This is a genomic window from Pseudomonas sp. TWI628 (genome assembly GCF_039673865.1).
Taxonomy (GTDB): domain Bacteria; phylum Pseudomonadota; class Gammaproteobacteria; order Pseudomonadales; family Pseudomonadaceae; genus Aquipseudomonas.
The window spans coordinates 1-111,977 of the sequence record NZ_JBDJMM010000018.1 but is presented as its reverse complement, the minus strand read 5'-3'; the positions used below and the strand labels follow the sequence as shown (position 1 = coordinate 111,977).

The window sequence follows — 111,977 nt, the reverse complement described above, 5'->3', positions numbered from 1 at the left end:
CGGAAGAACGCCGACAACCGTTCGCGGGCGTTGGGCGCAGCCTGGGCCATGGCCTCGCGCAGCAGTTGCATGACCCGGCCGGTGACCGCCATGTAGGCTTCGGCGACCAGCTCGTCCTTGCCCGAATAATGGTGGCTGATCAGGCCTACCGAAACCCCGGCTTCGGCGCAGATCTTGCGGATCGAGGCGCCCTGGAAGCCATGGCGCTTCAGGCAGGCCAGGGTGGCCTCGACCAGATTGGCCTTGCGCAGTTCGGGCAGCATGCGGCTGAAGCGGGCTTCCTGGGTCATCGGTGGCTCTCGTGGATCGCACAGTTGAACGACTGTATAGCAACTCGCCTCGGTCGCGATAGCCTGTTTATACTCGGGCACGATAACAACAACAGAGGCACCGCCCATGACCGACCTGATCCATCAGCAGCTCGACGAAGGCCTGCTGACCCTGCGCCTGAACCGCGCAGACAAACTCAACGCCCTGACCAACGCCATGTACACGCGCCTGGCAGAGCTGTTCGAGGCCGCCAACAGCGACCTGCAAGTCGAGGTGATCCTGATCACCGGCAGCACCGAGTGCTTCACCGCCGGCAACGACTTGCCAGATTTTCTCGACCAGCCCCCGACCGACCTGCAAAGCCCGGTGTTCCGCATGATGTGGGCGGTGCTGGCGCTGGACAAACCGCTGATCGCGGCGGTTGCGGGGCCGGCGATCGGCATCGGCACCACGCTGCTGCTGCATTGCGACCAGGTGCTGGTCAGCCGTGACGCCAAGCTGCGCACGCCGTTCGTGGCACTGGGCGTGTGCCCGGAGTTTGGCGCGAGCCTGTTGCTGCCACAGCTGCTCGGGCATGCACGGGCGGCGCAGCTGTTGCTGTGCAACCAGGCGCTGAATGGCGAACAGGCGCTGCAGTGGGGCCTGGCGACCGAACTGTTCGACGATGGCGCGCAATGCCTGGCCGCCGCGGTCAAGCTGGCGCGGCGCCTGCAGCAGTTGCCCGCCGATGCACTGCGCATCAGCAGGCGTTTGCTCAAGGATGGGCAGCGCGACGCGCTGGCCGCCACGGTGGCCAAGGAAGGCCTGCTGTTCATCGAGCGGCTCAACAGCGATGAAGCCAGGGCTGCCTTGACCGCGATGGTATCGCGCAAGACGGGTTGATACGCTTGGTAGCACAGTATTACGGCATACCACATGCCACTCGGTAACACTGCCAAGCTCGACCGTTCAAAGTCGCTGCTCCTGGCGCATCTGCGGTGATGGCCCGAATCTTGCTGCCATGGCTGAACGATTAACGCGAGTGTTCTGCTCATGGCCCGCCTCCCCTCCATCATTGCCAAGTTTCGCACCCGCCGCCCTGGCCGGGTGCGCGCTTTGCCATGCGGGGCCATGAACGGCTACCTGCGCCGAGCGGCGGCACCGTTGCAGATCACGCTGCAACGCCTTCCCGCTGCTGTCGCCGCCAAGCAGAACGGTTTCTGGCAGATAGTCGGCTGATTTCTTCCACGAGCGTTGCGCTCGACCCTCGCAGGCACCGTTGTCGCGGCGCCCGCGCACCTGCATCCGCAGCACCGCCTGGCGAGCCCTTTGTGGCGCGCCCGGGGTGCTGCACCTGGAAGAAACCCTATGACTCAAGACACCGCTATTCTCGTGATCGACCTGCAGCAGGAGGACAGCTTCCCCCTGCCGCGCCTCGACAGTGTGATCGACAACGCGGCCGCGCTGATTGACGGCGCCCGCTGCCGCAACCTGCCGCTGTTCTACACCCGCCACGTCAACGATGCGCTCGGCCGCGACCTGGCATTCGGCGAGCCGGTCGACGCACAAGGCCGGCCAACCACCTACCGTGCCGGCACCCCGGCCATCGAGATCATCGACGCCCTGGCACCGCAGGCCGGTGACACGGTGATCGACAAACAGCGCTACAGCGCCTTTCACGGCACGCGCCTGGCCCAGAGTTTGAAAAGCCGCGGCATCAAACGACTGGTGGTGATCGGTGTACTGACCGACGTGTGCGTGATGAGCAGCCTGTTCGATGCCTACCAGCACGACTTCCAGCTGGTGCTGGTCGCCGACGCCTGCACGGCGACCACGCTTGCCGCCCACTACTCGGCGCTGTTCATTCTCTCCAACTGGCTCTACGGGCTGGAAATCTTTTCCACCGAGCAGTTGCTGCGCCGCTGGAACAACCAGCCGGCCGCCTCTGTGCTCAGCGCAGAACCCGACCATCTCGCCTTTGCGCCAGAAGCGTTCGTGCAGACGATTGCGCGCTTCGAACGCCAACTGACTGCCCAGCACTGAGCGGAGAACGACATGAAAGTAGAGAAAAGAAGCATCGACTTCATCCCGGAAGCCGAACGCCATGGCGAGCCGCGCTCGCTGTTCTTCGTCTGGTTCGGCGCCAACGCCAACATCACCACGGTGGCCGCCGGGGTGCTGCCGATCAGCCTGGGGCTCAACCTGTTCTGGAGTGCGCTGTCGATAGTGCTCGGCGCGTTGATCGGCGCAATCTTCATGGCGTCGCATTCGGCCCAGGGCCCGCGCCTGGGCATCCCGCAGATGATCCAGAGCCGCGCGCAGTTCGGCGTGTTCGGCGCCATCGTGCCGTTGCTGTTCGTGATGCTCATCTACCTGGGCTTCTTCGTCAGCAACACGCTGCTGGCCGCCCAGGCCATCGCCAGCGCCAGCCCGCTCGGCAACGGCGGCAACATTGCCCTGCTCGGCGCCTTGTGCTTCCTGGTGGCGCTGTTCGGCTACCAGCTCATCCACCGCCTGCAGAAGCTGCTGTCGCTGCTGTCGATCGCGGTCTTCGGCATTGCCACCCTGCTCGCCCTGGCGCTGCCGATGGAAGCCGGCCAATGGTCTGCGCAAGGCTTCAACCTGGCCAGCTTCCTGGCCTCGGTGAGCATCGCGGTCACCTGGCAGCTGTCCTACGCCCCTTACGTAGCCGACTACTCGCGCTATTTGCCGACCCGCACGTCCACCCGCCAGGTGTTCTGGTACAGCTACGCGGGCACCGTCATCGGCGGTAGCTGGATGATGCTGCTGGGGGCCGTGCTGGCCAAGGCCGTTGCCGGCTTTTCCGACAACGTCGGCCTGCAGCTGCTCGGCGTGCTCGGTGGCGGGACGTTGCTGGCGGTGGCGTTCGTGCTCTACGGGCAGATCGCGATCAACGTGTTCAACCTGTATGGCGCGTTCATGTCGACGGTGACGGTGATCGAACCGTTCGCGGCGCTGAAAGTCACCCCCGGGGTGCGCGCGGGCTTCATGCTGGTGATCTGTGCCCTGGCGACAGCGTTGTGCACCCTGGCCCAGGATGACTTCATCCAGTTCTTCCTGAACTTCATCTTCTTCATGAGCTACTTTTTGATCCCCTGGACCGCGATCAACCTGGTGGACTACTACGCACTGCGCAAAGGGCAATACCTGATAGCCGACATCTTCGACCCCTCGGGCATCTATGGCCGGGTGAACTGGATTGCGGTGGGCGTGTTCCTCGCCACCATCGCCCTGGAGATCCCGTTCATGAACACCTCCCTCTACGTTGGGCCGGTCGCCGCCTCGTTGCAGGGCATCGACCTGGCCTGGGTGGTGGGGCTGCTGTTCCCGGCAGCCTGCTATTACGGACTGATGAGCAAGCGCAGGAGCCTGGCAGGCGGCACTGTGAAGTCCTGACAAGCGCTGTTGTTGCGGCCACCTGGGTGGCCGCAATGCCCGTCAGGTGCGCAAGACCTGCTCACCGGCATTGCCCGGCAGGCGCATGGCATCGACCAGCGCGAGGCAGGCAATCAGCGCCACCCCGAGCAACGCCCAATGGAAGTCGCTGACCGTCATCCCACCCTCACCGCCGCGCAACATCATCGATAGCCGCAGCAGCAGCGCCGCCACGGCAACCCCCAGCGCCATCGCCAGCTGGAAGAACATGCTGAACAACGTCGACGCCTCGCCCATCTGCGGCTTGGGCACCTCAGCGAAACCGACGGCGTTGTAGGTGGTGAACTGCATCGAACGTGACAGCCCGCCAATGAACAGCACCAGCGCCATCCAGTACCACGGCATGCCCTGCTGCAAGCCCAGGCAGGCCAGGATGCAGCCGACACCGATCATGCCATTGACCAGCAATACACGACGGAAACCATAACGGCGCAGCAAGCCGGTGGTGAACGGCTTCATCGCCAGGTTGCCAGCGAAGATCGCCAGCACCAGCAAGCCGGCGTCCACCGGTGACAGGCCAAAGCCAACCTGCAGCAACAGTGGAATCAGGAACGGCAAGGCGCTGATCGACAGGCGGAACAGCGTACCGCCGACGATGCTGGCCCTGAACGTGGCGATGCCCATGGCCGCCAATGGCAACAGCGGTGCCGGGTGGCGCTGGCAATGACGAATCGCCAGCCAGCTCAGCAGCCCGCCCAATGCCACCAGTGCCGCCCCGCCGGGCAGGCTGCCAGCGCCGAGCGAACCGAGCATTTCCAGGCCGATCAGCCACGCGGCGCAGGCCGACGCGAGGAACCCGAAGCCGAGCAGGTCGAAGCGGCGCGCTTCGCTGGGGCGGCCAGCGGGAATCAGCCACCACGCTGCCGCAATGGCCAGCACGCCAAGCGGTATGTTCAGGTAGAAGATCCACGGCCACGACAGGTGGGTGACGATCAGCCCGCCGATGGGCGGCCCCAGTACCGGCGCTACCAGCCCGGGCCAGGTGATCACCGCAAGCATCTTTACCAGGTCCTGCTTCTCGGTAGTGCGCAACACCACCAGCCGCCCGACCGGCACCATCAGTGCACCGCCGATGCCTTGCAGCACCCGCGCGGCGACGAAGGTCTCCAGGTTGGCGGCCAGGCCGCAGAGCCACGACGCCAGGGTGAACAGGCCGATGGCCCCGGCGAACACCTGCCGGGCGCCAAAGCGGTCGGCCACCCAGCCGCTGAGCGGGATGAACACTGCCACCGCCAGCAGGTAGGCGCTGATGCCGATGTTCAGGTTGACCGGGTTCTCGGCGAAGTCACTGGCCATCTGCGGCAGCGCCGTGGCGATGACGGTGGCGTCGAGGTTTTCCATGAAGAAGGTAATGGCCACCAGCAAGGCGACCAAGGTGGTTTGCCGAGAGGGGTTCGCGACTGCGGGGGTGGCCAAGGTGACAAATCCTTCTGAATGTGGAGAGCCTTCATTGCCGGGGCGGGCTTGCCCGCCCCCGCAGCGAAACGGTCAGATCATCTTCAACGCCGCACGCAGCGCCAGCAGGTAGGTCTCGACGCCAAACCCGCAGATCTGCCCGCGCACCACCTCGGCAAACACCGAGTGATGGCGGAACGGCTCTCTGGCATGGATGTTCGACATATGCACTTCAACCACCGGCGCCTCGACAATGGCCAGTGCGTCACGAATGCCGTAGCTGTAATGGGTCCAGGCCCCGGCATTGATCAGCACTGCATCCACCCCGTCCTCATAGGCGCGATGGATGCGCTCGCACATTGCACCTTCATAGTTGGTCTGGAAGCACTCGACCCGCGCACCGAGTTCCTCGCCCAGCGCCTGCAGGGCCTGATCGATGTCGGCCAGGGTGGCTGTGCCGTACTGGCGCGGGTCGCGCTTGCCGAACATGTTGTGGTTGATGCCGTGCAGCATCAGGACATTGGCGGCCATGGCTCACTCCAGGGGGATGGTCAGGCGATCGATCACGGCACGGGTTTCAGGCCGCACCCCGCGCCACCAGGCAAACGCCTCTGCCGCCTGCTCTACCAGCATGCCGACGCCATCGGCCAAGCGCGCCACACCTTGCGCCTGCGCCATGCGCAGGAACGGTGTCAGGCCTTTGCCGTATGCCAGCTCATAGGCCAGGCGCGCCTCGCCCAGCACGCCCGCGGGCAGCGGTGGCAACTCACCGGTCAGGCTCGCGGAGGTGGCGTTGACGACGATATCGAAGGCTTGCCCCGGCAGTTCCTCATAACGGCTGATGCGCAGCCGCGGATGATCCAGTTCGTTGCGCAAGGTCAGCGCCTTGGCCATGTCGCGGTTGGCGATCACCAGCTCACGCGGCCCGGCCTGCAGGAACGGCAGCAAGGCGCCGCGCACCGCGCCGCCAGCACCGAGCAACAGCACCCGGCGATTGCGTAGCGGTTCGCCGAGGTTCTGCTCGATATCGCGCAGCAGGCCGATGCCATCGAAATTCTCGGCGTAGATACTGCCATCCTCGAACTTCAGCGCATTGGCCGCCCGTGCCAGCTGCGCCCGCTCGCTGCGCCGGTCGGCCAGCTCGAAGGCGCGCAGCTTGAACGGCGCGGTGATGTTCATGCCCAGCCCGCCCTCGCTGCGCAACTGCAATACCTGGGCCTCGAAGCCTTCAAGCTCGCCTTCGATGGCGCCGTACTCCAGGGCCTGGCCAGTGGCCTCGGCGAACAGGCCATGGATCAGCGGGGACTTGGTGTGGTTGATCGGCCGGCCGATCACTGCATAGCGGTCGCTCATCGTGCATCTCCGTGGGTGAACAGCACACCGTCTGCCTGCATGGCGGTGATTTCTTCAGGGCTGAAACCAAGCGCCGCAGCCACCTCGGCGTTGTGCTGGCCAAGGTCCGGGGCCACCTGGTGGATCGTGGTGTCACAGTCGGAAAAACGGAACGGCAGGTTGGGCAGGCGCAAGGTGCCGTAGCGCGGGTGCTGCTGTTCGATGACCATGTTGCGCGCCTGGATCTGCGGGTCGGCGAGCACCTCGTCGATGCGCTGCACTTTGGCACTGGGGATGTCGATGCCGTCCAGCAAGTGCAGGATATCGGCCACCTGGCGGGCGCCGACCCAGTCGCGGACCACAGCCAGGATCGCCTGGCGATGGGCATTGCGACCGTTGAGGTTGTGGTAGCGCTGGTCGCTGCCAAACCCGCTCGGGCCGCCATTGGCTTCGAGCATGGCGGCAAAGCGTTGCCAGGCATCATCGACCTGGGCGGCGATCACCAGGTCGCCATCGGCGGCGCGGAACACGCCGTACAAGGTCGAGGTGGGCATGTCATGGCCGGTCTGCTCGGGCAGCACGCTGCCATCGGACAACGTGTAGCACTGCACTGCGTACTCATGCATCGACACCAGCGTGTCGTACAGGGCCATGTCGATGTGCTGTCCACGGCCGCTGCTGACCCGGCCCAGCAGCGCCGCATTGATTGCCGCCACGGCATGGATGCCGGTGTACATGTCGCCCAGCGAAATGCGCAGCAGCGGCGGCGCTTCGCCGGGCACGCCGACCATCTGCATGATCCCGCTCTTGGCCTCGGCGATCAGCCCGAAGCCGGCGCGGTGGGCGTCCGGCCCGGTGTGGCCGTAGGCGGAAATCGAGCAGTACACCAGGCGCGGGTTGCGCGCTGCGAGCTCGGCATAGCCCAGGCCCAGCTTGTCCAGGGCACCGGGGCGGTAGTTTTCGATGAACACGTCGGCCGAATCGGTCAGGCGCTGCATGAAGGCTTTGCCACGCGGGTCCTTCATGTTCACGCTGACGCCCTGCTTGCCCATGTTCAACTGCAGGAAGTAACCGCTCTGCTGGTCATCCAGGGTGAACGCGTGCTGGCGGCCGGCATCGCCGCTGCCCGGCCGCTCGACCTTGATCACCTCGGCGCCCAATGCTGCCAGGCAGCGCCCGACATAGGGGCCGGCGAGGAAGTGGCTGTAGTCGATGACGCGAATACCCGCCAATGGCAATGCCTGGCTCATGCTGCTGCCCTCCGCGGCACCATCAGCCGGTGCTCGCCGCGCTGCACGACTTCGCCGTGCTGGTTGATCAGTTCCGATGGCAGCACCACGATGCCCCAGCCCGGGCGACTGTTGCTCGGGCGCATCGCCCCCACCCGCATGCGCACATGCAGCACATCGTTGACCTTGATCGGCAGCACGAAGTCCCAGGTCCAGCCCAGCGACATGCCCGGCAGAAAACGGTATTCGCACTGGGTCTTCAGGCCGTCGGCAATCGACAACCCGAACAGGCCGTGGGCGACCAGGCAGCCGAAGTGGCTGGCGTTGGCGTACGCCTCGTCGACGTGCACCGGGGTGTGGTCCCCGGTCAGGTCGGCGTAGCCCAGGATGCGTTCGCGGGTCACGGTGTAGGTGGGGCTGATGCATTCATCGCCTTCGCGGGCATCGTCCCAGTATTTTTCCACCACGCTCATGCCTGCACCTGCGCTCGGGGGTCGATGGCCAAGGCCTGGGCCACGCATTGCGCGGGCATCGCCTGGATGAATTCCACGGCCAGGCCGTCGGGCAGGCGCAGCCAGTTACGCCCTTGGGGCATCTCGCTGACGCCGAAAGGCTGGGCCGCCGCCAATGCGGCTTCGAGGTCCTCGCACATGATGCCCAGGTGCGCCATGCGCCCTTCCGGGCCAGCGAAGTCCGGCTGGTGGATGAACTGCAGGCCACCGAGGGTCCAGTACTGCGCGGGGCGCTCGACGTCGCCCTGCACTTCGCGCATGGTCATGCCGCACACTTCGCTGAAGAAGCGAATATGCCACTGGATGTCCCGCACCCAGAACGCGACATGTTCGAGGTAGGCTTTTGGCTGGCTCATGGGTTTTCCCTCTTCTGGTGATCGGCCATGGCGCGTTCGATGCCCTTGATGCAGGCCACCAGGGTTGCGTTGACCGGTGTGGCCACGCCATGGCGCTGGCCCCAGCGCACGACGGAGCCGTTGATGAAGTCGATTTCGGTGATCGAGCCTTTTTCCAGGCTTTGCAGCATCGAGGTGCGGAAGCTCGCCGGCAGGCCTTCGGCGGCCAGCGTCCAGGCGGCCTCGGGGCTGGTCAGGCTCAGGCGGATACCGGCGCGCTCGGCCACGGCGATGGCCTCGGCCACGGCGGCCTTGGCGGTGCTTTCGAGCAGCGGCTCGCTGTACAGCTGGCCGTAGCTGAGCATGGTGATGCCGCTCAGCGCGCCAGTGGCGACGTTGACCAGCAGCTTGTCCCACATGGTGCCGAGGATGTTGTCGCTGACCGTGGTGGCCAGCCCCGCGCCGTTGAAGGCTGCGGCAATCGCTTGCACACGCGCTGTGAGCTGGCCGTCCAGCTCGCCGATGAAGGTTTGCTTGCCCGCCACACCGGCACGGATCGCACCCGGCGCCAGGAGCACGCCGCCGACGTAGGTCTTGCCGGCCAACACCCGCTCGCGCCCTACCGCCTCGGCCAGGATGTCTTCGTGGCCGAGGCCGTTCTGCAACGACAGCACCAGCGTCTGCGGCCCGATCAGCGCGCTGGCGCCGGCAATGGCCTCGGCGGTGTGGAACGACTTGACCAGCACCACCACCAGGTCAGCCACGCCGACGTCTTCGGCGTTGATCGCGGCATTCACCCGCACGTGGCGCTCGCCGCGTTCGTCCTGCACCTGCAGCCCATGCAGGTTGATGGCCTCGACATGCGCACGGCCACGGTTCAACAACCAGGTTTCATGCCCCGCCTCGCTCAAGGCCGCGCCAATGGCGCAACCCAGGGCACCGGCACCCAGAATGCAGATTTTCACGTCGCAGACCTCCTGTGGTTTGCGACTACCTTATGCAGCGAGGGTTATTTGGGCTATACAATGGCCTCAATAGCACTATTGAGATTCACAATAATGACCCCGCTGGAGCCCTTGCCGGAACCCAAGCTGTTGCAATTGTTCGAGGTGCTCTACCAGTGCCGTAGCGTGACCCGCGCCGCCGAGCAGCTTGGCCAGAGCCAACCGACCATCAGCATTTGGCTGGCGCGCCTGCGCGAGCAATTGCACGACCCGTTGTTCGTGCGCACGCCGGGTGGCATGGCCCCTACCCCACGGGCCGACCAGCTGATAGGGCCGTGCCGGGAAGTGCTGGAATCGCTGCGCCGCCTGAGCGACTGGGAACCGCAGTTCATGCCGGCAACGGCACAGCGGCGCTTTCGCCTGTGTGTCAGCGATGCCAGCCATATCACCTTGCTGCCCAGCATCCTCAACCATTTGCGCAGCCATGCCCCGGGCATTCGCCTGGAAGCGGCGCGGATCGATGGCAATACCGAGCGCGCGCTGGAATCGGGTGAGGCAGACCTGGCCATCGGCTTCGTACCCGGGCTGGGCGCGGGGATGTATCAACAGGTGCTGTTCGAACAGGACTGGGTTTGCCTGAGCAGCGCACAGCATCCGCGGTTGGGCAATGGCATGAGCGTGGCTCGCTACCGTGCCGAGGGGCACGTGCAGATCAGTGCCGGGACCGGGCAGAAGCTGCTCGAAACAGGCCTGGCGCGGGCCGGGATCGAGCGCAGGAGCATGCTCGAGCTGCCCGGGTTTCTCGGCTTGGGGATGATTGTCGGCACCACCGACCTGGTCGCCACGCTACCGCGGCACATCGGCCAGACGCTTGCCGACATGCACGGGCTGAGGCTGCATGACTGCCCGTTTGCAGTGGAGCGCTTTACCGTCAAGCAACATTGGCACGCGCGATATCATCAAGATGGTGGCAATCGCTGGATCAGGGGCGTGATCCGCGAGCTGTTTCAACAGCCCGCGGCCTGATGCCACGTCAACGCAGGTAGTCCTGGACCCATTTCACCCAGCACTCAGCGCCTATCTTCACCAGCGCATCGTTGAAATCGTAGTGCGGGTTATGCACCGAGCAGCCATGGAACTCGCCGGTACCGTTACCCAGCATGAAATAGCAACCTGGCCGTGCCTGCAGCATGTAGGCGAAGTCTTCGGTGCCCATGACTTTTTTCGGCATCTTGTCCAGCAGCGCACCGTCATCGAACAACGGCCTCAGGCTTTCACGCAGCAACGCGCTCTCCTGGTCGCTGTTGCACAGCGCCGGCGCCAACTGGGTGAACTGCACTTCGATCTGCACACCGAAGCTTTCAGCGTGCCCTTTGACCAGGGCGTCAATGCGGCTGTTGATTTTCTGCTGGGTTGCGGCCGTGTCGGTGCGCACGCTCAGCAGCATGCAAGCCTCATCGGGGATGATGTTGTAGACCGTGCCGGCCTGGATCATGCCAATGCTGATGACCGCGTATTCCTCGACGCTCAGGTTGCGCGACTTGATGGTCTGGATGGCGCTGATCAGGCTGTTCAGCGCCATCACCGGGTCGACCGAAAGTTCCGGCATCGCACCGTGGCCACCCTTGCCGGTGACCCGAATGCTGACGCGCTGCGAAGACGCCATGGTTGGCCCGGCCTGCACCACGCAGGTGCCCACCGGCAAGCCGGGCATGTTGTGCAGGGCATACACCGAATCACAGGGAAAGCGCTCGAACAGGCCGTCGTCGAGCATCGCCCTGGCCCCGGCCAGGCCTTCTTCATCCGGCTGGAAGATCACATTCAAGGTGCCATTGAAATTGCGCGTGGCCGCCAGTTGCGAAGCGGCTGCCAGCAGGATTGCGGTATGCCCGTCATGGCCACAGGCATGCATGCGACCGGGGATCTTGCTGGCATGGGCAAAGGGGTTTTTCTCGGTCATGGGCAAGGCGTCCATGTCTGCACGCAAACCGATGCTGCGCGGGCTGTTGCCCACCTTCAACACGCCTACAACACCATGCCCGCCAACGTTGCGATGCACTTCGTAGCCCAAGGCCTTAAGTTTGTCGGCCACCAATGCGGCCGTGTCGGGGGTGTCGCCGCCAAGTTCCGGCGCGGCGTGGATCTGTCGGCGCAGCATGACGAACTCATCCAGCGCTGCGGCCTCGCACCGAGGCGGGTTGCTCAGGAACGTACCCATGTCACTCGCATCCTTTGTTTTCAGGGAAATAGTTGAGGCAGACCAGGCTGACAACGCCACCGCCCAGGAGGAAATAGGCCGGCGCCATCGGGGTTTGCAGCGCGGCGATCAGCCAGGTAGCCACCAGCGGCGCGAAGCCGCCGAAGAGCGTCACGCCCAGGCTGTAACTGACCGAGGTGCCAAAGGACCGCCGGGCTTTCGGGAAGCCCTCCATGATCAGTGCGAAGAACGCGCCCGCGCCGATGCACGTCGGCAGGATCAGCACGGCGACGCACATCATGGCCAGGCCCATGTCACGTACCTGCCCGAGCAGGTAGAACACTGGCAGGATCAGCACCACCGGCGTGGCCACCGTCCACGCCAGCAGGCGCTTGCGCAGTTGGTACTTGTCGGCAAATTTGCCCGCCAGCGGGCAGATGACCGCCATGCAGCCGCTGCTGATGCAGGCGATCGCCATGGCGCTGCCAGGCGGATACTGCAAGGTGGTGGTGAGGTAGGTGGGCATGTAGAACACCAACAGGTACATGCCGATGGTCGAACTGGCCATCAGGCCGATGCCCAGGGCGATGCGCTTGAGCAGTTCGGCATCGAGCCCTTGCCCACCGTGGGACACGGGCGCCGCCTCGTGGGTTTCTGGCAGGCGCGTGCGAATGTACCAACCGACCGGGCCGATCAGCAGCCCGACTATGAAGGGTACCCGCCATCCCCAGCTTTCCAGGGCTGCGGGGTCGAGCAACTGGTGCAGCGCAAAGCCGAAGCCTGCGCCCACCAAGGCAGCATAGCCCTGGCTGGCGGCCTGCCAGCTGACGTTCCGGCAACGGTTGCGCACCGCACTCGATTCCATGAGGAACACCGATGCAGTCCCGACCTCCCCGCCTGCCGACATGCCCTGGATCAGCCGGCCGACCACCAGCAGCAGCGTGGCGAAAATGCCAATCTGCGAATAGGTGGGTGCAAAGGCGATCAACGCGGTGCCCAGGGTCATCAGGCCAATGGTAAGGCTCAAGGCGGCCTTGCGCCCATGCCGGTCGGCGTAGCGGCCGATGACCATCGCCCCGATCGGGCGCATCAGGAAACCCACACCAAAGGTGGCCAGCGACATCAACAACGACGCCGTCGCCGACTCGGAGGGGAAGAAATGCTTGCCGATCAGCACGGCGAAGAAGCTGTAGATGGTGAAGTCGTACATTTCCAGCGCATTGCCCAGCGAACAGGCGATCAAGGTCTTGCGCGAGGAACGCACCCCCTGCGTGGCGCAATGCGCATCCGGCTGCACGGCGGTCGATACGGGTAGCGGTGTTGTCATTGTTTTCTCCGATGGCAAATCGCGGCGTGCAACGACTATCAGCCAATCGGGCACTCAACACACTTGCAGTTTGAGCATGTAAGTAACCGCAGGTTAATCGCCCCGTGCAGGCGCCGGCCAATATGCCCTGAGCTGGCGCACTGTTTGCCGTGCCGGTGCCCGCTGCCCCGCTAACGCGCACCGATCCGCACATCCAACGCTGGCGTGTCGGGTGTTCCCGGCCGCTCTGCAGCAGGTGTTGCCGCCCAGACGCGCGCTGCGCCAGGGCCTGATTAACCAGGCGGCATAGGGTTGCCGAATAAGCAATCGCACTGAAACGATCTGTTCACCGACGCTACGGGCCACCCCATCAGTGAGTTGGCCTGGAGTCGTGAATGAACACTCGCACTACCTCGATGCTGTTGATGATTCAATGTGTTTGCCTTGCCGTGCCGGCGCATGCCGAGGGCTTCCCGACCTTGGGACGGATTGCGCCAGGTTTCGGTTATTACGGGGTCGATAACGGTTTCGATGACAAGCTCAAGCTCTACGGCACCGTGGATGCCTTCACCAGCTATCACGACTCGCAGCACCATTCGGGTTTCCGTCTGGCCGGTGGCGGCGCATGGACCAACAAGCTCGGGCTGTATGCCAGGAAGGCGGTTGGCACCGATACCGTTCTGGAACTCGATGTCGAGGAAGGCTTCAACGTCAATGGCAAAGCCTTGGAGGGTACCTGGGCCACGATAGGTAGCCTGCGCCTGGCAACGCTTGCCCTGCGCTCGCGAACCCTGGGCAAGCTTGAGTTCGGCAAGACCTACAGCATGGGCACCCCGACCTACGCCGACCCGTTCCTGGCCACTTATGGCTCGCCTTACACCTTCCTGGCCCTGCCTGCCGCTGGCAAGGGTGCCTACAACCTCGACCTGCGCCCGAAACACACCCTGGCGTACACCAGCCCGACCCTGAACGGTTTCACCCTCGGCACCGCCATGACCTTCGGCTTCGATGATGCCGCCAGCCAGGGGCGTACCGTGCGCGGTGGCGGCGCTCGCCTGCAATACCGCACCAGTGAGCTGATGCTGCTGGCCTCGTACAACCTGTATTACAGCGACCCTTGGGACGACGGTGGCCGCTCACGCCAGACCGCCAACCATTACAAGAGCCTGTCGACGTTCTACGATTTCGGCCCGCTAGCCACCAGCCTGACCTGGCAACACCAGGACGTGGACCAGCCCGGCACACCCAGTACCACGTTGTATACCTTCGGCGTGATGGCACCGGTTGGCCAACTGGACGTGCTGCGCCTGGCCGTGATGCAGCGCCAGGTCACGGCGAGCGACAAGAACGCCCAAGGGGTAATGCTCGGCTACGATCACTTCATCAACCCGCGCTGGGCTGTCTATGGGCGGGTTGGCAAGATCTTCAACCAGCCTGCATCCTCGGTCACCTACGCGGGCACCCCGCTGGACCAGGTTGGCGACGACCCCAGCAACCTCTCCCTAGGCATGTACTATCACTTCTGACGGCGCCGGGCGGGTTTGCCTGAGCACCTGCCCACGCAAGCTGTGAAAGAGTTCCTGAGCCGGCGCGGTAAGGCTGTGGCGGTCGATGCAGACCAGGTTGACCGGGTAATCCGGAATCAGCTCCTGCACCGCCACGGCCAGGAACTCGCCATCAACGCCAAAGGTAAACCCCTGGTCCACCGCCAGCTCACTGATGGTCATCAACGATTCGGTATTCTTCAACAGCTTGAGCGCCATCATCACGGATGTGCACTCAACGGTGTTCTGCGGGACACGCAGGCCGTTGGTCTCGAACAGCTGGTGAAACTGTGATGCCTGGTCCGAGAGCTCATCCAGGCTGATCCACGGGGCGTACTGCAAGGTGCGCAGCGACTTGGCGAACTTCTGCTGATTCGACGCATGGCAGATCACCCGGCCCTTGATGCTGCCAAGCGCCTCCCAGTCGAGGTTCAGCCGGCTCAGCGGTTGCTGCGAGGTCAGGGCAAAATCCAGGCTGCCATCGCGCAGCCGCTGCAGAATCTGGCTCGGGCGCAGGTCGGTGATGGTGATCTTCACCCGCGGGTACTTGCGCCGGAAGGCCAGGATGCTGTCGTCAACCCCGTCCAGCATCGCCGTCAGCGAAGTCACCCCGATGGACACCGCACCCAGCGCGGCATCCTGGATGCTGGCCGCTTCGATCTGCAGGCGACGGATGCTTTCCACCACCAGGTTGGCATGGCGGATGACGCGCTTGCCTTCCTCGGTCAGGACCATGCCTTTGGGTGAGCGCTGCAACAGGGTGAAACCGACCTCGCGTTCCAGTTCCTTGATCGAACGGCTCAGTGCAGGCTGGGTGATGTGCATGAGCTTGGAAGCTTCGAGGATGCTGCCGGCGTTATGGATGGCGACCAGCGCCTTGAGTTGGTGCAGTTTCAAGCGTCTTTACCTTATTGTTAGCGGGCCTGTTCCATGCCGCGCACAGATTACCGCAAGCTCCACCTGCGCGGTGCAACGTCCGTGCCGCTTGCGGTACCATGGCGGCCCCTTCTTTGAGGTCGCGTGCAATGAGCAAACACGGCCAGACCATCCTGGTCGCCCTGCGCAAGATGATCGCCTCCGGCGAACTGGCCGGCGGTGAACGGTTGATGGAAGTCCCGACCGCGGAACGTTTCGGCGTGTCCCGCATGCCGGTGCGCATGGCGTTCCGCACCCTGGAACAGGAAGGCCTGCTGGTGCGCCATGGCGGCAAGGGCTTTCAGGTGCGTACGCTGAGCGTCGACGACCTCACCGGCGCCGTGGAGGTGCGAGGCGTCCTTGAAGGGCTGGCGGCGCGCCTGTGCGCCGAACGTGGCCTGGACGCGCACCCCATGGCCACACTGGCGCAGTGCCTGGATGAGGGCGACGCCCTGTTCGCCAAGGGCTACATCACCGAACAGGACCTGGCGGCCTACCACGACCTCAACGTGCGCTTGCACCAGGTGATCGTGGCCGGCAGTGGCAACCCGGCCATTGCCGAGGCACTGGCACGCAATGACCATCGCCCGTTCGCCTCGGTATCGGCGCTGGCCTTCGACCGCGACGACATGGCTAGCGAATACCGGCGCTTCAATTTCGCCCACATGCAGCACCACTCACTGGTCGATGCACTGCGCAACGGCCAGGGCGCGCGCGCCGAAAGCATCATGCGCGAACACGCCAATGCCACGCTGCGCTATGCCGAAGTGTTCGGCGCGGCCAGCACGGCAAGTGGCGTCCAGGTGATTTCCAAAGGCAACTAGGCGCGCACCTACAGGTCCAGCACCAGCATCGGCGTCCTGGCCCGTGAGCAGCACGGGGTGAACTGGTCGTTGGCGGCCTGCTCATCCTCGGTCAGGTACAGGTCGCGATGCTCCGGCACCCCTTCCAGCACCCGGGTCAGGCAGGTTCCGCATACGCCCTGCTCGCACGACACCGCAATCGGCACGCCATGGCTTTCCAGTACCTGAACCACGGTCTTGTCCGCCGGGATCTCGAAGACCTGGCCGGTGCTGCCGAGCCTGACCGAAAATACCCCGTCAGCCGCAGTGTCGACCGGCGCGGCGGCGAAGTATTCGCGGTGCAACTGGGCGTCCTGCCAGCCATGACTGCGGGCACTGTCCAGCACATGTTGCATGAACCCACCCGGCCCGCAGACGTACAGGTGATCCTCCACGCCAGGCACTGCCAGTACCTGGGCCAGGTCGAGCCGGGTCTGCGGGAGCGCGTCGAAATGCAGATGGACCTGGCCGGCGAACGGTGTCGCCGCCAGGCGTTCAAGGAACGCCGCGCGCTCGCTTGAGCGGGCGCAGTAATGCAACTCGAAGTGATCACCCTGCAGCCACAGTTGCTCCGCCATGCACAGGATCGGGGTGATACCGATGCCGCCGGCAAACAGCAGGCTGCGCCTGGCACCGGGCGCCAGGGCGAACAGATTGCGCGGCTCGCTGATCAGCAGGCGCTGCCCCGCTTCAACCTGCTCGTGCAGGCAGCGGGAGCCGCCGCGCGACGCGGCATCGTTGAGCACGCCGATCAGGTAACGGTGGCGCTCCTGCGGGTGATTGCACAAGGAGTACTGGCGCACCAGGCCGCCGGGCAAGTGCACATCAATGTGCGCGCCGGCGCTGAATGCGGGTAGCAGCTTGCCTTGGGCGCAGCTCAATTCGTAGCTGCAGATACCTTCGGCTTCACGGGTTCGGGCTGTGACGACAACTTCAATCATGGCTCACCTTGCATGGACGGCCACCGGGATGGCCGTGCTGGGCATCGACGGGGACGGTTACTGCGCGGTTGCGATCAGTGGTACAGCGACGCTGGCCTGCTCCTGGGCGATCAGCCGCTCGAGCACGCGCCGCGCCTGCACACCGCCGGCATCGATATTGAGCTTGAGCAAGTGACGCTGCGGGTTCGCCAACAGGTTGGCCTGTTGCTGTTCAAGCATGTCGAGGTCTTCGCTGAAGATCTTCCCCTGCCCTTCGCGGATGCTGGCGGTCAGTGCCTGATCCTGAGGGTTGAAGTTGCGCGCCATGCCCCAGAAGTACCAGATTGAGGTCTCGGTCTCTGGGGTGATGAAGTCGACCACGATGCTCGATGCTTTGTCCTGGGCCGCCGCGTGGTAGCCGCCCTTGCCGGCGAGTGCCACGCCCACTTCGATCAGTACATGGCTAGGCGGGGTGAAACGGCAGATCTGCCAGCGGTCGACCGGCTGGTCGTCGGGCAGCTGGTTGCCACGCAGCGCCATGCGCCAGAACGGCGGCGCCATGATGTTTTGCATGTGGCGGGCAGTGACCACCTCGTCGCCGTTGACCGTGGTCACTGGCGGCGCTTCGTCGATTTCCTTCTGGCCGATGCTGGAGGCATGAACGTAGGTTTCGTGGGTCAGGTCCATGAGGTTGTCGATCATCAGGCGATAGTCGCAATTGATGTGGAACAACCCGCCGCCGTAAGCCCACTCGTCACTCTCTGCCCACGGCAGATGGCAAAGGCTGGCGGGGTCGGCCAGTGCCTGTTCGCCGGGCCACACCCAAACGAAACCATAGCGCTCGACCGTGGCATAGGCCTTGTTGCACGGGAACCCCCGTACCCGCTGGCCAGGCATGTCGACGGTCTTGCCGTCGCCGCCCATGACCAGGCCATGGTAACCACAGACGAGGTTGCCGTTCTCCACATAGCCCAAGGACAACGGTGCCCCGCGGTGCGGGCAGAAATCCTCCACGGCGCAGATCAGGTTTTGCTGACCGCGATAGAACACCATCTTTTCCCCGCAGATCTGCCGGCCCAGCGGCTTTTCGGTGATCTCGTCAGGGGTGCAGGCGACATACCAGGCGTTTTTCGGGAACATCCGATTCTCCGATTGATTGTTTTTGTGGATCCATTAACAACCAAAAATCGGATATCAGTCAATAAAAAAGTGGCTTATGAACACTTATGGATCCATAAGCCACCTGTAGCGGGGTTACTTGCTGGCGATCGACTGGTTCGCCAACGGGCAACTCTGGGCATTGAGAAAACGCGACTTCTTCAGCCAGTCCTGCTGCGGGTAGTAGGCAAACACATAGCTGCCGCGTTGCAGCGTGTCGATCAGCTTGCCAGCGATGGCCGGCCGAACGGCCGGGCAGCCCTGGCTGCGCCCCAGGCGGCCGAGGCCGGGAACGACCTTGGGGTCGGCATAGGCGGCGGCGTGCATGACAATCGCCCGCGACATGCTGTTGTCGTTGAACCCCGGTTCCAGCCCCTGCAGGCGCAGCGAGCGGCCGTGCTTGCCGCTGTAGGTCTGGCCGGTTTCATACAAGCCGAGGGAGGATTGGTAACTGTTGGGGGCGTTGGAGAACGTCGTCGGCACATCGGCGCCGCTGTTCTTGCCGTGGGCGACCCACTCCTCGAACAACAGTTTGCGCGCACGCAAGTCGAACACCCACAGGCGCTTGTCACGCGAGGCCTTGGAGTAATCGATCACCGTCAGCAACTTGTCCCCATCGCTGTGGCTGGCACACGCATAGGCGGTAAGGGCCAAGTTCAGGGTGGAAAGGCTGGCGTTGGGCGCCAGTTGCTGCAGTTCGGCGGCGCTGGGCAGGGGCTGCGCGTGGGCGGCTTGCCAGGCGCAGAGGAAAAACAGGCCAATACTGGCCACTGAGAGCCGAATGGCTCCCCGCAAGGGTTGGAACATCGACATGGTTACCCCGGTAAAGGCCTGTCAGCAAAAAGTCAGCTGGCTTGCGGCCAAAAGCCACCACTTTGCTTGAATTCTTCGGGATTGCCGATCATTTCTTGACCAATGGCTTGCGTTTCTTACCGTCGTCGGTGCTGATCACCGTGAACTTTCCGTCGCTGCGGGTATCCCGGGTCGACGCCCAATCGGTGATCACCAGCATCGTGCCGACGTCCATCGCCGCGCGCAGGTGCTGGCGGAACTCCGGGTTGATGTTCAGTTGCCCCAGCTGTTCATAGGGCGTATCCCCGTACTCCGGGTTGCTCAGGGCCACCACTGACCACCGTAAGGGTAGCGCACCATCGAGCTCCAGGGCGGAGGGTTTTTGCAGCAGCGAATACACCGCCATGCCACTGCGATGCTTGCTGTTTTCAAGCGAGAGTGCAGGCGCCGAGCCGATCAGCTGGCCACCGCGATACACGTAGGCGCGCAGGTCGGCGCGGCTGACCAGGATCGACAGCGGCCCAGCCGTCGGGTCCGGGTCGTTCCAGAACTGATGGTTACTCAGTACCAGCGGCCCCTGGGCCTTGCCAGCATTGACCGTCGGCGCCAGCACGCCAGGGTGGTAGACCTCCACCGGTGCACTGTGGGTATCGGAAACGATGACGGTGGTGGAACTGAAGCCGGTGGCCTCATACAGCTTCTTGGCAAACTCCAACGGCAGGCGTACGCAACCATGGGAAGCCGGGTAACCCGGCAGATGGCCCGCGTGCAGGGCGATACCGTCCCAGGTCAGCCGCTCCATATAAGGCATCGGTGCGTCGTTGTAGAGGCTGGATTTGTACTCGACTTTCTTCTGCAAAATGCTGAACACCCCGGTGGGGGTTTCCCGCCCTGCCTTGCCGCTGCTCACGGTGCTGACGCCGATGGCGATGCCATTGCGATAAACGTAGGCACGTTGCTCGGTGAGGCTGACCACCACAGTCACCGGCCCCGCCGGTGAGACCTGCGGGTACCAGAGAAACTGGCCGGGCTTGAGGTGATCGATCTGGCTCCTCAGTGCAGCCGGGGTGGGCACCTGCAGCGGCGCCGCTTCGACCAGGGTGGCGGCAAGCAACAGACCCAGCGCGAGCAATGCATGCAACATCGAACGGTTCCTCATGGCATCCTGGCCTCAGCTTATGCGCAACATGCCCCGCAAGCCACCCAGAGCATCATCGCGGTGCGCGGCGGTAACAACGGCGCACAAACATGTGCACAAACTTCCCACTTCAAAGCGTAATCCACAACGCAAAAAACCGTTGAGAAAGCGCAGACGCCGTGAATTCCTGCACGCCCATGGGTTGGTACGAATCTTGTTTGTATACAAATACAAATAATAAAAGTACACAACCATCATGGAGTCCCGATGGCGTCGATTTCCCGTTCCGATGTTGGCCAGCTTGCCGATTGCCCCGCCGAAACGGCCGGCTCCAGTGAGTCGCCGTTGAGCCCACGCCTGTACAGTAGCGACCTTGCGCCGACCCGTGCGGCCAATCGCACCTGGGGGCGCTACAGCCTGTTTGCGCTGTGGACCAACGACGTGCACAACATCGCCAACTACTCCTTCGCCATCGGCCTGTTCGCCCTGGGCATGAGCGGCGCGCAGATCCTCACTGCCTTCGCCCTCGGTGCACTGGTGATCTACGGCCTGATGAACCTGTCCGGCTACATGGGGCAGAAGACCGGCCTGCCCTACCCGGTCATGTGCCGGATCAGCTTCGGCATCCATGGCGCGCAGATCCCGGCTCTGATCCGCGCGGTGATAGCCATCGCCTGGTTCGGCATCCAGACCTACCTCGCCTCGGTGGTCCTGCGCGTATTGCTCACCGCCATCGCGCCGGACCTCAAGCCCTACGACCAGAACTCGATCCTCGGCCTGTCGACCCTGGGCTGGGTGACTTTCCTTGGCATCTGGTGCGTGCAGGTGGCGATCTTCGCCTATGGCATGGAAATGGTGCGCCGCTTCGAATCCCTCGCCGGGCCGATCATCCTGGTCGCCTTCAGCGGCCTGGCAGGCTGGATGTACTGGCGCAGCGGGCTGTCGATTGCCTGGTCCAGCGGCAACGCGCCGACCGGCTCCGGCATGTGGTTGAAAGTGCTCGGTGCCGCCGCACTGTGGGTGTCGCTGTACGGCACCATGATTCTCAACTTCTGCGACTTCACGCGTAACTGCCCGGATCGACGGACCATCAGCGTGGGCAACTTCTGGGGCCTGCCGGTGAACATGCTCGGCTTCGCGTTGATCGCCGTGGTGCTCGCCGGTGCGCAATTCAGCATCGACGGCAAGCTGGTGCAAAGCCCCAGCGAAATCGTCGCCGCCATTCCCAACACCGCCGGCCTGGTGCTGGCCTGCCTGGCCTTCCTGCTCGTCACCGTGGCGGTGAACATCATGGCCAACTTCGTCGCCCCGGCCTTCGTGCTCACCAACCTGGCACCGAAGGTGCTGAACTTCCGCCGCGCAGGCTTGCTCAGCGCCACCATCGCGGTGGTGATCCTGCCCTGGCACCTGTACAACAGCCCGTCGGTGATCGTGTACTTCCTCGGAGGCCTGGGTGCCCTGCTCGGCCCGCTGTACGGGATCATGGTCACCGACTACTACCTGGTACGCCGCGGCCGGGTGAACCTGCCCGAGTTGTACAGCGAAAGCCCTGAGGGTGCCTATCACTACCGCGGCGGGGTCAACCTGCGCGCCGTGGCGGCGTTCATCCCGGCTTCGCTGATCGCCATCCTGCTGGCGCTGGTGCCGGCGTTCGAGACGCTGTCGCAGTTCTCCTGGTTCTTCGGCGCGGGCCTTGGCGGGTTGATTCACTACGCCATTGCCAACCGCAGCGCCAAGTACATGGAAGTGTCTGGCGAAGGCATCGCCGTGGACAGTGCGCACCATTGATCAAAGATCGAGCGCCGCGCGGGCGGCGCTCGGTCGCATAGGCGATGCACATTCCAAGGCGACCACAGGGTGCTATCAAATGCCCCAGGGCAGCAGACGCTCAGGAAGCCAGCGCTTGCTCACGCCGACGCACCGGCACCTGAAACCGCTGCGGTTGCTGCCAGGCCAGCTGAGCCTGCACCTGTTCCGCCGCATCCATTACCTTCTGCGCCCAGCTGTCATCTTCCGGGTTGACCACCACCACGCGGAACCCGTGGTCAAAGCCCTCGATCCCGACCCCTTCGGAATCGTCGACATGCAAGTCGATGTCGAATGCCGGCGGGTACTTCGAGGGGGCATTCTCAAGCCCGTGCTGCAACAGCACATGCTGGTGGCGATCACTGTTGACCACACCGTCGACATGAATGCCATAGAGCATCAGCCAACGGCGGATATAGGCCGGTGTGCGGCCCGACGAGGTATAGATCCAGATGCTGCAGCCCTGGCGGCGCAGGTCACGGATCAGCGAGCGCGTGCCACTGCGCAGCGGTTCGCCCAGCCAGCGATGGAGGAACGCCGGCAGCTTGCTCTGTTCTTCATCGGCGTGGTGCGGCAGGCAGGCGAGCGTGTCATCGATATCGAAGGAAATGCGCATCTGCGGGCGCCTGAATTTGCGCCCGATGGCTTGCCACGCACGTCGCCCACCGGCCTTGCCCTGCTCCAGCATCGAATACCTTTGCATCATCGGCTCCCCTGACGGGCTGGCGCGCAGGTGCCGCGCAGGAAGAACTGTTCGGGTTCAGGCGCCTTCGCTTCGAGGAAGGCCGCGTACTTTTTCTTGATCTTGGGCAATTCGTACAAAGCTTTCACACCATGCTTGGCGGAGTTGCGAATGACCGAGGACGGGTTGAAGTAACCCTCGGCGTTGTCCAGCGTCAGCACGAACGGCGGCAGCCCGGCACGCATCAGCAGATAGCTGACAATGAGCGATCCCGTGCGATTGTTCCCTTCGATGAACAACTGCGGCTTGCTGAGGATGCGTACATAGACACCGGCTGCGCGTTTCCAGATGGACTCGCTGCGGTACGCGCAATACCAGTTGTACAGATCCTTGATGCCGCCTTCCACGTTGTTGAAAAAGCGTGCCTCGGTGGCCGCGAGGTGGGGGGCGAACTCGCGGCGGCGCGCCGGGTCGCTGCCGCACAGCACGGTGGCGTTGATCTCCAGCATCAGGTTCAACTGCTGCAGGTCGAACAGGTCCACACCCCGTGCGACATAGTCGTCAATCAAGGCATAGCCTTCAAGCACATTGAGCAACACCTCGTCGGTGAACGGATCACGCGGTTCGGTGAAGTGTTGGCTGAGTTCGCCAAAGCGGCCCTGCACTTCGCGCAGTGCGCGCTCTACCGCTGGCAGGTCAAGACGACATGTCGCATCCATTGGTCATCTCTTCAGCTGAACTTGCCGCTGATGTAGTCACTGGTCAGCTGCTCACGCGGATTCTGGAAGATCTGCGTGGTCGGGCCCATCTCCACCAGGTAACCGGTACGGGTGCCCTGGGAGATGTCGACCGAGAAGAACGCGGTGGTGTCGGCCACACGGATCGCCTGCTGCATGTTGTGGGTGACCAGGGCGATGGTGTAGTCCTTCTTCAGCTCGACCATCAGCTCTTCCACGCGACGGGTGGCGATCGGGTCGAGTGCCGAGCATGGCTCGTCAAGCAGCAGCACTTCCGGCTCGGTGGCGATGGCACGGGCGATGCACAGGCGCTGCTGCTGGCCGCCGGACAGCGACAGGCCGCTGACCTTGAGCTTGTCCTTGACCTCGTCCCACAGCGCGGCGCCTTGCAGGGCGTGCTTGACGCGGTCGCCGATGTCACCCTTGTAGCGGTTCAGGCGCAGGCCGAAGGCGACGTTGTCGAAGATGCTCATGGAGAACGGGTTAGGCTGCTGGAACACCATGCCGATGTAGCGGCGCACCACCACCGGGTCCACGCCCTTGCCGTAGACATCCTGGCCAAGGAAGTGCACATGGCCTTCGAAGCGGAAGCCTTTGACCAGGTCGTTCATGCGGTTGAGGCTGCGCAGCACGGTACTCTTGCCGCAGCCGGACGGGCCGATGAAACCGGTGATCTCGTTCTTGCGGATCGGTACATGGCTGTCACGCACGGCCATGAAGTTGCCGTAGAAAATCTTGTCCAGCTTGCAGTCCATGACGATTGGCGCTTCGCTGACCATGGGAGCGGCTCTCTGTGCAGTTGATACGTTCACGGTCGAATGCTCCCTTTCTCAGTACTTGGGCTTGCCGAAAATGCGGCTAAGAATGTTGACTACCAGCACGATCATCACCAACACCAGCGAGGCCGCCCAGGCGAGCTCCAGCTGGTTGTCGAACGGCATGCCGGAGAAGTTGTAGATCAGTACGGCAAGCGATGCCGTGGGGTTCATGACGGCCAGGCTGCCATCGTGGTAGATCCAGTAGTTGCTGAACAGCGCGGTAAACAGCAGCGGCGCGGTTTCGCCCGCGGCGCGGGCCACGGCCAGCATGACGCCGGTGAGGATGGCCGGCATGCCGGTCGGCAGGACGATCTTGCAGATCACCTGGGCGCGGGTGCAGCCCATGCCGTAGGCGGCGTCCTTCATGATCTTGGGCACCATCTTCATGGCTTCTTCAGCGGTCAGCACGACGATCGGCAGCATCAGTACCGCCAGCGCCACGCCACCGGCCGGGGCCGAGTAGCTACCGGTGGTCATCACCACCAGGGCGTAGGCGAATACACCGGCGAGGATCGACGGCAGGCCGGTGAGCATCTTCGCGGCAAAGCGCGAGGCGTTGGCCAGCTTGCTCTCAGGCCCGAGTTCGGCGAGGAACACCGCCGCGAGGATGCCGACCGGCACCGCGATGGCGGCGGCGATGCCAACCATGACAAAGGTACCGGCCAGGGCGTTACCGAAACCACCGCCCATCTCGAAACCGGTGGGTGGCAGCTCGGTGAACACTTCCAGGCTCAGGCGCGCACCGCCACGGGTGATCAGCATGTACAGCACGGAAATCAGCGGCACGCTGGCCAGCAGGGCCACGCACCAGACCGTGGAGGTCAGCACCAGGCTGCGCAGGGCACGGCCTTCGAAGCGGCGTTGCAGGCTGGGCAATGAGGCGGTGGCTGCAGTGAGGTCAGTCATTATTTGTTACCCCGCTGGGCGTAGAGCATGATCATCGAACCGAACACGTTCACCAGCAAGGTGATGAACATCAGCACCAGTGCTGCGTACATCAGCACCTCGATCTCGTTCGGCCCGGCCTCAGGGAAGTTCAGCGCCAGCAAGGCTGCCAGCGTGTTGGCCGGGGCAAACAGGGAAAGGGTGATGGTGTTGGCGTTACCCACCAGCATCGCCAGGGCCATGGTTTCGCCCAGTGCGCGGCCAAGGCCCAGCACCAGCGAGCCGAAGATGCCGGTGGCGGCCGACGGCACCATGACTTTGAGGATGGCTTCCCAATGGGTGGTACCCATGCCGTAGGCAGCCTGCTTGGTCTTCATCGGGACGCTGGTCAGCGCATCCTGGGAAACCGCGGCAATGGTCGGCAGGATCATGATCGCCAGCACCAACGCCGCCGGCAGCAGGCCGGGGCCACTCAGGGAGGTGCCGAAGAACGGGATCCAGCCCAGCTCGCTGTTCAGCCAGGCGGTCAACGGCCGGATGGCCGGAATCACGACATAGATGCCCCACAGGCCGTAGACGACGCTGGGGATGGCGGCGAGCAGCTCGACGATGGTGCGAAACACCGCGGCGAGCCTCGCCGGCAAGAAATCCTGGGTGAGGAAAATGGCCATGCTGACGCCAAAGAAACCGGCGATCAACAAGGCGATCAGGGCGCTGTAAAGCGTGCCCCAAATGGCTGGCAAAATGCCGTATTTGCCCTGGTTGACGTCCCACACACTGCCGAACAGCACGTCAAACCCGTGCTTTTCCATTCCTGGAAGTGCTTTGCGTCCTACTTCGTATACCAACGCGAAAACCAGCGCGAGAATCAGCACCACACCGATACGTGCAAGGGCACGGAAGGTGCGATCGACCAGGAAGTCCTTGGTTGACGGTGGCTGGCACGCGGAGTCTGGGTTATCCGGTATGGCAAAAGGTGTGTTCATTTAGCTGATTCCGGGACTAAGGGCAAACACCCCCGGCATGGTGGTCACACCACGCCGGGAGCGCCTGAAGGTATTACTGGATGCTCTGCGACGCTTTGCGCACTTCATCGACAACCGACGGCGGCAGCGGGATGTAGCCCATCGAGTCGGCGATCTTCTGGCCGTGGGTCAGGCCGTACTCGACCATGTCACGCATGGCCTTGGCCTTTTCCGGGCTGCCGTTGTCCTTGCGGAAGATCATCCAGGTGTAGGAAGTGATCGGGTAGGACTTGGCACCTTCCGGGTCTGGCAGGTGAGCAATCAGGTTTTCCGGCATCTTCACCGCAGCCAGTGCTTCGGCACCGCTTTCGGCGTTCGGCACGACGTACTGGCCGGCCTTGTTTTCCAGCTCGGCGAAGTCGACCTTGGCCAGTTTGGCGAAGCCGTATTCGATGTAGCCGATGGCGCCCGGGGTCTGGCGAACGGTGGCGGTCACGCCATCGTTCTTCGGCGACTTGATGAACTTGTCGGTGGCCGGCCAGTTGACGGTGTTGCCTTCACCCAGGTCTTTCTTGAAGTCGGCGTTGATGGCCGACAGGTGCTTGGTGAAGACAGCGTTGGTACCGCTGGAGTCGGCACGCACGACCACGGTGATCGGCAGCTCAGGCAGCTTCAGGCCCGGGTTGGCCTTGACGATCTGTGGGTCGTTCCACTGGGTGATCTTGCCGAGGAAGATGTTGGAGTACACATCGCGCGGCAGCTTCAGGCCTTTCGGGTTGCCTGGCAGGTTGTAGGCCAGGACGATTTCACCGGCGGTCATCGGCAGCAACTGCACGCCTTCGCCGACCTTGGCAATGTCTGCTTCGCTCATGGCCGAGTCGCTGGCGGCGAAATCGACGGTTTTGTTCAGGAAGTCCTGAACCCCTGCCCCGCTCCCCTTGGATTGGTAGTCGACGGTGACGCCAGCCGTGTTCTTGCTGAAGTCCTTGAACCAGGTCAGGTAGATCGGTGCTGGGAAGCTCGCGCCGGAACCGGTCAGGCGAACGTTGTCTGCGGCAAAGGCCGAGGTGGCGCTAAGCGAGACGGCAACGGCAAGTGCAGCAGACTTCATCAGGCGTATCATGGAAAAAGCGCTCCGTGTGATGGCCAGCACACTTTGCAGCAGCTGTGTTACAGCTTTGTGACTGTTGAATGGCAGTGGATGCTTTAACCCCCTCTAGTACGGGGCACACCGTCAGCGGGCTGTCATTCCTTGGTAACCAAATGTGACTAGATGCGTTGCCGTGCCCTCGACACAAGTTACCCGCTACGTCAGAGCGCCATGACCATTTCATGCCAGGCCATGCCACCGTGGTCCGAGGGCGAAGGCCGCACATACTGGTAGCCCATCTTGCGGTACAGCTCGACGTGCTGTTCCTTGCACATCAGGTGGATGCTCTGCTTGCCCTGCGCCTGCATGCGGCTGATGAACTCCCGCATCAGTCGTTTGGCGTAGCCCTTGCCCTGGTGAGCCGGGTCCACCACCACCGACATGATCACCACATTGGGCGCCTGCGGGTCGTGGCCGACCAGTTCCTTGAAGGCCTCGTCGGACATCACCACCTCGTGGGCGCAGCCACTGTTGATGAAGCCGACGATGCCGTGGGGGTCCTGGAGCAGCAGGAAGCCTTCGGGGTATTGGCTGATACGCGTGCGGATCTTCTCCAGCGTGGCCGCCTCGTCGCCCTCGTAGGCACCGATTTCGATCGCGTAGCAGCGCTCGGCGTCAGCGATGACGGGTTGGCGGAATGAGGTGTTGCTCATGGGAAGGCTCCGGCATGTGAAGTAATGGGATCGCCATGGTAATGCACGTTCGGGCTGGCAGGTGGCTGGCGGGCGATTTTCAGCGCCTGTGAGATCGAGCGCCGCGCGGGCGGCGCTCGATCTCACAGGCGCTGAAGACCTCAAGGCATGCATCTCTCAGTTAAAACGGGTTCACTCTAGAACTCCACCTTCCCCCGCCCCGCCTTGACATCACTGCGCCTGGCTTTTCCTTCAAGCCGGCGTGTCTTCGAGCCCAGAGTCGGCTTGGTTGGCCGGCGTTTCTTCTCGACCTTGCCCGCAGTGATGATCAACTCGGCAAGACGCGCCAATGCGTCAGCGCGGTTCTGCTCCTGGGTGCGGTACTGTTGGGCCTTGATGATCAGCACGCCATCGCCGGTGATGCGGCTGTCACGCAGCGCCAGCAGCCGCTCCTTGTAAAACTCGGGCAACGACGAGGCTCGAATGTCGAACCGCAGGTGCACGGCGCTGGACACCTTGTTGACATTCTGCCCGCCTGCGCCTTGCGCGCGGATGTAGGTCAGTTCGATCTCGGCATCTGGCAAATGCACGTTATTGGAGATGGACAGCATGGCATGGCCCTTGTGATTGGCCTTCATTATCTCAGCCTTCACCGCTGGCCTACAGAACTAATCACGTTTGACCCACTCGCTCCAGTGCAAACACCATCGCAGCCACTGGCGAATCGGATTGAACAGCCAACGCACCTGCACGCCCTAACAGGAGGTAACCAACCTTTCAGGAGACAGGCCATGATCGACCCCAACCACCCTGACCCGTATGTCGACGAAGTGCCGCACAATCCGGGCGAGCCCGTGCCCAAGCCAGAAGCGGAACCGCAACAGGAAGCTCCAGACTGGCCAGAGGGGCAGGTTCCACCAGAGGAGCAATCGGACGGTTGAATGAAGGCATTGCAGTGACGACACAAGCCTTGCAGCAGACCGGCGCTGCCCAGGAGCGCCTGTACAGCACCGACATCCCCGCCCGCCTCGACCGCCTGCCGTGGACGCGCTTTCACACCCTGTTGGTACTGGCACTGGGCATCACCTGGCTGCTCGACGGCCTGGAAGTCACCCTGGCGGGCTCGGTGGCCGGCGCGCTCAAGGCCAGCCCTGCTCTGCACCTGAGCAACACCGACATTGGCCTGGCAGGCGCCAGCTACATTGCCGGGGCGGTCCTCGGTGCGCTGTTGTTCGGCTGGCTGACCGACCGCCTGGGGCGGCGCAGGCTGTTCTTCATCACCTTGTTCCTGTACATCGGTGCCACGGCTGCGACCGCGCTTTCCTGGAACTTGTGGAGCTTCCTGCTGTTCCGCTTCCTTACCGGCGCCGGTATCGGCGGCGAATACACGGCGATCAACTCGACTATCCAGGAATTCACCCCGGCACGCTATCGCGGCTGGGTCGACCTGACCATCAACGGTACCTTCTGGATCGGCGCAGCGCTCGGTGCGATTGGTGCCGTGGTCCTGCTCGACCCGATAGTCGTCGGTGGCGATCTGGGCTGGCGCCTGTGCTTCGGCATCGGCGCGGTGCTGGGCTTGCTGATCATGCTGATGCGCCTGTGGATCCCGGAAAGCCCGCGCTGGCTGATGATCCACAACCAGCCGGCACACGCCGAGCGCATCGTCGCCGGCATCGAACGCCATTACCATGCGCGCGGCATCGCGATCCCACCGCTGCAGGCCCCACCCCTGCGCCTGCGCGCCCGCGACCATACGCCGTTGCGCGAGGTGTTCCACAGCCTGTTCGTCGAGCATCGGCGCCGCGCACTGGTAGGCCTGGCCTTGCTTACCGCCCAGGCATTCTTCTATAACGGGATCTTCTTTACCTATGCGCTGGTGCTCACCGACTTCTACGGCGTACCAGCGGCCAAGGTGGGCTGGTACATCCTGCCCTTCGCCCTGGGCAACTTCTGTGGCCCGCTGCTGCTGGGCAGGCTGTTCGACGTGGTCGGCAGGCGCATCATGATCAGCTCGACCTACCTGGTCTCGGGCGTGCTGCTGGCCGTCAGCGGCTACCTGTTCCAACAGGAACTGATCGACGTTACCCAGCAGACCATCGCCTGGATGGTGATCTTTTTCTTCGCCTCGGCGGCGGCCAGTTCGGCCTACCTCACGGTGGCGGAGACCTTCCCGCTGGAAATCCGCGCCCTGGCCATTGCCGTGTTCTATGCCTTCGGTACCGGTCTGGGTGGCCTGATCGGGCCAACCTTGTTCGCAGCGCTGATCGAAAGCGGCGAACGTGTCAACGTGCTGTACGGTTACCTGATTGGCGCGGCGCTGATGATCATCGCCGGCCTGACCCAGGCAATCTGGGGCGTGGCGGCCGAGCGGCGTTCGCTGGAACACGTGGCCAGGCCGCTGTCGCAGATCAGCGAGCCGTGAGCACGCCGCCCGTCCATTCGATGGCACTCCACGCACCCAGCGCCTTCAACCGTGCATACACACCCTGCAGGAGTGACTGCCATGCCACGCGGCGACAAGGACAAATACACCGACAAGCAGAAGCGCAAGGCCGAGCACATCGAGGAGAGCTACGAACATAAGGGCGTGCCGAAGGATGAAGCCGAGGCGCGCGCCTGGGCCACCGTCAACAAGCAGTCCGGGGGTGGCGAGAAGTCGAGCGGTTCGGGCAGCAAGACCTCATCTGCCGAGAAGAAAACCGCCCGCTCGGACTCGGCCAAGCGAGCAGCCAAGTCACGCGAAGGTCATGCCCGCACATCGAGCACCTCGCTGCAAAGCCAGACCAAAGACAGCCTGCTCAAGGAGGCGCGCAGCAAAGGCATCAAGGGACGCTCGAAGATGACCAAGGCAGAGTTGGTGCAAGCACTGCACAAGTGAACCCGACCATGCCACTGTTGCCGGGCCAACACCTCAGCAACAGTTGCCAGTGCTTTTACACAGGAAGAATCAGCATCAGTCAGCTGCAACCCCCGGTTTTGCAGGGGCACAGGGGCTGGCACAACAGCTGCAATGTGAAGTCGTCCGACTACACATCGAGTTGTCCATGCCTAGCGAAATCCTCTCTGCTGCCTACGATATCCGCCGCCCCGCAGCGCACATCATCCACGACGACGCCGAAGCGATCGCCGTCGCCCACCAGGTGGCGGCACTGCTGCGCGAAGGCGCAGCCGAACGTGATCGACAGCGCGAAGTGCCGGCAGACATTGTCGACGCCTTCTCCAACAGCGGGCTGTGGGGCATCACCGTGCCACGCGCCTATGGCGGTGCCGAGGTCTCGTTCGCCACGCTCGCCCAGGTCATCGCCATCGTCTCGGCCGCCGATCCGTCGTTGGGGCAAATTCCGCAGAATCATTACTGCCTGCTCGAAGACATCCGCCTGCAAGGCACCCCCGAACAGCAACGCCACTTCTTCGGCCTGGTGCTGCAGGGCCATCGCTTTGCCAATGCCCTGTCGGAAACCGGCGGCAAGACCGTCCAGGACATCAGCACCCGACTGGTGGCCGAAGGCGACGGCTTTCGCATCGATGGACGCAAAGGCTACTGCACCGGCTCGTTGTACGCCCACTGGATCGGGGTACTGGCACTGGATGAGCAGGACCGTGCGCAGCTGGCATTCGTCGAACGTGGTACGCCAGGCCTGGTGATCGTCGACGACTGGAGCAGCATGGGCCAACGCACCACCTCCAGCGGCACCGTGCTGCTCGATGGCCTGCGGGTAGCGGCATTCAACCTGTTCCCCAGCTACCGCTCCTACGAGAGCCCGACCCTGGCAGGCCCCTTCGCCCAGCTCACCACCGCCGCCATCGATGCCGGCATCGGCCGTGCGGCACTGGACGACACCATTGCCTTCGTGCGCCAGCACGCCCGCCCGTGGATCGATGCCAAGGTCGAAAAGGCCAGCGAAGACCCACTGACCATCATCCAGGTCGGCTCACTGGAAATCCGCCAGGAAGCGGCCGAGGCGCTGCTGGAACGCGCGGGCCTGGCGCTGGATGCGGCCAGACCGGCACCGGATGAAGACAACGTGGCCTTGGCCTCGGTGGCCGTGGCCAAGGCCAAGGTGCTCACCACCGAGGTGGCCATCGAAGCCAGCAACCGCCTGTTCGAACTGGGCGGCACGCGCTCGTCGCTGACTCGGCACAACTTCGACCGCCACTGGCGCAACGCCCGGGTGCATACCCTGCACGACCCGGTGCGCTGGAAATATCACCTGGTCGGCAACTGGGCCTTGAACGGCATCAAGCCTGCCCGCCATGACTGGAACTGAGGCTGCCCGACCATGACCAAGCAGATCCGCCTCAATGCCTTTGCCATGAACACCGTCGGCCACCTTTCGCCCGGGCTCTGGCGCCACCCGCGGGACCAGGCCACCCGCTACACCGATATCCATTATTGGGTAGCGCTTGCCAAGACCCTGGAGCGGGGCTGCATCGATGGCCTGTTCATCGCCGACGTGCTGGGCGTGTATGACGTGTTTGGCGGCAATGCCGACGCGGCCTTGCGCAACGCCGCCCAGGTACCGGTCAACGACCCCTTGCAGCTGGTGCCCGCCATGGCCGCAGCCACCCGCCACCTGGGCTTCGGCGTGACCGCGTCGGTGTCGTTCGAACACCCCTACCCGTTCGCCCGGCGCATGAGCACCCTCGATCACCTGACCCAGGGGCGCGCCGGCTGGAACATCGTCACCTCTTACCTCGCCAGCGGCGCGCGTAACCTGGGGCAGCCGCCCCTCAGCCACGATCAGCGTTATGCCCTGGCCGAGGAATACCTGCAGGTCTGCTACAAACTCTGGGAAACCAGCTGGGACGATGATGCGGTCCAGGCCAACCGGGAAACCGGGGTGTATGTCGACCCGCGCAAGGTCCATGGCATCGACCACCAGGGCAGCTGGTTCAAGGTGCCGGGTTTTCACTTGAGCGAACCCTCGCCGCAACGCTCGCCAGTGATCTACCAGGCCGGCGCATCGAGCCGCGGCCGTGCCTTCGCCGCCGCCAATGCCGAGTGCGTGTTCGTCGCCGCACCCAGCAAGGCGGTGCTGCGCAAGCAGGTGGCCGAACTGCGCGCGGCGGTGGCTGCCAGCGGCCGCGCAGCCGATGAGGTACAGATCCTCGAACAACTGACGGTCATCGTCGCGCCCACCGACCAGCAGGCCCTGGCCCTGCTCGAGGAGTATCGCCAGTACGCCAGCGCCAGCGGCGCCTTGGCACTGATGTCGGGCTGGACCGGTATCGACTTCGCCGAATACGCGCCCGACCAGGTGCTGCGCGACGTGCCCAGCGACGCCATCCAGTCCGCCGTGGAAGCCTTCACCCGTGCCGACCCGACACGCACCTGGACCACTGCCGAAATTGCCGAATACTGCGCCATCGGTGGTGACGGCCCGGTGCTGGTGGGCTCGGCACAGACCGTGGCCGATCAATTGCAGGAGTGGGTGGAGGAAACCGATGTCGACGGCTTCAACCTGGCCAGCGTGGTCGCGCCGGAAACCTTCGAAGCGGTGGTCGACCTGCTGGTGCCAGAACTGCAAGCCCGCGGGCTGTTCAAGCGTGCCTACCAACCCGGCACGTTGCGCCACAAGCTGTTCGGCCGCGGTGACCGCCTGGGCGGATCGCACCCGGTTGCCGCCCTGCGCCGTGAGGCTCGCCGATGAACGAACTGCTAAGCAACCTTGACTGGGCGGAAATCGCCCAGGCCTGCCTCGATACCTTGAGCATGCTGGGCGCGGCCCTGGGCTTCACCGTGCTGTTCGGGCTGCCCCTGGGGGTGTTGCTGTACCTCACCGGGCAACGCCAACTGCTGGCCAACGGGCCGCTCTACCGTGGTCTTTCCGTGGTGGTCAACGTGCTGCGTTCGCTGCCGTTCATCATCCTGCTGATCGTACTGATCCCGGTGACCACGCTGCTGACCGGCACCTCGCTCGGGGTCAAGGGCACCATCCCGCCGCTGGTGGTCGGTTGCACGCCGTTCTTCGCACGCCTGGTGGAAACCGCCCTGCGCGAAGTCGACCGCGGCCTGGTGGAGGCCAGCCAGGCCATGGGCGGCAGCATCGCCCAGATCATCCGCTACACCCTGCTGCCCGAAGCGCGCACCGGGCTGATCGCGGCCGTCACGGTCACCGCCATCGTGCTGGTCGACTACACCGCCATGGCCGGCGTGATCGGCGGCGGCGGCCTCGGCGACCTGGCGATCCGCTTCGGCTACCAGCGCTTCCAGACCGATGTGATGGTGGTCACCGTGCTGCTGCTGATCCTGCTGGTGCAGGTGCTGCAGATGAGTGGCGACCGCCTGGTAAGACATTTCACCCGACGCTGACTCCCCTCAAGGTATTGCCATCATGAGAAAGACCTTCACTGCCCTCGCCGCCTTCATCGCCTTCAGCGCCCAGGCCGCCGAACACCTGGTCGTGGGTGCCACACCGGTGCCCCACGCCGAGATCCTCGAATTCGTCAAACCGGCCCTGGCCAAGGAAGGCGTGGACCTCGACATCAAGGTGTTCAACGACTTCATCCAGCCCAACCTGCAACTGGCGCAAAAGCACCTGGATGCCAACTACTACCAATACCGGCCGTTCCTCAACGACTTCAACCAGACCCGGCATACCGACCTGGTCCCGGTGGTCGGCGTGCACATCGAGCCGTTCGGTGCCTATTCGGCCAAGTACAAGACCCTGGCCGAGCTGCCCGAGGGCGCCAGCGTGGCCATCCCCAATGACCCGGTGAATACCGGCCGCGCCCTGGTGCTGCTGGCCGAGGCTGGGTTGCTCAAACTCAAGGATCCGAGCAACCCGCAATCGACCCAGCGCGACATCATCGACAACCCGCGCCACCTGAAGATCCGCGAGCTGGAAGGCGCCATGCTGGCCCGCTCGGTCAAGCAGGTAGACCTGGCCTTCGTCTTCGCCAACTACGCACTGGAGGCCGGTATCGATACCAACAGCGCGCTGATCGTCGAAAAAGGCAAGGACCTGTACGTCGAATACCTGGTCGCCCGCCCCGACAACCTCCAGGACCCGGGCATCCAGAAACTGGCCAAGGCGCTCAATTCGCCAGAAGTACGCAATTTCATCCTGACCCGCTACAAGGGCCAGATCGCCCCGGGGTTCTGAGCCATGAGCCGCTTTCAGCAACAGCTCCAGCCAGCCCAGGCCCACTTGCGACTGCAGGGCATCCACAAGCGCTATGGCGGGGTCAGTGCGCTGGATGCCATCGACCTGGAGATACGCCGCGGCGAGGTGTTCGGCATCATTGGCCGCAGTGGCGCGGGCAAGTCCTCGCTGTTGCGCCTGCTCAACCGCCTGGAGGCCCCCAGCGCTGGCCAGGTGCTGATCGACGGCCAGGACATTGCCGGGCTGCAGGGCAAGCCCCTGCAGGCCTTGCGGCGCAAGGTGGCGATGATCTTCCAGCACTTCAACCTGCTGGCCAACAGCACCGTCGGGGAGAATGTCGAACTACCGCTGCGCATGGCCGGCGTGCCGCGCGCGCAGCGCGCCGCCCGGGTGCAGGAACTGTTGCAACTGGTCGGCCTGGCAGGTCGCGCCGGGGACTACCCGGCCCAGCTGTCAGGCGGCCAGAAGCAGCGCGTGGGCATTGCCCGGGCGCTGGTGTTGCAACCCCAGATCCTGCTGTGCGACGAGGCCACCTCGGCTCTCGACCCGCAAAGTACCGAGTCGGTGCTTGAACTGTTGCGCGACATCAACCAGCGGCTGGGCCTGACCATCGTCCTGATCACCCACGAAATGCAGGTGATACGCGACCTGTGTGACCGCGTGGCGGTGCTGGAACAAGGCCGTATCGTCGAGGCCGGTGAGGTGTGGCAAGTGTTCGGCAACCCCCAACACCCTGTCAGCCGCATCCTGCTGAGCGATGCTGCCCTGCCGCACAAGGCCACTGCCCCTGGCCGCCGCTACATCGACCTGCATTACACCGGCAACCAGCAATTGCAGCCCGACCTGCCGGCTATCAGCGCGGCACTGGGCGAAGGTGTGAGCCTGCATTCGGCCTCTATCGAGCCTATTCAAGGCCGCTGCCTCGGGCGCCTGCGCCTGGCCATCAGCAACGCGACGCCGGCCGAAGTGCTGATGCAGCGAGCCAGCAGGCTGGCCGACCGGGTCGAGTGGGTTTGAGAGAACCGGTCACACCGACCAGGCTGCCAAGATCACAGTGCGCCATCAGTCGCTTGCTGTTCGGTTATGCCAGTGGCTCATCTGCATGCCTGTGGCCGGGTCCTGCGCGGGGACGGGTACTGCAGCGATGCGCGCCAGCGCCTGTTGGTGCGATGCACGATCCGGACGCTGGATGTCGTACGCTTCCTGCCCGTGCGGATAGGCGCCGACCACCAGAAAGTCATCGCTGGCTTCGACGCAGCGATGACCGGTACCCGCCGGCAATACCAGCACATCGCCCGCTTTGACACTCAGCGTCTGCCCCGCTTCGCCGCCAAGGGTAACCTGCGCATGGCCACTGGCGACGCCCAAGGCCTCGTGGGCGTTGGGGTGATAATGGTGGTAGGCGAAAATGCCAGCACGCCACAGGGGCGTCCACTGGTGTGCCGAGAACAGCGCTTCGAACGCGCTGGCATTGTCATCTGCAGGGTCTAGCTGAAAGCGGTACAGCAGTACCGGAAAACGGTTGTTGGGCGTGGCCCCATCATCTTCAAAAAGCAAGGTCTGCAAGTTGCCGCTGGTGGTATCGATATCACTCATCTGCGTTCATCCTCGTCCGGTAGTCGATGTGCCTGGGAAGCCGGCGAGCCTGACGAGGTTCCGGTCAGCCGACAGACGCGAACACCGTTGAAACTTTCCCAAACCCAGCCAAGTCCAGACCCCTATCAAGGACATTCCGGGAGAAGGCAATGACTGGCACGGTAGGCGACTTTCTGGTGGAGCGCTTGTATCAATGGGGCGTGCGGCGCATCTTTGGCTACCCCGGCGATGGCATCAATGGCGTGTTCGGCGCCCTGAGCCGGGCCAACGGCAAGATCGAGTTCATCCAGGCCCGCCACGAAGAAATGGCCGCGTTCATGGCCAGCGCCCACGCCAAGTTCACGGGCGAACTGGGTGTCTGCATCGCCACCTCCGGCCCCGGTGCCTCGCACCTGCTTACCGGCCTGTACGATGCGCGCATGGACCACCAGCCGGTGCTGGCCATCGTCGGCCAGCAGGCGCGCGCCGCGCTTGGCGGGCACTACCAGCAAGAACTCGACCTGCTGTCGATGTTCAAGGATGTGGCCGGTGCCTTCGTCCAGCAGGCCTCTACGCCCGAGCAAGTGCGCCACCTGCTCGACCGCGCCGTGCGCACGGCTGTCGGCGAGCGCCGCGTCACCGCAATCATCCTGCCCAACGACCTGCAGGACCTGCCCTACAGCGAGCCGCCCAGAGCCCATGGCACGGTGCATTCCGGCATCGGCTACAGCAAGCCCAAGGTTGTCCCCTTCGACGAGGACCTGCAGCGCGCCGCCGACGTGCTCAACGCTGGGCGCAAGGTGGCGATACTGGTTGGGGCCGGCGCGCTGCAGGCTACCGAGCAGGTCATTGCGCTCGCGGAAAAACTCGGCGCAGGCGTGGCCAAGGCGCTGCTGGGCAAGGCCGTGCTGCCAGATGACCTGCCCTGGGTCACCGGCTCCATCGGCCTGCTCGGCACCGAACCCAGCTACCAGCTGATGAACGAATGCGACACCTTGCTGATGATCGGCTCAGGCTTCCCCTATGCCGAATTCCTGCCCAAGGAAGGCCAGGCCCGCGGGGTGCAGATCGACCTGCAACCGGACATGCTCAGCCTGCGCTACCCGATGGAAGTGAACCTGGTGGGCGACGCTGCGCAAACCCTGCACGCGTTGCTGCCACTGCTGGAGCACAAGGCGGACCGGCGCTGGCGTGACAAGGTCGAAAGCTGGCGGGCGCACTGGGACAAGACCCTGGAAAAGCGCGCCTTGGTCAAGGCCGAGCCGATCAACCCGCAACGCGTGGTTTACGAACTGTCCCCACGCCTGCCCGACAACGCCATTATCAGCAGCGATTCTGGCTCCTGCGCCAACTGGTTCGCCCGCGACCTGCAAATCCGCCAGGGCATGCAGTGCTCGCTGTCCGGTGGCCTGGCCAGCATGGGCGCGGCGGTGCCCTATGCGATTGCCGCCAAGTTCGCCCACCCGCAACGGGCGGTGGTCGCCCTGGTCGGGGATGGCGCCATGCAGATGAGCAACCTGGCCGAGCTGATCACCGTGGCCAAGTACTGGCAGCAGTGGGACAACCCGCAGTGGATCTGCGCAGTGTTCAACAACGAAGACCTCAACCAGGTCACCTGGGAGCAGCGGGTAATAGAGGGTGACCCCAAGTTCGAGGCCTCGCAGTCGATCCCCGACGTGCCCTACCACCTGTTCGCCATCTCCATCGGCCTGCAGGGCATCTACGTGGAACGCGAGGAAGACATCGCCGACGCCTGGGAACGGGCCTTGGCCGCCGACCGGCCAGTGCTGATCGAGTTCAAGACCGACCCCAACGTGCCGCCGCTGCCGCCGCATATCAAGCTGGAACAGGCGAAGAAGTTCGCCAGCACCCTGCTGCAGGGTGACCCGAACCAGGCCGGCGTGATCGTGCAGACGGCCAAACAAGTGCTCAGCTCGGTATTGCCGGGCAAGAAATGACCCACCGTGAGGACCTCCCATGCGTGCAATCACTCCCGAGGGCGCCCAGGCGCACTCCATAAGCCTGACATTGAACGGGCAGGCCCGCTCGCTGCAGGTCTTGCCGTGGACGACGCTGCTGGACCTGCTGCGTGAACAGCTGGACTTGATCGGCACCAAGAAAGGCTGCGACCACGGCCAGTGCGGCGCCTGCACCGTGTTGCGTGACGGCCGGCGTGTGAATGCCTGCCTGACCCTGGCGGTCATGTGCGACGGCGCCGAACTGGTCACCATCGAAGGCGTGGCCAACGGCGATCAGCTGCACCCCATGCAGCGTGCGTTCATCAGCCATGACGCGTTCCAGTGCGGCTATTGCACCCCCGGGCAAATCTGCTCGGCCATCGGCCTTGCGCATGAAGGGCGGGCCGACAGCCGCGAAGCCATACGCGAGCAGATGAGCGGCAACCTGTGCCGTTGCGGCGCCTACGGCAACATCGTGGCGGCCGTGGAAGAAGCCCTGCCGCTCATGCAGGAGGCAGGCAAATGAACCCGTTCAGCTACCACAAACCCACCACTATCAACGAAGCCATCAACCTTGCAAACTTAACCTCCCGGTTCATTGCCGGCGGCACCAACCTGGTCGACCTGATGAAGGAAAACGTGGTACAGCCCAAGCGCCTGATCGACATCTCGGGCCTGCCGCTCCAGGCAATCGAAGCGACGGCAAGCGGCGGTTTGCGCATCGGTGCACTGGTCAGCAATAGCGAGCTGGCCTGGCACCCGCTGATCGAACAGGGCTACCCGCTGCTGTCCCAGGCCATCCTGGCAGGCGCCTCAGCGCAATTGAGAAACATGGCGACCACCGGCGGCAACCTGCTGCAACGCACACGCTGCCAATACTTCTACGACACCGGCACGCCGTGCAACAAACGCGAGCCCGGCAGCGGCTGCCCGGCGCGCACAGGCCTGAACCGGATGCACGCCATCCTCGGTGCCAGCGCCGCCTGTGTCGCCACCCATCCCTCTGACATGTGCGTGGCACTGGCCGCCCTGGAGGCGGTGATACACGTGCAGGGCCCGCGCGATGAGCGCCAGATCGCCTTCGCAGACTTCCACCGCCTGCCGGGTGACGCACCCGAGCGCGACAATCACTTGAGCGACGATGAACTTGTCGTCGCCATCGAGTTGCCCCCGCCAGACTTCGCGGCGCATTGCAGCTACCTGAAGGTTCGCGACCGTGCATCGTATGCCTTCGCCCTGGTATCGGTCGCGGCTGGCCTGAAGATCAAGGGAGGCATCATTGAGGATGCCCGTCTGGCACTCGGCGGGGTAGCGCACAAGCCTTGGCGCGAAGCAACCGCTGAACAGGTACTCAAAGGCCACGCGCCTTCCGAGGCACTGTTCACCCAGGCCGCCCACGTGTTGCTGCAAGGTGCCAGGCCGCTGAGCCATAACGGTTTCAAGGTCCCCCTCGCACAGCGGGCCATCGTGCGTGCGCTCAGTGAGGCCGCCTTTGGCAATACCTACGCAGGAGCCACCCCATGAATGGCATTACAACTGTTGTCGGCCAGCCCCTGGACCGCGTCGATGGCGTGGCAAAGGTCACCGGGCAGGCTCGCTATGCCGGTGAATACCCCGAAGCCGGGCTGCTGCATGGTAGCGTCGTGTGCAGCACCATCGCCCGCGGCCGGGTGCTTCACATCGACAGCAGCGAGGCGATGAAGGTAACCGGCGTCGTTGCCGTGCTGGACCACGCCCACCGCCCTCGGGTATCCAGTTACGACGATGACTACAGCGATGCAGACTCGGCCGAAGGCGCGCCTTTTCGCCCTTTGTTCAATGACCGCGTGCTGTACAGCGGGCAGCCGCTGGCACTGGTGGTTGCCGAAAACCTCGAACTGGCCCGCTATGCAGGCTCCCTGATCAAGATCGAGTACAGCCAGGAGGCACACCAGACCGACTTGCTGGCCGCCCTCGAGCATAGCCACAAGGCCCCTGCCGAGACCCCAGCGCCCCGTGGCGACTTCGCCGGGCAGTTCGCCCATGCGCCGGTCAAGGTCGATGCGACCTACCAGACCGCCAACGAGCATCACAACCCCATGGAACCTCATGCCTCGACGGTCCTCTACAAACCCGGCGATCAGCTTGAGATACACGACAAGACCCAGGGCACCCAGAACTGCCAGGACTACCTGCACAAGGTGTTCGGGCTGCCCAAGGACCGCATCCGGGTACTGGCCGCGTATGTCGGCGGGGCGTTTGGCTCAGGGTTGCGTCCGCAGTACCAGTTGCCGCTTGCAGTCATGGCCGCATTGCAACTCAAACGTTCGGTCAGGGTCACCCTCACCCGCCAACAGATGTTCACCTTTGGTTACCGGCCCCGCACGCTGCAGCGTCTGCGCCTGGGGGCAAATGCCGACGGCCGGTTGCTGGCCGTTGCCCATGACGCGATCGGCCAGACGTCTCGCTTCGAAGACTTCACCGAGCACCTGGTGGAGTGGAGCGGCATGCTTTACCGCTGCGATAACGTGGCGCTGAGCTATCGCCTGACCCCGCTCGACGTGTACACCCCGCTGGACATGCGTGCCCCCGGTGCAGGCTCCGGTGTACTTGCCCTGGAATGTGCGATGGATGAACTCGCCTGTGCGCTCGAACTTGACCCGGTGCAATTGCGTCGGGTCAATTTCACCGAGCATAACGGCAACGAAGGCAAGCCCTACTCCAGCAAGGCGTTGCTGGCCTGCTACGACCAAGGCGTCAGGCGCTTCGGCTGGAGCGGCCGTAATGCCATACCCCGTAGCATGCGAAAAGGCCGGCAACTGATCGGTTGGGGCATGGCGGGTGGCGTGTGGGAAGCCATGCAGATGAAAGCCAGCGCCAAGGCGCGGCTGGATGCGCAAGGCCACTTGACCGTCAGCAGCGCGACGACCGATATCGGTACTGGCACCTACACGGTCATGACCCAGATCGCCGCCGACGCAGTTGGCCTGCCGATAGCGGACGTGACCTTCGTGCTGGGCGACTCCTCGTTACCCACCGCGCCATTGCAGGGTGGCTCGTTCACGGTCTCCTCCGTCGGTGCGGCAGTCCTGCAGGCCTGCCAGATCCTGCGCAGCAAGGTGCTGGAGCGCGCCCGCGCGGCCTACCCCGCACTGGCCAGCCTGCCCTTGGAGGCAATCACCTTCGCCGACGGTCACCTGCATTTCGGCAAACAGAGCATCGCGCTTTCGGACATTGCTGCCACATCGGAAAAAGGCTTCTTCGAAGTACAGATCGATGCAGAGCCGAGCGCGAAGCGTGAACCGTTTTCCACCGCCACGCACTCGGCCGTGTTCGTCGAAGTCCTGGTGGATGAGGCGCTGGGCACGATCAAGGTCAACCGCGTGGTCAGCGCCGTCGCAGCCGGGCGTGTGGTCAACCCGAAAACCGCTCGCAGCCAGATCCTCGGCGGTGTCGTGTGGGGCCTGGGCATGGCCTTGCAGGAACAGGCCCAGACTGACCACGCGCTAGGCCGGATACTCAACCACAACCTGGCCGAGTATCACATTCCGGTCAATGCCGACATCGCTGATGTCGAGGTGATATTTGTCGACGAACAGGACGACATCGTCAACGATCTTGGCTCCAAAGGCGTGGGCGAAATCGGCGTGGTCGGGGTGGCCGCAGCAGTCGCCAACGCGATCTACCACGCCACTGGCAAGCGCATCAGGGCGTTTCCGATCACCCTGGACACGCTGTTGTGAGTCATTGTTTGCGCCCGGCCACCTCGATCCACACCGGCGCGTGGTCACTGGCCTTGGCCTCGTTGCGCACCCAGGCGTCGACGCCGGCCCGTCGCAGGTAAGGCGCAAGGTCCGGGTTGAGCAGCAGGTGGTCGATGCGCAACCCGGCATTGCGCGCCCAGTGATTACGGAAGTAATCCCAGAAGGTGTACACGCGCTCGTCAGGGTGCAGATGGCGAATGGCATCGACCCAGCCTTGGTCCAGCAGTTGCTGGTAGCATGCTCGCGACTCGGGTTGCAGCAGCGCATCCTTCAGCCATGAGCGTGGGTTGTAGATGTCCAGGTCGGTGGGGACCACGTTGAAATCGCCCGCCAGCAGCGTCGGGTGGCCGCTTGCGTATAGCCCTTGGGCATGCTCGATCAGGCATTGGAACCACCGCAGCTTGTAGTCGAACTTCGGCCCAGGCTGCGGGTTGCCGTTGGGCAGGTACAGGCAGGCCACCAGCACGCCATGCACCGCAGCCTCCAGATAGCGGCTCTGGCCGTCATCGTCCATGCCGGGCAAGCCGCGCCGTACCTCCAACGGTTCGCTGCCACGCGCCAGGATCGCCACACCGTTCCACGACGGCTGCCCTTGGTAGAGGCAGCCGTAGCCGGCCGCCTCCAGTGCCTGGCGCGGGAACTGCGCGTCGGGTGCCTTGAGTTCCTGCAGGCAGGCGATGTCCGGCTGTTCCCGCTCAAGCCAGGCCAGCAGTGCCGGCAGGCGGCTGCGGATACCGTTGAGGTTGAACGTGGCGATCTTCAGCGCTTTCATGCGTCCGGGTCGCTCACGTGGGCCTGCACGGCATCCTCCAGCGCATGGACATGGGCGTCATCGGCCAGCGCCTTGAGTGCCAGCCAGTCGTCCCAGTCGATGGCACCATCGTCGCGCAGGGCCTCTGCGGTGCGAACCAGCTCATGGTGGTAGGCGTCCGGCGACGCGCGGCGGTAGCTGATGTCGTCGTACTGGGCGTACCAGGCTTCAAGCTCGGGGATGCTGCGTTCGATGCTCATGGGTGACACTCCTCGCTGTGCCCTTTGCATGTATGAGCCCTCTCCCCTGGCAACGTTCAACCGACCGACAGGGGCAAAGTGAAGGGGAGCACCACGTTACCCGGCCGTCGCCAGGTGCACCTGCAAAAAAGCCAGCAACGCGGCTGCCGCAGGGGACAGGCTGCGGCCCTTTCGCGTCAGCATGCCGATGTGCCGCTCCACCTTGGGTTCGACCAGCGGCACGAACGCCAGCTTGTCGTTCTCCAGGGGGAACGCCAGGTACGGCAAGGTGCTGATGCCCACTCCCTCCTCCAGCATCGCGATCAGCGAGATCATGTTGGAGACGAACAGCCTGCTGTGCTCCAGCAAGCATTCGGCCTCGGTCCCTGCCAGCAGCTGCGAGGTACCGTTGCGGACCATCGGCACCCCCTGCAACTGCGACCAGTGCAGGGCATCGCCGGCCTGCGCCAGTGGATGGTCGGCGCGGCACACCACACCTACCTGATCATTGACGATCGGGGCAAAATCAAGCTGCTCATCCTCCAGCCACAGGCTGCTGATGGCAAAGTCCACCTGCCCCTGGGCCAACAACTGCTGAACGCGCTCGGCGGTGCCGTCCTGGATGCTGACCTGCACGTTCGGGTGCTCGGCAACGAAACGCGCCAACGGCCCAGGCAACATGCGGCTGGCCACCGACGGCACGGTGGCGATGCTGACCTGGCCGATCTCGTGGCGGGCCAGCAAGGTGGCCTCGCGGGCAATGCGGTCATGGTGCTCGATGAGCCCGCGAAACAACGGCAGGCAATGCGCGCCGAACGGAGTCAGCTCGACCCGGCCGCCGCCCTTCTCGATCAGCGCCTGGCCCAGCTTCTGCTCCAGTTCGCGCACGGCCAGCGATATCGCCGGCTGGGTGCGAAACGCCTGGCGGGCCGCGGCGTGGAAGCTCTTGAGTTCGGCGACCAGCAGAAAGTAGCGCAGCTGGGCGATTTTCAGCTCGGGCAACATGGTTAGCTTTCCTTATCAAAGCATTTTTTTTATTAATTTTTATTTGCTGCATATTGCTCGCAAGATGAACGCCAGGCAAACAGAGGCTTTCATCCATGTCACTCAACACCTACAAGAACTACATCGATGGCCAGTGGTGCGAAGGCCACGCCACCCTGGGCAACCGCAGCCCCTCGGACACCCGCGACCTGATCGGCGAATACCACCAGGCCAGCGCCGAACAAACCCTGCAGGCCATCCAGGCCGCCCGCGCCGCCCAGCCGCAGTGGGCCGCCAGTGGCCTGGAGGCCCGCCAGCAGGTGCTGATGGCCATCGGCGACGAGCTGATCGCCCGCAAGGAAGAGCTCGGTGAGCTGCTCTCGCGTGAAGAAGGCAAACCGCTGGCCGAAGGCATCGGCGAGGTCAACCGCAGTGGCCAGTTCTTCCATTACTACGCCGCCGAAGTGCTGCGCCAGATGGGCGAGACCGCCGCCTCGGTGCGCCCCGGCATCGATATCGAAGTGCATCGTGAACCCGTAGGCGTGGTCGGCATCATCACCCCGTGGAACTTCCCCATGGCCACCGCCGCCTGGAAGATCGCCCCCGCGTTGGCCTTCGGCAACGCCGTGGTGTTCAAGCCGGCCAACCTGGTGCCGGCCAGCGCCTGGGCGCTGACCGAGATCATCAGCCGCCAGGGCCTGCCCAACGGCACCTTCAACCTGCTCATGGGCAGCGGCGCCAGCGTCGGCGAAACCCTGGTGCAGTCGGCCGAGATCGACGCCCTGACCTTCACCGGCTCGCTGCAGACCGGCCGCCGCGTCGCGGTCGCCACGGCGGGCAACCTGGTGCGTTGCCAGCTGGAGATGGGCAGCAAGAATGCCTTGGTGGTAATGGACGACGCCGACCTTGACCTGGCGGTGGAGTGCGCCCTCAACGGCGCCTTTTTCGGCACCGGGCAGAAGTGCACGGCGTCTTCACGGCTGATCGTCTGCGAAGGCATTCACGACCGTTTCGTCGAGGCCCTGCGCCTGCGCATGCGCCAGCTGAAGGTCGGTCACGCCCTGGAGGCCGGCGTGCAGATCGGCCCGGTGGCCGACGCGCGCCAGCTGCAACAGAACCTGGCGTACCTGCAGCTGGCCCAGGCCGAGGGCGCCACCCTGATCGAAGGGGGCGAACGCCTGCAACTGGAGAACGACGGCTACTACATGCGCCCGGCGCTGTTCATCGACAGCCGCAACGACATGCGCATCAACCGCGAGGAGGTGTTCGGCCCCATCGCCTGCGTGATCCGCGTACGTGACTTCGACGAAGCACTGGCCACGCTCAACGACACCGAGTACGGCCTCACCGCCGGCATCATCACCCAGTCGCTGCGCCACGCCAGCGCCTTCAAGCGCGGTGCCCAGACCGGCTGCGTGATGGTCAACCTGCCCACCGCCGGCACCGACTACCACGTGCCGTTCGGTGGCCGCAAAGCCTCGAGCTTCGGCCCCCGCGAACAGGGCCAGTACGCCCGCGACTTCTACACCGTGGTCAAGACCACCTACCTGCGGCCCTGAAGGAATACCCGCCATGCACGACCTCTTGATGATCGACGGCCTGCAGTACTCCAACTGGAGCCCGGAAATATTCCAGCAGATGCAGGCCGGTGGCCTGAGCGCGGTGCACGCCACCATCGCCTACCACGAGAACGCCCGCGAGACCCTGTCGCGCCTGGGTGAGTGGAACCGCCGCTTCGAAACCTGGCCCGAGCTGATCCGCCCGGTGCGCACGGCCAGCGACATTCGCCTGGCCCACGAGGAAGGCCGGGTGGGGATCTTCTTCGGCTTCCAGAACTGCTCGCCGATCGAGGACGACATCGCCCTGGTGGAGGTGTTCCGCCAGCTCGGGGTGTTCGTCATGCAGCTCACCTACAACAACCAGAGCCTGCTGGCCAGCGGTTGCTATGAGCGCGAGGATAACGGCATCAGCCGCTTCGGCCGCCAGGTGATCGCAGAAATGAACCGGGTCGGCATGCTCATCGACATGTCCCACAGCGCCGAACGCAGCACCCTGGAAGCCATCGAGCTGTCGAGCCGGCCAGTCATCATTTCCCACGCCAACCCGACGAGCTTCCACGCCGCCAAGCGCAACAAGTCCGATGCGGTGCTGCGCGGGATCGCCGAGTCCGGCGGGCTGCTGGGCTTCAGCACCTACCCGTTCCACCTCAAGGGTGCGTCGGACTGCAGCCTTGAAAGCTTCTGCGACATGGTGGCGCGCACCGCCGACCTGATGGGCATCGAGCATATCGGCATCGGCACCGACCTGTGCCAGGCACAACCGCTGGCAGTGCTCGAATGGATGCGCAATGGCCGCTGGAGCAAGGACAAGGACTACGGCGAAGGCTCCAAGGACAACGCCCACTGGCCGGCACCGCTGCAGTGGTTCCGCGACAGCCGCGACTTCGGCAACATCGCTCAGGGCCTGCGTGCCCGCGGCTTTGCCGAGGCCGACGTGGCCAACATCATGGGGCTGAACTGGTTGCGCCTGCTGGAGACCGCCACCACGGCGCAGGCCTGAGCCCCTTGCACGGACAGCATCAACAATAACAACAATCGCAGGTTCCGGAGGCTTCATGAAAAACCCAACCACCCTGCAGGCTGAAGGCCAGGCCATGGGCCTGCCGCTGACGCGGGACATCGACTGGCCGCTGTTCCTGATCAGCGGCGGCTTCCTCGGCGCCTTCCTGTTGGCGGCGCTGATCGACATCGACACCGTGTCGGCGCTGGTCAACACCCTGTTTGCCTGGTCGACCAAGGCCTTTGGCCTGTACTGGCAGGTGCTGATGCTGGCGACCTTCGCGGTCAGCCTGGCCATCGGCTTTTCGCGCTGCGGGCGCGTGCGCCTGGGCGGCGTGAGCCAGCGCCCGGACATCAGCACCTTCAACTGGATCGCCGTGATCATGTGCGCCCTGCTGGCAGGCGGCGGCGCCTTCTGGGCCGCGGCCGAACCGCTGATGCACTTTGCCAGCCCGCCGCCCTTGTTCGCCGGCCTGCAACCGCACAGCGAGGCGGCGGCCACTGCGGCACTGGCGCAATCCTTCGTGCACTGGGGCTTCCTGGCCTGGGCCGTGCTCGGCAGCCTGCTGGCCATCGTGCTGATGCACCTGCACTACGACAAGGGCCTGCCACTGGCACCGCGCACCCTGCTCTACCCGCTGTTTGGCGAACGAGCGCTGAAAGGCCCGATCGGCACCTTGGCCGACGCCACCTCGATCATCGCCGTGGTGGCCGGCACCATCGGCCCGATCGGCTTCCTTGGCCTGCAGATCAGCAGCGCCCTGCATGCAGTGTGGGGGCTGCCCAACGATATCGTCACCCAGTCGCTGACCATCGTGCTGGTCACGGCGATGTACACCGTGTCGTGCCTGGTGGGGCTCAAGGGCATCCGTTTCGTCAGCGAGATCAACGTCTGGCTGATGATCGGCCTGGCACTGTTCATGGTGGTGTTCGGCCCGACCCTGTTCATCCTCGGCGGCTTCCCGGCAGCCTTCGCCCTGCATGTGGAGCATTTCATCCCGATGACGATGTTCCGCGCCGACCCCAAGTGGCTGGACTGGTGGACGGTGTTCTACTGGGGCTGGTTCATTGGCTATGCCCCCATGGTGGCGCTGTACGTCGCGCGGATCTCGCGGGGCCGCACCATTCGCGAGATCATCATGACGCTGTCGATCATCGCGCCGCTGGTGACCATGTTCTGGTTCACCGTGGTCGGCGGCACCGGCATCGGCCTGGAGCTGCAGGCGCCGGGCATCGTCACCGCCCATGGCACCCAGCCCGAAGACCTGCTGCTGGGGGTGACACAGAACCTGCCGCTGGGTGGCCTGATCAGTGCGCTGTTCCTGTTCCTGAGCTTCATCTCGGTGGCCACCAATGGCGATGCCATGGCCTTTACCGTGGCGCTGGCGATGTCCAGCAACGATAAACCGAAGAAATGGCTGTGTGGTTTCTGGGCCATCGGCATGGGCCTGGCGGCGGTGGTGCTGATCACCATCGGCGCAGGCGGCGTGACGGCCCTGCAGTCCTTCATTGTCATCACCGCGGTGCCGGTGTCGCTGGTGATCCTGCCAGCGTTGTGGGATGCGGTACGCATTGCCCGGCACATGGCCCGCGAACAAGGCGTCTGAACATGATCCATCCAGGTATGACAACAATGTCCAACAGCCTACCTGCAACACCGGCATTGCGCCCTGCCAGCCAGGTCATGGACCTGGCCCGGCTGGGCAGCCACTTCCAGAGCCCGCTGAGCTTCGTGCGCAGCAGCATGCGGCGGATGATGAACCAGCACTGGCAGATCCGGCGCAGCCGCTTCAACCTCGATGCACAAGGCTTCGGCACCGCCATCTACCGCATCGACACGCCGCACGGGCATTACCACTGCGTGATCTTCTCGGCCTACCTGCCGCCGGAAAAACGCAGCGACCGGGTGATCGCCGACCAGTGGGACGTTGCCTTCGTGCTGGTGGCCGGCGATGTCGACACGGCGCAACTGGCCGACCTGCAGCGCAACGTGCCGCTGCAGGAAGCTGGCCGCTTCGACGCCCGCGTGCTGGTGTTGTCCCGGGCCAACCGTAGCCTGCGCAACTTCGACCGTTTCCTGGCGGCGCTGGCCGAGGGGCAGCAGCCCGACCCGCGCCAGTTGGCCGAGGTCGGTTACCTCTATCGCACCACCGCGGTGTATGGCAACGGCAAGTTCGGTATCGCCGACTTCAGCTGCCTGCAAGGCAACCCGGACTTCAGCCAGCCCTTCAGCGCGCAGATGTTCACGGTCTACCTGCTGCGCCATTTCAGCATCGAGCAGATCGAACACATGGCCCGCGCCCTCGACCCGCAACGGGCCGTGCCGCTGGCCCCGGCACTGCAACGCTACCTGGGGGTCGGCAACGCGACCGGGCTGGGCATGGCGCCCTTCCTGATCAACCACCCGCAACTGGTGGAACGCTGGATCAGCCTGCGCGAAACCGCCCTGGCCCTGGCCTTGGCGCAACCCGCCGAACCCGCCCGCCTGGCGCGCCTGCAAGGCTTGCTCACGCGTGCCCGCCTGCACCTCAGCCAGACCCAGACCGAAGACCTGCGCCAGCACGCGCAGAACCAGCAAACCCTTGCCGAGCTCGCCGCCTTGGGCAACTGGCTAAGCGGCCAGCCCGCTGACCACGACCTCTGGCCGCGCCTGCGGGCCTGGAGCGAAGCACACGGCGGGCCGGGCTGCCAGGAGCTGCTGGTCAGCCTGCTGCTGGAGCTATACCCCGAGCACGTCACGCCACTGGCTGAGCAGATGGGGGTCAGCGAGGGCTGGCAGCTGGACGCACAGATGCCGCTCTGGCAGCTGCGCGCGCTCATCGAACAGCAGTATGGCTGGGCCCTGGCCTACGACTTCAACAACGTGGAAGCCGAGCACTTCTTCTGGTACCGCTCGGCCGAGAAAGAGGAACCGCGCCTGGGCATGCGCGTCGAGGAACCGGGGGCGGAAAAGGAAATGCAACTGGGCATCGCCCGCAATATCCAGCGCTGCCACCGCGCCGTGGTCGAGCACCTGCAGGCTCACCCCCACGCCCTGACCGCGCACCTGCTCATCGCCGCGCCTGCGCTCAAGGGCACGGTGCGTCGCCTGCAAGGCATGGCGCAGAGCACCTACGGGGAAATCCGCGCCAACCTGCTGGACCGCAACATGCTGCCGATCCACCTGTTACGCTGCAAGCTGGCGTTCTTCGGCGCGGGCAAGTTCGACCCCAAGTCAAGCCGCTGGGTGCGCATCACCCTGTTCCAGGGCGCGCCACTGGTGAGCGACATCGGCCAGCCGTTCGAAGACGACTGGAACTTCGCGGTCATGCCGCAGGGAGAGCTGTGACCATGCGCGTATCGCTCAACGAAATCCAGGTAATGTGCCGCAAGGCCTTCGAAGGCATGGGCTTTGCCCCTGGCGACTACGAGGACGCGGCCGAACTGGTGGGCTGGCTGCACCTGCAAGGGCTGGACGGCATCGGCACGCTGGCTGCAGCGCTGAACTACCTGCAGGGCGAGGCCAACCAGCCCTTCACCCTGAACCAAGAAGACAACACCTTGCTGGTGATCGACGCCCAGGGGCAGAGCGTGCTGCGCTGCGCCGCGACGGCGGTGGAACTGGTGCTGGACAAGGCCCTGCGCCGCGGCCAGGCGTTGCTGCAGATCCATCACTGCCATAACCGCCTGCTGTTGCTGGGCTACCTGAGCAAGGCCGCCGAGCGTGGGGTGCACGTGCAGGCCCGCTGGGAAGATGCGCGCCAACGCCACCTGGCCGATTTTACTGCAGGCGAGCAACGCCCTGCCCTGCGCAGTGACGCCCAGCCCGAAGCCGTCCAGGCGTTCGAGCAAGGCATCACGGTGCTGTTCACCCGGCCTGGCCAGACCCTGCCCACGCCTGCACGTGTCACGGCATCGAACACGGCAAACCAGGGCTTTACGGTCGACGCAGGCACCTGGCAGCGGCTCAAGCAATTGTCCGAGCAGATCCTCGTCGAAAGCAGCGAAGCCTCACGCCGCCATGGCGCAGGCGCAGGCAGCGATGCCGACTGACCTGCACCCACACCCAGGAACCCACTCAATGAAACAGGCGATCAAGACCGACCTCTATGCCTCCAAGGCCCCTCTGGAATGGGCGGTCGTCGGCAACGGCACACTCTACACCGCGCAGATCCCCATTGATGCCCACGGCCAGGTGGTCGCTGGCGGCATCGAGACGCAGACCCGCCAGACCCTGGATAACCTGCGCCATACCCTGGAGGCCGCCGGCAGCTCGCTGGATGCCGTGACCCAGGTGCTGATCTACGTCACCGACCGCAGCTACCTGGCCACGGTCAACCGCCTGTACGGCGACTACTTCCAGCCGCCCTACCCCAACCGTGCAGCGGTTGTGGTAGCCGGCCTGGCCCGTGAGGAAATGCTGGTGGAGCTGGTGGTGTACGCCTGCGTTTGAGCCCCAGCGGTTTTTTATCCACTAATGGTTTGCCCGGGGTTTGTTAAAGCGTCTCGTCCGATTAGCCGAAAGTTTTTGCGTTGTGCCGCAACCTTCGCCAGTCACACGTGAACACAGAACGTTCTGTGTCTGACTTGAGGTAACCGATCATGGCTAACAATCAAGACAACGATAGAAACCAGGGCGGCAGCAACCAGGCCGGCGCAGGTGACGCTGGCCGCAAAGGTGGCCAAGGCGATATGCCGGGTTCGCAGAAAGGCGGCCAGCAGTCCGGGCAAAAACCTGACGACAAGATGGACAAGGATTGGGAAAAGTCCAGGGACACCGGTCACCAGGGTGGACAGGCCGGCGGCAAGCAGGCGCCGTCTGACACCGGACGCATGGGTGGGCAATCCACCCAGGGTGGCACCCAGAACAAAGACAAGGATCGTTGATACTGCGCAGCTTGCACCGGGGTGGCGAAGCTGCCCCGGTGCCTCAGGTTTCTGCGGCACACCACCCAGAACGCCCCCCGCAGGCGTCTTCATCACTCGGGCCTAGCAAGCCGTTGCGGCAGGCACACGCGTAATCCGCTTCAGCCCGCGTAGGAAAGTTCAGCGTCAGCCTGAGCTTGTCGAGCGTGTCATAGAGGTCGTAGCCCTTGCCCAATGCCTTGGGAAAGCCTGCACACCTCGGTAGGTATTCCTTTTCCAGCGGTAGCGCGGGCACCACAACAAAGCGCGTCTGCATGACCATCCCTCTTCTTGGCAGCTCTTTAGTATTAGTCGCATTATGTGAAAGCATCAAGGCAGCTAATGCTTGAATTTCGCCCCACTTTGGCGCCCCCTGCGCCCCAAAACCAAACACCCCGCCTCCCGCTGCACCCGCCCGGCACCCTGCCCGGATAGGCCGCAACCCTGACGGCAACGGCCGCCGCACGGGAATCTGACCACTTGGCCATGTTTTTGCTTTGCATGCTGCTCACACCCACCACCCCGAGCAGTCCCATGTCCGAAACCCCTATGCACCTGCGCCTCGAGCTGCGTGCAGTTACCAAGCGTTACCCGGGCACGCTGGCCAACGACCGCGTCGACCTGCGCATCGCCGCTGGTGAAATCCATGCCCTGCTCGGCGAGAACGGCGCGGGCAAGAGCACCCTGATGAAGATCATCTACGGCGTCACCCGGCCGGACTCTGGCCAGTTGTTGTGGGAAGGCCGGCAGGTGCAAGTGGACGACCCGGCCCAGGCCCGCAGCCTGGGGGTCGGCATGGTGTTCCAGCACTTTTCGCTGTTCGAGACCCTGACCGTGGCGCAGAACATCGCCCTGGCACTGGGCCGCGAGGCAGGCTCGCCGAAGCAGCTGGCGCCGCGCATCCGCGAGGTGTCGCAGCGCTATGGCATGGCGCTGGAGCCGGAGCGCCTGGTGCACAGCCTGTCGATCGGCGAGCGCCAGCGGGTGGAGATCGTGCGCTGCCTGATGCAGGACATCAAACTGCTGATCCTCGATGAACCGACCTCGGTGCTGACGCCCCAGGAAGTCGAGCAACTGTTCGTTACCCTGCGTACGCTGGCCAGCGAAGGCTGCAGCATCCTGTTCATCAGCCACAAGCTCAACGAAGTGCGTGCCCTTTGCCACAGCGCCACCGTGCTGCGTGCCGGCCGGGTTTCCGGCGCCTGCGTACCGGCCGACTGCAGCGACCTGCAACTGGCGCGGCTGATGGTCGGCGATGCCGAAGGGCTCGAAGCCAGCTACCCGAAGCGCGCCGGTGGCCTGCCACGGTTGCGGGTGGACGACCTCAGCTGGCGCAACCAGGACCCGTTCGGCACCTCCTTCGAGCACCTGCGCCTGGAGGTGCGCAGCGGCGAAATCGTCGGCATCGCCGGGGTTGCCGGCAACGGCCAGGACGAGTTGCTGGCCCTGCTCAGTGGCGAAACGCGCCTGCCCACCCGCGAGCGCGAACGCATCAGCCTCGACAACCAGCCCATCGCCAACCTGCACCCGGATGCCCGCCGCGCCCTGGGCCTGGCATTCGTCCCGGCCGAGCGCCTGGGCCACGGCGCCGTGCCGGACATGAGCCTGGCCGACAACGCCCTGCTCACCGCCTTCCAGCAGGGCCTGGTCGAACGTGGCCTGATCCGCTCGGGCAAGGTGCAGGCGCTGGCCGAGCAGATCATCCAGCGCTTCGCGGTGAAGACGCCGGATGCGCAAGCCACGGCGCGCAGCCTGTCTGGCGGCAACCTGCAGAAATTCATCCTTGGCCGCGAAATCCTGCAGAACCCCAGGCTGCTGGTCGCCGCCCACCCGACCTGGGGCGTCGATGTCGGCGCCGCCGCAGCGATCCACCGCGCACTGATCGCCCTGCGCGATGCCGGCGCGGCGATCCTGGTGATTTCCGAAGACCTCGATGAGCTGTTGCAGATCAGCGACCGCATCGGCGCCCTGTGCAGTGGGCGCCTGTCGCCGCTCAAGGCCACCGCCGACACCCACAGCGTGGAGGTCGGCAGCTGGATGGCCGGCCAGTTCGATACCGCGCACGCCGCCACCTGACGAGAACCCGCCATGTTGCTATCCCTCGAACCCCGTACCCAGCAGTCGCGCGCCATGCTGGTGCTGTCACCGCTGCTCGCCGGCCTGCTGACCCTGGTCAGCGGGGCGGTCCTGTTCAGCGCCCTGGGGCATGACCCGCTGCTGACCCTGCACACCTTGCTGATCGAACCGGTCAGCGACCTCTACGGCCTCAGCGAGCTACTGCTCAAGGCCCTGCCGATTTTGCTCTGCGCCCTGGGCCTGGCGGTGGCTTATCAGGCGCGCATCTGGAACATCGGCGCCGAAGGCCAGCTGCTGATCGGCGCCCTGGCCGGCAGTGCCGTGGCGATCCACATCATCGACTGGGAAAGCCGCTGGGCCCTGCTCTGGGTGCTGCTGGCCGGCACCCTCGCTGGCGCACTGTGGGGCGCATTGGCGGCGTGGCTGCGCACGCACTTCAATGCCAACGAGATCCTCACCACCATCATGCTCAACTACATCGCCTTGAACCTGCTGCTGTATTGCGTGCACGGCCCGCTCAAGGACCCCGAAGGCTTCAGCTTCCCGCAGTCGGCGATGTTCGGCGATGCCAGCCGCCTGCCAGCGCTGTTCGAGGATGGCCGCCTGCATGTCGGCCTGTACTTCGTGCTGCTGGCGCTGGTGGCGGTGTGGGTGCTGCTGCACAAGAGCTTCCTGGGCTTCCAGATCAAAGTGCTCGGCCTCGACCAGCGCGCCGCCGGCTTTGTCGGCTTTCGCGAAAAGCGCCTGGTGTGGCTGGCGTTGCTGATCAGCGGCGGCCTGGCGGGCCTGGCCGGGGTGAGTGAAGTCAGCGGGCCAATCGGCCAACTGGTGCCGCAGGTGTCGCCGGGCTACGGCTATGCGGCGATCACCGTGGCCTTTCTTGGCCGGCTCAACCCGCTCGGCATCCTGGTTGCCGGCCTGCTGATGGCCCTGCTCTACCTGGGCGGCGAGAACGCGCAAATGACCCTCAACCTGCCGCAGGCGCTGACCGGGCTGTTCCAGGGAATGATGCTGTTCTACCTGCTTGCCTGCGACGTGCTGATCCTCTACCGGCCGCGGCTGACGCTGAACTGGCGGCGGCGTACGCCGGTGGCCGAAACGGCCAGTGCCTGACCTCCCCTGACCTGAGGCTTCGACTATGGATCTCGATCTGCTTGGCAACATTCTCTACGCCATGGTGCGTTGCGGCACCCCGCTGCTGCTGGTGGCCCTGGGCGAACTGGTGTGCGAGAAGAGCGGCGTGCTCAACCTCGGCCAGGAAGGCATGATGCTGTTCGGCGCGGTGGTGGGCTTCATCGCCGCCTTCGCCACCGGCAGCCTGTGGCTTGGCGTGCTGATGGCGTGCCTGGCCGGCATGCTGCTGGCCTCGCTGTTCGCCGTGGTCGCCCTGGGCTGCCAGGCCAACCAGGTGGCGACCGGCCTGGCCCTGACCATCTTCGGCGTCGGCCTGTCGGCGTTCGTTGGCAGCGCCTGGGTCGGCAAGCCGCTGAGCGGCTTCGAACCGCTGGCGATTCCGCTGCTGGCCGACCTGCCGATCATCGGCCACATGCTGTTCAACCAGGACGTGCTGGTGTACCTGTCCTTCGCCCTGTTCGCCCTGGTTGCCTGGGTGCTGCTGAAAAGCCGTACCGGCCTGATCCTCCAGGCCGTCGGCGAAAACCCCGACGCGGCCAGCGCCATGGGCCTGCCGGTGCTGCGCGTGCGCACCCTGGCGGTGCTGTTCGGCGGCGCCATGGCGGGCCTTGCCGGCGCCTACCTGTCATTGGCCTACACCCCGATGTGGGCAGAAAACATGACCGCCGGCCGCGGCTGGATCGCCCTGGCGCTGGTGGTGTTCGCCAGCTGGCGGGTGCAGCGGGTGCTGCTCGGTGCCTACCTGTTCGGCCTGGCCAGCATCCTGCATCTGGTAGCCCAGGGCATCGGCGTGAGCTTCCCGGCCAACCTGCTGGCGATGCTGCCCTATGTGGCGACGATCCTGGTGCTGGTGGTGCTCTCCCGCGATGCAATCAAGACCCGGCTGTATGCACCGGTTTCGCTCGGCCAGCCCTGGAAAGCGGGACGCTGACGCCACACCGCAAACAAGAAAACAACACAAGACCCACAGGAGTGAACCCTCGATGCATCTGAAGAAAAGCACCAAGCTGCTGCGCACCCTGGCCGCCGCGATCGGCCTTGGTACCGCACTGTCCGCCTCCGCCGCCGACCCGCTGAAAGTGGGCTTCGTCTACATCGGCCCGATCGGCGACCACGGCTGGACCTACCAGCACGAACAGGGCCGCCAGGCGCTGATCAAGCAGTTCGGCGACAAGGTCGACACCCGTTTCGTCGAGAACGTGCCGGAAGGCGCCGACGCCGAGCGGGTCATCCGCAACATGGCCAAGGGCGGCTACGACCTGGTGTTTGCCACCTCGTTCGGCTACATGAACCCGACTGCCAAGGTCGCCAAGCAGTTCCCCAAGGTCACCTTCGAACACGCCACCGGCTACAAGCAGGACAAGAACCTCGGCACCTACCTGGCAACCTCCTATGAAGGCCGCTACGTCGGCGGTTACCTCGCCGCGAAGATGACCAAGAGCAAGAAGGTCGGCTACGTCGCCTCCTTCCCGATCCCGGAGGTGCTGCGTGACATCAACGCCATCCAGCTGGCGCTGGACAAGTACAACCCCGGCACCGAGATCAAGGTGGTGTGGGTCAACTCCTGGTTCGACCCGGGCAAGGAAGCCGATGCGGCCAACGCCCTGATCGACCAGGGTGTCGACGTGCTGTTCCAGCACACCGACAGCCCGGCGCCGATCCAGACCGCCGAACGCCGTGGCATCTACGCGGTGGGCTACGCCTCGGACATGGCCCACTTCGGGCCCAAGGCGGTGCTGACCTCGATCGTCAACAACTGGGGCCCGCATTACATTAAGAGCACCCAGGCGGTCATCGACGGCAACTGGAAGCCGCAGGACTACTGGGGTGGCCTGGCCGACGGCACCGTCGAGCTGCCGATCAGCGACCTGGTGCCGGCCGACGTGAAAAGTGGCGCCGAGCAGATCATCGCCAGCATCAAGGATGGCTCGTTCCACCCGTTCACCGGGCCGATTCTTGACCAGAGCGGTGCAGTGAAGATTCCTGAGGGCGCCGTGGCCAGCAATGCCGAACTGGCGGGGATGAACTACTACGTCAAGGGCATCACTGCACAGCTGCCCAAGTAAGTGCCAGTTGGTTGAGCGCGATCCCTGTGGGATCGCGCCAGCCCTGAAAAGACAGTTCGTCCTACAGTGACCTCACGGAGCCCTGATGAATACCCTGCCCATCATCGACATCGCCCCGCTGTACCAGCACGACCCCGCCGCCCGCCAGGCGGTGGCCCGGCAGATCGACGCCGCCTGCCGGCAATGGGGCTTCTACTACATCAAGGGGCACCCGATCCCGGCTGCGCGCATTGCCGAACTGAAAGCCGCCGCCGAAGACTTCTTCGCCCGCCCGGCCGAGGAAAAGCTGCGCATCGACATCACCCGCAGCGCCCACCACCGCGGTTACGGCGCCATCGCCACCGAACAGCTCGACCCGAGCCGGCCGAGTGACCTGAAGGAAACCTTCGACATGGGTTTCCACATGAGCGCCGAGCACCCCGACGTGCTCGCGGCAAAACCACTGCGCGGCCCCAATCGCCACCCCGCCATCCCCGGCTGGGAAGCGCTGCTGCAACAGCACTACCAGGACATGCACGCCCTGTCCCTGACCCTGCTGCGGGCCATGGCCGAGGCGCTGGGCATCGAAGAGGACTTTTTCGACCAACGCTTTGCCGAGCCGATCAGCGTGCTGCGCATGATCCACTACCCGCCACGCCAGACCGCCAGCAGCGCCGACCAGCAAGGCGCCGGCGCACACACCGACTACGGCTGCGTGACCTTGCTGTACCAGGACGATGCCGGCGGCCTGCAGGTGCAGAACGTGAACGGCGAATGGATCGACGCCCCGCCCATCGAAGGCACCTATGTGGTCAACATCGGCGACATGATGGCGCGCTGGAGCAACGACCGTTACACGTCCACACCGCACCGGGTGATCAGCCCGCTGGGTGTGGACCGCTACTCGATGCCGTTCTTCGCCGAACCGCACCCGGACACCGAGATCAGCTGCCTGCCCAACTGCTCCAGCGCGGCCAACCCGGCCCGGTACCCGGCGGTGTCGTGCAGCGCCTACATGCTGTCACGCTTTGCCGAGACGTATGCCTATCGCCGCGAAGCGGTGGTTTGAACGGCAGGGCCGTTGCCCAGGGTTGCAGCGGCCTCACATCTCGACCTGGGTACCCAGTTCGATCACCCGGTTCAGTGGCAGCTGGAAGTACTTGAGGTTGCTGTTGGCGTTCTTCAGCAAGAAGGCGAACAGGTGCTCACGCCAGCGCGCCATGCCCTTCTGCTTGCCGGCGATCACCGTCTCGCGGCTGAGGAAGTAGGTGGTGCGCATCGGGCCGAACTCGAGGTCCGCATAGGGGCAACGGCTCAGGGCCAGCGGCACGTTGGGCTCTTCCATGAAGCCGAAGTGCAGGCTCACCCGGTAGAAGCCGTTGCCGAAGGCCTCGACTTCAAAGCGCTTGCCGGCATTGACCCGCGGCTCGTCCTCGAACACCACGGTCAGCAGCACCACCTGCTCATGCAGCACCTGGTTGTGCAGCAAGTTGTGCAGCAGCGCGTGGGGCACGGCTTCGGGCCGCGCGGACAGAAACACGGCCGTGCCATTCACCCGGTATGGCGGTTGCGCCTGCAGGCTGGCGATGAACAGTTCCAGCGGCAACGCGCTTTCGTCCAGCCGCTCGACGATGATCGTGCGCCCGCGCTTCCAGGTGGTCATCAGCACGAACAGCGCCACCCCGGCAATCACCGGGAACGCGCCGCCCTGGAGGATTTTCGGCGCGTTGGCAGCAAAGTACAGGCTGTCCACCAGCAGGAAGGCCAGCAGCATAGGCACTGCCAGCCAGCGCGGGGCCTTCCACAGCAACAGCACCACCGCCGAAGCCAGCAGCGTGGTGATCAGCATGGTGCCGGTCACCGCCACGCCATAGGCCGCCGCCAGTGCCCCGGACGACTCGAAGCCGACCACCAGCAGCACCACGCCGACCATCAGCGCCCAGTTGACCATGCCGACGTAGATCTGCCCCTGCTCCTCGCTGGAGGTGTGCTGGATGAACATGCGCGGCACATAGCCCAGCTGGATGGCCTGGCGCGTCAGCGAGAACGCCCCGGAAATCACCGCCTGGGAGGCGATGATGGTCGCCAGCGTGGCCAGCCCGACCATCGGCAGCAGGGCCCAGTCCGGCGCCAGCAGGTAGAACGGGTTGCGCACGGCCTCTGGGTTGCCGAGGATCAATGCACCCTGGCCGAAGTAGTTCAGCACCAGCCCCGGCAGCACCAGCAGGAACCAGGCACGGGCAATCGGCTTGCGGCCAAAATGCCCCATGTCGGCGTACAGCGCTTCGGCGCCGGTCAGTGCCAGCACCACGGCGCCGAGAATGGCCACGCCCATGCCGGGGTGGTAGATGAAGAACTTCACCGCCCAGGCCGGGTTGAGAGCTTGCAGCACCTCCGGGCGCTGCACGATGCCGTGCACGCCCAGCGCACCGATCACCACGAACCACAGCACCATGATCGGCCCGAACAGAATGCCGATGCGCGCGGTGCCGTGCTTCTGGATCAGGAACAGCGCTACCAGCAGCAGCACCGCCAGCGGTACGACCCAATGCTCGATGCCGTCGAAGGCCAACTGCAACCCCTCCACGGCCGATAACACCGAAACTGCCGGGGTAATCATGCTGTCGCCGTAGAACAGCGCAGCGCCGAACAGGCCGAGCAGCACCAGTACCCTGCTCAGCCGCTTGTAAGGCGCCGCCGCGCGGTGCGCCAGCGCGGTCAGGGCCATGATGCCGCCCTCGCCCTGGTTGTCGGCGCGCAGGATGAACAGCACGTACTTGAGCGATACCACCCATAGCAGCGACCAGAACACCAGTGACAGCACACCGAGCACCCCGGCGGTGTTGGCCTGCACGCCGTAGTGCCCGGCGAAGACTTCTTTGAGGGTGTACAGCGGGCTGGTGCCGATGTCGCCATAGACCACGCCGACTGCGGCGACGAGCATGCCGATGGCAGCGGGCTTGCTGGAATGGGGTGGGTTTGCTGCGACGGCGGGCTGGCTCACGAAAGGGCTTCTCTGGACTGGCGGGTAGAAGTGCATGCCATCCTTGAGCATCGCGCGGTCAGTATCTCTGTAGGCAATCAGGCCAGTCGTAAAAAGAGCGTAAAAAAACCAGGGGTTCGCCTTGGGAGGTTCAGCGCTCGGTCTCACAGGCGCTGCAAATCTCCCGCCAGGCAAATGTGCTGTATGGTTGTTGCAAACGAATAAATCCCGGAGACCCTCATGTTTCGTGCCTTTGAACGCTGGCTCGACCCCTTCCCGCCCGACGAGGTGCCGCCCCCCCCGGTCGGCCTGCTGCGTTCCCTGTGGGCCTGCACCCGCGGCGCCCGCGGCTACATCCTGGCGCTGGCGCTGTTCAGTGCCGGGGTGTCGATCTACGAGGCCTGGCTGTTTTCCTTCCTCGGCCAGGTGGTGGACCTGCTCTCCAACTGGCAGGCCGGCGGCGGCGTGAGTCCGGAAGAAAACCGCGTGTTGTGGGGCGTCGGCCTGCTGCTGATCGCCAGCATCGCGCTGGTGGCCTTGCGTACACTGATGCAACACCAGGTGCTGGCAATCAACCTGCCACTGCGCCTGCGCTGGGACTTCCACCGGCTGATGCTGCGCCAGAGCCTGTCGTTTTTTTCCGACGAGTTTTCCGGCCGGGTCACCACCAAGGTGATGCAGACCGCGCTGGCAGTGCGTGAAGTGCTGTTCACGGTGATCGAGATCGTGCCGGGCATCGGCGTGTACTTCATTGCCATCATCGCCCTGGCTGGGGGGTTTGCCGCCAAGCTGATGCTGCCGTTCATTGCCTGGCTGCTGCTGTTCGGCCTGGCCATGCTGTATTTCGTGCCGCGCCTGGGCAAGGTCGGCCAGGAACAGGCCAATGCACGCTCGTCGATGACCGGGCGGGTGTCCGACGCCTATACCAACATCACCACCGTGAAGCTGTTTTCCCACTCCAAGCGCGAGGCGCACTTCGCCCGGGCGGCAATGGAAGACTTCAAGCAGACCGGCTTTCGCCAGATGCGCCTGGTCAGCCAGTTCGAGATCGTCAACCAGACGCTGGTGGTCGGGCTTATTTTCGGCGCCGGCGGCTATGCCCTGTGGCTGTGGCACCAAGGCCAGGTCGGCACCGGCGCGGTGGCCGCGATCACCGCCATGGCCCTGCGCATCAACGGCATGTCGCACTGGATCATGTGGCAGATGACCTCGCTGTTCGAAAACATCGGCACCGTGCAGGACGGCATGGCCACCCTCACCCGCGGGCCCAAGGTGCAGGACGTGCCCAATGCCGGCGTGCTGGAAACCCGTGGCGGCGCGGTGACCTTCGACAACGTGCGCTTCAACTACAACGGCGAGCGCCAGGTGCTCGATGGCCTGAGCCTGAACATCCGCGCCGGCGAAAAGGTCGGCCTGGTGGGCCGCTCGGGCGCGGGCAAGTCGACGTTGATCAACCTGCTGCTGCGCTTCTATGACGTGGACAGCGGCGAGATCCGCATTGACGGGCAGAACATCGCCCACGTCACCCAGGACAGCCTGCGCAGCGCCATCGGCATGGTCACCCAGGACACCTCGCTGCTGCACCGCTCGATCCGCGACAACATCGCCTACGGCCGCCCGGACGCCACCGAGGCGCAGATCCAGCGCGCCGCCGCCAACGCCCAGGCCGATGGCTTCATCCGCCAGCTCAGCGACCGCGACGGCCACAGCGGTTACGACACCCTGGTCGGTGAGCGCGGTATCAAGCTTTCAGGCGGCCAACGGCAACGGATCGCCATCGCCCGGGTGATGCTCAAGAACGCCCCGATCCTGCTGCTGGACGAGGCCACCAGCGCGCTGGACTCGGAGGTCGAAGTCGCCATCCAGGAAAGCCTCGACGAGATGATGCAAGGCAAGACCGTGATCGCCATCGCCCACCGGCTGTCCACCATCGCCGCCATGGACCGGCTGATCGTCATGGATGAAGGGCGCATCATCGAGCAAGGTACGCACAGTGAATTGCTGGCGAAGAACGGTACCTATGCACGGCTGTGGCAGCACCAGAGCGGGGGGTTTTTGGGTGAGGATCAGGGGGTGGCGGAGGCGCTGGAATAGCCACGCGCTGTCAGGGCAACTTCTTGCTCCGTATCGGAAGGCTGGTGCAATCCTTGTAGGATTTATCCACTCCCACATTTGTTGCAACGCGCCGAACCTGACAGGCCATGGTTGCCTGCCTTGGTCATGACTTGAGCCTTGTAAACCGTCTGACAACCATGGCCTCACAGGCATGACCACGTTGCAAAAAATGTAATCGATGGACTCGCTCCCGCAGAGGCATCACCGTGCCACGGTGGCGTTCAGCGAGACGTCTCGACCTTGAGCACTTCGGTATGCACGGCATCAACGGTCTGCCCCACCTGCAGGTGCGGAATGTATGCCTGCACCTCAGGGTTCTGCACGGTAATGACCTGCTCCTGCCCGTCAGGCTTGAGCACAGTCACCTGGTGGTTCGGCCCGTCGATGTGGGTGATTCGGGAAGTCACCTTGACGGTCCGGTACAACTCCCCGCCCGGCATGCTGGCCGGGTCGGCACGGTTGACCCAGGCATCGTTGCTGACACTCGGCGCACCTTCGACGCTGGTGTCCAGCACGTAGTCGATCGAGCGGGTGATGCGCATGTCGATCTTGTCACCGACTTTCAGGTTGCGCGCGGCCTTCGCCTGGTCGGTGAGCTGCAGAACGACCGGCCGCTTGTCCACCCCCTCCAGGGTGACCTGGTGCTTGGCCGGGTCGACGGCGAGCACATGGGTTTCGAAGCGCTCGCTCAGCGCATCACTGGCCAATGGCACCTGGGCGGCATGGGCGGTGATGCTGGTGGCGATGAGAAGCGCAAAGGCACAGCACGGAAAATGGTCGGGCAACAGTTTCATAGGCCAGCTTCTCCAAGCCAAGTTAATCAGGTGTCAGAATTGCCAGATGGGCCCGTAGGTGCCATAGCAAGCGTTCTCCAGCGCGTCGCTGCGCACGCCGTGGCGGGTGACCGCGCCCCACGCGTCGACCTCGAACACCAGCTGCGGCTCACGCACCTCGCCATTGCGCAGATGAACACTGTCATAGACTTTGATGCCCTTGCCCGCGCTGGCAACGCGGGTCTCGACCCAGGCGTTGGATTCATTCTCCTTGTCCAGGCGTGCCAGCAGGGCGTTATGCAATGGCAGGTAGCGACCGTCCATGGACCGGCAATCGATATTGATGCTCTGCACCGTGCGCTGTGCCTGCGCATCGCTGAAATGCAACCGCGCCGCGAAATCCCGCTGCAGCCGTTGCACATAGGTCAGGCCATCGCCCCCCGCGGTCTTGGTCAGCGAAGTGGTTTCAGGCTTGCGCTGCAAGTCCCGCTGGCACAGCGCGGGTTGCTTGTAATAGCGGTGGGCGACGTGCTCGCCAGAGGGTTTGTGTTCGGCGCCAAGCACCAGCACCTTGCCTTCCTCGAACTGCATCGAGGTTTCGCGGCCGTAGTCACCTGGCGGGTTCCAGACAGACGCCGGCAGGCCGGCTTCCAGCTGCACGCATTGGGGCCCCGTAGGCGTGGCGCGCAACTCGTATAACGGTGGCTGAAGGAAGGCTTGCGGCGTTTCAGCGTAGGCTGAACCGGCCAGCGATGCGAAAACTGAAATGCAGGTTGCGGGAATAAGGGAAGTCCAGTTCACGGTGCTCTCATGCGCAATCAGGTCGTCGAGATCAGCATAGAAGGCCTTTACCGTTTCATTGCCTTTTCTTTAGCCGGCCGCGGCGGGTGCCCTGGCCTGAGCGTTCCATCAATCATGTTGATGAATACTATCGAGTGTCTCGCCTGTCGACACGCCGGCGTTATTTCCTACAATCCCTTTCCGTTTTCCCTCTTCCCCTCGTCTGCAACAGGCGACCTCACCTTGGAATCAGCAACATGCCAAGCGTCAGTCAGGCCTCTCACGGCCGCCCCCAACATGATCAACAAAGCGTCAAGCAACAGTGGCTGGCGATTCTCTCGGTCGCCGTGGGCGCCTTCGCCCTGGTCACCAGCGAGTTTCTGCCGGTGGGCGTGCTCAACGATGTGGCCAGCGACCTGGGCATCAGCGCCGGCCACGCCGGGCTGATGGTGACCCTGCCCGGCATCATGGCGGCCCTCGCCGCGCCGCTGCTGTCGGTGGGCATTGGCGCCATGGACCGGCGCTACCTGCTGATCGGCCTGACGCTGATCATGATCATCGCCAACGCGGTGGTGGCCTACGCCAGCGACTTCAGCCTGCTGCTGTTCGGTCGTGTACTGCTGGGCATCAGCATCGGTGGCTTCTGGGCCACCGCCATTGCCCTCAGCGGCCGCCTGGCGCCCAAGGGCGTGAGCGTGGCCAGGGCCACCTCGATCATCATGGCCGGTGTGACCCTGGCCACCGTGCTGGGCGTGCCCGTGGGCACCTGGCTGAGCGGCCTGATGGGCTGGCGCATGACCTTCCTGGCCACTGCACTGGTCGGCGTGCCGGTACTGCTGGCACAACTGTTCCTGCTGCCGCGGCTCAACCCGGACAAGGCCATCCGCGTCAGTGACCTGCCAGCGCTGTTCATCAACCCGCAAGCCCGGGTTGGCCTGATCGCCGTGCTGCTGATCGGCCTCGCGCACTTTGCCGCGTACACCTATGTCGCGCCGTTCTTCAAGCAAAGTTCCGGCTTCGATGGGTCGACCATCGGCTCCCTGCTGCTGCTCTATGGCGTGGCCGGGGTGATCGGTAACCTGTTCGCTGGCTACGCCGCCAACCAGAGCGTGCGCCACACGCTGATGCTGGTGGCGGTGATGATTGGCGTCAGTACGGCGCTGTTCCCCTACTTCGCCACCGGCCTGACCGGCGCAGCGATGCTGATTGCGCTCTGGGGCTTCGCCTTCGGCGCGTTCCCGGCCTGCGCCAGCATCTGGATGTTCGTCGTGGCGCCCAAGGATGTCGAGCGCGGCATGCCGCTGTTCGTGGCCATGTTCCAGGTGATCATCGCCCTGGGTTCGTTCTTCGGCGGGCGTATCGTCGACCAGATGGGCAGCTCGGTGCTGTTGAGCCTGGCCACGGCACTGGTGGGCTGCGGGTTTGTCACGGTGCTGGTGCTGGGGCGCAGTGTCAGTAACAACCTGGCGGCGCAGGCTGGCTGAAGGGTGAGCGCCTGCCTGGCTTGTAACCCGCCGTTCACAGGCAACCGTTAGGCCATCGAGATGCACAAGTACCTTGTATAACTGCTGCGGTTCGATTCGACTCCAATGTATTCTAGCTCTATGCCAGGAATGGCTAAGTGCCATGGCCTTCAGCCAATGATCGCCAGCGTCGAAATCCGGACTTCTCAGGTACTAACGTGAAGCGTGACATTCATCTCGTTGTCCTTTTGCTATCAGTCATTGGTTGCTCACTCGCTTCGTTGACGCTATGGAAGGTCATGGCTTCTCGTGAACGCGCACTGGAAGATATCAACACCCATGGCCTGAACCTCACCCAGGCGCTTTCCACCTATTCCGAAGGCATCGTGCGGCAAAGTTCGATGATCCTGCTCGGCCTGGTGGAACGCCTGGAAAACGAAGGCAGCGGGCCGGCACAGATCGAACGGCTGAGCCAGCTGATCAGCCGGCAACAGCCGCTGATGCCACAGTTGAGCGGCATTACCATCTACGCCCGGGACGGGCGCTGGCTGATGTCCTCCAATCGCCCCATCCCGGCCGGTGCCAACAGCAGCGACCGGGCCTACTTCATCCATCACCGCGACGACCCTTCGCGTGAGTCGTTCATTGGCCTGCCCATCCGCAGCCGCTCCAACCAGGAATGGGTGATTACCATCAGTCGTCGCTTCAACGATGCCAAAGGCGAATTCGCCGGCGTGGTGGCGGTGACGCTGGGGGTCGAGAATTTCCTGCACCTGTTCGGTCAGATTGACGTCGGCCGGGATGGCGCCATCGGGCTGTCCTACACCGACGGCTCAATGCTGGTGCGCTACCCGTTTCGCGAGCAGGACATGGGGCGCAACTTCTCCCAGTCGCCGATCTACACCAAGTACCTGGTCGACAAGTCGGTCGGCACCGCCTCGTTCACCTCCAGCCTGGACGGCGTCGAGCGCCTGTATGCGTTTCGCAAGAGCGACCACCTGCCGTTGGTAACCACCGTCGCCTTGGGCAAGGGTGAAGCACTGGCTGCCTGGCAGCTCGAGGCGCAGCTGTCGTTGCTGGTGGTTTGCGCACTGCTGGGCCTGACCGGCACCATCGGCTGGCTGCTGATCCGCGCCATGCGCCGGCGCAGCCTGGCCGAGGGTGACCTGCGGGTGGCCCAGCAACAGCTGCTCGACAGCAACCAGCAGCTCGAACGCCTGGCGATGCACGATGCACTGACCGGGCTGGCCAACCGCCGCAGTTTCGACCAGGCCCTGGCCCGGGAGGCTGGAAGGGCCCGGCGCAACGCCGGCGCCCTGAGCTTGCTGATGATCGATATCGACCACTTCAAACGCTACAACGACACCTATGGCCACCCGGCCGGTGACGCCTGCCTGCACCTGGTGGCCAAGCGGCTATCGGCCTGCATCCGTCGCCCCCCCGATCTGCTGGCCCGTTATGGCGGCGAGGAGCTGGCCGCGATCCTGCCCGGCACCGACAGCGCCGGCGCGGCCATTGTCGCCCAGGCAATGCTCGAGAGCCTGAGCAAGGAGCCCATCATCCACCCGCTCAGCCCTTTCTCCCGAGTGACCGTGAGCATCGGCATCGCCTGCACGACGGGTAGTGAACTGGAGAGCGAACAGGCCCTGCTCGCGCGCGCCGACCGGGCGCTGTACCGGGCCAAGGACGCAGGCCGCAACGGTGTGCAGATCGGCTGAAACCGGCAGCCTGGGCCGAAGGCACGCCGGTCACCGACAAAGCGTGCTCGGCTCAGCCTCTGGTTTCATGCACGCAACAGGTGAACGGCCAGGCCTGCCAGTGCGCAGGCGAACAGCACCTGAATCACCCCTCGCTTGAAGCGGAACAGCGCAATCGCAGCGCTAACCGCGATCACTGCAGAAGGCCAGTCAAACGCCCCACTGAATCCCGTTGGCCAAAGCACGTGGTAGCCGAAGAACAAGGCGAGGTTGAGGATCACCCCCACCACAGCGGCGGTGATGCCTGTCAGCGGGGCGGTGAATTTCATCTCGTTGTGAGTCGACTCCACCACCGGGCCTCCGGCAAGGATGAAGATGAACGACGGCAGGAAGGTGAACCACGTGACCAGGCTTGCCGCGACTGCGCCGGCCAGGAACGGGTGCTCGGCACCGAACATCGGATTGACGTAGCCACCGATGAAGCCGACGAAGGCAACCACCATGATCAGCGGGCCTGGCGTGGTTTCCCCTAACGCAAGGCCATCAATCATCTGGGTGGGTGAGAGCCAGCCGTAGTGCCCGACAGCACCCTGGTAGACATAGGGCAGCACCGCGTAGGCACCGCCAAAGGTCATCAGTGCGGCCTTGGTGAAGAACCAGCCCATCTGCGTCAGGGTGCCGCCCCAGCCAAACGACAGCGTCAGCAACCCCATGGGCAGTACCCACAGCCCTGCACCGATCAGCAGCAGGCGTAGCAGATGCCCCCAGCTGAAACGGGCATGCTCAGGGGGTGGGGTGTCGTCATCGATCAGCGCCGGGCCAAAGCTGTCCTTCACGGCCCCATGACCGCCGCCGACCACAAACTTGCCTGGCGCCAAGCGACCACCCACATAGCCGATGATGGCGGCCATCAGTACGATCAGTGGGAACGGCACGTTGAGGGCGAAGATGGCCACGAACGAGGCTCCGGCCATGGCCCACAGCCAGCCATTCTTCAAGGCGCGTGAACCAATCCGGTGGGCGGCGTGGACGACAATGGCCGTGACCGCCGGCTTGATGCCATAGAAGATCCCGGCGACGACCGGTACCTCGCCAAAGGCGACATAGACCCAGGACAACGCGATCAGGATGAACAGCGAAGGCAGCACGAACAATGCGCCGGCAATCACCCCGCCCCAGCTGCGGTGCATGAGCCAGCCGATATACGTGGCGAGCTGCTGAGCCTCGGGGCCGGGCAACAACATGCAGTAGTTCAGCGCGTGCAGGAAACGCTTCTCGCTGATCCAGCGCCGACGCTCGACCAGCTCCTGGTGCATGATCGAGATCTGCCCGGCGGGCCCGCCAAAGCTGATGAAGCCTAACTTGAGCCAGAACAGGAAGGCTTCATAGAGGCCGATCGGCTGCCGAGTCGCTTGCGATGGCGGCTGCTCACTCACTACGGAGGTGGTATCAACCATTTTGGGCTTCCTCACTTGCAAAAGCCGTCAGCAGGCCATCGAAGATGCCCGCGGCGACCATGGTCAGTTGATCGTCATCGCCAATGCGCTCTCTCAAGCCGGCGAGGACACGCTCGATACCTGGAGCTTCGGAAGGTTGGTTACCCCCCACATCCAGGTAGTGAATGATGCCAGCCAGGCGTGCCAGGCCTGGCTGCTGCACGGCAAAGCTGTCGATGAGGGTCTCCAAGGAAACCCGCTGGCCAACGTGGCTGAACCGGGCCCCATCAAAATCGAAGCCCAGTGCATCGCTCGGGCAGTCGCTGGGGCTGTCCAACCAAATGAATTGGGCGTCGGCATCGATGAAGCGACGGATCAGCCAGGCACAGGCCAACCGATCCACCCAGGGACGTTTTCGGGTTGCCCACCGTCGCCCCTGGTAGTCGGTGCGCTCCAGTCGAGTAATAGCTTCGTCGTGCGCACGCGGCTCATCGGCGGACAGTGCCCGGCTAATAGCAGTCTCAAGCTCTTGCAGTGCCGAGTCGGCTTGAGCCTTGATCAGGCCTGGGAAGAAATCGATCGCCGCCAACTGGCCGAAAGCCTTTCTGAGCTTGCGTGCCTGCCGTGCTATCTGAAGCGCGTTGTCCGGCGTCAAAACAGCCCGGTTATGTGCAATTTCGTCCATCAGCCTGGCGTACTCATCGCTTCTGTCGAACAGCCCGCTGAAGCGCTCTTCACGTTCAGACAGCGATAACAGAAACGCGGTGCCGTTGATGGCCAGCACATCTCGCTCCACGGCTTCGAAGGTTTCTCGGCCCGCGCGTCTTTCCGGCAGCAGGTATACGCCATCCCGCAGGACAGCTGCACCCGAGGCTTTAAGCGTCCTCCAGGCACGCATTCGCTCGGTGGCGTTGGCCGTCGGCAACCCAAGGATCAATAGCGACCACAAGGTCATGTAGAATACTCAACGAAAAATGTACTTTTCTCTACATTAATCGAGGCTTGTCCAAAAGCAACGATTATTCTTCGAGTGTGCTGAAAAACAGGGGCTCGCGTCGACGATGCTCCCTTGGCGTCTTGCGTGAATTCCCGCTTTGGTGTCATAACCAGAGCGCTGCACAGCGCCTCACCTCGCCAGCCTTCGCACGGCTGACCCACGCAAATGGGAGACGAAAATGAAGCTCTTTTATTCGCCAGGTGCCTGCTCACTCTCGCCGCATATCGTACTCAACGAGTTGGGCCTGACCTACACCGCCGAAAAAGTCGACCTCAAGCACCACACGACTGCCAGCGACGCGGATTTCTACACGATCAATGCCAAGGGCTATGTTCCTGCCCTGCAACTGGATAACGGCGAAGTCCTCACCGAAGGCCCGGCCATCGTCCAATACCTCGCCGACCAGAAACCCCAGGCCAACCTGCTGCCCGCTGTGGGCTCGCTGGAACGCGTGCGGGTACAGGAATGGCTGAATTTCATTGGCACCGAGGTGCACAAGACCCTCGCCGCCTTGTTCAACCCAAGCATCAGCCCAGAGGCCAAGAGCAAGACCATCGATACCTTCGGCAAACGCCTGGGCTTCGTGGACAAGGCATTGCAGGGCAAGGACTTCCTGACCGGCCAGCACTTCAGCGTGGCCGATGCCTACCTGTTTACCATCGTGAACTGGGCGCCAATGCTGGGCATTGACCTATCACCCTGGCCGACCGTGGCGGCGTTCCAGAAACGCGTGGCCAGCCGCCCTGCCGTGCAGAAAACCCTGCAAACCGAAGGCTTGATCTGACCCTCGCTGGGCTCAAGCCCCCTGCCCTTTGCGGGCTTGAGCCCTATGCGGGGGAAATGTCGAGAATCCGTGCTGGGTAGAACGGGGCCGGATCGCGGCCCCTGGCGACAGATTTGTCACCTCTGCTGGTGAACCTGTATTGAGGCGCGCAGTCATACCCGGGCCCTTTGTTCGGCACTCCCGCCATCATCCCTGCAGAGCTGTCCGCCCCATGCGCCAAGCTGCCCGCTGCTCGTCGTTTGTCTCGCTGTGCCTCGCTCATTGCTTCCCGCTGTTCATCAGCCCCGCCCATGCCAGCGGGGAACGCCAACTGGTGGCGGCCATCAACGACTACCGCGCCCAGCCACAGCGCTGCGAAGGGCGCCGGGTGTTGGTCTCGACGCCGCTGGCGTTGAAGTCGAACCTGGCGTTGCCGGTCGGCTACGGCGGCGCTTTGCGCGAAGGTTTGAAGGCCGCCGGCTATCAGGCAGTAAGGGTGCGCAGCATCCGTGTAATCGGTGCACAGGATGCCGAGGAGGCTTTTGACAGGTTGCGCAGCAGCTACTGCGCTGCCTTGCTCGATAACCAGTTTGCCGATATCGGCGTCAGTCGCGCCCGCAGCGAGTGGCAGGTGGTGCTGGCGCGTCCCGTGCTCGACGCTCAGCTGGGCGATCAGCGCTCTGCAAGCAAAGCGTTACTGGCCGAGGTCAACGCAGCACGAGCGAAACCGCGATTGTGTGGTCGCCAGCGTTTCGCCGCTGCGCGGCCGCTCACCTGGAACACCGCCCTGGGAACGGCGGCGCAGCGCCATAGCCGGGCGATGGCCAACGGCAATTACTTCGCGCACCGTGATCCCAACGGTGACTGGCCCGCAGACCGGGCGTGGGATGCCGGCTACCGGGGGCGTCAGGTAGGTGAGAATATTGCCGCCGGCCAAGGGTCCCCGAGCAAGGCGATGGCCGGCTGGCTGGCCAGCCCCGGGCATTGCGCCAACCTGATGAACCCGATGTTCACCCAGGTTGGCGCGGCCTATGTCGCGAATGCGCGCAGCGATGAGGGCGTGTATTGGACGATGCTGTTCGGCGCGCCTTGATAGGCGCGCCAGCCTTGGCGCCGATCAATCGTCGTCGCGCCAGTCCCGGTGGTGTTTGCGCCAGCCATAGTGGTGGCCACGGTCGTGGTGGTGACGGCGCCAGCCACGGTCGTCGTCATCATCGTCATAGCCGCGACCACCGCCGCGGTGACCACTTTCATCGTCGTATTCGCGGCCCATGTGGTTACCCAGGGCACCGCCCACGCCGCCACCGGCAGCCGCACCAATCATGCTGCCCGTGGTGCCGCCCATCTGCCGACCTACCACGTTGCCGCCGGCGGCGCCCAGTGCGCCGCCAATGGCAGCTTCGCCACGGCTGTGCTTGTTGGCACCCACCGCACCGCCGGCCGCGCCACCCAAGCCTGCGCCGATTGCCGAGCCGGTGCTGCCACCGATCGACTGGCCGACCACCGAGCCCAATACCCCGCCCAATGCGCCGCCTATGCCTGCTTCGGTATTACCGCCTGCCGATGCAACGCCGCTCAGCAGGCCAAGTGACAACAACAGAATCGAGGAGTACTTCATTCATGAAAGCCTCAAGGGAATGCCGAGGCGATCCTGAGGCTCTGCACGGAGGCTTACAACGGAAATCCGACGAGTAGCACGGGTTGTAAAAATTCTCTAAGTTGCTGTTTTTTCTGCGAAACTTTTCGGCTTTTTGACGGTCTTTGGCTACTTGGCACTGAACAGATCAAGGCCATCCATCGAGCCTTGGCTGGTCAAGCCTGAATGGCCTTCAGGCAAAATGCCGCAGTGCGCTGTCATCCCATTCATGGCCCGCGTGCGACCAGCCGTTGTCCATCGGCAATGGGAACCCGGTACGGCAATGCCCCTGCTTGGCTTCAAAGTCGAAGACCGCATGGGGGTAGTCGTTGATCAGCAGCAGCGCCTTGCGGTGGTCCTCGGACCAGGCAATCTTGACCATCGACGGTTTGTCCCGGTCCGTGACGCTCTCCACGTCGTAGATGTGCAGCGCATTCTGGATCGGGTTGCCGCCGCCTGAGCTGTCCAGGGCGTAGAAATATCCCGTTTCCTCATCGTCCTCGAACACCACGACGAAGGGCCCTTCCCCGGCCGGCGCCTCGACTACCAGGCCATCCCCTACGAGCAATTCGTTCTGCGCGGCAAGATAAGCAGGCATGTTGGCATTCCTATTCCTATGTCTGGGAGCTTGATCATGCCCAGCAACGGATGCGCCCTGCAAGCGAATCAGATCGGGCCATGCAATACCGGGCTGCATTGGGCGGAATCCGCGCCGCCAGCTGGCCGGAGCTCAATCGAGCACCGGTTTGAGCAGTGCCTGCGCCTCATACAGCGTCGCCAGGTAGCGCAGGCGTATCTCGTCAACGCTCAACCGCGAAGCATGGGTGGTGATCGTCAGGGTCGCCTTCAGCTGGCCGCTGCGGTCGAGCAGCGGCACGCCCAGCACGCGCATGCCGATTTCGTATTCCTGATCGACGATGCTGTAGCCCTGCGCCCTCACCTGCTGCAACTGCGCCTCCAGCAATGCCCGGTCGGTCTGGGTGTAGGGCGTAAGCGCATGCAGCGGATTGCGTGCGAAGTATGCCTCGCGCTGCTCCGGCTCCAGCCACGCCAGCCAGACCCGGCCACTGGCCGTGCAATACATCGGCACCCGTGACCCGGGGCGGATCGACAACGAAGCAATGTGGCTGTAGCGGCTGCGCACCAGGTGGATGATCTCATCACCATCACGGCTGCCCACCGACACGTGTTCCTGGGTCTGCCGTGCCACCTGCTCGACGATCGGCCGCAACATGCGCGGCAACTGCGCCGAGTCGACATAGGCCTGGCCGATACGCAGGGCCTTGGGCGTCAACCAGTAATGGCGGTTGTCGGTTTCGGCAAAGCCTTCATGCACCAACGTCAGCAGAAAGCGCCGTGCGGCACTGGGGGTCAGGCCGGACAGCCTGGCCGCCTGGGGCACGCTCAGGCGTGGTTGCTCGGCACTGAACAGCTGCATCAGCGCCAGGCCTTTCTGCAGGCCGGCAATCAGGTCGCGGGGGTGGATCTCGGATGGGGACATGAACTCGGCTCTTGGAAAGTGGCCATTAATGCGATTAACGCATGCTGGCTGCGATTATCGCATCAATTGCTCGATAAGCGCATTGTTGAGGGCGCCACCTCGCGCCAAGCTTGCCTCCACAACAACAGTCACAACGGAGGTCAGCATGATCCGAGGTTCGACAGAACTGGTCGCCATCGTCGGTTCGCCAATCGCTCAGGTGAAGTCGCCGGAAAACTTCAACACCTGGTTCGCCAACAACGCCCGCGACCTGGCGATGCTGCCCATTGACCTGCAGGAAACGGCGCTGGGTGCCTTTGTCGACAACCTGCGCGGTTGGCGCAACCTGCGCGGCTGCGTAGTCACCGTGCCGTACAAGCAAGCCCTGGCCACGCGACTGGACGGGCTTAGCGACCGCGCCAAGGCACTGGGCTCGGTCAACGTGATCCGCCGCGAGCGCGACGGCCGCCTGCTGGGCGATAACGTCGATGGCGCCGGCTTCCTCGGCGCCGCCCGCCTGCAAGGCTTCGTGGCCAGCGGCAAGCGTGCGCTGGTGGTGGGCTGCGGCGGGGTCGGCAGTGCGATCGCCTATGCGCTGGGTGAAGCAGGCCTGGGCCAGATCACCCTCAGCGACCCCAGCGCCGAACGCGTCGGTGCGCTGGGCGAAGTGCTGGGCAATGCCTTCCCGGAACTGGAAATCGCCACACAGTATCACTCGCTGGAGGACTTCGACCTGGTCGTCAACGCCTCCCCCGTCGGCATGGGCAACAGCGGCGACCTGCCGTTGCCGGCTGCACTGCTGGACACCCTCAAAGCCGCCACGCTGGTGGCCGACGTGGTCACCTCGCCGGAAATCACCCCACTGCTGCACAAGGCGCGTGAACGCGGCTGCCCGGTCCAGACCGGCGCGCAGATGGCCTTCGCCCAACTGGGCCACCTCGGCGCCTTCATGGGCGTCACGCCGCTGGAGATCTGAAACCATGAGCGCTAGCGAACAAGCGGTGTTCGACCTGGTGGTGCTGGGCAGCGGTGCCGGGGGCTTTGCCACGGCGGCCACGGCGGCCCGCCGCGGGCTGAAGGTACTGGTGGTGGAGAAGGCCGAGCACTTTGGCGGCACCTCGGCGATTTCCGGCGGCGCGGCATGGATCTACGGCAGCGATCAGGCACAGGCTGCCGGTGCCAAGGATTCGCCCGAGGCCATGCGCACCTACCTGCAGACTATCATCGGCGCAGGCTACAACCCGGCGCTGGTGGATGCCTTCATCGAGCGTGGCCACCAGGCCCTGCGCTGGCTGGAGCACAACACCGAGCTGCGCTACGGCCTGCGCCCGCATTCGCCGGACTACTACCCCGACGAGCCAGGCGCCACCGAGTTCGGCCGGGCGCTGGAGATGGTCGAGTACGACGGTCGCCACCTCGGTGCACGCTTCAAGGACCTGAAGATGCCACCGCCGGGCATGCTGCTGTTCGGCGGCATGATGGTCAACCGCGTGGACATCCAGCATTTTCTCAACCTGCGCCGCTCGCCCGCCTCGCTGTGGCATTGCCTGAAACTGATGGCACGTTATGCGCGGGACCGCCTGAAGCACCCGCGGGGGACTCGCCTGACCACCGGCAACGCGCTGATCGCCCGCCTGGCCAGCAGCGCCTTCGCCCATGGCACACACCTGTGGCTGCGCAGCGAAGCGCAAGAGCTGGTCGTCGAACACGGCGTGGTAACCGGTGTCATCGTGCAGCGCGAAGGCCGGCGGATACGGGTGCAGGCCCGCGGTGGCGTGGTCTGTGCCATGGGCGGTTTTGCTGCCGGGCAGCTGGCTGCCGGCTATCGTCCGGATGCCGCAGCGCCACACCTGAGCATGTCGCCACCGACCAACGACGGCGCCGCCCTGCGCCTTGGCGAGGCAGTGGCAGCCGCCCAGGGCGAGGGCCTGGCGGCCAATTTCTTCTGGGCACCGGTGTCCGAGCTGCGCCATGCCAATGGCGAGCGCGAGCGCTTTCCGCACCTGGTCACCGACCGCGCCAAGCCGGGGGTGATCGCGGTCGACCAGGGCGGGCGGCGCTTCGTCAACGAATCCAATTCCTACCACCACTTCGTGCAGACCATGTTCGCCAACGGCATCGGCCATTGCTGGCTGATCTGCGACGCCGAGGCGATGAACCGTTATGGCCTGGGCCTGGCGCGGCCCAAACCGTTGGACAACGCGGCGCTGATCGCCGCCGGCTACCTGCAGCGCGCCGCCAGCGTGCCGGCCCTGGCTGCGGCCATTGGCGTCGATCCGCAGGTTTTGCAGCAGACGCTTGAGCATTTCAATGCCGATGCGCGTAACGGCATCGACCGTGAATTCGGCAAAGGCGGCAACAGCTACAACCGCTACATGGGCGACCCACAGCACCAGCCCAACCCGTGCCTGGCGCCACTGACCAAAGCGCCGTACTACGCCATCCGCCTCCATACCGGCGACCTCGGCTCGGCACGCGGCCTGGTGACCGACGCCAATGCCAACGTGCTGAACCGCAGCGGCGCGCCCATTGCCGGGCTGTATGCCGTGGGCAATGACATGAACTCAATGATGAACGGCACCTACCCAGGCCCAGGGATCACCCTCGGCCCCGCCCTCACCTTTGGCTGGATCGCTGCCAGCCATATCGCCGAGCGCCTGCAGGCGCCAGCCACCCCTCTGGAGAAACCCACATGTACTACGAACTGAGAACCTACACCCTCGACCCGCTGAAGATGGCCGACTGGCTGGCCCTGTATCAGAGCCATGCGCTGGAGGTGCAGAGCGAGCACCTGGGCAACCTGGTGGGCTTCTTTACCAGCGAATTCGGCGAGGTCAACCAGGTGGTGCACCTGTGGGCCTACACCAGCCTCGACGAGCGCATGGCGCGCCGCGCCGCGATGGCCGCCGACCCGCGCTGGGCGGAGTTCTCGCGGCGTAACCGGGAGCTGGGCGCGGTGCTGCAACTGCACTCGCGGCTGCTGCGGCCCACGGGCTTTTCACCGCTGCAATAACTGACCACTTCATTAACCTGAGCGGGACCCCAGCATGCAACCCCTCGCGTGTGACGTACTTGTCATCGGTTCCGGTGCCTCTGGCCTGGCGGCCGCCGTTACTGCCGCGCATCACGGCCTGCAGGTGATCGTCGCGGAAAAGGCCAGCCAGCTTGGCGGCACCAGTGCCTGGTCGGGGGGCTGGCTGTGGATTCCACGCAACCCGCTGGCCGTCGCCGAAGGCATCGTCGAAAGCGACGATGCTCCGGAACGCTACCTGCGCGCCCAGACCCACGTCGCCGAACTGGACCCTCGCCAGCAAGCCTTCCTGCGCCACGGCCCGGAGATGGTGGCGTTCTTCCAGCAACACACGGCCGTGCAGTTCCAGTCCGGCAGCAAGATGCCCGACATGCGTGAAGGCGACGGCAGCGCGCGTGGCGGGCGCTCGCTGTGCGCGCTGCCGTTCGACGGTCGGTTGCTCGGGCCATGGCTGCACAAGCTGCGCCCGCCGCTGGACATCATCAGCCTGGCAGGCATGGGCATCGCCGGTGGCGCCGACCTGGCCGCCTTCTTCAATGCCCGTCGCTCGCCTCAAGCAGCCCTGCACGTTGGCAAGCGCTTGCTGCGCCATGGCCGCGACCTGCTGCTGCATCGGCGCGGCCTGCAACTGGTCAACGGCAACGCCCTGGTCGCCCGCCTGTTGCGCAGTGCCCTGGACCTCGAGGTGACCGTGCTCACCGACAAAGCGGCCACCCGCTTGCTTGGCAATGGGCGCATCGACGGCGCCCAGTTCGCCAATGGCCAGGTGATTCACGCACGCCGTGGCGTGGTCCTGGCGTGTGGCGGCTTTGCCCACGATCGCCAGCGCATCGCCCAACTGATGCCCCATGCGCCCGATGGCACTCAGCATCACTCGGCCGCGCCGCCGCAGAACAGTGGTGACGGCCTGCGCCTGGGTGAACAGGTCGGCGCTCGGCTCGGCCCCACGCTGGCACAGGCCGGCGCCTGGGCACCGGTCTCGCAGGTGCCGCGCCGTGACGGCAGCGTTGGCCACTTTCCGCACCTGATCGACCGCGCCAAGCCCGGTTTCATCGCCGTGCGCCGTGACGGCCGGCGTTTCGTCAACGAAGCCGACTGCTACCACGACTTCATGAATGCACTGTTCGCCGCCACGCCAGCGGGCGAAGCGCACGAGGCCTGGCTGATCTGCGACCATGCCGCACAGCGGCGCTACGGTATCGGCTGGGCCAAGCCCTTCCCATTCCCGACCCGCTTCTATCGGCGCCGTGGCTATCTGTTCAGCGGCCAGTCCCTGGCAGAACTGGCGCAGCACTGCGGGATCGATGCCGAACAGCTGCAACGCACCGTGGCCGACTTCAATCGCCATGCGGCTCTCGGCGCAGACCCGGCCTTCCAGCGCGGCGCCTCGGCCTACAACAAAGCCCAGGGCGAGCCGCTGCATGGGCCCAACCCGTCGTTGCGGCCCTTGCTGCACGGCCCCTTCCATGCGGTGAAACTGCTGCCCGGTAGCCTTGGCACCTTCGCCGGCCTGCACACCGATGCTGCCGCGCGCGTGCTCGATCACGCACAGCAGCCGATACCCGGCCTGTTCGCGGTCGGCAACGACATGCACAGCGTGATGGCCGGGCATTATCCTAGCGGTGGTATCACCCTGGGGCCGGGCATGACCTTCGGCTATCTGGCGGGCAAGGCGCTGGCCAGCGTGTGAGCGGGGCTCGCTATTGTTCGGTTATCGAACAATAGCCCCCTCCAGCGAATTGACGGTCGCCGATTCACTGCTCACCATGCACCGGCCTTGCGTGTACCCCCTGCCTGGGGCCAGGTCACGTTCGAGAAAAAGCCGTTCATTACAATTTCAAGAAACGACCAGGATATGAACCACTCCAAGCTCACTACCGCCAGCCCACGGCTGCCATCCGCCGGCATCGGCGACAAGATCCGTGGCGCCTTCGCCGTCGGCAAGACCCGCTGGGGCATGCTCGCTCTGGTGTTCTTCGCCACCACCCTGAACTACATCGACCGCGCCGCGCTCGGCATCATGCAGCCGGAACTGGCCAAGGCCATGAGCTGGACGGCGATGGACTACGCCAACATCAACTTCTGGTTCCAGGTCGGCTATGCCGTCGGCTTCGTGCTGCAGGGCCGGCTGATCGACAAGGTCGGCGTCAAGCGCGCCTTCTTCGCCGCCGTGCTGCTGTGGAGCCTGGCCACCGGCGCCCACGGCCTGGCCACCTCGGCGGCCGGTTTCATGGTCTGCCGCTTCATCCTCGGCCTGACCGAAGCGGCCAACTACCCGGCCTGCGTGAAAACCGTGCGCCTGTGGTTCCCCGCTGGCGAGCGCGCCATCGCCACTGGCCTGTTCAACGCCGGCACCAACGTCGGCGCCATGGTCACCCCGGCCCTGCTGCCGCTGATCCTCACCGTCTGGGGCTGGCAGGCCGCGTTCATCGCCATGGGCTGCCTGGGCCTGGTCTGGCTGGTGTTCTGGGGGCTCAAATACTTCAACCCGGAAGCACACCCAAGCGTGCGCCAGAGCGAGCTCGACTACATCCAGCAGGACGTCGAGCCGGAAGTGGCGCGCCTGCCTTTCAGCCGCATCCTCGGCATGCGCGGCACCTGGGCCTTTGCCGTGGCCTACGCAATCACCGCGCCGGTGTTCTGGTTCTACCTGTACTGGCTGCCGCCGTTCCTCAACCAGCAGTACAGCCTGGGCATCAGCGTGACCCAGATGGGTATCCCGCTGATGCTGATCTGGCTGACTGCGGACTTCGGCAGCATCGGCGGCGGCATCCTGTCCTCGTGGCTGATCGGCCGCGGTGTGCGCGCCACCACCGCGCGCCTGGTGTCGATGCTGATCTTCGCCTGCACCATGGTCAGCGTGACCTTCGCCGCCCATGCCAGCGGCCTGTGGGTGGCGGTGCTGGCCATCGCCCTGGCGGTCGGCGCGCACCAGGCCTGGACCGCGAACATCTGGAGCCTGGTGATGGACTACACCCCCAAGCACCTGATCAGCACGGTATTCGGCTTCGCCAGCATGTGCGCGGCGATTGGCGGGATGTTCATGACGCAGATCGTCGGCAGCGTGCTGACGGCGACGAACAACAACTATGCCGTGCTGTTCACCATGATCCCGGCCATGTACTTCCTGGCGCTGATCTGGATGTACTTCATGGCGCCGCGCAAGATCGAAGCCTGACAAGCGCGGATTCCAGTTACCTCGATGGGGCCCTGACGGGCCCCTTTTTTCATGCCTGTCCGGGGTTTCCTGCACTCTCCACGGGTGGCCTCGCAGTAGCAAATGCTGCCTCGGGCTCCTGGCAGAAACCCAGGATCAGCGCCCCCATATCGTCATTGTGAGCGACGTGCAGAGCCCCAAGAGGCAGAGTATCCCGACACCATAGAAAACCGTGCGCCATGGCTGAACACCCCTCAAGTAAGCCAAGGTATGCAGGACCCTGGCGGCAGTGAACAGCATGCTCAACACTGCCGTGACGGTTGCCGGTGCATTCATGGCAATGGCCAAGCCACCGAGCGCGAAAAAAGCTGGGATGTTCTCCAGGTCGTTTGCCCAGGCCCTGCTCGCCCGAATCACTTGTGCAAGCTCTGCTTCACGGGCAACCCGATTGAAAACAGCGGCGTCCTCTATGTTGGTGAATGCCCGGTGTCGCAGTCTGAACCAACCTTGGTAACAGGAGACCGCAAACATCTTGAGGAACAGCACAACCACGCACAGCGCGTAGACGTTCAAGGCACCGTTCACCTGGGCTTTATCAGGTTGCGAAACAAGCTCGCGCCCGAAGGCCAGCAGCGATTGTTCAGCAATCAACATCGCCCAGCCGCTGTAAATCGAAAAGAGCACCAACGATGCCAGCGCAAAAAAACGAAGTGCCATGATCATGTCCCTGATAGGTTTTCCTGGCACAGTAGGGATAGGATTGTTGGCGCTCAATGACCTCTGAGGTCATTGAGCCCGAGCGCAAGGACGGGCTAGAGACGACGCATGAGTTACCAACTGTTCCATCAAAAATCCCCCGCACCGGCCACAACGGCGGGCCAGCATGTGCGCCACCTGCGCCGCCAGGCCGGGCTCAGCCAGCTTGACCTGGCACTGATGGCCGGGGTTTCACAGCGCCACCTCAGCTGTGTGGAAACCGGGCGTGCCAAAGCCAGCCCCGGCACCTTGCATGCCTTACTGTCGACCCTTGGGGCGCCACTGGATCACTGCAACGAAGTGTTTCTAGCCGCTGGATACGCGCCGCGCTACACCGCGACACCACTCGATGCGCCCGCTATGGGTGTGGTGCACACCGCCCTCGAACATATCCTGCAGGCAAACAATCCGGCGCCTGCCATCGTTATTGACAGCAATTGGGATATCACTGCCGCCAACGTGAGCACGGGGCTGCTGTTGGCGCTGGCGGGTGTGGAGCAGGACCTGTCATCAGGCCTCAACCTGCTGGAAACGCTGCTATGCCCCGGCGGCCTGGGAGATCGCCTGGTCAATGCCCAGGAGATCCGTGCTGCCGCGTGGCAACGCGCGGCCAGGGAGTCAGTCAGCAGCCCTGCGCTCGCAGAGCGCCTTAGCAGCCTCCCGCCACCGGGCATGGCCTTGCACGCAGAGACTGGCAACCCCGTGCTGCTGACACGAGTGCGCACCGCAGATGGCGAATTGAGTTTTCTCTCTACCTTCACGACCTTCGGGCTACCCCTGGACATCACTGTAGAGTCGCTGCGAATCGAGCATTTGATACCTGCCGATCTGTCGACCAGACAAAGGATGATGCAAGCTTTCGATGCTTGGAATGCGGACTACGGCCGATAGCCCCGTTCGATGAAGGCAATTTTCGCCCCGAACGTGTCTTCACGTTTCCAGAAAGAAGATGCGCACTGGGCACAAGCGCTTCATCTGTCGTCAGAGATTTCCGATGCTGGATTTTGCCCATGAATGAACGCCACCACCTCATCCAGGACCGGCGCCAGCCATCGCATAGGGCGGGAGAACGCCGCAATCAATGTCCCGTGGCTTGGCCTTGCGAAATAGAGCTCGCGCACGAGCACACCCCGCTCCCGCAAGCGTCGGGCCATGCCTCCCGTGTTGCGCGCGGGATTGACCAGCGTATCGTCCTTCGCGGCTATTAACAGCGCAGGGGGCGACTTGGCGCTAACGTGGTTGATCGGTTGGGAGTCGGGTGGCGAATTCGGAAAGTAGAAAACCGGTTTCACCTCCGGGTTTGCGATGGGCAGAAAGTCGTAGGCCCCGGCCAGACCGATCCAGCCGCGGAGCATCGAAGGCACCATGTCCACCTCCGCCAGCCATCGAGGGTCTAGCGCAAGCATCGCTGCGTTGTGCCCCGTGATTCGATACACGAGGTCACAAATGAAGTACCTCAGGGCATATTTATCAGTTTGCTCTGAAATCTTAAAGTTTCTCCATCAACTGCTCATCACCCAAATGCACACTTGATAGAGGAACTTCCCATGCCATTCATCAGCGTCCGCATCACTCGTGATGGTGTTACCCGAGAGCAAAAGACTCAGGTAATAAAAGAAATTACTGAAACGATGGAGCGCGTGCTTCATAAAGACCCTAAGTTGACCCACATCGTGATCGAAGAAGTCGACACTGATAACTGGGGCTACTCCGGCATTACGACTACCGAGTACAGAAAGCAATTGTCGGAGTCAAAGCCATGAAGCACACGGTAAAAATCGACTTCGTTTCTGATGTCGTCTGCCCCTGGTGCGCACTGGGCTCGACTGCCTTGGTCCAAGCCATCGCCAACGTAGCCGACGAAATCGACGTCGAGTTGACGTTTAAACCGTTTGAGCTCAATCCCGATATGCCTGCCGAAGGTGAGGACGCCATCCAGCACATGATTCGCAAGTACGGAAGAACTGCGGAGCAGGTGGCGGCACGTAATCAGATGGTTGTTGAAAGAGGATGGGAGCTCGGCTTTGAGTTCAATCTCCAAAGACGAACTCACTTTTTCAATACCCATGATGCACATCGCCTGCTGTTCTGGGCAGCGAATGAAGGGCTCCAAAGCGAGCTTCACCGAGCGCTGATTGAGGCTTACTTCGTGAACGGACAAAACCCTAGCAGTCACCAGACGTTGGTGGCGTTGGCTCAGAAAGTCGGTTTGAACGCCCAGCAAGCGCAGGTAGTACTTGAAAGCGGGCAATTCACCGATGAAGTCCGAGCGCTCGAAAATTTTTACTTGGATCGCGGCATCAACTCTGTACCCGCAATGGTACTGAACAATCGGCAAGTCGTCGCAGGCTCACAGTCTGTTGAGTATTACGAGCAAGTGTTAAGACAGGCGGCACAAGCCGCTTCGTCTAACTGAAAATTTAATCCATCGTAGAGGAAATATCATGAGCAATTCTCAAAAAGTCATCATCGTAACTGGCGCATCTCAAGGCATTGGTGCAGGTGTAGTGGAAGGGTTCCGAGCCCTCGGCCACAAAGTGGTAGCGACCTCGCGCTCCATTCAACCATCGACCGATCCAGATATCCTGACTGTTGCCGGTGATATTGCGGATCCGGCCACAGCGAAACGAGTTGTGCGCGAAGCCGTGGCCCGCTTCGGGCGCATCGATACGCTCGTCAACAATGCCGGGATTTTTGTTGCCAAGCCGTTCACCAGCTACACCAAAGAAGACTATGCGCAGGTCGTTGCGACCAATATGAGCGGCTTCTTCTACATCTCCCAACTCGCCATCGCGGAAATGGAAAAGAATGGTAGCGGGCATGTGGTCAGCGTCACCACCAGCCTGGTTGACCACGCAATCGACGGCGTTCCTTCGGTAATGGCATCGCTCACCAAAGGTGGCATCAACGCTGCCACCAAATCGATCGCAATTGAGTATGCCAAACGAGGCATCCGCGCTAACGCCGTGTCGCCTGGCATCATCAAGACCCCTATGCATGGCGCCGAAACTCACGATGCCCTGGGCAAGCTGCACCCCGTCGGCCACATGGGCGAGATCAACGACATCGTTCAAGCGATTCTCTACTTGGACAGCGCTTCGTTCGTCACCGGCGAGATCCTGCACGTCGACGGCGGTCAGAGCGCAGGTCATTGATTGACAGAATGCTCATCACCAGCACATTCCGGTGATGAGCAGTTTCCTGTGAAGGCTGGTTGCTCAGAAATCGAATGCACTGCGATAGGCATAAACGCCTGGTCCGCCGCCTGTAAACAGGAACAGTAGGTTAGCCCCCTCGACGAAGCCTCCTGCAGCAATATCATGAAGCATGCCGGCAAAGGCTTTTGCAGAGTAAACCGGATCAAGCAGGATGCCTTCGGATTGAGCTAGGGAAGCAATTGCCTCAAGAGCCTCAGCCGTCGGAATTCCATAACCCTCTCCCCGGTGATTCCCATCTACATCGATCTGATTGGGCGCGATCTCTGAGGCCCCGACCAATGCCAGCGCGTCGTTAGCGAGCTTCAGGGTTTGCTGCACCGCCTGTTCTTGCTCTCCCAACACTGAATAGGATCGAATAATCGTCGGGGATCGTCCACGCGTGACGAAACCTGCGGCTAGACCCGCGTGAGTACCCGAGCTGCCGTTAGGCAGAAGTACCTTCTCGAAGCGGATGTCGTTATCCCGTTCATACTGCATTATCTCATCACCGCATCTGGCGTAACCCAGCGCGCCAAGAGGTGACGATCCCCCCATAGGGATCAGGTAGGGTTTCTTGCCCTCTTCGATCAGCAGCTGGATTCTTTTAGCTGCGAACTCGGCTGCCTTTTTTCCTTGCGGGAGTACATGGAGCTTGGCGCCATAGATCTTATCAAGCAGAACGTTGCCGTTGTTTTCGTACTCTGCATCATGCCGCGGCACTACCCTGCCGAGGACCAGTTCGCAGTCCAAGCCGAGTCGCGCAGCTGCAGCGGCAGTAAGTCGTGCATGGTTAGATTGGAGTCCGCCAGTCGTTCGGGGTTGCCGCCTCGATGAGCGTCACTCTATCGAAAGCGTCCAGTACATCCTTTTGAGCATCCCTCATTGGCACGTGCTCCGGTTGGTATTTCACATTGACAGCGATCCAGCCCCCAACGCAGAGGGCTGGCCTCTTTGAAAGCAGCGAGTGTGCTTGGGCTATGGATTAAATGCTGGTATCAACAACGAGGCGCCCGCGAATCCTTCCAGCCAATAGGTCATCTGCAACAGGGATGACTTCTGATAGTGGTACTTCGCTTGTTAACTGCTCCAGAATCGACAGATCAAGCTCCGCGTTTAGCCGAGCCCATGCCTCGACTCGCTCGGCATATGGACGTGTGACGCTGTTGATCCCCAAGAGGCTCACCCCCCGCAGAATGAAGGGGGCTACCGTAGCCGGGAACTCCATGCCCTGTGCCAGGCCACACGCGGCAACCCAGCCGTCGGCTTTGGTCTGAGCACATACGTTCGCAAGGGTATGACTTCCTATCGAGTCAATCGCCGCTGTCCAGCGCTCTTTGCCCAACGGCTTACCCGGTGAAGATAACGTGTTTCGATCAATCACTTCCGTCGCGCCCAGCCGGACCAAGTGGTCTGCCTCATCTAACCGGCCGGTCGAGGCAATGACCTCATACCCACGCGCGGCCAGCAGCGCTACGGCAATGCTGCCGACGCCACCATTCGCCCCGGTTACCAAAACAGGCCCTGCATCAGGCCTTAGCCCGGCGCGCTCCAGGGCGATTAGACTAAGCATGGATGTATAACCTGCGGTGCCTATCGCCATGGCGTTACGCGGCGTCATCCCCTGCGGCAAAGAAATCAGCCAATCTGCGCTTACCCGGGCCTTCTGGGATAGTCCGCCCCAATGACTTTCCCCAACACCCCAGCCGTTGAGTAAAACAGCGTCGCCTTCGCGATAGCGGCTGTCTTCGCTGCGCTCCACTACCCCTACAAAATCGATCCCAGGAATCATGGGAAAGTGCCGGGCGATAGGACTGCGGCTTGTGATGCAAAGGGCATCTTTGTAGTTCAGCGTACTGTGAGACACCGCAACGGTGACACTGCCGGCTGGCAATTGGTCATCTGATAGCTCTCTGTAATGTGCCTGCTTAGCGCCTTCCTGGTTCTCCACAACGACAGCATTGAACATAGCGACTCCTTTTAGACCGGTTGTCTAGTAATCGACGATAAAAACTCACCGGGCAATGCCGGCGAGAAATCCCCTGACGAAGATCGATAGTGGGTGACCACTTTCGCAGAGACGTGCGCGCGTGATTGCGCCCTCCCAGCCAATCCAGAAAAAAGCTGCCAGTTGTTGGCACTCCACAGACCGGGCTATCGATTGGTTGGCCTGCGCTTCCTGGAGGCATTGGCTGAGTAGTGCCTCCCAAACTCGAAAAATCTTCTCTATCTGATCGCGAAAATCATCGGGCAGCAAAGTCACTTCCTGGCCGAGATTGCCTACCAGGCAGCCGCGACGCCAGTTGTACTTTTCCATGCCGATGAGCGACTCCTGCAGCAGATCTTCGATGCGCTCCAACGGTTCTCGATGGGGGTTGAGCAGGATCCGGCGCAGGCGGCGCTCAAAGAAATTTCCGTATTCAGCGAGGACCTCACGCCCGAAGGCATCCTTGCTGTCGAAATAGTGATAGAAGGAGCCTTTCGGTACGGAGACCCGTTTGAGAACCTGTTCAATACCAGTAGTGTTGAATCCTTGCTCGGTCAGCAGCTCCACGCCACAGCGGATCAATGCACGCCGAGTATCGGGATCGCTACGCGAGATTTTTGGAGGGCGCCCGCGCCTGGGGGCTTTCATTGGAATGTCCATCTAGGGATAATTAGACCGAACAGTCTAAATGTCAAGCAGCGTTCTCCGGTCCGCGCAACCGTCTACTGCAGTCCGACAACAAGCCTTCTACCAGCCCCTGTACGGATAAATCCTATGAAGCGGCATTTTGACGATCTGCAGTTGGGAAGTATTGAGCTGTTTTGCCTGTCCGCAGAAGCGGGCAGCTTTACTGCCGCAGCTCAGCTCGCTGGCGTTACTCCGGCCGCAGTGAGCAGGTCGATCCTTCGCTTGGAACAAAGGCTGGGCTCACGGCTGTTCGCAAGGACAACGCGAAGCATTCGATTGACCGATGCGGGAAAGGATTTTTTCGAGCAGTGCAGCCAGGCGCTCACGCAACTGGTAGAGGCCCAGCAGGCAGTTATGGGCGCTCAAGCAACGCCTTCAGGCCGCCTTCGTATCAGCCTGCCCACGACTTATGGGCACCACCGCATCCTGCCTTTGCTGCCAAAATTTCGGGAGCTATATCCTGAGGTAACCGTTGATATCCACCTCGGTAATCGAAATATCGACTTTGTTGCAGAAGGGTACGACCTGGCGATTCGGGTACGAGCTCAGCCTGATTCCACGATGATTGCGAGGTTACTGGAGGATGCAAAGTTGGTTGTCGTAGCGTCTCCAGCCTACCTGCAGAAGGTCGAGGCACCGCAGACTTTGCAGGACCTGGACCAGCATGAATGCATTCAATTTGAGCTTCCGAGTAGCGGGCGGCGTATCTCTTGGCTGTTCCAAGAGGACGGTCGAGAGCGTGAGGTATTCACTGCTGGAGGCTATTCCTGTTCCGACGACGTGCTGGGCGGAGTGACACTTGCCAGGAACGGTGCCGGATTATTCCAAACCTACAAATTCATCGTGGAACAAGAGCTCGCTGATGGGCGACTCGTCGAAGTCTTGAAACCGTTTAGCGGGCGATCGAGGCCGTACACGTTGTTGTACCCTCACGGTCGTCATATCCCGCAGAGGGTGCGCGCTTTTGTGGATTTCCTGGTTCAGTATCGCGAAGAGTGGGCTTCGCTCTAGCACGAAAGTTGGTCCCCCGTTCCGTGTTCGAGTAGGGGCGAACGAAACACGACGCAGGATCCCCACCCAGTTATGAGAGCTTGATGGGGAGCCAAGCGGATTGGATGTCTCGATTGTTGGGTGAGTGTTGCGCCCGCCCGGGAGTTGAATGCCAGCTTACGGCATGGCTGGAAGCCTAAGCAAACCAGCAAAAGATGCGCTGTCGAGTCGTCTTTTAATCGCTCATGGGCGTACCTCACCCATCGTCGAGCTCGATTCACGGGGTGCAAGCGCATTGATAACTGTGGCCGCTAAAGACAGCAGAATGCCAACAGTGGCAAGGCCGATCCAGCCGGCCTGGTGCACGCCATAATTCCCCAATGCGGCGCCGATCGCTCCCCCCAGAAAATACGACCCCATGAATACGGTATTTAGCCGACTTCTGGCCTCCGTCCTCAGGGTGAATACGCGTGCCTGGTTGGCAACCAGCCCGGCACGATTGCCTAGGTCGAGCAGCACCATGCCGAGGATCAGCCAGCCAAGATGTTGCCCGCCCGCTGCTATGCAGGCGAAGCCCAGGACGAGGGTCATCGCGCCGGCTAGAACCATGGTGTGCCTGCCCAGGCGATCGGTAAGCGTGCCAATACAAGGTGACGCGACGATGCCCAACAACGCGACCAGGCCAAACAGACCAATGGTAGCGGAGTCGAGTCCGTATGGAGGTTGTGCCAATAGCGCGGCAAGCGAAGCCCACAGCGCACTGAATGCAGCGAACATCAATAGGCCGCTCGCCGCGCAGTAACGCAGCACGCTTTCCTGTTTGACCAGGCTGCCTAACGAACCCAGGAGCCGCCCGTAGCTTATCGTCTGCAGACTCGCGGTGGCGGGCAGGCGCTTGGCAACGATGAACAGCAGTAGGACATCGCTGAGCGAGGCCAGCACGAAGACGACTCTCCACCCCGCATGTGCACCGGCGAAGCCCCCGAGCATGCGGGCCAGTAACAGGCCTGCCGAGAGGCCGCTGAGCAGGCTCCCTACGATTCGACCTCGCTCAGCCGGAGTGGCCAACCCCGACAGACAGGGAATGATGAGCTGCGCAGTGATCGCCGTCACCCCGACCAGAAGGCTGCTTATGCACAGCATCATGAAAGTCGGTGATACCGCGCAAAGAAGTAAGGCAACGGCATTTCCCGCGATGGCCAGCAGCGCGAGTTGGCGTGGTTGTCGGCAATCGCCGAGTGGCACGATGAACAGCAGGCCTAGCGCATAGCCAAGCTGCGTCAGCGTGGCGACCAGGCCGGCCTGTGTCGGCGCCATGCCAAACGACGCTGCCATCTGCGGCAGAAGCGGCTGGTGGTAGTAGATAGTCGAGACCGCCAGCGCGCAGCACATGGCCATGAGTGTGGCAAGGCGGCTGGAAACCCCCATTGGCGATGCGCTAGAGGCAGACATGCGTAGCCTCTTCACTGCTGTTGCAAAGTCTGTACGAGCCCGTGGGTGTCGACGATGCTGTGCGCAAACGTCGGCCCGTTCAGTTCGTGCGCCGCGTGCATCATTTCCTTGCTGAAGGCGGCTGTCGCATCGCGTACCAGCGTGACGTGATAACCCAACTCCATGGCGAAGCGTGCGGTCGATTCGATGCAGGTGTTCGCCAGCAGGCCGACGACGATCAAGTGTGTGATGCCTCGTTGCTTCAGCTGGAAATCGAGGTCGGTATTGGCGAACCCGCTTTGTACCCAGTGTTCCTGGATGATGATGTCGCCCTCCTGTGGCACGAAGTCGGGATGCCATTCGCCGCCCCAGGAGCCCTTGGCAAAGGTGTGACGTTCCTGGATCAGGCGTTGGGTGGGATTGGGGTGATCCCAGCGGGTGTAGTCGCCGGGCTGCCAGCGCCGATGAGGCACGTAGTACACCTGAATTGCTTGTGCCCGAACGGCGGCAACGGTCCTGCGCAGGTTGTCGAGCAGTTGAACCTCGTCCGCGACGCTTCTGAGCATGGGATAAAGCTTGCCGCCATCGGACAGGAAGTCATTGTAGGGGTCGACCAGCAGCAGAGCGGTCCGCTCCGAGGCATACACAGGATGGGTCATGATGGTGCTCCAGGTGAGAGAGGCGTTCTGGGACGTTTGCTATACCGACAAATGCCGCGCTGCGACAGCGCAAGCCGCATAGGCCTCATGCTAACTATGAAAATCATAGTGTCAATAAGAATGAGGCTTTGAGCGTTAATCCATGCGACATGGTTAATCACGCTGGGTTACTATGAAAACAATAGTTTCTGTGGAGAAAGCAGCGTGATGTCGAGGCTGGACGTGACAAGCGATACGGTGTGCCCGGTGGCACGCTCGATGGATTTAGTGGGCGACAAATGGACCATTTTGGTCCTGCGTGAGCTGTACATGGGCGCGACACGCTTCGAGGAAATGCAGATCCAGACCACCGCTACGCCCCAGATGCTGACTTCGCGGCTCAAAGCGCTGGAGGCAAATGGCCTGGTCGAACGCCGGCCCTACAGCGAGAAGCCGCTGCGCTACGAATATCATCTGACCGACAAGGGCTGGGACTTCTATCCTGTGATTTACGCGCTGCGCGCCTGGGGCGAGAAGTGGTGCAAAAACCCGGATGAGGGATTGGCCGTGCATTTCGTGCACCGCGCCTGCGGCCATGATGTGGGTGTGGCCAGCGTTTGTCCTCACTGCGGCAACGCTGTGGAACGCGAGGACTTGGAAGCGCTGATCAGCGATCGTTTCCTTCACGAACGCGAGTCTCGTCGTGATGCCTTCAAGCGGAAGTAGCTGAGGCTAAGAGGCTTTCCTGTACTGACATGTTTGAATTGGAAGTGGACGCTATGAAGGGAAGCGATTAGCTGGGGTCTCGCTCAGTGCCTGAAAACTAAGCGTCCTGAGCCTGAATGGTACCGGCAGGCTCCCTTTCTTCTTTCAATAGGATGATCAAAGCTGCTGCCAGGCCGGCAAGCATGATGGAGACGTACCATAAGGTAACGTACTCACCCGCGTGATCGAATATCCACCCTCCGAAAAATGCGCCGGATGCACCGCCGATGGCGTGCCCGGCAGAGAGTAGACCAAGCGATAGCCCTAAATTCCGTAGACCCAACCGGCTACCCAGTAGGCTCGCCGTGACCGGAACCGTGGAGTAGTCAAAAATGCCAAACAAGACGGCGAATGCCAGCAACAGTTCATGGATCTTCTATCAGCGGATCGATCGCTTCGAATAGCCGATGCGCGGCCTGTTGGGCGTTTTCGGATAGCAGATTGTTGGTTGGTCGGTAGAAGATCACAGCAGTGGAGCGCTCTTCACGAATGGGCATGAAATCACTGCGTATCCATGCCTGAAGTTGCCGAGCACGTGCTTTAGCACGGGGCGCGCACGAGGATATAAAGGCCCGTCGGGGTAAACGTAATCCAAGTACTCGGTAAGGGACTTCAAAAAATGATTTCCACGAGAACTTTATCATGCGGGACCGAGACCATAGCTAGATGACATGAGTCCACTATTGCTACCCGTCACGAGAGGCAGCAATGGGTCGATAGCTGCCAGTCGCGAGTGACTGATTTGCAATGACGCTTCATGAGAAAACCCCGCCAGTTGGCGGGGTTTCGATCCGACGGTGCGATTATGCAACGCGCGTGTCACGCGGCCCGGCGTGCAACCGGCGCTTGCGCACCAACAAATGCGCCGTCGAAACCACCGCCAGGCTGACCAGGCTGGCAAGCAATTGCGTGCGCAGCCCTTCCTGGAACGCCATGGCCACCAGCACCCCGACGATGGCGGCGATAACCGCGTAGGACAGACCGGGAAACAGCCACATGCGCAGCGTCAGGCGCTGTGGCGCTTCGCGCTCCAGTTGACGGCGCAGCCGCACTTGAGCGATCGCGATGGCCAGGTAGACAAACAACATGATGGCGCCCGAGGCGTTCACCAGGAAAAGGAAAACACCTTGCGGTGACGCGATCGCTGCGGCGATGGCAATGTAGCCAATCACACTGCTCAGCAATACCGCCAAGCGCGGTACCCGGTGCCCGGTCAGTTGCGACAATGCAGCCGGCGCATCGCCACGCTCGCTGAGGCCGAACAGAATGCGCGAAGACACATACAACCCCGAGTTCAACGCCGACAGCACGGCAACCAGAACCACGGCTTCCATGATCAGCGTCGCACCCGGTACATGCATGACTTCCATGGCGGTGACGAAAGGTGAATGACCTGCCTCGATACTGCCCCAGGGCACGATACAGACGATCAGCAGAATAGAGACGACGTAGAACGTGATCACCCGAAAGATCACCGAGCGGGTCATCGCAGCGACACTCTTGGAAGGGTCATCCGATTCGGCTGCAGCGATGGTAGCGATTTCTGCGCCGCCCACCGCGAAGATCACTGTTGGCACGCCGGCGAGCACGGCGCTGATGCCGTAGGGCATGAAGCCGCGGTCGTTGACCAGGTTGTCCAGCAAGGCGCCGGTGCTAGGCGCCCATCCGAACAGATAGGCACAACCCAGGCCAATGAACACGATGATGGCGAACACCTTGAGTGATGCGAACCAGTACTCGAACTCGCCATAGGACTTCACCGACAGACAATTGATGGCGGTCATGATTGCCAGCAGGCTCAGGCCGATGGCCCAGGCGGGCAGCGGGATCCATTGCTTCAATATGTCGGCTCCAACCACCGCCTCCACCGCCACGACAATGACCCAGAAGTACCAGTACAACCAGCCACTGGTGAAACCGACCCAATTGCCCAGCCCCAGTCGCGCGTACTCGGTAAACGATCCAACGCCCGGTATCGCCACCGCCATTTCACCGAGCATGCGCATGACCAGCATCACCACGATGCCGGCAGCAAGATAGCTGAGAAACGCTGCGGGGCCGATCGCGCCAATGGTTGCACTGCTGCCAACGAACAGGCCGGCGCCAATGATGCCGCCCAGCGAAATCATGGTGATGTGCCGCTGGCGCAAGGCGCCACTCAGCCGGCGCTCACGCGGTTCATCCAGCTTCAGCGAATGGCTCATGGGTGCACCTCCTGATCCTGCGTGTTGCCGTACAAGCGAGCCTCGCCGAACGAGACATCGGATGATGAAATGTGATGCGACGCCGGATATTCTGGGCGCCTGCCATGGCCCCCTGGAAGCGGAAGCAATGCAAGCGGGCTGCGCGCCAGGTTGTGGAACGGCTGATCTGTCATGGCGAATTCCTACCGTAGGGGTTCGTATTATTGTAATGCATGACAAGCAGTACAACTCGAAGCTATCAACCCATATTTATCTTGTCAATATCGTTTGTCATGGGTGACAATACAGGACAAGCCCAGCTCTTATCCTGCTGTGCACAGGATAAGCACAAGGAAAAATCAGGCCATGAGCCCATTCAAAGAGCTACTTGCTGCCCTAAAGACGGATACGCTGCTGCAGCGCGACAGCGCCGAAACACTCTACGCGCAACTGGCCTCCTCCCTTGCCGAAGCCATTCGCAGTGGCGCCCTGCGTCCGGGCGAACGGCTTCCACCCCATCGCGAGCTGGCCGGCGAACTGGGCATCAACATCACCACCGTGACCCGCGCCATGGCCGTGCTGCAGGAGCAAGGCCTGGTCGAGAGTCGTCCAGGCCGGGGCACCCAGGTTGCGGTGCCGCGCCAGGTGCAGGTGCAGTTCCAGTCGGCGCCAAGCGATGCCCCCGGCATGATCGACCTCAGCGTCAACCGCCCCGCTACCGATGATTACACCCAGGCTCTGGCCACCCTCCTGCCGCGCCTGGCCAGCGACCCGCGCTTTGCCGGGATGAAGGAGTATCACCCCTCCGAAGGCATGTCCTGGGCGCGAGAAGCCGCGGCGACCTGGTTGCGTGCACTGGATGTACCCGCTCAACCGAGCAATGTGGTGATCACCGAAGGGGCCCAGCACGGCATCGCCTGCATCTTGCGCGCCATGACAGTGGCAGGTGACACCGTGTTGGCCGACAGCATTACCTATCAGGGCATCAACGCCCTGTGCCGGTCATTGGGGCTGAACCTGGTTGGCGTAGAGGGGGATGAGCGAGGCATGAACCCTCGAGCCCTGGGCGAGGCTATCGCGACCTACGCACCACGGGTGCTGTTCCTCGTGCCGTCGATCCATAACCCGACCGCCATCACCCTCGACGCGCAACGTCGTGCAGAGCTCCTTGAAGTACTTGCACCGCACGACGAACTCTGGCTGATCGAGGACGATGTCTATCGCCCCTTGCTCGAGCGTAGGGACGAGACGTTCATGTTGCGCCGCCCTGCGCGGACGTTCTATGTCACCGCCCTCTCCAAATGCATCGCACCGGGCCTGCGCATCGGCTTCGTCGTCGCGCCGCCCGAACAGGTGCAGAACATCGCCACTACCTTGCGCATCGACTGCTGGAGCATTTCGCCGCTTAACGCGCTGATCGCGACACGCTTGATCGAGGATCGCGTCAGCGAGGCACTGATTGCCCATCAGCGCGAGGAGTTGCGCGAACGCCAGGCCTTGCTCGCAGAGCACCTCAAGGGCCTGCATTTCCAGGCCAGCGATGTTGGCACACATGCCTGGCTGCAGCTGCCTGAACCTTGGAGCGCGTCACGTTTCGCCCGCCTTTGCCGGGAGCATGGCGTCGGGCTACTGCCCGGCGGGGCGTTCAGCCTGCGCCATGACCAGTCGCCCAATGCGGTGCGCATCAACCTTTCCGCGGCCAAGTCGCGCGAGCAGCTCGTCCAGGCCCTGGACGTCATTGCCCGTTTCGCGCAGCAAGGCCATTTGCATATGTTCGACAGGGTCTGAAGCCTAGATGAAGATGCCAGAGCGTTGTGAAGTCGCTGTAATCGGTGCCGGTGCGGTTGGCGTTGCCACTGCCTTGTGGCTCCGCCGCCGGGGTTATCAGGTGGTGTTGCTGGAACGCGATGCGGTCGCTGCAGGTGCCTCCTATGGCAATGCGGGCACATTCGCACCCTACGGCTGCATGCCTATCGCACAACCTGGCCTACTGCGCGACATACCACGCCTGCTCTTCTCGGCGGACTCGCCCTTTGTGGTTCGGTGGTCTCGCCTGCCGCGTTTGCTGCCCTGGCTTGTCCGCTTCCTGAATCAGTGCCGGCCTCATCATTTCCAGCGCAACGCGACGGCCCTTGCACAATTGCTGCAACACACCTACGAAGGGTATGCACCACTGCTGGATGAGGCGCCTGTGGCCGAAAAGCACCTGCGCCATAAAGGCTGCATCTATGCCTACTCCAGCCTGGAAAGCCTGCGCGGCGCCGACGGCGGTTATGCGCTGCGTGACAGCTTCGGCATCCCTCAACAGCGCTTGAGCCGCGACGAACTCGAAGCACTTGAGCCCGCGCTCGCCGGCAAGACGGTCGGCGGCATCCTCTTCCCCAAATCCTCCCATCTGGATGATCCACAGCGGTTCTTCGAAGACTTGGCTGCGCCACTGCTGCACGACGGTACCCTGTGTTTCAGTACCGTGCAGCGCCTTGTTCGGCGCAGCAACGCACTGCAACTGGACTGCACCGATGGCCACAGCCTGCTCGCCGAACGCGTGGTGCTCTGCGGCGGAGCCTGGTCTGCCTCCCTCGCGCAGCAACTGGGCGATCGCATCCCGCTGGATACCGAGCGTGGCTACCATATCGAGTTCGACCTGGAAGATACCTTGCTCGAACGCCCCTGCTGCCCGGTCGAAAGCGCCTTCTACATGACTCCCATGGCGGGTCGCCTGCGCGTGGCCGGCACCGTGGAGCTGGGTTCAATCAATGACCCAGCCAACCCCCGGCGCTACGAGTACCTGGAGCAACGGGTACGCTGCGTGCTTGGCCTTCGCCAGCCAGTGGCGAGGCGCTGGCTGGGCTTTCGCCCGTCGCTGCCGGACTCGCTACCGGTCATTGGCGTCTCGCCGAACGAACCGCGCCTGATTCACGCCTTTGGTCATCAGCACCTTGGCTTGACACTGGCGGGGGTAACAGGGCAACTGGTAAGCCAACTCATCGAAGGAACAGCGCCTGCATGGCTCGACGCGTTTTCCTCACGCCGTTTCTGACCCAAGGAGATTGACCCATGACCATTCAGCGCAAACAGATCAACCCGCGCATGAGCCAGATCGTGATCCACCGCGACACTGTCTATCTTGCCGGCCAGGTCGGCGAGACCGGCCAGACGGTGGCGGAACAGACCCTAGAAGCCCTGGCGCGGGTCGATGCACTGCTCGATGAGGCCGGCACCACTCGCCAGCACCTGCTTCAGGCCATTATCTGGTTGGCCGACATGGCGGACTTTGACGAGATGAATACCGTATGGGATGCCTGGGTACCCAGCGGCCATGCACCGGCGCGAGCCTGCGGCGAGGCGAAGCTGGCAGATCCACAGCTGCTGGTGGAAGTGATCATTACCGCTGCCGTTCCCCAGTAATGTCACGTGGCGCCGGGCTTGCGACGAGCCCGGATGGCCACCGAAAGGCTCAAGTTTCGGAACTCCTGGAACGGTTGTTTCAGTCCTTGACGTCTGCTTTGGGTCGAAACCAGCCGTTCGAGAGTGATCGCTGTCAACCCATGGCAAACGCAACAAGGTTGGGGCCGCATCGTGCCCCGTCGCCGGCAAGCGCGGCTCCCACCCGCACAGCGCGCGCCTGGAAGTTAAAGAGCCGGCTGGTCGGCGGCGATCACGGGTGTAGCCGTGCCATGAGCTCAGACTCTAGCGAGTACGGCCTTGGCCTTCTCCAGCGCCATGCGCGCCCGCTGCTCACCACTGATGCCCTGCTCCATCAACTGCCGGGTGGGAATCTCCAGGCTCAAGGGCACGCTCGCCGGCAAGCCCCGCAACAGCCCCACCAGGTCGGCATCGCCCTCCCCCGGGAAACGCCGTTCATTGCGCGCCTGGCGCAGGATCTCGTCCATATCGGCCGGCACCGGGCCGGCGACATCGCACAACTGGGCATAACGCATGCAGTGCGCCGGCAACTGCGCCAGGTCGCCCAGCGAAGAACGCGAGCGGTTGAAATGGAAGGCATCGACCAGCACGCAGCCATTGGCCCGGTCGGCGTTGGCCGCCACGCGCATGGCCTGGCGCAGGTCGCGCACGTCGGTCCAGGGCATGAACTCCAGGTGCGGGTGGATGCCATAGCCGGCGGCCAGGTCGCACAGCTCGGCAAAGTGCGCGGTGAGGCGCGCTTCATCCGGGTCGTTGCCGGCCACCAGCAGCTCGGTACCGCCCAGTTCCGCACCGACCGCCAGGATCGCTTCGAAATCGGCCACGCAGGTGTCGGCCTTGAGGCGGAGGATTTCCAGGTCGAGCACCTTGATGCCGGTGTCACGCAGGCGCGCCTGGGTCTGCCGGCGTAGGCCGGCGTCAGCCACCAGCGGGAAGTGCTGCTCCTGCTCGGTGGCCGGCACCAGGCGCAGGCCCACATGGCTGTAGCCGGCGCGGGCGGCGGCTTCCACCATGTCTGGCGGGGACAGTTCGAGTACCGTCAGGGCGGCGAGGGAAAAAACTCGGTCGGTCATGTCATTTACCTAAGGGCGGGAAATCAGTCGATCAGTTCTGGCGCACAGGCCCGGCCGGTTTCGGCGGCCTGGCGAATCGCTTCGATCAGGGCCAGGGTGCGGCCTCCATCGGCGGCATCGATCAACGGCGCTTCAATGCCCTGGGCGACGCGGATGAAGTGCTGCAACTGCAAGGTCAGCGCCTCGCCTGCGGGGATGGCTTCCTCGCTTTGCAGCAACGGTGTGTGCCAGCCAGAACCAGCCTCGGCGTAATGCCAGCGCTTGAGCTGCGGAATGCTCAGCGCGCCCTGGGTGCCAGCCAGCAGGTAGCAAGGCTGACCGTCCTGGCGCGGATAGACCGGGCTTTCGCCGGAGTCCAGTTCCCAGCTCCACGGCGCAGCCACCGCGTCGGAACCGGTCAGGCTGCCCAGCGCGCCGTTGGCGAACTGCAGCAGTACCGCGGCGCTGTCTTCGTTGGCGAAGCCGCGCACGTCGTTGCGGGTGAATGCCTGCACCTGCACCACCTCGCCACACAAGTGGCGCAGCAAGTCGAGGTCGTGGATCAGGTTGGTGAGCAGAAAGCCCGCCCCCGGCTCACGGCGCCAGGGCGTTTCGAAGTAGCTGTCGGGCTTTTGCAGCTGCCACAGCGCGGTGACATTGATCAGCCGGCCCAGCTTGCCTTCGCTGATGACCTGATGGGCCTTGGCGATCAGCGGGTTGTGCCGCCGGTGATGGCCGACCAGCACCGGCACGCCACGGCGGCGCGAGGCCTCGACCAGCTTGCGCACTTCATCCAGGTGCACGCCCACCGGTTTTTCCACCAGCACCGGTACACCGGCCTCGACGCAATCCAGGGCGCAGGCCACGTGCAGGTTGTTGGGGTTGGCGACGATCACCGCATCGGGCCTGGCCTGCTCGAGCATCTGCCGGTGATCGGCGAAGCAGGCAACCCCGCATTCGGCGGCAAACGCCTCGGCCTGAGGGCCCGGGTCTGCCACGGCGCACAGCTGGGCTTGCGGCAGCCGGCGCAGGTGCTGGTAATGTTGGCGGCCCATGATGCCGGCACCGATCAGGGCGATTCGTAGGGGTGAGTTCAATGCACTGTCCTCTTATCGTTATTGTGGTTTCGATTATGAAACCAAGTTCCACAATCGACACTGCACAATGTAGAACCAAGTTCAGCTTTTCAGAACGACCCACCCCACAGACTGTGCGATTACCGACCAGAAATGCACTTCAGGCGAACAGTTCGCTCGCCCTGCTGGCCGCCGACAGCTCTTCTGCCGCCGCCAGCAGCAGCGGCGCCAGCTCTGCCAGCCGGGTTTGCGCCAGGCGGGCGCTGGGGCCGGCAACGCTGAGCACGCCGATCACTTCGTCGCTCTGCGGGCGACGCACCACGGCGGCCAGTGCTGACGTGCCGATGGCCGAGGTCTGCTCGACCCAGGCATAGCCGCGTTCACGGGCGCGGTGCAGGTAGGCCAGCAGTTCATCGGTCGAACGGGGTGCATTGGGGCCGAACTGGGCCGGGTCGGCAATGCCCTGGCGCAACACCATCTGCAGCGCTTCTTCATCGCTCAGGCTGGCCAGCCAGGCATGCCCGGAGGCGGTATAGAACAGTGGCGCGTCACGCCCCATGTCCGGGTCATAACGCAGCCCGGAACGGGCCCCCTGCGACTTGGCGATCCAGGTCTGGCGGTGGCCTTCGATTACCCCCAGGCGCACCAGTTCGCCGCTGTCCTGGGCCAGGCGATCGAGAATCGGCTGAATGATGTCGGCACCGCTGCTGGACAGGTAGCGAAAGCCCATCGCCACCAGCTTGGCCGACAGCTGATAGCGGCTGTTGTCGCGGTTCTGCCGCACGTAACCCAGGCGCACCAGTTCGGTGAGCATGCGGTGGGCGGCGCTCTTGGGAATGTCCAGGCGCTCGGCCAGGGTTTGCAGCGGCAAGCCGTGTGGTTCACCGGTGAGGCTTTCTACAAGACTGAAGGCGCGTTCGATCTGACTACCAGCCATGACACGTATCCCTGAAAATTTGCCGAATTCTAGAAGATGATTCCATGCAGTCGATAGTCATTGCAGCCTCCACGCATTGAAGTGTCCGGTTATCGACCAGAAGTTGGCGCTTGGCCTTGCAGTACCCTCGGCGTGCAAAGACTATTGTGGAATCGTGTTCCAATAATAATGCAGGAGATACCGCAATGCCCGCCGAACCCATCCCAAGCGACTGCGACGTACTGGTCATCGGCTCCGGCGCGGCCGGCCTGGCAGCGGCGGTCACGGCCGCCTGGCACGGGCAGAAGGTCATCCTGGTGGAGAAAGACCCCGTGCTCGGCGGCGCCACCGCCTGGTCCGGCGGCTGGGCCTGGGTGCCGCGCAATCCGCTGGCCCGGCGCGCTGGCATCATCGAGGACATCGAGCAGCCGCGTACCTACCTGCGCAACGAACTGGGCAGCTATTACGACGCCGAGCGTATCGACGCATTCCTCGAAGCCTGCCCGCACATGGTCGCCTTCTTCGAGCAGCACACGGCCCTGCAGTTCGCCGACGGCAACGGCATCCCCGACATGCATGGCGACACACCCGGCGCCGCCCTCGGTGGCCACCAGGTGATTGCCGCGCCCTACGATGCCAGTCAGCTCGGGGCGCTGCTGCCGCGCCTGCGCAAGACCCTGCGCGAGACCTCGTTCATGGGCATGCCGATCATGGCCGGCGCCGACCTGGCCGCCTTCCTCAACATGACCCGCTCGCCGCGCGCGTTGCTGCATGTGTGCAAACGCTTCGCCCGCCACCTCTACCACCTGGCCCGCCATGGCCGGGCGATGCACCTGGTCAATGGGGTGGCGCTGGTGGCACGGCTGGCGAAGTCGGCTGACGACCTGGGCGTGCGGATGTTCGAGTCGACGGCGGCCAAGGGCCTGCTGATGGAAGACGGCAAGGTGCTGGGGGCGGTGGTTGCAACCGCGCAAGGCGAACGGGCGATCCGCGCCCAGGCCGTGGTGCTGGCCGCAGGCGGCTTCCCCAACGACCCGGCACGTCGCCAACAGCTGTTCCCGCGCGATGCCAGCGGCCACGACAACCTTGCCCTGCCCCCACAGGCCTGCTCCGGCGATGGCCTGCGCCTGGGCGAATCAGCCGGTGGCGTGGTGGCCAGCGACCTCAAGTCGCCCGTAGCCTGGGCGCCGGTGTCGAAAGTGCCGCACCGCGACGGCAGCGTCGGCCACTTCCCGCACATCATCGAGCGCGGCAAGCCGGGCATCATCGGTGTACTCGCCAACGGCAAGCGCTTCGTCAACGAGGCGCATGGCTATTACGACTATGTATCAGCCATGGTCGCCGCCGTGCCGGAGGGTGAGGAAGTCTGCTCATGGCTGATCTGCGATCACCGCTTCCTGCGCCGCTTCGGCCTCGGCCACGCACGCCCGGCGCCCCTGCCGGTGGGGCCGCACCTGCGCAGCGGCTACCTGAAGCGCGGCACCACCCTGGAACAGCTGGCGCAGGCGTGCGGCATCGACCCCGCCGGGCTGAGCACCACGGTCGCCGAATTCAACCGGCATGCGCGCCAAGGCCAGGACCCGGCCTTCGGCCGTGGCTCGACCCCGTTCAACCGCAAACAGGGCGACCCGCTGCACAAGGGGCCGAACCCCTGCGTGGCGCCCATCGAGCAAGGGCCGTTCTATGCGGTGAAGGTACAGCCCGGCTGCTTCGGCACCTTCGCTGGCCTGCGCACCGACGGCCACGCCCGCGTGCTGAACGATGCCGGCCAGCCGATCAGCGGCCTGTACGCGGCCGGCACCGACATGGCCAGCGTGTTCGGCGGCTGGTACCCGTCCGGCGGCATCAACCTGGGGCCGGCGCTGACCTTCGGCTACGTCGCCGGGCGGCATATCAGCGGCGTAACCGAGTACGAGTAGCATCAGTGGGTGGCGAACCATGGACATTGACAGGGTTTGCCACTCAAACTGAGCCAGCCGCAAAAAGAGCGACCACCGACCTTATCCGAGGAGGACGACTGCACTTGAACAAGAACACCGAGCCCTCACGCGGCTGGCTGGCCAGCAAACTCCTCGCCGACGGCCAGGAACCGGACCCGCGCTTTACCCTGGCCAACGAGCGCACCTTCCTGGCCTGGATCAGGACCGCGCTGGCGCTGCTGGCCAGCGGCATCGCCGTGGACATGTTCACCGCCGAGATCTTCAGCCCCGGCACCCGCCGCCTGCTGGCGGTGGCGTTGATCAGCCTGGCCTTGTTGCTGAGCCTGCCGGCCTTTGTCCGCTGGCTCAATGTCGAACGGGCGATGCGCCAGAAGCGCCCGCTGCCGTTCCCGCTGATCGCCCCGGCGCTGTCGATCGGCGTGTCGCTGGTGATGGCGTTCTTTGCCTATGCGGTGTTCTTCCATGCCTGACCCTCAACTCGCCCACGCCGATGACGGGTTGCAGCCGGAACGTACGCTGCTGGCCTGGCGCCGGACCATCCTGGCGATGGTCGTGTGCAGTTGTTTCTTCCTGCGCTGGGTGCCGCACCACCGCTGGCTGGCCGTGGCACCGGCGGTGCTTTGCCTACTGGCCGCGGGTGCCGCCTGGCTGCGCTTGCGGCGCAGCTACCAGCGCCATGTGACCGGCCTGCAGGCCGAGACCATCGCCTCTGGCATCACGGTGAACCTGCTGCTGGCGGTGTGCGTTACCGCGCTGTGCGCGGTCGAGCTGGCCGCGATCCTGGCCTGGTAACCTGGGCCCTTAGAACTGCGCCAGCCAGTAGGCCACGTCCACCTCGTCGATCTGGTCATCGCGCAGGAAGCGCCCGGCGTACTCCCTATGTACCCCGCTGCTGAGGAACAGCCGCAGCAGCTGCCCATCGATGTGGTTGTCACGGGCCATGGACACCAGGATCTTCACTGACTCGGACAAGGTTTTCGCCGCCTTGTATGGCCGGTCCGCAGCCGTCAGCGCCTCGAAGATATCGGCAATGGCCATCACCCGCTCGGCAATCCCCAGGTCATCCTTGCCCAGCCGCCGCGGGTAGCCGCCGCCGTCCATCTTCTCGTGGTGGTTGCCGGCGATGTTCGGCACACGTCGCAGCTGATGCGGGAACGGCAGCGCAGTCAGCATGATGATGGTCTGCACGATGTGTTCGTTGATCTTGAAGCGCTCCTCATCGTTCAGCGTGCCACGGCGGATCGACAGGTTGTACAGCTCGCCATGGTTGCTGGCATTGGCCGGCAGGCGCATGTCGAAGCCCCAGACGTTGCGCGGGTCGCCCTTGGCCACTGGCGGCTTGCGCGGCCCCCAGGGCACCTGGTGGTCAGGGCGGTCGGCCAGCAGCGGCTCAGCCACCGGCAAGGGCGCGGGTGCGGCACCGGCATGGCGCTGCGCCTCATCGTGGGAAATGCCCAGGCGGTTGTCGAAATGCCGCAGCCAGCGGCGCTGGCCAATACGCTGCAGGCGCTCGACATCTTCATCCTGCATGAACTCGCCACCGATATTGGCCTTGGCGACGAAGGCGAAATCGTCCTGCAACTCGGCGCGGCATTGCTCCAGCACTCGTTGCAGCGCCGCTTTGTCCGCGCCCGCCGCCAGGCCTTGCCAGTAGGCCAGCTCGGCGTCGCGCCAGAGCACCTCGAAGCGCATGCGGATTTCATGGATGCGGTTGTACAGGGTCTCCAGCTTGGTCGCCTTGTCCACCACGTATTCGGGGCTGGTGACCTTGCCGCAATCGTGCAGCCAGGCGGCAATGCGGAATTCGTAACGCTCGGCCTCGCTCATGGTGAAATCGGCATAGGGGCCGCTGTCGGCCTGGACGGCCTTGTCCAGCAGCATCTGCGCCAGTTGTGGCACCCGCTCGCAATGGCCACCGGTATAAGGGCTCTTGGCATCGATGGCGTCAGCCAGCAGCTTGATCATCGCGTCCAGCAGGCGCTTCTGGGCTTCGACCAGCTGGCGCGTCTCGATGGCCACGGCAGCGGCACCGGACAATTCTTCGACGAAGCGGCGGAACGGCTCGCCGACTTCGGTGGGCATTTGCTGCAATTCAAGAACAAGGACGCCTAGCAGCTCCTGAGCACGGTCTTTGAGCACCAGCGCCAGGCTGCGCCCGCCCAGCCCCAGGGCCTGGGTAACCGTAGCGGCCAGGTCGCGATGCTCGGCTTCGCCCACCGCCAGCGTTTCAGGGTAGCCACTGCCCCGGCACGCGGCGGCCAGGCGCAGGTGGGCGCGCTCATCATCAAACAGGTACACCGCGCCCGCGCTGACCCCGGCTGCGTCCACCAGATGGCTCAACACGCCATCGAGCATGCGCTCCAGCTGGCTCTCCCGGCTCAAGGTCAGGGTGATTGCCTGGAAGCTGCGGATGGTGCCAGACATGCGGCTGAGCACGCGGCTCAGCTCCTTCACCTCAGACACCCGCGATGCCACCCCTACTTGGCGGCTGAAATCAAAATCGGCCAGGCCACGCACCTGTTCGGCCAGCTGATGCAGCGGACGCCCGATGCGCTGGCCGAGCAAGCCACCCAGCAGCAACAACACGGTCATCAGCATGGCTGTCCATAGCATCTGCCGGAACAGCACTTCGCGTGCGCTTGCCAGCAGCTCCTGAGCCGGTACGGCGATCAACACCTGCAGGTCCTGCCCGGCCAGGTTGGTCAGCTGCACGCGCATGCCGTACCAAGTGGCACCGTCCACCTCATACACCTCGGGTCGAGTGCCGTGGGGCAGATGGTTGTAGATCTGCAGCAAGCTGGGGATACCCAGTTCGGCTACCCGCGACAGGCGCACCGACTCGCCTTCATGCACGATGACCCGCTGCAGGTCCGGGTAGGCGACGACGCTGCCTTGGTCATCGATGACCACAATCTCGGTGCCGGGGGTCATGCGCAGGTCGCGGGTTTCGCTGGCCAGGTCATCGACCGAGACATCCATGCCGAGCACCGCTGCGCCGTCAACGCTGCGCTGGGCCAGGGTCATGCCGATTTCGCGGGTGGTGAAAAACACGTAGGGACGGTTCAGCACCGTGCTGGCCTGCGCCGAGGCCTCGGCGAACCAGGGCCGTGTGCGCGGATCATAGTGATAGTCCGGCATGGCTTGGCGCTTGAGCAGGTTCAGTGCGGGGTCATAGAAGCGCCACTCGCCCACCCGAGCCCCACCCTCGCCCAGGCTGACACTCTGCACCAGGAAGCGGGTGCCGGGTGGCGCGGCAAAGCGCTCCAGCAGCTGCGGGTCGCGCAAGCGGCGCACCAGCAGGAATTCACCATTGGGGTAGCCGACATAGGCGGTGCTGAGCATCTTGTTGGCCTTCAGGCTCTCGACCAGTTGCGGCAGCCGCTCCAGGCGCTGGTCCAGCGTGACCGCAACCGGGTTGAAGGCTAGCAGGCGGATGCTGCTCTGCGCCGGGTCGACCAGGCGCCGGGCACGTTCGTCGATGGTCTTGCCGACTTGCTGCGCGGCATCGCCTGCGGCGGCCACCAAGGCCTGGCTGATACCGTGATAGCCCTGCCAGGCCAGGCCGGCGCCGAGCACCAGCATGCCCAGCATGATGGCCATCGCCACCAGCATTTGCAGGGGAATACCCCGCCTGGCGTGGCTCATGGCTGGTGGCTCCATGAACGCCCGATGCACTCCCCGTTCGCCCACAGGCGACCTGCCGACCCGGCAGCACGACCCAGCAACACGCAGCCCATCCGCAGCATTCCTTGTGTGGCGACTTCAACAGTGTAATCAGTCAAAACGAACATGCCGGGCGGAGGTAGCACGCTGGCAGCTAGGCATGCGCGATAGTGGCACGGAGACATTACCGAATTCAATGTTCAGGCATGCCCGGCTTGGCTTTTTTTGGAGCGGCATTACCGGGGCGTCGGACCGCTCGGAAAGGGCTGCGCAGCGGACCCTGCAATCGTAAATAAAGCAGGAATTACTGAAGCTAACTCAAGCAAGCGGTTTGTTTGCTACCCATTTAATGCTCGAAATATTAAGTTTTGAAATATGTAGATTAAAACAACAGAAAACTTACCCTTCAGGTAACTTTTCCTACAACATTTTAGGACGTAGAAAGTTCCACAACGAAGTGATTCCTCGCTAGTGTTTTGGCCTCAGCTTAGTTCCACAGGCTGACTCCGAATACCAATCAGAGTTGCAAACGAGGACTTTCCATGGGCTTCAGTCAAAACGTTGCCAACTTGATCGCCGAAACCGACTTTCTCCTCACCCCTTGCAAAGCATGCCAGCGCCAAGGCCTGCCCATCCTTCCCCTGCGCCGCGCCGTGGTTCCCGATACCCGTCCGGGCAGTGACCCTGCCACGCAAACCCGGATGGGTCTGCGCACCTTGCGCAGCGGTTATCTCTATGTGCTGCTCGACCAACGCATCTGGCACGCCTACGAAGTCACCGCGCAAGGCCACCTGCGCCGCTTTCTGCCCTACGAGCCAAACCCTGGGCCGCCACCGTCGCTGCCCGAGCACTGCGTGCATGAAAACCACGACATCCCGTCGTCCTTCCTCAACATTGATACCGATACCTACGGCTCGGCCTGGCTGGCCTTTTCCAGCGATCCCTGGCCGGCCAGCGTGCTTGATGCCTACAAGAACGGCCAAGCGCCTGCGCAGCGCTTCGAGGGCCTGGACCTGATCCAGGCGCGCAAGCACCCCGAACTGCTGGGCCTGGCCATGACCCCGGACAACCTCCAGGTCGACCACCAGGTGTTCGAATATGCCCAGCAATTGAACGGGCCGTTCGACAGTGCCCATGGTTTCCACAGCCGCTTCCTGCGCAAGACTGCCCTGCGCGGTTACCTGGTCAACGCCATGGCCCGGTACCAGCTGGAAAACGGCGTGCTGGCGGTCGTGCTCGACGACACCGTCGGGTTGATCCAGGAGTACAACCACCAGCGCCTGAACTGGGTGGTCAAGCGCCAGGCCTGGCGCGAAGATCCACTGCGCGCTTATCAACTGCAGACGTCGCAGATATTGCAGATCATCCGCGCTACCCAGCGTGAGTGGGCGGCGCGGAAGGTGTTCACGTTCGAAGCACAGACCGGTGACGGGCCGCCAGTGTTCACCGATCCCGAGATACAGCGCCAGCCGGTGGTCGAGATGCGCCAGCAAGAGAGCGACGAAAAGCTCGAGGAACGCTATGACGAACCCCGGCGTGCGGCGTTCCAGGCCGAATACAATCAAGAAGAAGCCCGGTTCCAGGCCTACATCGACGGGCATGCCGGCACCTACGCAAAACTCTGCGAGAGCGCGGCCTTCGCACTTATCGAGCGGCACGACTACGACGGACGGGACCGCGAATCGGGCATCGCCTACAGCAAGACCATGGCTGCCTGCCTCACCGGCGGCATCACCGAAGCACCTACTGCCAGCGCCGAACCATCCTTTCCAACCCCCGGCACCAGCGAAGCGCTGTGGCTGAAGTGGCTGCAAGACCCGAACAGCCCACCGTACCGCGCGTTGATGCTACGTGATGCCCCGCTGATGGCAGCGCTGCTGCCTAGCTTCTCGCCGACCGAGCCGACCAACTGGAACGACAGCGAAAAGCTCTACAACGCCCTGAGCAAACTCATCGCCAGTGATGACATCGGCTTCAAGCTGCGTGACTCACTCAAGCAGGCAATCACTGAACTGCAGGGCTCGCTCAACGCCGCCAGCCAGCGTCTGCAAACGCTGCTCGACCCAGGCATTCAGCAGGCCGTGCGGCACCTGAACAGTGCCAGTCAGCGGGTCTACAACGGCGTGCACCTGATCGAGCTGCAGGTGCAGATGAAGCTAGGCGAGTACTACGCCTTGCAGAGTGCGCACCTGCGAGAAATGCAGAACAGCGCCAGTCAGAAACTGGCCGAGGCGCGGGCAGAGATGATGCCGACTCTCGACGAACTGAAAGCGGGCGTGCAGAACGAAGCGCGCAAGGTCAAACCGATCATCCAGACCGGCCTGCTGAGCCTGGCCGTACTCGACCCGAAAGTGGCGCACAGCGTGATCCAGGTCAGCGTCTGGGTCGAGGGTACGGCGCATGAGCTGCATGAACGATTGGCCAAGGAGTTAAAGCTCAATGTCAATCAGCTGAATGATGCCGCGAAGATGGCGTTGGTGGACATTACGGTTGCGGCGGGAACGCTGGAGCTGGATGCGCGCAGGACACTGAATGGCATGAAAATCAGTGCTGGGCAGGCTTCACAGTTGGTGAGTGACAGTTTTACGGGACTGCGAGGAACGGGAAAAGGCTGGGAATTGCTGCTGTCCCTGGGCGGACTGTATTTATTGAACGATAGCCTTGGCAAGAATCTGAAGAGAGCGGAACAGGCGATGGGACCGAAGGCCGATGAAGCCATGCTGGCGCTGTACGGAGCAAAGCTTGGAATTATCGGTGGAGGTATAGAGTTGGTTGGGCTTCTGATGCCACGCAAGGCAAGCACAAACAGTCAGATGTCTCTTGGCCGTAACATTGCCAGAATTGGCGGCGTACTTAATGCTGCAGCAGGTATTTTTGAGGCTGCGCAGGCATTGACTGCTTACGACCGCACTAAAAAAACCGGAGATAAAACGGCTGCCAGGCATTATGCTTTCGCTTCACTGGCTAGTTTAGCTGCCGCTGTCGCAGGTACCTTGGGAGTGTTCAACCCACTGGCGCTAAAAGCCATAGGAGTCGCCATCATATCCAGCTTGGCTGCATACATATTCAACAAGATAGCCGAGAAGAACGAGTCAACCGCATTGGAGTTATGGGCTCGCCGTTGTTATTTCGGCCATGCTGATGAAACACCTCGCACACACTGGAATTCTCCAAACCACGCAGACATAGCGCTTGCAGCGCTAAACGCAGCGACACTGGGTGCAACGGGCGGACTGAGGTTTGACACCGTCATTGCAAGCGAACTCAGCAACTCCAAAATTGGAGTACCCATTGACCTGCAGAGTTTCTTGAGATTCCAGATAACACTCCCCAATTTCAACAATTCATCCGCTGGCTATCAATGGGCAGTCCTGATCCACAGACACGGCGACGGCGCCCCTCCCCATTACACTGGCGGCGAAGTTGTCGCGTCAAAAGAACACTTCCCTCCAGCACTTACGCCCGCCGCCTCAAAGAGGGCTTCGCTAAATCCCTCAAAATCGACAAACAAAGCCGATTACAAACTTGAAAGCTTGGAAATAACAGAGAGCCATCAACCTCTCCAACCCAGCGCCAACCACTCGATAAAAACCTTTACTGGGCAAATCGAACTAACTCAAGACACAGGTAGACACAACATCCTGTCAGCCTCCTTGACTATTACTTACTGGCCGGACCGCAGCATCCCTGAGGCCTATGCCGAGTTCGCGCTCCAGGAGAATAAATAATGGAAAAGCCTGATCGAGACCTGGGCTGGAAGTACGATCTACCCGTCCCTAATGCCGAAGCGGCCATTGACTCTAGAATCAAAAAGCCACCCCGCGATTTAACCGACATGAATGAAAACTACCTCGAATTATCCCGAGTTTCCTTGAAACTAAGAGGTGGTTGGATTGCCTTGGGCGTGGTGACATCAATGATGACCCTGTACTTCACAATCAGTTATTTCAGCCACTTCCCGCTCAAGCTAAATCCAGCAGGACTAAAAGAGCTCTCTTGGTATATTTTTTTTCACGCCTGTATCTTTTGCCTCCTCACTCCTTACATCCGAACGGATCTTGGTTTCCCCAAAAATGAACCCATCCGCTTCAACAGGCAACGCCGCAAGGTCTATTTTTATCAGTACAGATTCGAGCTCCTCAATCCCTTTGGCAGAAAAAACTGGGGGGTGAAGCCCGTCGCGTATGACTGGGATGACCTCACTCTCGAGGCCTATCGAATTTATGCTCCCGGTTACGGCGGGATCAAGGAAGAAGTGAAGATCTCGATCTGCAAACCCGGCACCAACGAAGTAATCGACCGCGTCTTCTTTACCGACGATATAGAGGAAGGCGAGCAGTACTGGGCCATCGTCAGGCTATTCATGCAACAAGGCCCCGAAGCAATTCCCAACTTCCTCCACCCTTCCAGTAATAAGGATGAAATCCCGAGTCCGAACACTGAGGGAAAAATAGTTTTCCGTAACCCGTTCGACCGCCTGGCCCCCGAGGTCAATTGGCCCGCCGAAATGGACCTGGAATCCCGCACCGCTCCCGCTCAAGCCGAGCAACCATGAAACCCGCCGGCCCTGACGGTATCGCTTGGCCTCCACGCTTGCACCCGCTAAAATCCCCCGCGGGTGCTAGCTGCAAGGTGCAGTGAAGCAGGTTAATAGAACAACGCCGGTCGGGCCGCCTGCGGGAGTTCTTGCGCCTATGCAAAAAACACATCTTTCCCGCGCCCAGCGCCTGGCCCAACGCGCCTTTGCCAATTTCGAGCGTTTCCTGCACATCGAAGCGGTCAGCGGCATCGTCCTGCTGATCACCGCCGTCGCGGCGCTGATCTGGGCCAACTCCCCAGCTGCCGCCAGCTATGACGCCCTCTGGCACACGCCGATCAGCTTCGGCATCGGTTCGCTGAGCTTCTCGCAATCGCTGCACTTCTGGATCAACGATGGCCTGATGACCATCTTCTTCCTTGTGGTGGGCATGGAGATCCGTCGCGAAATCCACGAAGGTGCCCTGTCCAGCCTGCGCCAGGCCACACTGCCCATGGCCGCTGCAGTCGGTGGCGTCGCCGTCCCCGCACTGATCTACCTGGCCTTCGGCCATGCGCCGGCCGAGCAGCAAGGCTGGGCGGTGCCGACGGCCACTGACATCGCCTTCGCAGTCGGCGTGCTGGCTCTGCTGGGCAAGTCGATCCCGTCCAACATCCGGGTATTCCTGCTGGCGCTGGCGATCATCGATGACATCATTGCCGTGCTGATCATCGCCATCTTCTACTCCGGTGGCCTCGACTACAGCGGCTTCGGCGTGGCTGCCATCGGCCTTCTGCTGGTGGTCGGACTGCAGAAGATCGGCGTCGGCTCGGCCTGGGCCTATATCATCCCCGGTACCATCACCTGGGTTGGCATGCTGATGACCGGTGCCCACCCGACCCTGGCCGGTGTGATCCTCGGCCTGATGACCCCAGTTGCCGCCATGCCGTTGGGCGAGCGCCCGCTGGATGCGATCTCGCGCTTCACCAACGACCTGCTCGGCCGCGCCAAGGCCCCGGAGCAGGACACCGGCGACCTGAGCGCCCCGCTCAAGCGCCTGCGTCTGGCCCAGCGTGAGCTGGTACCACCGGTGACCCGTGTGGGCGGCGCCCTGCACCCCTGGGTGGCGTACGCAATCATGCCGCTGTTCGCCCTGGCCAACGCCGGTGTGGGCCTGTCGGGCATCGACCTGTCCGCCGAGGCGCCGCACTGGGTGATGATGGCGGTGGCCGTGGCGCTGGTGGCTGGCAAGCCGCTGGGGATCATCGGCGTCAGCTGGCTGATGGTGCGCCTGGGCTGGTGCAGCCTGCCAGCCCAGGTCAACTGGCGCGGCATCACCCTGATTGGCCTGCTGGCCGGCATCGGCTTCACCATGTCGATCTTCATTGCCAACCTGGCCTACAGCGACCCGGCCTCGCTGGGCGCGGCCAAGCTCGGCGTGCTGTCGGGCTCGGTGATCGCTGCCGTGCTGGGCCTGGCCTGGGGCGTCACGGGCCTGCGCAAAGGCGCCAGCAAGGCGCCTGTGCAAGCGGGTTGAAAGAGATCGGGGCCTGCGGGCCCCGGCATTTTCTTGTATACAAAAATTTCAAACTTTGCTTACATGCATGTCTGTGCGCCTACGACATCGGCAATCGTCGCTGCGTATTGCGCCAGGCACATGCCATGCAAGCTTCTCAGCAACACTCCCCCAAGACCCTCCTGGTCAAGAACGCCGCACTATTGGTCACCATGGACGGCGAACGCCGCGAGATCAAAGGCGGCGGCCTGTACATCGAAGACAATGTGATCAAGCAGGTCGGCCCCAGCGACACGCTGCCGCAGCACGCCGACTTGATCCTCGACATGGCCGGCAAGGTGGTCATCCCGGGCCTGGTCAACACTCACCACCACATGTACCAGAGCCTCACCCGCGTGGTGCCGGCGGCCCAGGACGGTGAGCTGTTCAACTGGCTGACCAACCTGTACCCGATCTGGGCGCGGCTGACCCCTGAAATGATCTCGGTTTCGACCCAGACGGCCATGGCCGAGTTGATCCTCTCTGGCTGCACCACCTCCAGTGACCACCTGTACATCTACCCCAACGGCTGCAAGCTCGACGACAGCATCCATGCTGCTGGCGAAATCGGCATGCGCTTCCACGCTGCCCGCGGCAGCATGAGCGTGGGCCGCAGCCAGGGTGGCCTGCCGCCTGATTCGGTGGTGGAGAAGGAAAGCGACATCCTCAAGGAGTCGCAGCGCCTGATCGAGGACTACCACGATGCCAGCCATGGCTCGATGCTGCGTGTGGTGGTGGCGCCCTGCTCGCCGTTTTCGGTCAGCCGTGACCTGATGCGCGAAGCCGCGGTGCTGGCGCGCAACTACGGCGTATCGCTGCACACTCACCTGGCCGAGAACGTCAACGACATCGCCTACAGCCGCGAGAAGTTCGGCATGACCCCGGCCGAATATGCCGAGGACCTCGGCTGGGTTGGCCACGACGTGTGGCACGCTCACTGCGTGCAGCTTGACCAGCACGGCATCGAGCTGTTCGCCCGCACCGGCACCGGCGTCGCCCACTGCCCGTGCTCGAACATGCGCCTGGCCTCGGGCATCGCGCCGATCCGCAAGATGCGCGACCACGGCGTACCGGTGGGCCTGGGCGTCGATGGCTCGGCCTCCAACGACGGTGCCAGCATGATCGGCGAAGTGCGCCAGGCACTGCTGCTGCAGCGCGTGGGCTTTGGCCCTGACGCGATGACTGCCCGCGAAGCCCTGGAAATCGCCACGCTGGGCGGCGCCAAGGTGCTCAACCGCAACGACATCGGTGCCCTGGCGCCGGGCATGATCGCCGACTTCGTCGCCTTCGACCTGGGCCATGTGGCCTATGCCGGCGCCCTGCACGACCCATTGGCGGCCCTGGTGTTCTGCACCCCGACCCACGTCGATACCAGCGTGATCAATGGCCGCGTGGTGGTGCAGGATGGCCGCCTCACCACCATCGACCTGCCCCGCGTGCTGGAACGCCACAACCAGTTGGCCTACCAGCTCGTCAGCGGCGACTGATTCCACCAGTAAGTACTCTGCTTTTGCTCTGCTTTTGCTCTGCTTTTGCTTTGCTTTTGCTTTGCTTTTGCTTCTAAGCGCGCGGTAGTTCAGCAAACGCCGAATGCGACTTCAGGAGGCCGAGCGCAGGTCTTGCGGAGGGAGGTGACGGGCATGGATGCCCGTCAAGCGCTGCGGCCCAGGATGGGCCGTTCAGCGCGGTCCTCCCGGGAGCAAGGCCGGAGTGAGGGGACCCCGGAGCGCAGCGTAGGGGCCGGATGATGGGAGCCAGCGTTTTTTGGTTACTTTTTGTCGCGTTCCCCCCGTGTCAGCCTACCTGTCGCCTCTATTGATTGACTCAATCATCCAAGGGGGCGAAGGTGCAAGGTAATGAAAAAGCGTTATGACTCTGAGTTCAGAGACTGGGCTG

Annotated in this window: 107 protein-coding genes and 1 pseudogene (1 of these 108 running past the window's edge); 58 read left to right on the top strand and 50 right to left on the bottom strand. The window is 63.4% G+C overall.

Translation table 11 applies throughout. From position 1 onward, the window contains the following. Positions 1-290, bottom strand: the beginning of a protein-coding gene (locus ABE528_RS15970; protein ID WP_152954294.1) for a TetR family transcriptional regulator C-terminal domain-containing protein. 358 nt of this gene lie to the left of the window's left edge; 290 of the gene's 648 nt are visible here — the first part of the coding sequence; its start codon is at positions 288-290; its stop codon lies beyond the left edge, outside the window. Positions 291-396: 106 nt separating this feature from the next. Between ABE528_RS15970 and ABE528_RS15965 the strand changes: the two genes are divergently transcribed. From ABE528_RS15965 to ABE528_RS15950, 4 genes are all read left to right on the top strand, one after another. Then, positions 397-1,152, top strand: coding sequence for an enoyl-CoA hydratase-related protein (locus tag ABE528_RS15965; RefSeq protein ID WP_346653475.1), 756 nt, complete (start codon positions 397-399; stop codon positions 1,150-1,152). Between the two features lie 150 nt (positions 1,153-1,302). After that, the gene (locus ABE528_RS15960; protein ID WP_152954290.1) at positions 1,303-1,488 is read left to right on the top strand and encodes a hypothetical protein; all 186 of its coding nucleotides are present in this window, start codon (positions 1,303-1,305) and stop codon (positions 1,486-1,488) included. Positions 1,489-1,617: 129 nt separating this feature from the next. Then, the gene (locus ABE528_RS15955; protein WP_346653474.1) at positions 1,618-2,292 is read left to right on the top strand and encodes an isochorismatase family cysteine hydrolase; all 675 of its coding nucleotides are present in this window, start codon (positions 1,618-1,620) and stop codon (positions 2,290-2,292) included. A gap of 12 nt (positions 2,293-2,304) precedes the next feature. Next, positions 2,305-3,666, top strand: a complete 1,362-nt coding sequence (locus tag ABE528_RS15950; protein ID WP_346653473.1) for a cytosine permease — start codon at positions 2,305-2,307, stop codon at positions 3,664-3,666. Positions 3,667-3,708: 42 nt separating this feature from the next. On the opposite strand, the gene ABE528_RS15945 is transcribed toward ABE528_RS15950, so the two are convergent. From ABE528_RS15945 to ABE528_RS15915, 7 genes are all read right to left on the bottom strand, one after another. Further along, positions 3,709-5,121, bottom strand: coding sequence for an MFS transporter (locus ABE528_RS15945; protein WP_346653472.1), 1,413 nt, complete (start codon positions 5,119-5,121; stop codon positions 3,709-3,711). A 72-nt stretch (positions 5,122-5,193) separates the two neighbouring features. After that, on the bottom strand, positions 5,194-5,631 hold the full coding sequence (gene aroQ / locus ABE528_RS15940; protein ID WP_103447774.1) for a type II 3-dehydroquinate dehydratase: 438 nt from the start codon (positions 5,629-5,631) through the stop codon (positions 5,194-5,196). Positions 5,632-5,634: 3 nt separating this feature from the next. Further along, positions 5,635-6,453, bottom strand: a complete 819-nt coding sequence (aroE, locus tag ABE528_RS15935; RefSeq protein WP_346653471.1) for a shikimate dehydrogenase — start codon at positions 6,451-6,453, stop codon at positions 5,635-5,637. After that, positions 6,450-7,682: a CoA transferase gene (locus tag ABE528_RS15930; protein ID WP_152954278.1), complete on the bottom strand. Its 1,233-nt coding sequence runs from the start codon at positions 7,680-7,682 to the stop codon at positions 6,450-6,452. The genes aroE and ABE528_RS15930 overlap by 4 nt, the downstream gene beginning before the upstream one ends. Beyond that, entirely contained in the window at positions 7,679-8,134 is a 456-nt protein-coding gene (locus ABE528_RS15925) for a MaoC family dehydratase (RefSeq protein WP_346653470.1), read from the bottom strand. The genes ABE528_RS15930 and ABE528_RS15925 overlap by 4 nt, the downstream gene beginning before the upstream one ends. Then, positions 8,131-8,529, bottom strand: coding sequence for a VOC family protein (locus ABE528_RS15920; RefSeq protein WP_346653469.1), 399 nt, complete (start codon positions 8,527-8,529; stop codon positions 8,131-8,133). Before ABE528_RS15920 ends, ABE528_RS15925 begins: the two co-directional genes overlap by 4 nt. After that, positions 8,526-9,473, bottom strand: coding sequence for a ketopantoate reductase family protein (locus ABE528_RS15915; protein WP_346653468.1), 948 nt, complete (start codon positions 9,471-9,473; stop codon positions 8,526-8,528). Before ABE528_RS15915 ends, ABE528_RS15920 begins: the two co-directional genes overlap by 4 nt. Before the next feature lie 93 nt (positions 9,474-9,566). Between ABE528_RS15915 and ABE528_RS15910 the strand changes: the two genes are divergently transcribed. After that, positions 9,567-10,478 carry a LysR family transcriptional regulator gene (locus ABE528_RS15910; RefSeq protein ID WP_346653467.1) on the top strand — a complete coding sequence of 304 codons (912 nt, stop codon included), beginning with the start codon at positions 9,567-9,569 and terminating at the stop codon, positions 10,476-10,478. 7 nt (positions 10,479-10,485) lie between these two features. On the opposite strand, the gene ABE528_RS15905 is transcribed toward ABE528_RS15910, so the two are convergent. Next, on the bottom strand, positions 10,486-11,670 hold the full coding sequence (locus ABE528_RS15905) for a M20 aminoacylase family protein (protein WP_346653466.1): 1,185 nt from the start codon (positions 11,668-11,670) through the stop codon (positions 10,486-10,488). A 1-nt stretch (position 11,671) separates the two neighbouring features. Next, entirely contained in the window at positions 11,672-12,976 is a 1,305-nt protein-coding gene (locus tag ABE528_RS15900; RefSeq protein ID WP_152954272.1) for an MFS transporter, read from the bottom strand. Positions 12,977-13,350: 374 nt separating this feature from the next. Here ABE528_RS15900 and ABE528_RS15895 point away from each other — a divergent pair, with 374 nt between their 5' ends. Continuing rightward, positions 13,351-14,481 (top strand): porin, encoded by a 1,131-nt coding sequence (locus ABE528_RS15895; protein WP_346653465.1) that lies wholly within the window; start codon positions 13,351-13,353, stop codon positions 14,479-14,481. On the opposite strand, the gene ABE528_RS15890 is transcribed toward ABE528_RS15895, so the two are convergent. Next, the gene (locus ABE528_RS15890) at positions 14,458-15,396 is read right to left on the bottom strand and encodes a LysR family transcriptional regulator (RefSeq protein WP_346653464.1); all 939 of its coding nucleotides are present in this window, start codon (positions 15,394-15,396) and stop codon (positions 14,458-14,460) included. The two genes, ABE528_RS15895 and ABE528_RS15890, sit on opposite strands and share 24 nt — an antisense overlap. A 128-nt stretch (positions 15,397-15,524) precedes the next feature. Here ABE528_RS15890 and ABE528_RS15885 point away from each other — a divergent pair, with 128 nt between their 5' ends. Then, a complete protein-coding gene (locus ABE528_RS15885; protein ID WP_346653463.1) occupies positions 15,525-16,238 on the top strand; it encodes a GntR family transcriptional regulator in 714 nt (237 codons plus the stop codon). An 8-nt stretch (positions 16,239-16,246) separates the two neighbouring features. Here the strand turns inward: ABE528_RS15885 and ABE528_RS15880 are convergent, their stop codons facing one another. The 4 genes from ABE528_RS15880 to ABE528_RS15865 form a co-directional block, all read right to left on the bottom strand. Further along, on the bottom strand, positions 16,247-17,197 hold the full coding sequence (locus ABE528_RS15880) for a PDR/VanB family oxidoreductase (protein WP_346653462.1): 951 nt from the start codon (positions 17,195-17,197) through the stop codon (positions 16,247-16,249). Between the two features lie 57 nt (positions 17,198-17,254). After that, positions 17,255-18,316 carry an aromatic ring-hydroxylating dioxygenase subunit alpha gene (locus tag ABE528_RS15875; RefSeq protein WP_152954268.1) on the bottom strand — a complete coding sequence of 354 codons (1,062 nt, stop codon included), beginning with the start codon at positions 18,314-18,316 and terminating at the stop codon, positions 17,255-17,257. A gap of 114 nt (positions 18,317-18,430) precedes the next feature. After that, a complete protein-coding gene (locus tag ABE528_RS15870; RefSeq protein ID WP_346653461.1) occupies positions 18,431-19,147 on the bottom strand; it encodes a murein L,D-transpeptidase catalytic domain family protein in 717 nt (238 codons plus the stop codon). Between the two features lie 88 nt (positions 19,148-19,235). Beyond that, positions 19,236-20,270, bottom strand: a complete 1,035-nt coding sequence (locus ABE528_RS15865) for a L,D-transpeptidase (protein ID WP_346653460.1) — start codon at positions 20,268-20,270, stop codon at positions 19,236-19,238. A 261-nt stretch (positions 20,271-20,531) separates the two neighbouring features. Between ABE528_RS15865 and ABE528_RS15860 the strand changes: the two genes are divergently transcribed. Continuing rightward, the gene (locus ABE528_RS15860) at positions 20,532-22,052 is read left to right on the top strand and encodes an NCS1 family nucleobase:cation symporter-1 (RefSeq protein WP_152954265.1); all 1,521 of its coding nucleotides are present in this window, start codon (positions 20,532-20,534) and stop codon (positions 22,050-22,052) included. Between the two features lie 100 nt (positions 22,053-22,152). On the opposite strand, the gene ABE528_RS15855 is transcribed toward ABE528_RS15860, so the two are convergent. From ABE528_RS15855 to arfB, 8 genes are all read right to left on the bottom strand, one after another. Continuing rightward, on the bottom strand, positions 22,153-22,773 hold the full coding sequence (locus ABE528_RS15855) for a hypothetical protein (RefSeq protein WP_346653459.1): 621 nt from the start codon (positions 22,771-22,773) through the stop codon (positions 22,153-22,155). Beyond that, positions 22,773-23,471, bottom strand: a complete 699-nt coding sequence (locus ABE528_RS15850) for a hypothetical protein (RefSeq protein WP_346653458.1) — start codon at positions 23,469-23,471, stop codon at positions 22,773-22,775. The genes ABE528_RS15855 and ABE528_RS15850 overlap by 1 nt, the downstream gene beginning before the upstream one ends. An 11-nt stretch (positions 23,472-23,482) precedes the next feature. Beyond that, positions 23,483-24,268, bottom strand: a complete 786-nt coding sequence (gene pstB, locus ABE528_RS15845) for a phosphate ABC transporter ATP-binding protein PstB (RefSeq protein ID WP_027918791.1) — start codon at positions 24,266-24,268, stop codon at positions 23,483-23,485. Between the two features lie 51 nt (positions 24,269-24,319). Next, positions 24,320-25,213 (bottom strand): phosphate ABC transporter permease PstA, encoded by an 894-nt coding sequence (gene pstA / locus ABE528_RS15840; RefSeq protein ID WP_346653457.1) that lies wholly within the window; start codon positions 25,211-25,213, stop codon positions 24,320-24,322. Next, positions 25,213-26,178, bottom strand: coding sequence for a phosphate ABC transporter permease subunit PstC (gene pstC / locus ABE528_RS15835; RefSeq protein WP_079228597.1), 966 nt, complete (start codon positions 26,176-26,178; stop codon positions 25,213-25,215). The genes pstA and pstC overlap by 1 nt, the downstream gene beginning before the upstream one ends. Before the next feature lie 73 nt (positions 26,179-26,251). After that, on the bottom strand, positions 26,252-27,280 hold the full coding sequence (gene pstS / locus ABE528_RS15830; protein WP_346653456.1) for a phosphate ABC transporter substrate-binding protein PstS: 1,029 nt from the start codon (positions 27,278-27,280) through the stop codon (positions 26,252-26,254). A 188-nt stretch (positions 27,281-27,468) separates the two neighbouring features. Then, positions 27,469-27,960 carry a GNAT family N-acetyltransferase gene (locus tag ABE528_RS15825; protein WP_346653455.1) on the bottom strand — a complete coding sequence of 164 codons (492 nt, stop codon included), beginning with the start codon at positions 27,958-27,960 and terminating at the stop codon, positions 27,469-27,471. 176 nt (positions 27,961-28,136) lie between these two features. Further along, positions 28,137-28,550, bottom strand: a complete 414-nt coding sequence (gene arfB, locus ABE528_RS15820) for an alternative ribosome rescue aminoacyl-tRNA hydrolase ArfB (RefSeq protein ID WP_152956534.1) — start codon at positions 28,548-28,550, stop codon at positions 28,137-28,139. Between the two features lie 180 nt (positions 28,551-28,730). Here arfB and ABE528_RS15815 point away from each other — a divergent pair, with 180 nt between their 5' ends. The 8 genes from ABE528_RS15815 (at position 28,731) to ABE528_RS15780 (ending at position 36,065) form a co-directional block, all read left to right on the top strand. Next, entirely contained in the window at positions 28,731-28,880 is a 150-nt protein-coding gene (locus ABE528_RS15815; protein ID WP_346653454.1) for a hypothetical protein, read from the top strand. Positions 28,881-28,894: 14 nt separating this feature from the next. Then, a complete protein-coding gene (locus tag ABE528_RS15810) occupies positions 28,895-30,364 on the top strand; it encodes an MFS transporter (protein WP_346653453.1) in 1,470 nt (489 codons plus the stop codon). Positions 30,365-30,445: 81 nt separating this feature from the next. After that, entirely contained in the window at positions 30,446-30,820 is a 375-nt protein-coding gene (locus ABE528_RS15805) for a termination factor Rho (protein WP_346653452.1), read from the top strand. A gap of 166 nt (positions 30,821-30,986) precedes the next feature. After that, positions 30,987-32,210, top strand: coding sequence for an SfnB family sulfur acquisition oxidoreductase (locus tag ABE528_RS15800; protein ID WP_152956525.1), 1,224 nt, complete (start codon positions 30,987-30,989; stop codon positions 32,208-32,210). A gap of 12 nt (positions 32,211-32,222) precedes the next feature. After that, positions 32,223-33,593 (top strand): LLM class flavin-dependent oxidoreductase, encoded by a 1,371-nt coding sequence (locus ABE528_RS15795; RefSeq protein ID WP_152956524.1) that lies wholly within the window; start codon positions 32,223-32,225, stop codon positions 33,591-33,593. Next, positions 33,590-34,255 carry a methionine ABC transporter permease gene (locus ABE528_RS15790; protein WP_346653451.1) on the top strand — a complete coding sequence of 222 codons (666 nt, stop codon included), beginning with the start codon at positions 33,590-33,592 and terminating at the stop codon, positions 34,253-34,255. Before ABE528_RS15795 ends, ABE528_RS15790 begins: the two co-directional genes overlap by 4 nt. 22 nt (positions 34,256-34,277) lie before the next feature. Next, positions 34,278-35,048 carry a MetQ/NlpA family ABC transporter substrate-binding protein gene (locus ABE528_RS15785; protein ID WP_152956522.1) on the top strand — a complete coding sequence of 257 codons (771 nt, stop codon included), beginning with the start codon at positions 34,278-34,280 and terminating at the stop codon, positions 35,046-35,048. Between the two features lie 3 nt (positions 35,049-35,051). After that, a complete protein-coding gene (locus ABE528_RS15780; protein WP_346653450.1) occupies positions 35,052-36,065 on the top strand; it encodes a methionine ABC transporter ATP-binding protein in 1,014 nt (337 codons plus the stop codon). 45 nt (positions 36,066-36,110) lie between these two features. Here ABE528_RS15780 and ABE528_RS15775 read toward each other — a convergent pair whose 3' ends face one another. Beyond that, positions 36,111-36,644, bottom strand: a complete 534-nt coding sequence (locus ABE528_RS15775; protein WP_346653449.1) for a cupin domain-containing protein — start codon at positions 36,642-36,644, stop codon at positions 36,111-36,113. A gap of 149 nt (positions 36,645-36,793) precedes the next feature. Between ABE528_RS15775 and ABE528_RS15770 the strand changes: the two genes are divergently transcribed. Genes ABE528_RS15770 through ABE528_RS15755 form a run of 4 tightly spaced genes read left to right on the top strand, consistent with a single transcriptional unit; the run spans position 36,794 to position 42,303 of the window. Then, positions 36,794-38,581: a thiamine pyrophosphate-requiring protein gene (locus ABE528_RS15770; RefSeq protein ID WP_346653448.1), complete on the top strand. Its 1,788-nt coding sequence runs from the start codon at positions 36,794-36,796 to the stop codon at positions 38,579-38,581. 19 nt (positions 38,582-38,600) lie between these two features. Then, the gene (locus ABE528_RS15765; RefSeq protein WP_346653447.1) at positions 38,601-39,107 is read left to right on the top strand and encodes a (2Fe-2S)-binding protein; all 507 of its coding nucleotides are present in this window, start codon (positions 38,601-38,603) and stop codon (positions 39,105-39,107) included. Continuing rightward, the gene (locus ABE528_RS15760) at positions 39,104-40,105 is read left to right on the top strand and encodes a xanthine dehydrogenase family protein subunit M (protein ID WP_346653446.1); all 1,002 of its coding nucleotides are present in this window, start codon (positions 39,104-39,106) and stop codon (positions 40,103-40,105) included. Before ABE528_RS15765 ends, ABE528_RS15760 begins: the two co-directional genes overlap by 4 nt. After that, positions 40,102-42,303: a xanthine dehydrogenase family protein molybdopterin-binding subunit gene (locus ABE528_RS15755; RefSeq protein ID WP_346653445.1), complete on the top strand. Its 2,202-nt coding sequence runs from the start codon at positions 40,102-40,104 to the stop codon at positions 42,301-42,303. The genes ABE528_RS15760 and ABE528_RS15755 overlap by 4 nt, the downstream gene beginning before the upstream one ends. A 1-nt stretch (position 42,304) precedes the next feature. On the opposite strand, the gene xth is transcribed toward ABE528_RS15755, so the two are convergent. The 3 genes from xth to ABE528_RS15740 all read right to left on the bottom strand — a co-directional run bounded on the left by xth (position 42,305) and on the right by ABE528_RS15740 (position 44,319). Beyond that, positions 42,305-43,096: an exodeoxyribonuclease III gene (gene xth, locus ABE528_RS15750; RefSeq protein ID WP_346653444.1), complete on the bottom strand. Its 792-nt coding sequence runs from the start codon at positions 43,094-43,096 to the stop codon at positions 42,305-42,307. Further along, positions 43,093-43,335, bottom strand: a complete 243-nt coding sequence (locus ABE528_RS15745) for a hypothetical protein (RefSeq protein ID WP_152956514.1) — start codon at positions 43,333-43,335, stop codon at positions 43,093-43,095. Before ABE528_RS15745 ends, xth begins: the two co-directional genes overlap by 4 nt. A gap of 96 nt (positions 43,336-43,431) precedes the next feature. Beyond that, a complete protein-coding gene (locus ABE528_RS15740) occupies positions 43,432-44,319 on the bottom strand; it encodes a LysR substrate-binding domain-containing protein (RefSeq protein WP_346653443.1) in 888 nt (295 codons plus the stop codon). Positions 44,320-44,414: 95 nt separating this feature from the next. On the opposite strand from ABE528_RS15740, the gene ABE528_RS15735 reads away from it, so the two are divergent. The 7 genes from ABE528_RS15735 (at position 44,415) to ABE528_RS15705 (ending at position 51,722) form a co-directional block, all read left to right on the top strand. Next, complete coding sequence (locus ABE528_RS15735; RefSeq protein ID WP_152956512.1) at positions 44,415-45,857, top strand: aldehyde dehydrogenase family protein; 1,443 nt, start codon at positions 44,415-44,417, stop codon at positions 45,855-45,857. Positions 45,858-45,870: 13 nt separating this feature from the next. Further along, positions 45,871-46,857, top strand: a complete 987-nt coding sequence (locus ABE528_RS15730) for a dipeptidase (RefSeq protein WP_346653442.1) — start codon at positions 45,871-45,873, stop codon at positions 46,855-46,857. 55 nt (positions 46,858-46,912) lie between these two features. Further along, positions 46,913-48,463 carry a BCCT family transporter gene (locus tag ABE528_RS15725; protein WP_152956510.1) on the top strand — a complete coding sequence of 517 codons (1,551 nt, stop codon included), beginning with the start codon at positions 46,913-46,915 and terminating at the stop codon, positions 48,461-48,463. A 26-nt stretch (positions 48,464-48,489) separates the two neighbouring features. Then, positions 48,490-50,184 (top strand): hypothetical protein, encoded by a 1,695-nt coding sequence (locus ABE528_RS15720; RefSeq protein ID WP_346653441.1) that lies wholly within the window; start codon positions 48,490-48,492, stop codon positions 50,182-50,184. A 2-nt stretch (positions 50,185-50,186) separates the two neighbouring features. Beyond that, positions 50,187-50,888: a DUF3726 domain-containing protein gene (locus ABE528_RS15715; protein WP_346653440.1), complete on the top strand. Its 702-nt coding sequence runs from the start codon at positions 50,187-50,189 to the stop codon at positions 50,886-50,888. Positions 50,889-50,916: 28 nt separating this feature from the next. Beyond that, a complete protein-coding gene (locus tag ABE528_RS15710; RefSeq protein WP_152956507.1) occupies positions 50,917-51,288 on the top strand; it encodes a RidA family protein in 372 nt (123 codons plus the stop codon). 149 nt (positions 51,289-51,437) lie between these two features. Then, the gene (locus tag ABE528_RS15705; RefSeq protein ID WP_346653439.1) at positions 51,438-51,722 is read left to right on the top strand and encodes a hypothetical protein; all 285 of its coding nucleotides are present in this window, start codon (positions 51,438-51,440) and stop codon (positions 51,720-51,722) included. Positions 51,723-51,765: 43 nt separating this feature from the next. On the opposite strand, the gene ABE528_RS15700 is transcribed toward ABE528_RS15705, so the two are convergent. After that, positions 51,766-52,023, bottom strand: a complete 258-nt coding sequence (locus ABE528_RS15700; protein WP_346653438.1) for a hypothetical protein — start codon at positions 52,021-52,023, stop codon at positions 51,766-51,768. A gap of 251 nt (positions 52,024-52,274) precedes the next feature. On the opposite strand from ABE528_RS15700, the gene ABE528_RS15695 reads away from it, so the two are divergent. From ABE528_RS15695 to ABE528_RS15675, 5 genes are all read left to right on the top strand, one after another. Continuing rightward, complete coding sequence (locus ABE528_RS15695) at positions 52,275-53,816, top strand: ABC transporter ATP-binding protein (RefSeq protein WP_346653437.1); 1,542 nt, start codon at positions 52,275-52,277, stop codon at positions 53,814-53,816. A 12-nt stretch (positions 53,817-53,828) separates the two neighbouring features. Continuing rightward, complete coding sequence (locus ABE528_RS15690) at positions 53,829-54,929, top strand: ABC transporter permease (RefSeq protein WP_346653436.1); 1,101 nt, start codon at positions 53,829-53,831, stop codon at positions 54,927-54,929. A 25-nt stretch (positions 54,930-54,954) separates the two neighbouring features. Then, the gene (locus ABE528_RS15685) at positions 54,955-55,881 is read left to right on the top strand and encodes an ABC transporter permease (protein ID WP_346653435.1); all 927 of its coding nucleotides are present in this window, start codon (positions 54,955-54,957) and stop codon (positions 55,879-55,881) included. 52 nt (positions 55,882-55,933) lie between these two features. Beyond that, positions 55,934-57,016: a BMP family ABC transporter substrate-binding protein gene (locus ABE528_RS15680; protein ID WP_346653434.1), complete on the top strand. Its 1,083-nt coding sequence runs from the start codon at positions 55,934-55,936 to the stop codon at positions 57,014-57,016. A gap of 85 nt (positions 57,017-57,101) precedes the next feature. Beyond that, complete coding sequence (locus tag ABE528_RS15675) at positions 57,102-58,064, top strand: 2-oxoglutarate and iron-dependent oxygenase domain-containing protein (protein ID WP_152956500.1); 963 nt, start codon at positions 57,102-57,104, stop codon at positions 58,062-58,064. 33 nt (positions 58,065-58,097) lie between these two features. Here ABE528_RS15675 and ABE528_RS15670 read toward each other — a convergent pair whose 3' ends face one another. Further along, positions 58,098-59,939 carry a potassium transporter Kup gene (locus ABE528_RS15670; RefSeq protein WP_346653487.1) on the bottom strand — a complete coding sequence of 614 codons (1,842 nt, stop codon included), beginning with the start codon at positions 59,937-59,939 and terminating at the stop codon, positions 58,098-58,100. A gap of 279 nt (positions 59,940-60,218) precedes the next feature. On the opposite strand from ABE528_RS15670, the gene ABE528_RS15665 reads away from it, so the two are divergent. Continuing rightward, complete coding sequence (locus tag ABE528_RS15665; RefSeq protein ID WP_346653433.1) at positions 60,219-62,072, top strand: ABC transporter ATP-binding protein; 1,854 nt, start codon at positions 60,219-60,221, stop codon at positions 62,070-62,072. 242 nt (positions 62,073-62,314) lie between these two features. On the opposite strand, the gene ABE528_RS15660 is transcribed toward ABE528_RS15665, so the two are convergent. Both ABE528_RS15660 and ABE528_RS15655 read right to left on the bottom strand, forming a co-directional pair. Continuing rightward, entirely contained in the window at positions 62,315-62,887 is a 573-nt protein-coding gene (locus tag ABE528_RS15660) for a hypothetical protein (RefSeq protein WP_346653432.1), read from the bottom strand. Positions 62,888-62,920: 33 nt separating this feature from the next. Then, complete coding sequence (locus ABE528_RS15655; RefSeq protein WP_346653431.1) at positions 62,921-63,526, bottom strand: hypothetical protein; 606 nt, start codon at positions 63,524-63,526, stop codon at positions 62,921-62,923. Between the two features lie 377 nt (positions 63,527-63,903). On the opposite strand from ABE528_RS15655, the gene ABE528_RS15650 reads away from it, so the two are divergent. Next, positions 63,904-65,130: an MFS transporter gene (locus ABE528_RS15650; protein ID WP_346653430.1), complete on the top strand. Its 1,227-nt coding sequence runs from the start codon at positions 63,904-63,906 to the stop codon at positions 65,128-65,130. 197 nt (positions 65,131-65,327) lie between these two features. After that, positions 65,328-66,827, top strand: coding sequence for a sensor domain-containing diguanylate cyclase (locus ABE528_RS15645; RefSeq protein WP_346653429.1), 1,500 nt, complete (start codon positions 65,328-65,330; stop codon positions 66,825-66,827). Positions 66,828-66,892: 65 nt separating this feature from the next. On the opposite strand, the gene chrA is transcribed toward ABE528_RS15645, so the two are convergent. Further along, on the bottom strand, positions 66,893-68,263 hold the full coding sequence (chrA, locus tag ABE528_RS15640) for a chromate efflux transporter (protein WP_346653428.1): 1,371 nt from the start codon (positions 68,261-68,263) through the stop codon (positions 66,893-66,895). Continuing rightward, complete coding sequence (locus ABE528_RS15635; RefSeq protein ID WP_346653427.1) at positions 68,256-69,197, bottom strand: chromate resistance protein ChrB domain-containing protein; 942 nt, start codon at positions 69,195-69,197, stop codon at positions 68,256-68,258. Before ABE528_RS15635 ends, chrA begins: the two co-directional genes overlap by 8 nt. A gap of 220 nt (positions 69,198-69,417) precedes the next feature. Between ABE528_RS15635 and gstA the strand changes: the two genes are divergently transcribed. Next, on the top strand, positions 69,418-70,023 hold the full coding sequence (gene gstA / locus ABE528_RS15630; RefSeq protein WP_346653426.1) for a glutathione transferase GstA: 606 nt from the start codon (positions 69,418-69,420) through the stop codon (positions 70,021-70,023). A gap of 211 nt (positions 70,024-70,234) precedes the next feature. Then, positions 70,235-71,095, top strand: a complete 861-nt coding sequence (locus ABE528_RS15625; RefSeq protein WP_346653425.1) for a CAP domain-containing protein — start codon at positions 70,235-70,237, stop codon at positions 71,093-71,095. Positions 71,096-71,119: 24 nt separating this feature from the next. Here ABE528_RS15625 and ABE528_RS15620 read toward each other — a convergent pair whose 3' ends face one another. The 3 genes from ABE528_RS15620 to ABE528_RS15610 form a co-directional block, all read right to left on the bottom strand. Then, positions 71,120-71,620: a glycine zipper domain-containing protein gene (locus ABE528_RS15620; protein WP_152956460.1), complete on the bottom strand. Its 501-nt coding sequence runs from the start codon at positions 71,618-71,620 to the stop codon at positions 71,120-71,122. A 211-nt stretch (positions 71,621-71,831) separates the two neighbouring features. Then, positions 71,832-72,236, bottom strand: a complete 405-nt coding sequence (locus ABE528_RS15615; RefSeq protein ID WP_152956459.1) for a DUF2251 domain-containing protein — start codon at positions 72,234-72,236, stop codon at positions 71,832-71,834. Between the two features lie 132 nt (positions 72,237-72,368). Then, positions 72,369-73,139, bottom strand: coding sequence for an IclR family transcriptional regulator C-terminal domain-containing protein (locus ABE528_RS15610; RefSeq protein ID WP_346653424.1), 771 nt, complete (start codon positions 73,137-73,139; stop codon positions 72,369-72,371). Between the two features lie 145 nt (positions 73,140-73,284). On the opposite strand from ABE528_RS15610, the gene ABE528_RS15605 reads away from it, so the two are divergent. The 5 genes from ABE528_RS15605 to ABE528_RS15585 all read left to right on the top strand — a co-directional run bounded on the left by ABE528_RS15605 (position 73,285) and on the right by ABE528_RS15585 (position 79,327). After that, entirely contained in the window at positions 73,285-74,094 is an 810-nt protein-coding gene (locus ABE528_RS15605; RefSeq protein WP_346653423.1) for a shikimate dehydrogenase, read from the top strand. A gap of 4 nt (positions 74,095-74,098) precedes the next feature. Continuing rightward, a complete protein-coding gene (locus tag ABE528_RS15600) occupies positions 74,099-75,826 on the top strand; it encodes an FAD-dependent oxidoreductase (protein ID WP_346653422.1) in 1,728 nt (575 codons plus the stop codon). After that, the gene (locus tag ABE528_RS15595) at positions 75,811-76,131 is read left to right on the top strand and encodes an NIPSNAP family protein (RefSeq protein WP_346653421.1); all 321 of its coding nucleotides are present in this window, start codon (positions 75,811-75,813) and stop codon (positions 76,129-76,131) included. Before ABE528_RS15600 ends, ABE528_RS15595 begins: the two co-directional genes overlap by 16 nt. 34 nt (positions 76,132-76,165) lie before the next feature. Then, complete coding sequence (locus ABE528_RS15590) at positions 76,166-77,839, top strand: FAD-dependent oxidoreductase (RefSeq protein ID WP_346653420.1); 1,674 nt, start codon at positions 76,166-76,168, stop codon at positions 77,837-77,839. Between the two features lie 165 nt (positions 77,840-78,004). Further along, positions 78,005-79,327: an MFS transporter gene (locus tag ABE528_RS15585; RefSeq protein ID WP_152956453.1), complete on the top strand. Its 1,323-nt coding sequence runs from the start codon at positions 78,005-78,007 to the stop codon at positions 79,325-79,327. Positions 79,328-79,462: 135 nt separating this feature from the next. Here the strand turns inward: ABE528_RS15585 and ABE528_RS15580 are convergent, their stop codons facing one another. Further along, positions 79,463-79,891 (bottom strand): MAPEG family protein, encoded by a 429-nt coding sequence (locus ABE528_RS15580; protein ID WP_346653486.1) that lies wholly within the window; start codon positions 79,889-79,891, stop codon positions 79,463-79,465. A gap of 240 nt (positions 79,892-80,131) precedes the next feature. Between ABE528_RS15580 and ABE528_RS15575 the strand changes: the two genes are divergently transcribed. Beyond that, entirely contained in the window at positions 80,132-80,953 is an 822-nt protein-coding gene (locus tag ABE528_RS15575; RefSeq protein WP_346653419.1) for a helix-turn-helix domain-containing protein, read from the top strand. An 80-nt stretch (positions 80,954-81,033) separates the two neighbouring features. Here ABE528_RS15575 and ABE528_RS15570 read toward each other — a convergent pair. Beyond that, a pseudogene (locus tag ABE528_RS15570) lies at positions 81,034-81,480 on the bottom strand (alpha/beta hydrolase); the annotation flags it as partial. Between the two features lie 129 nt (positions 81,481-81,609). Here ABE528_RS15570 and ABE528_RS15565 point away from each other — a divergent pair. Genes ABE528_RS15565 through ABE528_RS15555 form a run of 3 tightly spaced genes read left to right on the top strand, consistent with a single transcriptional unit; the run spans position 81,610 to position 83,217 of the window. Continuing rightward, the gene (locus ABE528_RS15565) at positions 81,610-81,825 is read left to right on the top strand and encodes a 4-oxalocrotonate tautomerase family protein (protein ID WP_346653418.1); all 216 of its coding nucleotides are present in this window, start codon (positions 81,610-81,612) and stop codon (positions 81,823-81,825) included. Next, on the top strand, positions 81,822-82,478 hold the full coding sequence (locus ABE528_RS15560) for a DsbA family oxidoreductase (RefSeq protein ID WP_152956451.1): 657 nt from the start codon (positions 81,822-81,824) through the stop codon (positions 82,476-82,478). The genes ABE528_RS15565 and ABE528_RS15560 overlap by 4 nt, the downstream gene beginning before the upstream one ends. A gap of 28 nt (positions 82,479-82,506) precedes the next feature. After that, on the top strand, positions 82,507-83,217 hold the full coding sequence (locus tag ABE528_RS15555; protein WP_346653417.1) for an SDR family NAD(P)-dependent oxidoreductase: 711 nt from the start codon (positions 82,507-82,509) through the stop codon (positions 83,215-83,217). A 63-nt stretch (positions 83,218-83,280) separates the two neighbouring features. Here the strand turns inward: ABE528_RS15555 and ABE528_RS15550 are convergent, their stop codons facing one another. The 3 genes from ABE528_RS15550 to ABE528_RS15540 all read right to left on the bottom strand — a co-directional run bounded on the left by ABE528_RS15550 (position 83,281) and on the right by ABE528_RS15540 (position 85,891). Next, positions 83,281-84,009, bottom strand: coding sequence for a pyridoxal-phosphate dependent enzyme (locus ABE528_RS15550; protein ID WP_346653415.1), 729 nt, complete (start codon positions 84,007-84,009; stop codon positions 83,281-83,283). Between the two features lie 232 nt (positions 84,010-84,241). Beyond that, entirely contained in the window at positions 84,242-85,225 is a 984-nt protein-coding gene (locus ABE528_RS15545) for an MDR family oxidoreductase (protein WP_346653414.1), read from the bottom strand. 45 nt (positions 85,226-85,270) lie between these two features. Then, positions 85,271-85,891 (bottom strand): TetR family transcriptional regulator C-terminal domain-containing protein, encoded by a 621-nt coding sequence (locus ABE528_RS15540; RefSeq protein ID WP_346653413.1) that lies wholly within the window; start codon positions 85,889-85,891, stop codon positions 85,271-85,273. Between the two features lie 126 nt (positions 85,892-86,017). Between ABE528_RS15540 and ABE528_RS15535 the strand changes: the two genes are divergently transcribed. Next, positions 86,018-86,941, top strand: a complete 924-nt coding sequence (locus ABE528_RS15535; protein ID WP_346653412.1) for a LysR family transcriptional regulator — start codon at positions 86,018-86,020, stop codon at positions 86,939-86,941. A 222-nt stretch (positions 86,942-87,163) separates the two neighbouring features. Here ABE528_RS15535 and ABE528_RS15530 read toward each other — a convergent pair whose 3' ends face one another. Next, entirely contained in the window at positions 87,164-88,372 is a 1,209-nt protein-coding gene (locus tag ABE528_RS15530) for an MFS transporter (protein WP_178120077.1), read from the bottom strand. Between the two features lie 11 nt (positions 88,373-88,383). Then, positions 88,384-89,010 carry an isochorismatase family cysteine hydrolase gene (locus ABE528_RS15525; protein WP_346653411.1) on the bottom strand — a complete coding sequence of 209 codons (627 nt, stop codon included), beginning with the start codon at positions 89,008-89,010 and terminating at the stop codon, positions 88,384-88,386. Between the two features lie 207 nt (positions 89,011-89,217). On the opposite strand from ABE528_RS15525, the gene ABE528_RS15520 reads away from it, so the two are divergent. Then, positions 89,218-89,715, top strand: coding sequence for a winged helix-turn-helix transcriptional regulator (locus tag ABE528_RS15520; RefSeq protein WP_346653410.1), 498 nt, complete (start codon positions 89,218-89,220; stop codon positions 89,713-89,715). Between the two features lie 97 nt (positions 89,716-89,812). Here ABE528_RS15520 and ABE528_RS15515 read toward each other — a convergent pair whose 3' ends face one another. From ABE528_RS15515 to ABE528_RS15505, 3 genes are all read right to left on the bottom strand, one after another. Further along, positions 89,813-90,115: an MFS transporter gene (locus ABE528_RS15515; protein WP_346653409.1), complete on the bottom strand. Its 303-nt coding sequence runs from the start codon at positions 90,113-90,115 to the stop codon at positions 89,813-89,815. Positions 90,116-90,119: 4 nt separating this feature from the next. Continuing rightward, positions 90,120-90,251, bottom strand: a complete 132-nt coding sequence (locus tag ABE528_RS15510) for a hypothetical protein (protein WP_346653408.1) — start codon at positions 90,249-90,251, stop codon at positions 90,120-90,122. A 306-nt stretch (positions 90,252-90,557) separates the two neighbouring features. Beyond that, the gene (locus ABE528_RS15505) at positions 90,558-91,958 is read right to left on the bottom strand and encodes an amino acid permease (RefSeq protein WP_152959295.1); all 1,401 of its coding nucleotides are present in this window, start codon (positions 91,956-91,958) and stop codon (positions 90,558-90,560) included. 345 nt (positions 91,959-92,303) lie between these two features. Here ABE528_RS15505 and ABE528_RS15500 point away from each other — a divergent pair, with 345 nt between their 5' ends. From ABE528_RS15500 to ABE528_RS15490, 3 genes are read left to right on the top strand one after another with little or no spacing between them, the layout of a single operon-like run. After that, the gene (locus ABE528_RS15500; protein WP_346653407.1) at positions 92,304-93,725 is read left to right on the top strand and encodes a PLP-dependent aminotransferase family protein; all 1,422 of its coding nucleotides are present in this window, start codon (positions 92,304-92,306) and stop codon (positions 93,723-93,725) included. A 7-nt stretch (positions 93,726-93,732) separates the two neighbouring features. Next, entirely contained in the window at positions 93,733-94,977 is a 1,245-nt protein-coding gene (locus ABE528_RS15495) for an FAD-dependent oxidoreductase (protein WP_346653406.1), read from the top strand. 17 nt (positions 94,978-94,994) lie between these two features. Next, entirely contained in the window at positions 94,995-95,345 is a 351-nt protein-coding gene (locus tag ABE528_RS15490; protein ID WP_346653405.1) for a RidA family protein, read from the top strand. 275 nt (positions 95,346-95,620) lie between these two features. Here the strand turns inward: ABE528_RS15490 and ABE528_RS15485 are convergent, their stop codons facing one another. The 3 genes from ABE528_RS15485 to ABE528_RS15475 all read right to left on the bottom strand — a co-directional run bounded on the left by ABE528_RS15485 (position 95,621) and on the right by ABE528_RS15475 (position 98,428). Continuing rightward, positions 95,621-96,436 (bottom strand): sugar phosphate isomerase/epimerase, encoded by an 816-nt coding sequence (locus ABE528_RS15485; RefSeq protein ID WP_346653404.1) that lies wholly within the window; start codon positions 96,434-96,436, stop codon positions 95,621-95,623. A gap of 23 nt (positions 96,437-96,459) precedes the next feature. Continuing rightward, positions 96,460-97,512 (bottom strand): Gfo/Idh/MocA family oxidoreductase, encoded by a 1,053-nt coding sequence (locus ABE528_RS15480; protein WP_346653403.1) that lies wholly within the window; start codon positions 97,510-97,512, stop codon positions 96,460-96,462. Positions 97,513-97,651: 139 nt separating this feature from the next. Then, positions 97,652-98,428, bottom strand: a complete 777-nt coding sequence (locus tag ABE528_RS15475; protein ID WP_152959220.1) for an IclR family transcriptional regulator — start codon at positions 98,426-98,428, stop codon at positions 97,652-97,654. Positions 98,429-98,613: 185 nt separating this feature from the next. On the opposite strand from ABE528_RS15475, the gene ABE528_RS15470 reads away from it, so the two are divergent. The 3 genes from ABE528_RS15470 to ABE528_RS15460 all read left to right on the top strand — a co-directional run bounded on the left by ABE528_RS15470 (position 98,614) and on the right by ABE528_RS15460 (position 101,139). Further along, complete coding sequence (locus ABE528_RS15470; protein WP_346653402.1) at positions 98,614-100,326, top strand: FAD-dependent oxidoreductase; 1,713 nt, start codon at positions 98,614-98,616, stop codon at positions 100,324-100,326. Positions 100,327-100,430: 104 nt separating this feature from the next. After that, positions 100,431-100,817: a DUF202 domain-containing protein gene (locus ABE528_RS15465; RefSeq protein ID WP_218572263.1), complete on the top strand. Its 387-nt coding sequence runs from the start codon at positions 100,431-100,433 to the stop codon at positions 100,815-100,817. Then, positions 100,810-101,139 (top strand): DUF202 domain-containing protein, encoded by a 330-nt coding sequence (locus tag ABE528_RS15460; protein WP_152959218.1) that lies wholly within the window; start codon positions 100,810-100,812, stop codon positions 101,137-101,139. The genes ABE528_RS15465 and ABE528_RS15460 overlap by 8 nt, the downstream gene beginning before the upstream one ends. Before the next feature lie 9 nt (positions 101,140-101,148). Here the strand turns inward: ABE528_RS15460 and ABE528_RS15455 are convergent, their stop codons facing one another. After that, a complete protein-coding gene (locus ABE528_RS15455) occupies positions 101,149-104,007 on the bottom strand; it encodes an HD domain-containing phosphohydrolase (RefSeq protein ID WP_346653401.1) in 2,859 nt (952 codons plus the stop codon). 545 nt (positions 104,008-104,552) lie between these two features. Between ABE528_RS15455 and ABE528_RS15450 the strand changes: the two genes are divergently transcribed. The 4 genes from ABE528_RS15450 (at position 104,553) to ABE528_RS15435 (ending at position 111,568) form a co-directional block, all read left to right on the top strand. Further along, on the top strand, positions 104,553-107,738 hold the full coding sequence (locus ABE528_RS15450) for a T6SS effector BTH_I2691 family protein (RefSeq protein ID WP_346653400.1): 3,186 nt from the start codon (positions 104,553-104,555) through the stop codon (positions 107,736-107,738). Next, on the top strand, positions 107,738-108,565 hold the full coding sequence (locus tag ABE528_RS15445) for a DUF6708 domain-containing protein (RefSeq protein ID WP_346653399.1): 828 nt from the start codon (positions 107,738-107,740) through the stop codon (positions 108,563-108,565). Before ABE528_RS15450 ends, ABE528_RS15445 begins: the two co-directional genes overlap by 1 nt. A 139-nt stretch (positions 108,566-108,704) precedes the next feature. Beyond that, positions 108,705-110,063 (top strand): Na+/H+ antiporter NhaA, encoded by a 1,359-nt coding sequence (gene nhaA / locus ABE528_RS15440; protein ID WP_152956989.1) that lies wholly within the window; start codon positions 108,705-108,707, stop codon positions 110,061-110,063. Between the two features lie 125 nt (positions 110,064-110,188). Continuing rightward, positions 110,189-111,568, top strand: coding sequence for an 8-oxoguanine deaminase (locus tag ABE528_RS15435; protein ID WP_346653398.1), 1,380 nt, complete (start codon positions 110,189-110,191; stop codon positions 111,566-111,568). The last annotated feature ends 409 nt before the right edge of the window (positions 111,569-111,977 follow it).

What these genes read in the sequence shown, in the direction of transcription:
- arfB (WP_152956534.1), bottom strand. Translation starts at nt 28,550, where the DNA reads ATGCTGTCCATCTCCAATAACGTGCATTTGCCAGATGCCGAGATCGAA.
- ABE528_RS15680 (WP_346653434.1), top strand. Translation starts at nt 55,934, where the DNA reads ATGCATCTGAAGAAAAGCACCAAGCTGCTGCGCACCCTGGCCGCCGCG.
- ABE528_RS15590 (WP_346653420.1), top strand. Translation starts at nt 76,166, where the DNA reads ATGCAACCCCTCGCGTGTGACGTACTTGTCATCGGTTCCGGTGCCTCT.
- ABE528_RS15635 (WP_346653427.1), bottom strand. Translation starts at nt 69,197, where the DNA reads ATGACCTTGTGGTCGCTATTGATCCTTGGGTTGCCGACGGCCAACGCC.
- ABE528_RS15855 (WP_346653459.1), bottom strand. Translation starts at nt 22,773, where the DNA reads ATGCAAAGGTATTCGATGCTGGAGCAGGGCAAGGCCGGTGGGCGACGT.
- ABE528_RS15535 (WP_346653412.1), top strand. Translation starts at nt 86,018, where the DNA reads ATGAAGCGGCATTTTGACGATCTGCAGTTGGGAAGTATTGAGCTGTTT.
- ABE528_RS15900 (WP_152954272.1), bottom strand. Translation starts at nt 12,976, where the DNA reads ATGACAACACCGCTACCCGTATCGACCGCCGTGCAGCCGGATGCGCAT.
- ABE528_RS15485 (WP_346653404.1), bottom strand. Translation starts at nt 96,436, where the DNA reads ATGACCGACCGAGTTTTTTCCCTCGCCGCCCTGACGGTACTCGAACTG.
- ABE528_RS15785 (WP_152956522.1), top strand. Translation starts at nt 34,278, where the DNA reads ATGAGAAAGACCTTCACTGCCCTCGCCGCCTTCATCGCCTTCAGCGCC.
- ABE528_RS15800 (WP_152956525.1), top strand. Translation starts at nt 30,987, where the DNA reads ATGCCTAGCGAAATCCTCTCTGCTGCCTACGATATCCGCCGCCCCGCA.
- ABE528_RS15445 (WP_346653399.1), top strand. Translation starts at nt 107,738, where the DNA reads ATGGAAAAGCCTGATCGAGACCTGGGCTGGAAGTACGATCTACCCGTC.
- ABE528_RS15500 (WP_346653407.1), top strand. Translation starts at nt 92,304, where the DNA reads ATGAGCCCATTCAAAGAGCTACTTGCTGCCCTAAAGACGGATACGCTG.
- ABE528_RS15790 (WP_346653451.1), top strand. Translation starts at nt 33,590, where the DNA reads ATGAACGAACTGCTAAGCAACCTTGACTGGGCGGAAATCGCCCAGGCC.
- ABE528_RS15660 (WP_346653432.1), bottom strand. Translation starts at nt 62,887, where the DNA reads ATGAAACTGTTGCCCGACCATTTTCCGTGCTGTGCCTTTGCGCTTCTC.
- ABE528_RS15610 (WP_346653424.1), bottom strand. Translation starts at nt 73,139, where the DNA reads ATGTCCCCATCCGAGATCCACCCCCGCGACCTGATTGCCGGCCTGCAG.
- ABE528_RS15675 (WP_152956500.1), top strand. Translation starts at nt 57,102, where the DNA reads ATGAATACCCTGCCCATCATCGACATCGCCCCGCTGTACCAGCACGAC.
- ABE528_RS15670 (WP_346653487.1), bottom strand. Translation starts at nt 59,939, where the DNA reads ATGCTCGTCGCCGCAGTCGGCGTGGTCTATGGCGACATCGGCACCAGC.
- pstA (WP_346653457.1), bottom strand. Translation starts at nt 25,213, where the DNA reads ATGACTGACCTCACTGCAGCCACCGCCTCATTGCCCAGCCTGCAACGC.
- ABE528_RS15850 (WP_346653458.1), bottom strand. Translation starts at nt 23,471, where the DNA reads ATGGATGCGACATGTCGTCTTGACCTGCCAGCGGTAGAGCGCGCACTG.
- ABE528_RS15905 (WP_346653466.1), bottom strand. Translation starts at nt 11,670, where the DNA reads ATGGGTACGTTCCTGAGCAACCCGCCTCGGTGCGAGGCCGCAGCGCTG.
- ABE528_RS15725 (WP_152956510.1), top strand. Translation starts at nt 46,913, where the DNA reads ATGAAAAACCCAACCACCCTGCAGGCTGAAGGCCAGGCCATGGGCCTG.
- chrA (WP_346653428.1), bottom strand. Translation starts at nt 68,263, where the DNA reads ATGGTTGATACCACCTCCGTAGTGAGTGAGCAGCCGCCATCGCAAGCG.
- ABE528_RS15595 (WP_346653421.1), top strand. Translation starts at nt 75,811, where the DNA reads ATGTACTACGAACTGAGAACCTACACCCTCGACCCGCTGAAGATGGCC.
- ABE528_RS15720 (WP_346653441.1), top strand. Translation starts at nt 48,490, where the DNA reads ATGTCCAACAGCCTACCTGCAACACCGGCATTGCGCCCTGCCAGCCAG.
- ABE528_RS15960 (WP_152954290.1), top strand. Translation starts at nt 1,303, where the DNA reads ATGGCCCGCCTCCCCTCCATCATTGCCAAGTTTCGCACCCGCCGCCCT.
- ABE528_RS15495 (WP_346653406.1), top strand. Translation starts at nt 93,733, where the DNA reads ATGAAGATGCCAGAGCGTTGTGAAGTCGCTGTAATCGGTGCCGGTGCG.
- ABE528_RS15470 (WP_346653402.1), top strand. Translation starts at nt 98,614, where the DNA reads ATGCCCGCCGAACCCATCCCAAGCGACTGCGACGTACTGGTCATCGGC.
- ABE528_RS15710 (WP_152956507.1), top strand. Translation starts at nt 50,917, where the DNA reads ATGAAACAGGCGATCAAGACCGACCTCTATGCCTCCAAGGCCCCTCTG.
- ABE528_RS15735 (WP_152956512.1), top strand. Translation starts at nt 44,415, where the DNA reads ATGTCACTCAACACCTACAAGAACTACATCGATGGCCAGTGGTGCGAA.
- ABE528_RS15925 (WP_346653470.1), bottom strand. Translation starts at nt 8,134, where the DNA reads ATGAGCGTGGTGGAAAAATACTGGGACGATGCCCGCGAAGGCGATGAA.
- ABE528_RS15930 (WP_152954278.1), bottom strand. Translation starts at nt 7,682, where the DNA reads ATGAGCCAGGCATTGCCATTGGCGGGTATTCGCGTCATCGACTACAGC.
- ABE528_RS15755 (WP_346653445.1), top strand. Translation starts at nt 40,102, where the DNA reads ATGAATGGCATTACAACTGTTGTCGGCCAGCCCCTGGACCGCGTCGAT.
- ABE528_RS15505 (WP_152959295.1), bottom strand. Translation starts at nt 91,958, where the DNA reads ATGAGCCATTCGCTGAAGCTGGATGAACCGCGTGAGCGCCGGCTGAGT.
- ABE528_RS15700 (WP_346653438.1), bottom strand. Translation starts at nt 52,023, where the DNA reads ATGGTCATGCAGACGCGCTTTGTTGTGGTGCCCGCGCTACCGCTGGAA.
- ABE528_RS15955 (WP_346653474.1), top strand. Translation starts at nt 1,618, where the DNA reads ATGACTCAAGACACCGCTATTCTCGTGATCGACCTGCAGCAGGAGGAC.
- gstA (WP_346653426.1), top strand. Translation starts at nt 69,418, where the DNA reads ATGAAGCTCTTTTATTCGCCAGGTGCCTGCTCACTCTCGCCGCATATC.
- ABE528_RS15620 (WP_152956460.1), bottom strand. Translation starts at nt 71,620, where the DNA reads ATGAAGTACTCCTCGATTCTGTTGTTGTCACTTGGCCTGCTGAGCGGC.
- ABE528_RS15885 (WP_346653463.1), top strand. Translation starts at nt 15,525, where the DNA reads ATGAGCAAACACGGCCAGACCATCCTGGTCGCCCTGCGCAAGATGATC.
- ABE528_RS15435 (WP_346653398.1), top strand. Translation starts at nt 110,189, where the DNA reads ATGCAAGCTTCTCAGCAACACTCCCCCAAGACCCTCCTGGTCAAGAAC.
- ABE528_RS15880 (WP_346653462.1), bottom strand. Translation starts at nt 17,197, where the DNA reads ATGATTGAAGTTGTCGTCACAGCCCGAACCCGTGAAGCCGAAGGTATC.
- ABE528_RS15875 (WP_152954268.1), bottom strand. Translation starts at nt 18,316, where the DNA reads ATGTTCCCGAAAAACGCCTGGTATGTCGCCTGCACCCCTGACGAGATC.
- ABE528_RS15765 (WP_346653447.1), top strand. Translation starts at nt 38,601, where the DNA reads ATGCGTGCAATCACTCCCGAGGGCGCCCAGGCGCACTCCATAAGCCTG.
- ABE528_RS15870 (WP_346653461.1), bottom strand. Translation starts at nt 19,147, where the DNA reads ATGTCGATGTTCCAACCCTTGCGGGGAGCCATTCGGCTCTCAGTGGCC.
- ABE528_RS15615 (WP_152956459.1), bottom strand. Translation starts at nt 72,236, where the DNA reads ATGCCTGCTTATCTTGCCGCGCAGAACGAATTGCTCGTAGGGGATGGC.
- ABE528_RS15545 (WP_346653414.1), bottom strand. Translation starts at nt 85,225, where the DNA reads ATGTTCAATGCTGTCGTTGTGGAGAACCAGGAAGGCGCTAAGCAGGCA.
- ABE528_RS15460 (WP_152959218.1), top strand. Translation starts at nt 100,810, where the DNA reads ATGCCTGACCCTCAACTCGCCCACGCCGATGACGGGTTGCAGCCGGAA.
- ABE528_RS15730 (WP_346653442.1), top strand. Translation starts at nt 45,871, where the DNA reads ATGCACGACCTCTTGATGATCGACGGCCTGCAGTACTCCAACTGGAGC.
- ABE528_RS15825 (WP_346653455.1), bottom strand. Translation starts at nt 27,960, where the DNA reads ATGAGCAACACCTCATTCCGCCAACCCGTCATCGCTGACGCCGAGCGC.
- aroE (WP_346653471.1), bottom strand. Translation starts at nt 6,453, where the DNA reads ATGAGCGACCGCTATGCAGTGATCGGCCGGCCGATCAACCACACCAAG.
- ABE528_RS15690 (WP_346653436.1), top strand. Translation starts at nt 53,829, where the DNA reads ATGTTGCTATCCCTCGAACCCCGTACCCAGCAGTCGCGCGCCATGCTG.
- xth (WP_346653444.1), bottom strand. Translation starts at nt 43,096, where the DNA reads ATGAAAGCGCTGAAGATCGCCACGTTCAACCTCAACGGTATCCGCAGC.
- ABE528_RS15520 (WP_346653410.1), top strand. Translation starts at nt 89,218, where the DNA reads ATGTCGAGGCTGGACGTGACAAGCGATACGGTGTGCCCGGTGGCACGC.
- ABE528_RS15540 (WP_346653413.1), bottom strand. Translation starts at nt 85,891, where the DNA reads ATGAAAGCCCCCAGGCGCGGGCGCCCTCCAAAAATCTCGCGTAGCGAT.
- ABE528_RS15625 (WP_346653425.1), top strand. Translation starts at nt 70,235, where the DNA reads ATGCGCCAAGCTGCCCGCTGCTCGTCGTTTGTCTCGCTGTGCCTCGCT.
- ABE528_RS15920 (WP_346653469.1), bottom strand. Translation starts at nt 8,529, where the DNA reads ATGAGCCAGCCAAAAGCCTACCTCGAACATGTCGCGTTCTGGGTGCGG.
- ABE528_RS15795 (WP_152956524.1), top strand. Translation starts at nt 32,223, where the DNA reads ATGACCAAGCAGATCCGCCTCAATGCCTTTGCCATGAACACCGTCGGC.
- ABE528_RS15910 (WP_346653467.1), top strand. Translation starts at nt 9,567, where the DNA reads ATGACCCCGCTGGAGCCCTTGCCGGAACCCAAGCTGTTGCAATTGTTC.
- ABE528_RS15805 (WP_346653452.1), top strand. Translation starts at nt 30,446, where the DNA reads ATGCCACGCGGCGACAAGGACAAATACACCGACAAGCAGAAGCGCAAG.
- ABE528_RS15490 (WP_346653405.1), top strand. Translation starts at nt 94,995, where the DNA reads ATGACCATTCAGCGCAAACAGATCAACCCGCGCATGAGCCAGATCGTG.
- ABE528_RS15565 (WP_346653418.1), top strand. Translation starts at nt 81,610, where the DNA reads ATGCCATTCATCAGCGTCCGCATCACTCGTGATGGTGTTACCCGAGAG.
- ABE528_RS15665 (WP_346653433.1), top strand. Translation starts at nt 60,219, where the DNA reads ATGTTTCGTGCCTTTGAACGCTGGCTCGACCCCTTCCCGCCCGACGAG.
- ABE528_RS15780 (WP_346653450.1), top strand. Translation starts at nt 35,052, where the DNA reads ATGAGCCGCTTTCAGCAACAGCTCCAGCCAGCCCAGGCCCACTTGCGA.
- ABE528_RS15760 (WP_346653446.1), top strand. Translation starts at nt 39,104, where the DNA reads ATGAACCCGTTCAGCTACCACAAACCCACCACTATCAACGAAGCCATC.
- nhaA (WP_152956989.1), top strand. Translation starts at nt 108,705, where the DNA reads ATGCAAAAAACACATCTTTCCCGCGCCCAGCGCCTGGCCCAACGCGCC.
- ABE528_RS15450 (WP_346653400.1), top strand. Translation starts at nt 104,553, where the DNA reads ATGGGCTTCAGTCAAAACGTTGCCAACTTGATCGCCGAAACCGACTTT.
- ABE528_RS15860 (WP_152954265.1), top strand. Translation starts at nt 20,532, where the DNA reads ATGGCGTCGATTTCCCGTTCCGATGTTGGCCAGCTTGCCGATTGCCCC.
- ABE528_RS15455 (WP_346653401.1), bottom strand. Translation starts at nt 104,007, where the DNA reads ATGGAGCCACCAGCCATGAGCCACGCCAGGCGGGGTATTCCCCTGCAA.
- ABE528_RS15560 (WP_152956451.1), top strand. Translation starts at nt 81,822, where the DNA reads ATGAAGCACACGGTAAAAATCGACTTCGTTTCTGATGTCGTCTGCCCC.
- ABE528_RS15770 (WP_346653448.1), top strand. Translation starts at nt 36,794, where the DNA reads ATGACTGGCACGGTAGGCGACTTTCTGGTGGAGCGCTTGTATCAATGG.
- ABE528_RS15695 (WP_346653437.1), top strand. Translation starts at nt 52,275, where the DNA reads ATGTCCGAAACCCCTATGCACCTGCGCCTCGAGCTGCGTGCAGTTACC.
- ABE528_RS15555 (WP_346653417.1), top strand. Translation starts at nt 82,507, where the DNA reads ATGAGCAATTCTCAAAAAGTCATCATCGTAACTGGCGCATCTCAAGGC.
- ABE528_RS15530 (WP_178120077.1), bottom strand. Translation starts at nt 88,372, where the DNA reads ATGTCTGCCTCTAGCGCATCGCCAATGGGGGTTTCCAGCCGCCTTGCC.
- ABE528_RS15585 (WP_152956453.1), top strand. Translation starts at nt 78,005, where the DNA reads ATGAACCACTCCAAGCTCACTACCGCCAGCCCACGGCTGCCATCCGCC.
- ABE528_RS15685 (WP_346653435.1), top strand. Translation starts at nt 54,955, where the DNA reads ATGGATCTCGATCTGCTTGGCAACATTCTCTACGCCATGGTGCGTTGC.
- ABE528_RS15865 (WP_346653460.1), bottom strand. Translation starts at nt 20,270, where the DNA reads ATGTTGCATGCATTGCTCGCGCTGGGTCTGTTGCTTGCCGCCACCCTG.
- ABE528_RS15740 (WP_346653443.1), bottom strand. Translation starts at nt 44,319, where the DNA reads ATGTTGCCCGAGCTGAAAATCGCCCAGCTGCGCTACTTTCTGCTGGTC.
- ABE528_RS15525 (WP_346653411.1), bottom strand. Translation starts at nt 89,010, where the DNA reads ATGACCCATCCTGTGTATGCCTCGGAGCGGACCGCTCTGCTGCTGGTC.
- ABE528_RS15965 (WP_346653475.1), top strand. Translation starts at nt 397, where the DNA reads ATGACCGACCTGATCCATCAGCAGCTCGACGAAGGCCTGCTGACCCTG.
- pstC (WP_079228597.1), bottom strand. Translation starts at nt 26,178, where the DNA reads ATGAACACACCTTTTGCCATACCGGATAACCCAGACTCCGCGTGCCAG.
- ABE528_RS15715 (WP_346653440.1), top strand. Translation starts at nt 50,187, where the DNA reads ATGCGCGTATCGCTCAACGAAATCCAGGTAATGTGCCGCAAGGCCTTC.
- ABE528_RS15895 (WP_346653465.1), top strand. Translation starts at nt 13,351, where the DNA reads ATGAACACTCGCACTACCTCGATGCTGTTGATGATTCAATGTGTTTGC.
- ABE528_RS15815 (WP_346653454.1), top strand. Translation starts at nt 28,731, where the DNA reads ATGATCGACCCCAACCACCCTGACCCGTATGTCGACGAAGTGCCGCAC.
- ABE528_RS15650 (WP_346653430.1), top strand. Translation starts at nt 63,904, where the DNA reads ATGCCAAGCGTCAGTCAGGCCTCTCACGGCCGCCCCCAACATGATCAA.
- ABE528_RS15600 (WP_346653422.1), top strand. Translation starts at nt 74,099, where the DNA reads ATGAGCGCTAGCGAACAAGCGGTGTTCGACCTGGTGGTGCTGGGCAGC.
- pstB (WP_027918791.1), bottom strand. Translation starts at nt 24,268, where the DNA reads ATGGTCAGCGAAGCGCCAATCGTCATGGACTGCAAGCTGGACAAGATT.
- ABE528_RS15475 (WP_152959220.1), bottom strand. Translation starts at nt 98,428, where the DNA reads ATGGCTGGTAGTCAGATCGAACGCGCCTTCAGTCTTGTAGAAAGCCTC.
- ABE528_RS15510 (WP_346653408.1), bottom strand. Translation starts at nt 90,251, where the DNA reads ATGCCCATTCGTGAAGAGCGCTCCACTGCTGTGATCTTCTACCGACCA.
- ABE528_RS15575 (WP_346653419.1), top strand. Translation starts at nt 80,132, where the DNA reads ATGAGTTACCAACTGTTCCATCAAAAATCCCCCGCACCGGCCACAACG.
- ABE528_RS15705 (WP_346653439.1), top strand. Translation starts at nt 51,438, where the DNA reads ATGGCTAACAATCAAGACAACGATAGAAACCAGGGCGGCAGCAACCAG.
- aroQ (WP_103447774.1), bottom strand. Translation starts at nt 5,631, where the DNA reads ATGGCCGCCAATGTCCTGATGCTGCACGGCATCAACCACAACATGTTC.
- ABE528_RS15775 (WP_346653449.1), bottom strand. Translation starts at nt 36,644, where the DNA reads ATGAGTGATATCGATACCACCAGCGGCAACTTGCAGACCTTGCTTTTT.
- ABE528_RS15605 (WP_346653423.1), top strand. Translation starts at nt 73,285, where the DNA reads ATGATCCGAGGTTCGACAGAACTGGTCGCCATCGTCGGTTCGCCAATC.
- pstS (WP_346653456.1), bottom strand. Translation starts at nt 27,280, where the DNA reads ATGATACGCCTGATGAAGTCTGCTGCACTTGCCGTTGCCGTCTCGCTT.
- ABE528_RS15950 (WP_346653473.1), top strand. Translation starts at nt 2,305, where the DNA reads ATGAAAGTAGAGAAAAGAAGCATCGACTTCATCCCGGAAGCCGAACGC.
- ABE528_RS15745 (WP_152956514.1), bottom strand. Translation starts at nt 43,335, where the DNA reads ATGAGCATCGAACGCAGCATCCCCGAGCTTGAAGCCTGGTACGCCCAG.